This window comes from Spirosoma gilvum (genome assembly GCF_054776815.1).
The window spans coordinates 114,744-230,086 of sequence record NZ_BAAHBH010000002.1 but is presented as its reverse complement, the minus strand read 5'-3'; the positions used below and the strand labels follow the sequence as shown (position 1 = coordinate 230,086).

General features: G+C 47.4%; 108 protein-coding genes. 43 read left to right on the top strand and 65 right to left on the bottom strand.

The window, feature by feature from the left end; genetic code table 11:
* Window positions 1-151: 151 nt before the first annotated feature.
* The 3 genes from ACYVFD_RS05785 to ACYVFD_RS05775 are packed head-to-tail and all read left to right on the top strand — an operon-like array spanning window position 152 to window position 2,390.
* Entirely contained in the window at window positions 152-1,417 is a 1,266-nt protein-coding gene (locus ACYVFD_RS05785; protein WP_461088823.1) for an MFS transporter, read from the top strand.
* A gap of 12 nt (window positions 1,418-1,429) precedes the next feature.
* Window positions 1,430-1,894: an alpha/beta hydrolase gene (locus ACYVFD_RS05780; protein WP_461088822.1), complete on the top strand. Its 465-nt coding sequence runs from the start codon at window positions 1,430-1,432 to the stop codon at window positions 1,892-1,894.
* Between the two features lie 22 nt (window positions 1,895-1,916).
* On the top strand, window positions 1,917-2,390 hold the full coding sequence (locus ACYVFD_RS05775; protein WP_461088821.1) for a serine aminopeptidase domain-containing protein: 474 nt from the start codon (window positions 1,917-1,919) through the stop codon (window positions 2,388-2,390).
* A gap of 35 nt (window positions 2,391-2,425) precedes the next feature.
* On the opposite strand, the gene ACYVFD_RS05770 is transcribed toward ACYVFD_RS05775, so the two are convergent.
* A complete protein-coding gene (locus ACYVFD_RS05770; RefSeq protein WP_461088820.1) occupies window positions 2,426-4,858 on the bottom strand; it encodes a TonB-dependent receptor in 2,433 nt (810 codons plus the stop codon).
* Between the two features lie 491 nt (window positions 4,859-5,349).
* On the bottom strand, window positions 5,350-5,694 hold the full coding sequence (locus tag ACYVFD_RS05765; RefSeq protein ID WP_461088819.1) for a DUF6249 domain-containing protein: 345 nt from the start codon (window positions 5,692-5,694) through the stop codon (window positions 5,350-5,352).
* 191 nt (window positions 5,695-5,885) lie between these two features.
* On the opposite strand from ACYVFD_RS05765, the gene ACYVFD_RS05760 reads away from it, so the two are divergent.
* Together ACYVFD_RS05760 and ACYVFD_RS05755 are read left to right on the top strand one after the other, a co-directional pair.
* A complete protein-coding gene (locus tag ACYVFD_RS05760) occupies window positions 5,886-6,437 on the top strand; it encodes an RNA polymerase sigma factor (RefSeq protein WP_461088818.1) in 552 nt (183 codons plus the stop codon).
* Between the two features lie 19 nt (window positions 6,438-6,456).
* Complete coding sequence (locus tag ACYVFD_RS05755; RefSeq protein WP_461088817.1) at window positions 6,457-6,945, top strand: hypothetical protein; 489 nt, start codon at window positions 6,457-6,459, stop codon at window positions 6,943-6,945.
* A 133-nt stretch (window positions 6,946-7,078) separates the two neighbouring features.
* Here the strand turns inward: ACYVFD_RS05755 and ACYVFD_RS05750 are convergent, their stop codons facing one another.
* Window positions 7,079-8,668: an N-acyl-D-amino-acid deacylase family protein gene (locus ACYVFD_RS05750; RefSeq protein ID WP_461088816.1), complete on the bottom strand. Its 1,590-nt coding sequence runs from the start codon at window positions 8,666-8,668 to the stop codon at window positions 7,079-7,081.
* 193 nt (window positions 8,669-8,861) lie between these two features.
* Window positions 8,862-9,353, bottom strand: a complete 492-nt coding sequence (locus ACYVFD_RS05745; protein ID WP_461088815.1) for a DinB family protein — start codon at window positions 9,351-9,353, stop codon at window positions 8,862-8,864.
* Between the two features lie 164 nt (window positions 9,354-9,517).
* Here ACYVFD_RS05745 and ACYVFD_RS05740 point away from each other — a divergent pair, with 164 nt between their 5' ends.
* From ACYVFD_RS05740 to ACYVFD_RS05720, 5 genes are all read left to right on the top strand, one after another.
* Window positions 9,518-11,470, top strand: a complete 1,953-nt coding sequence (locus ACYVFD_RS05740; RefSeq protein WP_461088814.1) for a M1 family metallopeptidase — start codon at window positions 9,518-9,520, stop codon at window positions 11,468-11,470.
* Between the two features lie 48 nt (window positions 11,471-11,518).
* Entirely contained in the window at window positions 11,519-11,770 is a 252-nt protein-coding gene (locus tag ACYVFD_RS05735) for a hypothetical protein (protein ID WP_461088813.1), read from the top strand.
* Window positions 11,755-12,057 (top strand): type II toxin-antitoxin system RelE/ParE family toxin, encoded by a 303-nt coding sequence (locus ACYVFD_RS05730; protein ID WP_461088812.1) that lies wholly within the window; start codon window positions 11,755-11,757, stop codon window positions 12,055-12,057. The genes ACYVFD_RS05735 and ACYVFD_RS05730 overlap by 16 nt, the downstream gene beginning before the upstream one ends.
* Before the next feature lie 8 nt (window positions 12,058-12,065).
* Window positions 12,066-12,557, top strand: coding sequence for an NADH-quinone oxidoreductase subunit C (locus ACYVFD_RS05725; RefSeq protein WP_461088811.1), 492 nt, complete (start codon window positions 12,066-12,068; stop codon window positions 12,555-12,557).
* 76 nt (window positions 12,558-12,633) lie between these two features.
* A complete protein-coding gene (locus tag ACYVFD_RS05720) occupies window positions 12,634-14,298 on the top strand; it encodes a hypothetical protein (RefSeq protein ID WP_461088810.1) in 1,665 nt (554 codons plus the stop codon).
* Window positions 14,299-14,350: 52 nt separating this feature from the next.
* On the opposite strand, the gene ACYVFD_RS05715 is transcribed toward ACYVFD_RS05720, so the two are convergent.
* The gene (locus ACYVFD_RS05715) at window positions 14,351-15,715 is read right to left on the bottom strand and encodes a M20/M25/M40 family metallo-hydrolase (RefSeq protein ID WP_461088809.1); all 1,365 of its coding nucleotides are present in this window, start codon (window positions 15,713-15,715) and stop codon (window positions 14,351-14,353) included.
* 260 nt (window positions 15,716-15,975) lie between these two features.
* The gene (gene lpdA, locus ACYVFD_RS05710; protein ID WP_461088808.1) at window positions 15,976-17,376 is read right to left on the bottom strand and encodes a dihydrolipoyl dehydrogenase; all 1,401 of its coding nucleotides are present in this window, start codon (window positions 17,374-17,376) and stop codon (window positions 15,976-15,978) included.
* A gap of 225 nt (window positions 17,377-17,601) precedes the next feature.
* On the opposite strand from lpdA, the gene ACYVFD_RS05705 reads away from it, so the two are divergent.
* Complete coding sequence (locus tag ACYVFD_RS05705) at window positions 17,602-18,168, top strand: hypothetical protein (RefSeq protein WP_461088807.1); 567 nt, start codon at window positions 17,602-17,604, stop codon at window positions 18,166-18,168.
* 1 nt (window position 18,169) lies between these two features.
* Here the strand turns inward: ACYVFD_RS05705 and ACYVFD_RS05700 are convergent, their stop codons facing one another.
* On the bottom strand, window positions 18,170-20,329 hold the full coding sequence (locus ACYVFD_RS05700; RefSeq protein WP_461088806.1) for a tetratricopeptide repeat-containing sensor histidine kinase: 2,160 nt from the start codon (window positions 20,327-20,329) through the stop codon (window positions 18,170-18,172).
* A 614-nt stretch (window positions 20,330-20,943) separates the two neighbouring features.
* On the opposite strand from ACYVFD_RS05700, the gene ACYVFD_RS05695 reads away from it, so the two are divergent.
* The 3 genes from ACYVFD_RS05695 to nth all read left to right on the top strand — a co-directional run bounded on the left by ACYVFD_RS05695 (window position 20,944) and on the right by nth (window position 22,557).
* Complete coding sequence (locus tag ACYVFD_RS05695; RefSeq protein WP_461088805.1) at window positions 20,944-21,543, top strand: RNA polymerase sigma factor; 600 nt, start codon at window positions 20,944-20,946, stop codon at window positions 21,541-21,543.
* Window positions 21,518-21,769 carry a hypothetical protein gene (locus ACYVFD_RS05690; RefSeq protein WP_461088804.1) on the top strand — a complete coding sequence of 84 codons (252 nt, stop codon included), beginning with the start codon at window positions 21,518-21,520 and terminating at the stop codon, window positions 21,767-21,769. The genes ACYVFD_RS05695 and ACYVFD_RS05690 overlap by 26 nt, the downstream gene beginning before the upstream one ends.
* A 131-nt stretch (window positions 21,770-21,900) precedes the next feature.
* Window positions 21,901-22,557 carry an endonuclease III gene (gene nth, locus ACYVFD_RS05685; RefSeq protein ID WP_461088803.1) on the top strand — a complete coding sequence of 219 codons (657 nt, stop codon included), beginning with the start codon at window positions 21,901-21,903 and terminating at the stop codon, window positions 22,555-22,557.
* Window positions 22,558-22,629: 72 nt separating this feature from the next.
* Here the strand turns inward: nth and ACYVFD_RS05680 are convergent, their stop codons facing one another.
* Complete coding sequence (locus ACYVFD_RS05680) at window positions 22,630-23,049, bottom strand: nucleoside-diphosphate kinase (protein WP_461088802.1); 420 nt, start codon at window positions 23,047-23,049, stop codon at window positions 22,630-22,632.
* Window positions 23,050-23,299: 250 nt separating this feature from the next.
* Between ACYVFD_RS05680 and ACYVFD_RS05675 the strand changes: the two genes are divergently transcribed.
* The 3 genes from ACYVFD_RS05675 to rdgB all read left to right on the top strand — a co-directional run bounded on the left by ACYVFD_RS05675 (window position 23,300) and on the right by rdgB (window position 25,985).
* Window positions 23,300-24,316 carry a DHH family phosphoesterase gene (locus ACYVFD_RS05675; RefSeq protein WP_461088801.1) on the top strand — a complete coding sequence of 339 codons (1,017 nt, stop codon included), beginning with the start codon at window positions 23,300-23,302 and terminating at the stop codon, window positions 24,314-24,316.
* Between the two features lie 96 nt (window positions 24,317-24,412).
* Complete coding sequence (locus ACYVFD_RS05670) at window positions 24,413-25,336, top strand: FKBP-type peptidyl-prolyl cis-trans isomerase (protein WP_461088800.1); 924 nt, start codon at window positions 24,413-24,415, stop codon at window positions 25,334-25,336.
* A gap of 64 nt (window positions 25,337-25,400) precedes the next feature.
* On the top strand, window positions 25,401-25,985 hold the full coding sequence (rdgB, locus tag ACYVFD_RS05665) for an RdgB/HAM1 family non-canonical purine NTP pyrophosphatase (RefSeq protein ID WP_461088799.1): 585 nt from the start codon (window positions 25,401-25,403) through the stop codon (window positions 25,983-25,985).
* A 55-nt stretch (window positions 25,986-26,040) separates the two neighbouring features.
* Here rdgB and ACYVFD_RS05660 read toward each other — a convergent pair whose 3' ends face one another.
* The 8 genes from ACYVFD_RS05660 to ACYVFD_RS05625 form a co-directional block, all read right to left on the bottom strand.
* On the bottom strand, window positions 26,041-26,694 hold the full coding sequence (locus ACYVFD_RS05660) for an IS630 family transposase (protein WP_461088798.1): 654 nt from the start codon (window positions 26,692-26,694) through the stop codon (window positions 26,041-26,043).
* Between the two features lie 20 nt (window positions 26,695-26,714).
* A complete protein-coding gene (locus ACYVFD_RS05655) occupies window positions 26,715-27,194 on the bottom strand; it encodes a helix-turn-helix domain-containing protein (RefSeq protein WP_461088797.1) in 480 nt (159 codons plus the stop codon).
* Between the two features lie 149 nt (window positions 27,195-27,343).
* Entirely contained in the window at window positions 27,344-29,062 is a 1,719-nt protein-coding gene (locus ACYVFD_RS05650; RefSeq protein ID WP_461088796.1) for an amidohydrolase, read from the bottom strand.
* 155 nt (window positions 29,063-29,217) lie between these two features.
* A complete protein-coding gene (locus ACYVFD_RS05645; protein WP_461088795.1) occupies window positions 29,218-29,490 on the bottom strand; it encodes a DUF167 domain-containing protein in 273 nt (90 codons plus the stop codon).
* A 3-nt stretch (window positions 29,491-29,493) separates the two neighbouring features.
* The gene (locus ACYVFD_RS05640) at window positions 29,494-29,883 is read right to left on the bottom strand and encodes a tautomerase family protein (RefSeq protein WP_461088793.1); all 390 of its coding nucleotides are present in this window, start codon (window positions 29,881-29,883) and stop codon (window positions 29,494-29,496) included.
* A gap of 5 nt (window positions 29,884-29,888) precedes the next feature.
* On the bottom strand, window positions 29,889-30,791 hold the full coding sequence (locus tag ACYVFD_RS05635) for an SDR family oxidoreductase (protein WP_461088791.1): 903 nt from the start codon (window positions 30,789-30,791) through the stop codon (window positions 29,889-29,891).
* Between the two features lie 87 nt (window positions 30,792-30,878).
* Window positions 30,879-31,580, bottom strand: a complete 702-nt coding sequence (locus ACYVFD_RS05630) for a peptidylprolyl isomerase (RefSeq protein WP_461088790.1) — start codon at window positions 31,578-31,580, stop codon at window positions 30,879-30,881.
* Between the two features lie 27 nt (window positions 31,581-31,607).
* Window positions 31,608-32,234, bottom strand: coding sequence for an ABC transporter ATP-binding protein (locus ACYVFD_RS05625; protein ID WP_461088789.1), 627 nt, complete (start codon window positions 32,232-32,234; stop codon window positions 31,608-31,610).
* 124 nt (window positions 32,235-32,358) lie between these two features.
* Here ACYVFD_RS05625 and purN point away from each other — a divergent pair, with 124 nt between their 5' ends.
* The 3 genes from purN (at window position 32,359) to ACYVFD_RS05610 (ending at window position 35,795) form a co-directional block, all read left to right on the top strand.
* Window positions 32,359-32,946 (top strand): phosphoribosylglycinamide formyltransferase, encoded by a 588-nt coding sequence (purN, locus tag ACYVFD_RS05620; protein ID WP_461088788.1) that lies wholly within the window; start codon window positions 32,359-32,361, stop codon window positions 32,944-32,946.
* The gene (locus ACYVFD_RS05615; protein WP_461088787.1) at window positions 32,936-33,367 is read left to right on the top strand and encodes a hypothetical protein; all 432 of its coding nucleotides are present in this window, start codon (window positions 32,936-32,938) and stop codon (window positions 33,365-33,367) included. Before purN ends, ACYVFD_RS05615 begins: the two co-directional genes overlap by 11 nt.
* A 658-nt stretch (window positions 33,368-34,025) precedes the next feature.
* Window positions 34,026-35,795, top strand: coding sequence for an IS1182 family transposase (locus ACYVFD_RS05610; RefSeq protein ID WP_461088786.1), 1,770 nt, complete (start codon window positions 34,026-34,028; stop codon window positions 35,793-35,795).
* Here ACYVFD_RS05610 and ACYVFD_RS05605 read toward each other — a convergent pair.
* Both ACYVFD_RS05605 and ACYVFD_RS05600 read right to left on the bottom strand, forming a co-directional pair.
* Complete coding sequence (locus tag ACYVFD_RS05605; protein WP_461088785.1) at window positions 35,788-36,018, bottom strand: DUF4834 domain-containing protein; 231 nt, start codon at window positions 36,016-36,018, stop codon at window positions 35,788-35,790. The genes ACYVFD_RS05610 and ACYVFD_RS05605 overlap by 8 nt on opposite strands.
* Window positions 36,019-36,140: 122 nt before the next feature.
* Window positions 36,141-37,664 (bottom strand): M28 family peptidase, encoded by a 1,524-nt coding sequence (locus ACYVFD_RS05600; RefSeq protein WP_461088784.1) that lies wholly within the window; start codon window positions 37,662-37,664, stop codon window positions 36,141-36,143.
* Window positions 37,665-37,796: 132 nt separating this feature from the next.
* Between ACYVFD_RS05600 and ACYVFD_RS05595 the strand changes: the two genes are divergently transcribed.
* Window positions 37,797-39,590: a DUF6044 family protein gene (locus ACYVFD_RS05595; protein WP_461088783.1), complete on the top strand. Its 1,794-nt coding sequence runs from the start codon at window positions 37,797-37,799 to the stop codon at window positions 39,588-39,590.
* A 59-nt stretch (window positions 39,591-39,649) separates the two neighbouring features.
* Here the strand turns inward: ACYVFD_RS05595 and ACYVFD_RS05590 are convergent, their stop codons facing one another.
* The 6 genes from ACYVFD_RS05590 to ACYVFD_RS05565 form a co-directional block, all read right to left on the bottom strand.
* Window positions 39,650-40,546 (bottom strand): LysR substrate-binding domain-containing protein, encoded by an 897-nt coding sequence (locus ACYVFD_RS05590; RefSeq protein WP_461088782.1) that lies wholly within the window; start codon window positions 40,544-40,546, stop codon window positions 39,650-39,652.
* 47 nt (window positions 40,547-40,593) lie between these two features.
* Window positions 40,594-42,675, bottom strand: a complete 2,082-nt coding sequence (locus tag ACYVFD_RS05585; protein ID WP_461088781.1) for an alpha-galactosidase — start codon at window positions 42,673-42,675, stop codon at window positions 40,594-40,596.
* Between the two features lie 199 nt (window positions 42,676-42,874).
* Window positions 42,875-44,326 (bottom strand): RagB/SusD family nutrient uptake outer membrane protein, encoded by a 1,452-nt coding sequence (locus tag ACYVFD_RS05580; protein WP_461088780.1) that lies wholly within the window; start codon window positions 44,324-44,326, stop codon window positions 42,875-42,877.
* A gap of 52 nt (window positions 44,327-44,378) precedes the next feature.
* A complete protein-coding gene (locus ACYVFD_RS05575) occupies window positions 44,379-47,846 on the bottom strand; it encodes a TonB-dependent receptor (RefSeq protein ID WP_461088779.1) in 3,468 nt (1,155 codons plus the stop codon).
* 81 nt (window positions 47,847-47,927) lie between these two features.
* Window positions 47,928-49,031: a FecR family protein gene (locus ACYVFD_RS05570; protein WP_461088778.1), complete on the bottom strand. Its 1,104-nt coding sequence runs from the start codon at window positions 49,029-49,031 to the stop codon at window positions 47,928-47,930.
* Window positions 49,032-49,154: 123 nt separating this feature from the next.
* Complete coding sequence (locus ACYVFD_RS05565) at window positions 49,155-49,748, bottom strand: RNA polymerase sigma factor (RefSeq protein ID WP_461088777.1); 594 nt, start codon at window positions 49,746-49,748, stop codon at window positions 49,155-49,157.
* A 226-nt stretch (window positions 49,749-49,974) separates the two neighbouring features.
* Here ACYVFD_RS05565 and ACYVFD_RS05560 point away from each other — a divergent pair, with 226 nt between their 5' ends.
* Window positions 49,975-51,771: a thiamine pyrophosphate-dependent enzyme gene (locus ACYVFD_RS05560; RefSeq protein WP_461088776.1), complete on the top strand. Its 1,797-nt coding sequence runs from the start codon at window positions 49,975-49,977 to the stop codon at window positions 51,769-51,771.
* A 91-nt stretch (window positions 51,772-51,862) separates the two neighbouring features.
* Here the strand turns inward: ACYVFD_RS05560 and ACYVFD_RS05555 are convergent, their stop codons facing one another.
* The 6 genes from ACYVFD_RS05555 to ACYVFD_RS05530 all read right to left on the bottom strand — a co-directional run bounded on the left by ACYVFD_RS05555 (window position 51,863) and on the right by ACYVFD_RS05530 (window position 59,070).
* Window positions 51,863-52,321, bottom strand: coding sequence for a DsrE family protein (locus tag ACYVFD_RS05555; RefSeq protein ID WP_461088775.1), 459 nt, complete (start codon window positions 52,319-52,321; stop codon window positions 51,863-51,865).
* 28 nt (window positions 52,322-52,349) lie between these two features.
* Complete coding sequence (locus ACYVFD_RS05550; protein WP_461089454.1) at window positions 52,350-53,240, bottom strand: c-type cytochrome; 891 nt, start codon at window positions 53,238-53,240, stop codon at window positions 52,350-52,352.
* Between the two features lie 66 nt (window positions 53,241-53,306).
* Entirely contained in the window at window positions 53,307-56,969 is a 3,663-nt protein-coding gene (locus ACYVFD_RS05545) for an ABC transporter permease/M1 family aminopeptidase (RefSeq protein WP_461088774.1), read from the bottom strand.
* 73 nt (window positions 56,970-57,042) lie between these two features.
* The gene (locus tag ACYVFD_RS05540; RefSeq protein ID WP_461088773.1) at window positions 57,043-57,402 is read right to left on the bottom strand and encodes a four helix bundle protein; all 360 of its coding nucleotides are present in this window, start codon (window positions 57,400-57,402) and stop codon (window positions 57,043-57,045) included.
* 93 nt (window positions 57,403-57,495) lie between these two features.
* Window positions 57,496-58,395: an ABC transporter ATP-binding protein gene (locus ACYVFD_RS05535; RefSeq protein WP_461088772.1), complete on the bottom strand. Its 900-nt coding sequence runs from the start codon at window positions 58,393-58,395 to the stop codon at window positions 57,496-57,498.
* 162 nt (window positions 58,396-58,557) lie between these two features.
* A complete protein-coding gene (locus tag ACYVFD_RS05530; RefSeq protein WP_461088771.1) occupies window positions 58,558-59,070 on the bottom strand; it encodes a DUF2480 family protein in 513 nt (170 codons plus the stop codon).
* 193 nt (window positions 59,071-59,263) lie between these two features.
* Between ACYVFD_RS05530 and dnaN the strand changes: the two genes are divergently transcribed.
* Together dnaN and ACYVFD_RS05520 are read left to right on the top strand one after the other, a co-directional pair.
* The gene (gene dnaN, locus ACYVFD_RS05525) at window positions 59,264-60,385 is read left to right on the top strand and encodes a DNA polymerase III subunit beta (protein WP_461088770.1); all 1,122 of its coding nucleotides are present in this window, start codon (window positions 59,264-59,266) and stop codon (window positions 60,383-60,385) included.
* Window positions 60,386-60,502: 117 nt separating this feature from the next.
* The gene (locus ACYVFD_RS05520) at window positions 60,503-61,810 is read left to right on the top strand and encodes a TCR/Tet family MFS transporter (RefSeq protein ID WP_461088769.1); all 1,308 of its coding nucleotides are present in this window, start codon (window positions 60,503-60,505) and stop codon (window positions 61,808-61,810) included.
* Here the strand turns inward: ACYVFD_RS05520 and ACYVFD_RS05515 are convergent.
* The 13 genes from ACYVFD_RS05515 to ACYVFD_RS05455 all read right to left on the bottom strand — a co-directional run bounded on the left by ACYVFD_RS05515 (window position 61,721) and on the right by ACYVFD_RS05455 (window position 72,293).
* On the bottom strand, window positions 61,721-62,026 hold the full coding sequence (locus tag ACYVFD_RS05515) for a hypothetical protein (protein ID WP_461088768.1): 306 nt from the start codon (window positions 62,024-62,026) through the stop codon (window positions 61,721-61,723). The genes ACYVFD_RS05520 and ACYVFD_RS05515 overlap by 90 nt on opposite strands.
* Complete coding sequence (locus ACYVFD_RS05510) at window positions 62,026-62,685, bottom strand: hypothetical protein (protein WP_461088767.1); 660 nt, start codon at window positions 62,683-62,685, stop codon at window positions 62,026-62,028. Before ACYVFD_RS05510 ends, ACYVFD_RS05515 begins: the two co-directional genes overlap by 1 nt.
* A gap of 30 nt (window positions 62,686-62,715) precedes the next feature.
* Window positions 62,716-62,904 (bottom strand): hypothetical protein, encoded by a 189-nt coding sequence (locus ACYVFD_RS05505; RefSeq protein ID WP_461088766.1) that lies wholly within the window; start codon window positions 62,902-62,904, stop codon window positions 62,716-62,718.
* 65 nt (window positions 62,905-62,969) lie between these two features.
* Window positions 62,970-63,149 (bottom strand): hypothetical protein, encoded by a 180-nt coding sequence (locus tag ACYVFD_RS05500; RefSeq protein WP_461088765.1) that lies wholly within the window; start codon window positions 63,147-63,149, stop codon window positions 62,970-62,972.
* A gap of 34 nt (window positions 63,150-63,183) precedes the next feature.
* Window positions 63,184-64,272 (bottom strand): MFS transporter, encoded by a 1,089-nt coding sequence (locus ACYVFD_RS05495; protein WP_461088764.1) that lies wholly within the window; start codon window positions 64,270-64,272, stop codon window positions 63,184-63,186.
* A 243-nt stretch (window positions 64,273-64,515) separates the two neighbouring features.
* Window positions 64,516-66,012, bottom strand: coding sequence for a serine hydrolase (locus ACYVFD_RS05490; protein WP_461088763.1), 1,497 nt, complete (start codon window positions 66,010-66,012; stop codon window positions 64,516-64,518).
* A gap of 74 nt (window positions 66,013-66,086) precedes the next feature.
* Window positions 66,087-66,647, bottom strand: coding sequence for a YceI family protein (locus ACYVFD_RS05485; RefSeq protein WP_461088762.1), 561 nt, complete (start codon window positions 66,645-66,647; stop codon window positions 66,087-66,089).
* Between the two features lie 4 nt (window positions 66,648-66,651).
* Window positions 66,652-67,338, bottom strand: coding sequence for a hypothetical protein (locus ACYVFD_RS05480; protein ID WP_461088761.1), 687 nt, complete (start codon window positions 67,336-67,338; stop codon window positions 66,652-66,654).
* Between the two features lie 17 nt (window positions 67,339-67,355).
* Entirely contained in the window at window positions 67,356-67,883 is a 528-nt protein-coding gene (locus ACYVFD_RS05475) for a QcrA and Rieske domain-containing protein (protein WP_461088760.1), read from the bottom strand.
* Between the two features lie 49 nt (window positions 67,884-67,932).
* The gene (locus ACYVFD_RS05470) at window positions 67,933-69,519 is read right to left on the bottom strand and encodes a porin family protein (protein ID WP_461088759.1); all 1,587 of its coding nucleotides are present in this window, start codon (window positions 69,517-69,519) and stop codon (window positions 67,933-67,935) included.
* Window positions 69,500-70,075, bottom strand: a complete 576-nt coding sequence (locus ACYVFD_RS05465; protein ID WP_461088758.1) for an RNA polymerase sigma factor — start codon at window positions 70,073-70,075, stop codon at window positions 69,500-69,502. Before ACYVFD_RS05465 ends, ACYVFD_RS05470 begins: the two co-directional genes overlap by 20 nt.
* Before the next feature lie 125 nt (window positions 70,076-70,200).
* Window positions 70,201-71,043 carry a hypothetical protein gene (locus ACYVFD_RS05460; protein WP_461088757.1) on the bottom strand — a complete coding sequence of 281 codons (843 nt, stop codon included), beginning with the start codon at window positions 71,041-71,043 and terminating at the stop codon, window positions 70,201-70,203.
* A 104-nt stretch (window positions 71,044-71,147) separates the two neighbouring features.
* Window positions 71,148-72,293: an App1 family protein gene (locus ACYVFD_RS05455; RefSeq protein WP_461089453.1), complete on the bottom strand. Its 1,146-nt coding sequence runs from the start codon at window positions 72,291-72,293 to the stop codon at window positions 71,148-71,150.
* 240 nt (window positions 72,294-72,533) lie between these two features.
* Between ACYVFD_RS05455 and ACYVFD_RS05450 the strand changes: the two genes are divergently transcribed.
* The 11 genes from ACYVFD_RS05450 to ACYVFD_RS05400 all read left to right on the top strand — a co-directional run bounded on the left by ACYVFD_RS05450 (window position 72,534) and on the right by ACYVFD_RS05400 (window position 79,043).
* Entirely contained in the window at window positions 72,534-72,902 is a 369-nt protein-coding gene (locus ACYVFD_RS05450) for a Rid family detoxifying hydrolase (RefSeq protein WP_461088756.1), read from the top strand.
* Between the two features lie 79 nt (window positions 72,903-72,981).
* Complete coding sequence (gene gltX / locus ACYVFD_RS05445; protein WP_461088755.1) at window positions 72,982-74,523, top strand: glutamate--tRNA ligase; 1,542 nt, start codon at window positions 72,982-72,984, stop codon at window positions 74,521-74,523.
* 66 nt (window positions 74,524-74,589) lie between these two features.
* Window positions 74,590-74,868 (top strand): hypothetical protein, encoded by a 279-nt coding sequence (locus ACYVFD_RS05440; RefSeq protein WP_461088754.1) that lies wholly within the window; start codon window positions 74,590-74,592, stop codon window positions 74,866-74,868.
* Window positions 74,865-75,152 carry a DUF2442 domain-containing protein gene (locus ACYVFD_RS05435; protein ID WP_461088753.1) on the top strand — a complete coding sequence of 96 codons (288 nt, stop codon included), beginning with the start codon at window positions 74,865-74,867 and terminating at the stop codon, window positions 75,150-75,152. The genes ACYVFD_RS05440 and ACYVFD_RS05435 overlap by 4 nt, the downstream gene beginning before the upstream one ends.
* Window positions 75,139-75,399: a DUF4160 domain-containing protein gene (locus ACYVFD_RS05430; RefSeq protein ID WP_461088752.1), complete on the top strand. Its 261-nt coding sequence runs from the start codon at window positions 75,139-75,141 to the stop codon at window positions 75,397-75,399. Before ACYVFD_RS05435 ends, ACYVFD_RS05430 begins: the two co-directional genes overlap by 14 nt.
* Before the next feature lie 148 nt (window positions 75,400-75,547).
* A complete protein-coding gene (locus tag ACYVFD_RS05425; protein WP_461088751.1) occupies window positions 75,548-76,327 on the top strand; it encodes a TIGR00266 family protein in 780 nt (259 codons plus the stop codon).
* Window positions 76,328-76,374: 47 nt separating this feature from the next.
* On the top strand, window positions 76,375-76,650 hold the full coding sequence (locus ACYVFD_RS05420) for a DUF4160 domain-containing protein (RefSeq protein ID WP_461088750.1): 276 nt from the start codon (window positions 76,375-76,377) through the stop codon (window positions 76,648-76,650).
* Window positions 76,647-77,561, top strand: a complete 915-nt coding sequence (locus ACYVFD_RS05415; RefSeq protein ID WP_461088749.1) for a DUF2442 domain-containing protein — start codon at window positions 76,647-76,649, stop codon at window positions 77,559-77,561. The genes ACYVFD_RS05420 and ACYVFD_RS05415 overlap by 4 nt, the downstream gene beginning before the upstream one ends.
* A gap of 64 nt (window positions 77,562-77,625) precedes the next feature.
* Window positions 77,626-77,916, top strand: coding sequence for a hypothetical protein (locus tag ACYVFD_RS05410; RefSeq protein ID WP_461088748.1), 291 nt, complete (start codon window positions 77,626-77,628; stop codon window positions 77,914-77,916).
* A gap of 96 nt (window positions 77,917-78,012) precedes the next feature.
* Window positions 78,013-78,600, top strand: coding sequence for a gliding motility lipoprotein GldD (gene gldD / locus ACYVFD_RS05405; protein ID WP_461088747.1), 588 nt, complete (start codon window positions 78,013-78,015; stop codon window positions 78,598-78,600).
* Entirely contained in the window at window positions 78,588-79,043 is a 456-nt protein-coding gene (locus ACYVFD_RS05400) for a c-type cytochrome (RefSeq protein WP_461088746.1), read from the top strand. Before gldD ends, ACYVFD_RS05400 begins: the two co-directional genes overlap by 13 nt.
* An 85-nt stretch (window positions 79,044-79,128) precedes the next feature.
* Here ACYVFD_RS05400 and ACYVFD_RS05395 read toward each other — a convergent pair whose 3' ends face one another.
* Window positions 79,129-80,739, bottom strand: coding sequence for an acyl-CoA carboxylase subunit beta (locus ACYVFD_RS05395; RefSeq protein WP_461088745.1), 1,611 nt, complete (start codon window positions 80,737-80,739; stop codon window positions 79,129-79,131).
* A 147-nt stretch (window positions 80,740-80,886) separates the two neighbouring features.
* Here ACYVFD_RS05395 and ACYVFD_RS05390 point away from each other — a divergent pair, with 147 nt between their 5' ends.
* Window positions 80,887-81,219 (top strand): hypothetical protein, encoded by a 333-nt coding sequence (locus ACYVFD_RS05390; RefSeq protein WP_461088744.1) that lies wholly within the window; start codon window positions 80,887-80,889, stop codon window positions 81,217-81,219.
* 42 nt (window positions 81,220-81,261) lie between these two features.
* Here ACYVFD_RS05390 and ACYVFD_RS05385 read toward each other — a convergent pair whose 3' ends face one another.
* From ACYVFD_RS05385 to ACYVFD_RS05375, 3 genes are all read right to left on the bottom strand, one after another.
* Window positions 81,262-81,855, bottom strand: coding sequence for a Uma2 family endonuclease (locus ACYVFD_RS05385; RefSeq protein WP_461088743.1), 594 nt, complete (start codon window positions 81,853-81,855; stop codon window positions 81,262-81,264).
* Window positions 81,856-81,925: 70 nt separating this feature from the next.
* Window positions 81,926-82,924 carry an MlaD family protein gene (locus ACYVFD_RS05380; RefSeq protein WP_461088742.1) on the bottom strand — a complete coding sequence of 333 codons (999 nt, stop codon included), beginning with the start codon at window positions 82,922-82,924 and terminating at the stop codon, window positions 81,926-81,928.
* Window positions 82,925-83,091: 167 nt separating this feature from the next.
* Window positions 83,092-83,937 carry an N-acetylmuramoyl-L-alanine amidase family protein gene (locus ACYVFD_RS05375; protein WP_461089452.1) on the bottom strand — a complete coding sequence of 282 codons (846 nt, stop codon included), beginning with the start codon at window positions 83,935-83,937 and terminating at the stop codon, window positions 83,092-83,094.
* Window positions 83,938-84,139: 202 nt separating this feature from the next.
* On the opposite strand from ACYVFD_RS05375, the gene ACYVFD_RS05370 reads away from it, so the two are divergent.
* From ACYVFD_RS05370 to gldG, 3 genes are all read left to right on the top strand, one after another.
* On the top strand, window positions 84,140-87,121 hold the full coding sequence (locus ACYVFD_RS05370) for a putative LPS assembly protein LptD (protein WP_461088741.1): 2,982 nt from the start codon (window positions 84,140-84,142) through the stop codon (window positions 87,119-87,121).
* An 84-nt stretch (window positions 87,122-87,205) separates the two neighbouring features.
* Window positions 87,206-87,454, top strand: coding sequence for a hypothetical protein (locus ACYVFD_RS05365; protein WP_461088740.1), 249 nt, complete (start codon window positions 87,206-87,208; stop codon window positions 87,452-87,454).
* Between the two features lie 134 nt (window positions 87,455-87,588).
* Complete coding sequence (gene gldG, locus ACYVFD_RS05360) at window positions 87,589-89,256, top strand: gliding motility-associated ABC transporter substrate-binding protein GldG (protein WP_461088739.1); 1,668 nt, start codon at window positions 87,589-87,591, stop codon at window positions 89,254-89,256.
* A gap of 212 nt (window positions 89,257-89,468) precedes the next feature.
* Here the strand turns inward: gldG and ACYVFD_RS05355 are convergent, their stop codons facing one another.
* The 4 genes from ACYVFD_RS05355 to ACYVFD_RS05340 all read right to left on the bottom strand — a co-directional run bounded on the left by ACYVFD_RS05355 (window position 89,469) and on the right by ACYVFD_RS05340 (window position 94,701).
* A complete protein-coding gene (locus ACYVFD_RS05355) occupies window positions 89,469-90,575 on the bottom strand; it encodes an alkene reductase (RefSeq protein ID WP_461088738.1) in 1,107 nt (368 codons plus the stop codon).
* Between the two features lie 104 nt (window positions 90,576-90,679).
* Entirely contained in the window at window positions 90,680-90,949 is a 270-nt protein-coding gene (locus ACYVFD_RS05350) for an ArsR/SmtB family transcription factor (protein ID WP_461088737.1), read from the bottom strand.
* A gap of 146 nt (window positions 90,950-91,095) precedes the next feature.
* Window positions 91,096-92,760: a complex I subunit 4 family protein gene (locus tag ACYVFD_RS05345; RefSeq protein WP_461088736.1), complete on the bottom strand. Its 1,665-nt coding sequence runs from the start codon at window positions 92,758-92,760 to the stop codon at window positions 91,096-91,098.
* A 33-nt stretch (window positions 92,761-92,793) separates the two neighbouring features.
* On the bottom strand, window positions 92,794-94,701 hold the full coding sequence (locus ACYVFD_RS05340; RefSeq protein ID WP_461088735.1) for an NADH-quinone oxidoreductase subunit 5 family protein: 1,908 nt from the start codon (window positions 94,699-94,701) through the stop codon (window positions 92,794-92,796).
* A 124-nt stretch (window positions 94,702-94,825) separates the two neighbouring features.
* Here ACYVFD_RS05340 and ACYVFD_RS05335 point away from each other — a divergent pair, with 124 nt between their 5' ends.
* Complete coding sequence (locus ACYVFD_RS05335) at window positions 94,826-95,782, top strand: phytanoyl-CoA dioxygenase family protein (protein WP_461088734.1); 957 nt, start codon at window positions 94,826-94,828, stop codon at window positions 95,780-95,782.
* Window positions 95,783-95,794: 12 nt separating this feature from the next.
* Here the strand turns inward: ACYVFD_RS05335 and ACYVFD_RS05330 are convergent, their stop codons facing one another.
* The 5 genes from ACYVFD_RS05330 to ACYVFD_RS05310 all read right to left on the bottom strand — a co-directional run bounded on the left by ACYVFD_RS05330 (window position 95,795) and on the right by ACYVFD_RS05310 (window position 101,236).
* On the bottom strand, window positions 95,795-96,403 hold the full coding sequence (locus ACYVFD_RS05330) for a 2OG-Fe(II) oxygenase (RefSeq protein WP_461088733.1): 609 nt from the start codon (window positions 96,401-96,403) through the stop codon (window positions 95,795-95,797).
* A gap of 41 nt (window positions 96,404-96,444) precedes the next feature.
* Entirely contained in the window at window positions 96,445-96,756 is a 312-nt protein-coding gene (gene nuoK / locus ACYVFD_RS05325) for an NADH-quinone oxidoreductase subunit NuoK (RefSeq protein ID WP_020596990.1), read from the bottom strand.
* Window positions 96,743-97,300 carry an NADH-quinone oxidoreductase subunit J family protein gene (locus ACYVFD_RS05320; protein WP_461088732.1) on the bottom strand — a complete coding sequence of 186 codons (558 nt, stop codon included), beginning with the start codon at window positions 97,298-97,300 and terminating at the stop codon, window positions 96,743-96,745. Before ACYVFD_RS05320 ends, nuoK begins: the two co-directional genes overlap by 14 nt.
* A gap of 17 nt (window positions 97,301-97,317) precedes the next feature.
* Window positions 97,318-98,742, bottom strand: coding sequence for a 4Fe-4S dicluster domain-containing protein (locus ACYVFD_RS05315; RefSeq protein ID WP_461088731.1), 1,425 nt, complete (start codon window positions 98,740-98,742; stop codon window positions 97,318-97,320).
* A gap of 88 nt (window positions 98,743-98,830) precedes the next feature.
* Window positions 98,831-101,236, bottom strand: a complete 2,406-nt coding sequence (locus ACYVFD_RS05310; protein WP_461088730.1) for a thiamine pyrophosphate-dependent enzyme — start codon at window positions 101,234-101,236, stop codon at window positions 98,831-98,833.
* Window positions 101,237-101,477: 241 nt separating this feature from the next.
* Here ACYVFD_RS05310 and ACYVFD_RS05305 point away from each other — a divergent pair, with 241 nt between their 5' ends.
* On the top strand, window positions 101,478-101,912 hold the full coding sequence (locus tag ACYVFD_RS05305) for a DUF1573 domain-containing protein (RefSeq protein ID WP_293682728.1): 435 nt from the start codon (window positions 101,478-101,480) through the stop codon (window positions 101,910-101,912).
* A gap of 297 nt (window positions 101,913-102,209) precedes the next feature.
* Window positions 102,210-103,112 carry a prohibitin family protein gene (locus ACYVFD_RS05300; protein WP_461089451.1) on the top strand — a complete coding sequence of 301 codons (903 nt, stop codon included), beginning with the start codon at window positions 102,210-102,212 and terminating at the stop codon, window positions 103,110-103,112.
* 89 nt (window positions 103,113-103,201) lie between these two features.
* Here the strand turns inward: ACYVFD_RS05300 and ACYVFD_RS05295 are convergent, their stop codons facing one another.
* From ACYVFD_RS05295 to ACYVFD_RS05255, 9 genes are all read right to left on the bottom strand, one after another.
* Window positions 103,202-104,122, bottom strand: a complete 921-nt coding sequence (locus tag ACYVFD_RS05295) for an alpha/beta hydrolase (protein WP_461088729.1) — start codon at window positions 104,120-104,122, stop codon at window positions 103,202-103,204.
* Window positions 104,123-104,187: 65 nt separating this feature from the next.
* Window positions 104,188-105,327 carry a serine hydrolase domain-containing protein gene (locus tag ACYVFD_RS05290; protein ID WP_461088728.1) on the bottom strand — a complete coding sequence of 380 codons (1,140 nt, stop codon included), beginning with the start codon at window positions 105,325-105,327 and terminating at the stop codon, window positions 104,188-104,190.
* A gap of 244 nt (window positions 105,328-105,571) precedes the next feature.
* Window positions 105,572-107,098, bottom strand: coding sequence for a capsule assembly Wzi family protein (locus ACYVFD_RS05285; protein WP_461088727.1), 1,527 nt, complete (start codon window positions 107,096-107,098; stop codon window positions 105,572-105,574).
* Window positions 107,099-107,139: 41 nt separating this feature from the next.
* Window positions 107,140-108,519 carry a sugar transferase gene (locus ACYVFD_RS05280; RefSeq protein WP_461088726.1) on the bottom strand — a complete coding sequence of 460 codons (1,380 nt, stop codon included), beginning with the start codon at window positions 108,517-108,519 and terminating at the stop codon, window positions 107,140-107,142.
* Window positions 108,520-108,698: 179 nt separating this feature from the next.
* A complete protein-coding gene (locus ACYVFD_RS05275; RefSeq protein WP_461088725.1) occupies window positions 108,699-110,231 on the bottom strand; it encodes a capsule assembly Wzi family protein in 1,533 nt (510 codons plus the stop codon).
* Window positions 110,232-110,288: 57 nt separating this feature from the next.
* A complete protein-coding gene (locus ACYVFD_RS05270; protein ID WP_461088724.1) occupies window positions 110,289-111,434 on the bottom strand; it encodes a glycosyltransferase in 1,146 nt (381 codons plus the stop codon).
* A 103-nt stretch (window positions 111,435-111,537) separates the two neighbouring features.
* Window positions 111,538-112,071: a T9SS type A sorting domain-containing protein gene (locus tag ACYVFD_RS05265; RefSeq protein WP_461088723.1), complete on the bottom strand. Its 534-nt coding sequence runs from the start codon at window positions 112,069-112,071 to the stop codon at window positions 111,538-111,540.
* 7 nt (window positions 112,072-112,078) lie between these two features.
* Window positions 112,079-113,935 carry a beta strand repeat-containing protein gene (locus ACYVFD_RS05260; RefSeq protein ID WP_461088722.1) on the bottom strand — a complete coding sequence of 619 codons (1,857 nt, stop codon included), beginning with the start codon at window positions 113,933-113,935 and terminating at the stop codon, window positions 112,079-112,081.
* A 917-nt stretch (window positions 113,936-114,852) separates the two neighbouring features.
* Window positions 114,853-115,080 carry a hypothetical protein gene (locus tag ACYVFD_RS05255; RefSeq protein ID WP_461088721.1) on the bottom strand — a complete coding sequence of 76 codons (228 nt, stop codon included), beginning with the start codon at window positions 115,078-115,080 and terminating at the stop codon, window positions 114,853-114,855.
* Between ACYVFD_RS05255 and ACYVFD_RS05250 the strand changes: the two genes are divergently transcribed.
* Window positions 115,079-115,297: a hypothetical protein gene (locus tag ACYVFD_RS05250; protein WP_461088720.1), complete on the top strand. Its 219-nt coding sequence runs from the start codon at window positions 115,079-115,081 to the stop codon at window positions 115,295-115,297. The two genes, ACYVFD_RS05255 and ACYVFD_RS05250, sit on opposite strands and share 2 nt — an antisense overlap.
* Window positions 115,298-115,343: the final 46 nt, after the last annotated feature.

Below are 115,343 nucleotides of genomic sequence, written 5' to 3'. Positions count from 1 at the left end.
TTCAGAACAAGTAACCAAAAAGCCATTGCTTTGTCATAGCAGTCAGCCGATTATCGGGGCAAAAATGCAAAAAGCCCAACTAATACCGGTAAAAATAATACGAATAAACTCGTATGTTTATCGTTCAGAACACTTTAACCACCGTAATTCAATGAGCTACTGGCGCATAAAACTATCGCTTCTTCTCAACTATTTCGTCTTTGCTATTCTTCTCAACAGTGTCGGAACCGTCATTCTACAAGTTCAAAACAACTATGGTGTATCGGAGTCGGCAGCCAGCGTGCTTGAAGCGTTTAAAGATTTAACCATTGCCTTAGTGTCGTTTCTGGTGGCTTCGTACATCACACGTATCGGCTACAAACGGGCCATGCTGGTTGCGCTGGGCATGGTTACGCTGGCTTGTCTGCTGATGCCGCAGGTTCCAGCTTTCTGGACTACCAAACTCCTGTTTGCCGCAACCGGGGCAGGCTTTGCCCTTATTAAGGTTTCAATATTTGCTACCATTGGTCTGGTTACCAACGACTCAAATGAGCATGCTAGCTTCATGAATTTTCTGGAATCATTTTTTATGATCGGCGTTTTGTCGGGCTACTTTTTATTTACCCTCTTCGTCGACGATACTAACCCAAAATCTACGGCCTGGCTGACTACGTACTATTTGCTTGCCGGAATCGCTTTACTGGCATTTCTACTCCTCCTGAGCACGCCCATCGACGAATCAAGGGTTCGGCTGGAAGTTCCCAAAACGCTGGCTGAAGACCTGGGCGATATGCTTCGACTAGCGCTTAAACCGGTCGTTCTGGTTTTTATCATTACTGCCTTTACCTACGTACTGATGGAGCAGGGCATTATGAGTTGGTTGCCAACCTTTAACAGCAAAATTTTAAATCTTCCTACCTCACTTAGCATCCAGATGGCCAGTATTCTGGCGGCTTCAACAGCGGCCGGACGTTTTCTGGCGGGTGTATTACTGAGCCGCGTTTCGTGGTACTGGCTTCTGATGATTTGTTTGGTGGTGTCGGCAGGGCTGGTCCTGCTTGCCTTGCCCCTAGCCTCCGACGTGGCCAACCGAACCATAACGGGCTGGGGCGATGCGCCTGTAGCCGCCTTTGTTTTTCCACTGATCGGCTTATTTATAGCTCCAATTTATCCGGCTATCAACTCAGCTATTCTGAGCAGTTTACCACTCCGTCAGCATGGACCGATGGCCGGTCTGATCGTTATTTTCTCTGCTCTGGGCGGAACCACAGGCTCTATCATTACGGGCCATGTCTTTGAAGCCTACGGTGGACAAACAGCCTTCTATTTCTCGCTGGTTCCGATCAGCCTGTTGCTGTTGTTAATTACTGTATTCAGCCGGATGCAAAAGAAAACAGGTTATGAGGTGAAACAGACGGCAAGCATGGCGGGGCATTAATGAGGCCTATTTATGAAAACTATAGGCAGAAAAGTCCTTTTTGGTATTATTGGTCTAGTCGTATTGATCTCCCTTTTGGGGCTTATACTGGCGTTTTTTCCAACTAGCACGAAGACGAACTATGTGGAAATATCGCCGGAAGAAGCGGTCCGATTAAGGCAAAATTTCACTGAACCACACCACCAGTTTATAACCTCAGATGGAGTAACGCTTTTTCTGCGACGGTGGAATCCAGACACGGTTGATCCATCAAAAAAAGATATTGCCGTTTTGATTTTCCATGGTATAACAGCCCATAGTGGCGCTTACGAAATGGCGGGTAAACCCCTATCTGCAGGTGGCTATACGACTTTTGGTTTGGATTATAGAGGACATGGTCTATCAGATGGCAATCGGGGCGATAGCCCAGGTAGAGAACGATGGACGGAGGATTTAGCTGAGTCAGTACGCTATATCAAAAAGCCTTGGGTTTTCTAAAGTGGTCGTTCTGGGGCATAGTATGGGCGTAGCCGCTGCGATTGTAGCCGCCAACGCAGTTCCTGATGAGATTGCCGGATTAATCTTACTCTCAGGAGCATATGAAGGTCGAAAAGGGGTAGCCAATACACCTACGTTATTCGATAAAACAAAAATTCTGGCAAGCTCAATTTTTCGCCCATCGTATCAGGCTGTTGAATATTATAGACAGGGCATGACGGTTTCGAAAGACCCGTTGTTCAACTATCACTATACGCTGCGATTTGTAACCATGCTGAATGTTAAAGAGCTTCGCCTGTCTAAGACCTTAAATATTCCTGTGCTAGTTGGCGCTGGCGATAAAGATGAATTGTTTGAGGTACAGAAAGTTAGGGAGTTCTATAATCTTGTACCCAGAGATAAGAAGGAGTTTTTAGTCATGAAAAACACGACCCATGCGAAGATTCCTGTCGAAAGCTGGAATCAATTGGTGGTTTGGCTAAATAAAACCTTTTAACAAAATTGGCGGTATCGCTCGCCAATTCCCTCTTACTAATTCCCGTTCTGTACGTCATCATTACGAATGCCCCGTTTGTTCTTTTTGATCGATTCCTTGAGCTTTCCGAATTTATAGTTCAGGCTAATGGTAAATGACCGGAAATAATCCCAGCGAAAACTGGTTTGCTGGAAGTCAGGCCCAGATGTCGTGTTTAGATTTTCCCGGTACTTGCGAAACGGATTGTTGACTGAAGCCGCAACGGATAGCTTGTCTTTGATCACGTCTTTATTGACACTAAATGATGAGTTTGTAATTGGATTGGTGGCTCCCTGTAGGTTAATACTTGGGCCATTCGGCTGTATATTGGCCGTCAGTCGCCAGTCTTTGGGGAACCTGTAACTGGTTGATAGAGAAGCCTGGTACATGAACCCTTCATTTTTAAGCAATACACCATTAACCAGACCTTGTACTATTCCGTAAGCAATCCGGCTGTTTACACTTACGTTCCACTGTTTAGTAATTGGGTAATTGACGTTTACGAACAAACTAGGAAGTTTTGCCGTACCGGTGTTTCCATAAGATGTGCGGGTAATGCTCCTGGTTGAATCATACACCGAAACTGGAAAAACCAGGTCTCGAAAAAACGTAAATCCTAGGCCCGCATTCAGTTGAATTTTCCCCGTTCCGCTAAATGTTAGCTGAATATCATTGACAAGCGCAGGACGCAGATCAGGATTACCCGTTCGTTCGAAATTTGGGTTGGAACGATCCACAAACGGATTCAACTGATAAATGCCTGGTCGTTGAATTCGCTGTGTATAGCTCAGAATAAGCCCACTGTTATTCTTGAATTTACGGTTGACAGATACGGAAGGAATCAGGTTGAGATACGTTCTCTTCACTTTGGAATCGACCGAAATAAAATCAGCGTCGATAACGGTTTGCTCTATACGTATCCCGGCTTTTAACCCCCAGTTTTTCAGTGCGTATTGATAAGTCGTATAGGCACCAAACACATTCTGCGCATTCCTGAATCGATTACTGATGGCCGGTTGAATTACGTACTGTCGCGTTAACGAATCCACTACTGCGTACTGGAAATCGCTTTTATTATCCCGTAAAATCCCCTTCAAACCTGCTTCGATCTGGTGTTTTCGGATCGGATGAACGTAATCTACCTGAAAGGTTTGCTCGGCAAAATGCTGGTCGTTTCCCTGCCGATAGTTGGGCATGGTGTACTTTACCCGATTAGTGATATCCAAGTCGCTATTCTGCTGATTTTCATAAGTCAAATACCGATACGAAAAGGTCAGCAGGCGGTTTTTATCGGCTCGAAAACCCCGCTGATAATTCAATGAAGCATCTACTCCACTCCCGTTGCCAGCACTATTGTTTTCCAGAGTATACCCTTGCAATCGAACGTCCGAACTCATCAGGCTACTGCTTTGAATCGTATAACTATTCGAGTTGTTGCCATTCAGGTTAAATTGGGCGGAGAACAGGTTCAGCGTATCGATTTCATAGCTCATTTCGTAGCCTATATATGCCGTTCGATTCTTCGATTCGGTAGTACCTTCCTGCAAAAGATTGGTGGGTTGAGGTCCTGTACTAACGCGCTGAATACCACCCCGAATTGGCAGGTTATTGGCTAGATTAGCCCCGCCAAAAGCCGAGATACCAAACTTACCCAGCTTAGCCGATACCGACCCGCCCAGCCCAGGGCCACCGGTCGGAAAACGCTCGCTAATATTCACGGAGCCGTTATAGCCATTATCGAGCTTTTTCGTCGTGATAATGTTAATGATTCCTGCCAGTCCTTCCGCATCATATTTGGCCGGGGGCGATGTAATGACTTCAATTCGCTCAATGGACGAAGCGGGCATTGTTCGAAGAATATCCTTATAGTTTCGCTCCATCATGCTCGACGGTTTGCCATTAATCAGGATCTTGAAATCGCTGTTTCCTTTCAGCAGGATGTTGTTATCGGCATCGAGCGAAAGCAGTGGCACTTTCCGCATCATTTCCAGCACATTGACTACTTTACTTTCAGGATCAGCCTGAAGGTCGTATGTAATGCGGTCTATCTCCTGCTTTACAATCTGTTTCGTTCCCGTTACGACCACTTCCTTCAAACCCACCATGTCAGGGCTAAGCGTTACAGTACCCAAGTCTGCTACCTTTTGAAGCGAGTCGGTCAACTCAACCGAAATCCGTTTGGGCTTGTAACCGACACCGACAATAGCCAGCGAATAGTTTCCGGCTTCCAAACCCGAAAATGCGAATGAACCGTCCTCTTTTGAATAATCTACTTTTACGGTCGTGTTTGAGCCTTTTAGTAGATTAACCGTCATGAACGTCAATGCTTTATGATTTACTGAATCGGAGATGATTCCGCGAATCGAATAGGCTCCTGATTGATTTTGAGCAACGCCAATGTGGTAACACAGTAGAAGTAGCAGTATCAGAAATAAGTTTATGGTTTTCATAGATTTAAGGACTAATCGATTTTGAAAAGCAAAGCGGTTCCCATAAGAGATTCAGGCTCTTTTAGGTAAATCACGAGAAGAGAGAAAGGGAACTGTGTCGGTAGTAACCGGGAAGGATTAGACTAGGATTATCTTATTGGTTGTCATCCCGAAGAATGAGGGGTCTTGAGTGTCAGGCAATTCGAGATCCCTCATTCTTCGGGATGAACCTGAGGATGAACCTGTTTAAACTTTCTAAATCCCGTTAAAACTGGATAGCCTTTTTGTCATTTCGACCGGGACGCGTAGTCGCAGGAGAAATCTCAAGCTTGACTAATGAGAAACTTTGAGATTTCTCCTGCGACTACGCGTCCCGGTCGAAATGACAAAAAACAGGCTAGTTTTTTTTATAAAAGGGAAAGTTTAAACAGGTTCGATGATAAAACTCGAATACCAACAATTTAACTAGCTGATATTGAGTAGTTGACAATCAAGATACAACAAAAAGCCAGTTACTTTTTCTTAGCCAATCGCTGTTCAATCAGGAAGTTGAGAATTAAGCTAAGTCCGCCGAATAAAAAGACCATAGACAGGAAGGAAGTAATGCGCCCGACTCCATAATACTCGTACAGGACATTCCCTATAATCATGCCGATGGCAATTCCAACGAATAACATCCCGAATTTCAGCGTAGGTGAAATCGAGTTGTTGCCCGAGAATATGGATGCATCAACTCCCCGTTCAATCATGGCCATGCGTTCGCGGGAGCGGGTCATCAGGAATACATACACGATTCCGAAAACGCTGGCAAATCCACCAAGGGTTATAAGAATATGTTTTACATCATCGCCATCCATACTGCTATTTGTTTACGGTTGTTACAAACTGATTTTCGCAGCATATGACATTCGAAACAGAAGCTGGGTTACAGATTTTCACAAAAATTCATGCATAAAAATAAAATAGCGTTAAGCTGTAACCTCTTTTTGAAAACGAAGGTCTAATCGGGCAAGGGCGCGAACAGATTCTCAAACTAACCAACAGGCTCGTGAAGCAACCGGAAGATCAGGTCTATATCGACAAAGTCAAACATGGAGACTCGGCTTCCTATGCATTCCTCGTTGACCGCTATAAGCACATGGCGTACACAATTGCCCTGAGAGTGATGCGAAATGCCGAAGATGCTGAAGACGTAGCCCAGGAAGGTTTCGTAAAAGCGTATCAGCAACTTCACCGGTTTGAAGGAAAATCGAAGTTTTCGACCTGGCTCTATACCATTGTTTATCGGGTAGCCGTCACTAAATTAGAGCAGCAGCGGGTCGCCACCGTTCCGATTTACGAGGAGATGGCCGAAACCTATACGCATCAACATCAGACTACACAACTGGAGCATTTACAGGTATCGGACCAGCAGAAATACATCAAAGACGCTATTGGTCGGTTACCGGCAACAGAAGGATTATTAATCACGTTGTATTACCTGGATGAAAAGTCGATTCGGGAGATAGAGGAGATTACCGGCTTATCGGAGTCAAATATTAAGGTAAAATTATTCCGGGCCCGAAAAGTTTTGGAAGAGCAGTTACGTTTTTTATTGTGAATGAACAGCTCGTTACGCTATGGAGGACGAAAAAGAAGACAGTTTCAGAAAGCTGATCAAAAAAGCGGAACCCGACAAACTGGGTGCTGACTTTACCCATGCCATCATGAAACGGGTACAGGCTGAATCGGAGATGGACTCGGCCAAAGAAGCCACCTTGATTCATCTTTTAAAAGCGCATACGCTTATTGAGAAACCGTCGACCGATTTCAGTCGTCGGGTTATGAATCAAGTTATGGTTCAAAAATCAAAACCGTTAGAGCCGATCATCAGTACACGCGTGTGGTATATGATTGCGGCATCTCTACTAGTTATCGTGCTTTTCTGCGTTCTGCTACTCCCTTCCGGGCCACCCCAACCGACATCGTCCGGACTGGATCGTTTTCTTTCCAGCTTTGAGAGTACACTCGACACCCTGCCAATTAGCTATCCATTGACCATTTTTGCCATGAACGTACTGATGGTAACGGATTATCTTTTACGACAGAACCGGCGTATAAGCATTTAAGCAACTGAAAGGAGGCTTTTGTCCTTCCGACGAAGGAGGAATCTCAAGGTTTCCCACTCCCTAATAGAGATACGTGTAAGATTCCTCCTTCGTCGGAAGGACAAAAAAGTTTATCATTTAAACCACCATCATTCTATTTACCGTAACCCGGCCCCATCAATAATTGCCCTGGTCGTTGGCCATTATGTTTGCCATTGTCGATCACAGGCTCGCCATTGACCAGCACATACGGAATACCGGTTGTATAGGCATGCGGCTGGTCGTAAGTGGCTTTATCGGAGACGGTTTTCTCGTCGAAAACCACAATATCGGCAGCATAACCGGGACGAAGCAGTCCACGATCGGCGAGATGAAACCGTTGTGCAGGTAGTGAAGTCATGCGTCGGATGGCTTCTTCCAGTGGAATAATCTGTCGTTCACGCACATAGCGGCCTAATACACGGGCATTGGTCCCATAGGCCCGTGGGTGAGGCATACCCGACCCAAATTTGGCAACGCCCGCATCCGAGGCAATCATCGTATTGGGGTACCGCAGTATGTTTTCAACATCAGTTTCCGACATGGTGTGGTAGATCATCTGGATACGCTTCAGATCAGCTTTTTCCATCAGCTCCATCACTAAATCAGCTTCCGTTTCGGGATTATTTTTGCGCCCTAACTTTTGATTGATCGCGCTAATGCTCATGCCATTGAACGTGGTATCGGGCTTGTAGTTGGCCACAACGGCATACTCGTAGTTTTTGCGCAGGTTTTTCGCCAATGTTTCCAGCAGTTCGGTCCGAATTTTAGCGCGAGTAGCTGGATCACGAAACCGCACCAGCACCGCTGAATCCCCATCAGCCAACGCCCAGGTGGGTAAAATACTTTCCAGTGATGTGCTCGATGCGGTATAGGGATATTGGTCAACTGTTACGTCCAGCCCTTCCCGACGAGCGGCAGCTACCAACTCGACGGTTTCGGTGCTTTTTCCCCATAAGGGTTTGCTGGCTACTTTAAAGTGCGAAATTTCGACCGGAATCTGCGCTTCCCGGCTAATCTGAATGGCTTCTTCAACGGCCTGTTTCACGTTCTGCCCTTCATTACGAATGTGGGATGCGTACACACCTCCATACCGTGAAGCCACCTTGGCCAGGTTGACGACCTCGGGCGTATGGGCGTACGTACCGGGTGTATAAATCAACCCCGTCGACATGCCTACAGCACCGTCTTTCATGGCCTGTTCAATCAGCTTTTCCATGTCCGCCTGTTCTCTGGCAGTCGGGTCTCGAAAGGCCATTTTCATCACTTTCATACGCACCGAATTATGGCCGATCAACGAACCTACATTAATCGAGGTACCCTGCATCCGAAGGGTATCGAAATAGGTCCGCAGATTGGCACTTGAGCCACCACAATTGCCGGTAATGACCGTTGTAACCCCATCATAAATGAAATTAGGCGCGCCAGGCTGCGCTTCCAGGCTGCCTTCTACATGCGCATGAACATCAATAAAACCGGGGGCTACAATCAACCCTTTGGCATCGATGATTCGTTTGGCATCGGTCGCGGCCAGGGAGCCGATACGAACTATACGACCATTTTGAACGGCCACATCGGCATACGTCCACGGATTCCCTGTTCCATCCACAACCCGACCGTTTTTAATGATCAGATCAAAAGGTTGGGCATTGACAAAACAGGCTGAAAACAGGAAAAGTATGAGTGAAAGATAACGGTATTGCATCAGGTTGTAGAGGAAGTGAAAAACAGTTGAATCAGGTATCAATATGGCCGATTTCTCTATCAAAATCAAATCCTCTACAAATTAGCCGCAGCCATCAATAGAACCGCATCGGCGGACCGACAGATTGTTATGATGATTATGGTTCATTATGATCTGTGTAAATCATAACGATCATAAAAATCCGCGTTCTATGTTACTGTTCATCCGCACTTGGGCCGTAGCTACCCGGAATAGGAATGTCGAGTAGCCGTAGGTAAACGCCTAGTTGAGCGCGGTGATGGACGATCTGGCAGAAGGTGGTTCGTATCACTTCATGCTTCGGCTCTACGAAAAAGATCTGTTCACCATTCCGAAGTGTCCAGGCTTCATTCAGGATTGATTCATTCTCCGGCACTAACTGCGATCGACCATCCGCCAAACACGTTTCAGCATACGCCATAAGTTCGGCTGTGTTGTTAATTTCGTCTTCCTGATAAGGATTGACCGCGAAATCTAATCCATCCGTTGTTAAGGCCATGGTTACCCAGGTTGGCAAATTGGCAAGGTGAGTAGCTAATTGCCGAACAGTCATACTCTTTTCATGGGGTTTCCAGTCGTATTTGTCATCGGGAATACGCTGTAACATTTTACGGGTGGTTTGAGCTTCCTGCTGCATTTCCTTCAAAAACATCGGGATCAGTTCCATAGAAATTTGTTTGGTTTATTGTCCGATACAAAGGTCGGCGGACTAGGTGACAGCCCTATGTCAGTAGCGTTTTGCCCATCACCGATTGAGCCGATTATAATTTCACTTACCTTGCAAGAGCTATTCAGATCCCCAAACCGTTCGCCATTTTACCCACTGACCTGATGAAACTACGGCTGTTTCTCCTGCTTTTTGGCATTACCTATATCGGCTTCGCTCAATCAGCCAAACCTATTTTCCCAAAGCCGCTAAGCCCCCGACTAGCCAATTACCAGATCGATGTGAGCCTCAACACAGCTACGAAAAAGCTGACGGGCCGCGAAACGCTCACCTGGCGAAACCCCTCAAATGATGTAATTCGGGAGTTACTGTTTCACCTGTACCTCAATGCCTTTCGGAATGAACAATCCAGCTTTATGCGTGAGTCGGGAGGGCAGTTGCGTGGGGATCAGATTGATCGAAACACCAAAGAAGATCCGTATGGTTGGATTGACGTGGTGTCGATGAAAGCCCGACATTCACAGTCGAATACCACAGAAGCACTGGCCTACGAGTTCATCCAACCTGATGATATGAACCGCGACGATCATACCGTGATTCGGGTGCCACTCAGCAAACCCGTCGGGCCGGGCGAAACGATTGTTTTAGACATTACTTTTCAGGCGAAGCTCCCCAAAATCTTTGCCCGTACGGGTTTCAGCCGCGACTACTTTCTGGTGGGTCAGTGGTTTCCCAAAATTGGTGTTTACGAGCCTGCCGGAACTCGCTATGCCAAAGTTGGTCAGTGGAATTGCCACCAGTTTCACGCCCACTCCGAATTCTATGCGGATTATGGGGTTTATGATGTGAACATCACGACGCCCAAAGAATACTGGGTAAGTGCCACGGGTTTGTTTCAGTCCGAAAAAATGCATACGAATGGCACCAAAACGATACTCTACCATGCTGAAGATGTAGTCGATTTTGCCTGGACGGCTTCGCCCCATTTTCAGGTCGTGAATGATGCCTGGAAACGCCCATCGGGTGGTGAAGTGAGTATTGAGCTGATCATGCAACCCGAGCATCTGCATCAGGCAGGCCGACATCTGGAGGCAGCCAAAGCCGCTCTAACGTATTTCGACAAGCATCTTGGAAAGTATCCGTTTCCAAACCTGACGATTGTGGACCCGCCCCTCCACGCCAGCGGTTCGGCCGGGATGGAATACCCTACCCTGATTACAGCCGGAACAGCCTGGTTTGTACCACCCGGTGCCCGCTTTCCAGAAACCGTAACGGTTCATGAATTTGGGCACCAATATTTTATGCAATTGCTGGCCACCAATGAATTTGAAGAAGCCTGGCTTGACGAAGGGTTCAATCAATACTACGAAGGTCGAATCATGGACGAAACGTACGGTCCTCGTTCCTCACAGATCGATTTATTTGGGCTTCGGAATGGCGATCTGGAAGAGTCTCGTGGCAATTATGTTCATCAGGACAACCCGGCCCTTGGCACTTCGTTCGGTAATACATGGCAACTCGCTAACGGACAATATGGAGTATTAACCTACTCAAAAACAGCCACCTGGATGCGAACACTGGAAGGACTTGTCGGTAGGCCGGTGATGGACGAGATCATGCAGACGTATTTCAATCGCTGGCTATTTCGCCATCCCAACGGGCAGAACTTCATCGCCATCGTCAACGAGATCGTCCCGAAACGACTCGGTCGCAAGTACGGCCCCGACATGAACTGGTTTTTCGCTGAAGCGTTATATGGCGATAATGTAGTTGACTACCAGCTGTTGAGTATCAAAAATAAAGGGGCACAGTCGGTGATAACCGTTCAGCGAAACAACGATGGCAAAATGCCCGTCGATATTCTGGTTCATTTTGAGAATGGCAAAGAGTTAATGCTTTTCTGGGATGGGCAAGCCCGGCAGCGTCAGTTTACCGTTCCGGAAGGCTCGAACGTCGTATGGGCAACCGTCGATCCGAAGCAGAAGATCTACATGGACACAAACCTGAACAACAACAGCTTAACGCTACATCCATCGGCTTCGCCAGCCGCCAAATTTGCGACTAAATTTTTGTTCTGGGTCGAAAACTGGATGCAGTGGCTCGCCTGGCTGGCGTAAGCATTCCATACTTTTTTGTATCTTTCGATACGCAAAACGAATACGTCAATGAGCATTCAGGAAATGAAAAGTAAGCTCCATCAACTCATCGATAGAGCAGATGATGAACCGACCCTGGAGCGGCTGCTAGACTCTGCCAAACAAATACTGGCAGAACAGTCAGCTAAACTGGATACATTAGCCGACCTGACTGATAGTCAGCAGCAACAACTTAACAGGGCAATTCAGGACCATGCAGAAGGGAAAACCGTATCGCATGAAGAGATGAAGCAACGACATCGTGAATGGCTAAACAAATAATCTGGTCGGAGACGACGGTTAAGGAGTTTGACGCACTACGAGATTATATTGCTGAACACCGATCATTAGAAGCTGCCATCCGTTTTGTGAATGAATTTTATCGCCAGCTAGATATTATTGACAGTCAGCCTTATATAGGTATGGGGCATGTCGAGAACCCTCAACTTCGCAAACGACTTATTGATCGAACGCACTATTTATATTACCTGGTCGAAGAGAATGAAATTCGACTGCTCAACATCATCGACACCCGTTCAGGACCTGATAAGAATCCATTTGCATTCTAAAGTTCACAATGACTTTCTCCGAAATTACCGACCTCCTCAATAGTCAATTTGGTACTGATTTTCCAGCTACTACCCAGAATCTGCAACCCTACATCACCGTTCCGGCCAATCAACTGGTGGCTGTTTGTCAGTTTCTCCGTGACGACGACCGGCTATTTTTCGACCTGCTGTCTTGTGTAACGGGCATCGACAATGGGCTTGAAACCAATACAATGGAGGTTATTTATAACCTGACCTCAATTCCGTACGAGCACAATCTGATGCTGAAAGTGGTTGTGCCCCGCAATACAAATTCATCAAAACTCCCGTCGGTACCAAGCGTGTCGCCTATCTGGCGCACGGCCGACTGGCACGAACGCGAAACCTTCGACCTTGTTGGCATTCGGTTTGAAAATCATCCCGATCTGCGTCGTATTCTCCTGCCAACCGACTGGGAAGGGCATCCGCTACGCACTGACTATGAGGAACAGGCACAGTATCATGGCATCAAAACCAAGTAAATACCACCGCTTTTTTCGTTCTATATTGACTGTTTAGCCATTTCGTTGGTTATTGCTTTATCTGTACATCAGAGCAATGAGAAACCCTTACCTATATTTTTTAGGCATTCTATTAATCGCCTACTGCCTGTTACCCAATTTGAGCTTTGCCCAAACCGATTCGGTTATTGTAACGGGTCGAATCCGGCATCTATCGGCTCAGCTTTATCGCGAATCGCCAACGGTATTTATTAGCCGCAATAATATTCTGCAAGCTGGTCGCGAGTTGGTGCGCCCGGCTCCCCTTAGTCTGGATGGTACGTTTCGAGTCTCGTTGCCCCTAATTTATCCGCAGGAAGAAATGTATTTTAACTACGGGCGAATCTCAACGGCTTTTCTGGCATCAGCCGGAACGTTGAGTATCGATATGGATGCCGATTCGCTCTTTACGGTGGCCGTTCCTTTCCGATTTGGGGGCGTCAATGCGCAGGTAAATAGTCAGTTTGCCCGGTATAAAGCCTTTGAAGCTACCTATCCAACCAAGCCCGATGGTCGTAAACTGTCGACTCAGGTGGGTGGTTTGAGCGATGAAGCGGCTTATCGAATCGTTTCCAGTGCCTATCAGGCTCCGTTTCTGGCCTTTGCCGCCAAAGAACGGCCCTTTCCTCTACTAAAACGTTGGGTGGGCTATGCTGACCGCTACAATGCGGCTGCATTTGTGTATGATAAAGCTACCTACCAAAACGAAAACATCAGTAAAGCCCTAAACGATTCGCTGCGTCCACCCAACGACCAACTCTTAACGGCCGCACGGGCATCGGCCATGAATCGCTTTGCCACCTACACCTCCCAACGACTAACGGCCGAAACAGGTCGAACGAATGGGTTAACAGTACGGGCGTTGGCCTTACTACTAGAACGCTATGGAAAAAATATAACGGCTGGTGAACGGTTACGTCTCGACGATTACGTACAATCCAATTCAGCCCGCCAGGCCGATCTGCGTTTTTTCGATGGACTGGTAAAACGAAATCCCGATACACTCCAACGGTTGGTGAACTATGAAACGCTGATTCAACGGGCTATCCGGCAATACGACAGCACTACGGTCGATTATCTGTCGGCCTACTGGCTGGCGGCAACTTTACCAACGGTGACGCTCGATTTTGCCCGATTACTTTATGACTATGCCCGTCCTCAGGTCAAAGATCCTGCGCTCGAACAATCACTGGATGAACTATACCGGCTCGAAGTAAAAGACAGTACCCGTATCCGAACGGCGATGCAAACCTTACGCAAAGGGGGAAGAGCCAATAACGCACTGGAAATTTCACCGGGTATTTTCGTTACCCGAGATGATTTTGGCAATGGTTCCTCTTTATTCGATAAAGTAATTAATGCGAATCGGGGCAAGGTGATTTATTTGCTCGTAGTCTCTCCTACCGATGAAGCCGGCCGTCAGGCAGCCTTAGATGCTCAGCGACTCCGCAACGCCTACAGTGCCCGCGATCTGGCGTTGGTGTATCTACCCATGAGCGGTACCGACAAATCGTTATGGCCTGAGCTAGCCACCCGCTATAACCTTGCTGGCGACCATCTGCTGCTGACCGATTCGCAGCTTTTTGATGCTATCGAACGGCTACGTCCTGACAACGACATGTCGGCAACGGTTATCAATCGTACCGGCAAAATTGTAAAACGAAACGCACCTTTACCGGGCGATTTCGAGGAAGCGAGGAAGGCAATTGATAAAAATCTATAGGTTTGCCGGTTGTGGTGGCAGATGCTTACATCTGCCACCACAACCGGCAAACCTACAAGCCGTACTGATCCAGCAAATACACGAGTGCTGCCATTGAAGCTGCGCCCAGTTCGAGTTCACGCTGGCTGACAACCTCAAACGTATCAGCCGCCGTGTGATGATAATCAAAATAGCGTTGTGAATCAGGTTTAAAGCCAAATAATGCCGTTCCTGACTGCGCCAGCGGGCCAATGTCGGCTCCCCCGCCCCCAGGCCCAATTTCCAGCAAGCTGTAGGGCGCTAACAACGGTTTCCACCCCATCACTTTGGCGCGTTGTTCGGGAGTACCTACGATGCCAAATCCGCGTGGTGTAAACCCGCCTGCATCTGATTCCACAGCGGCCATATGTTTTTCGTTGTTCTTTTTTGCCAGATCAGCGTATTGAATCCCGCCCCGGAGGCCGTTTTCTTCATTCATAAACATCACGGCACGAATCGTACGCTTGGGTTTAATGCCTAATGCCTTAAAAAGTCGCAGCACTTCTATCGACTGCATGCAACCAGCGCCGTCGTCCTGAGCGCCTTCGGCCAGATCCCAGGAATCCAGATGCCCACCAACCACAATGATTTCATCGGGTTTCTCGCTGCCTTTGATTTCGCCAACTACATTGTAGGATTTAGCATCGGGTAGCGTTTCGCAGCTTTGCTTAAAATAAAATGTCAGGTTAGGATTCTCCTGAAGCAGCTTACTTAGCAAATCGGCAGCATTGGTGCTAATTGCGGCAGTCGGAATCAGTGGAACGCCAGTAGCATAGCGCATTCCGCCTACGTGTGGGTAATCATCATGTCGGGGATTCATTGAACGAACGATCGCTCCCACGGCGCCCAGTTTGGCCGCTTCCGTAGCGCCATTCGCTCGCTGATCAACGGCCCCGCCGTAGGCTTCAAACGTGTTGATCTTGGTTGGGTCCATCGGGCGGTTGTAAAAAACAATCTTGCCTTTCACTATATCTGGACTCATCGCGCGCAGTTCGGTAAAGCTTTTCACCTCAATCACACCGGCATTTACCCCTTTTGGCCCCGTGGCTACCGAACCACCCAGCGCGGCAATGGGCACCGTTATTTTCTGTTTGCCATTCTGGATATAGGCCTCTTCTTTGGCTCCGCGTACCCAGTGTGGCACCATCACATCCTGTAAAAAGACCCGGTCGAAGCCTTGCTGCTCCATGATTTGTTTTGTCCAGTCAACGGCCTTTTGGGCTCCAGTCGAACCACTTAGCCGGGGCCCAATCTGTTTGGTTAAATGACGGAGCCACTCGTAGGATTTGCCACGTGCCAGCGCTTCGTCGTAAATTTTTCGAATGGTAACAGAGTCGGTCGTCTGGGCATAGCTATAACTTACAAGCAGACATAGAAGAAGTGTAATTGTTTTTCGCATACGGTTGTATTGGTTAAAAAGGCAAGATACAGAAAAGACAAGTTCTTTTTTCGACAGGATAAACAGGATTTTCAGGATGAGTTGAACTGGATATACGCCAAACTAATCCTGGAAATCCTGAACCTGTTTACCCTGTCGAAATAGTAAGCCGATGTGTCGCTGCTGAGTAAGCTACGTAATCAACGGAAGCACTAAAAGAAGCGTCCGGCCACCTTACAGCAACCGGACGCTTCACTATTCCTTTATTTCTTCTTTCGTCCTTATATATTAATAGCCCGGTTATCCGTAGCGGCCAGACAGGCTTCCTTGAATGCTTCGGTATAGGTCGGGTGAGCGTGCGACATACGGGACACATCCTCAGCCGATGCCCGGAACTCCATCGCCGTGACGGCTTCGGCAATCATGTCGGCCGCGCGAGCACCGATCATATGGACACCCAGGATTTCGTCGGTGTCTTTATGCGCCAGCACTTTCACCAGCCCATCCACATCCATACTGGCCCGTGCACGACCCAGAGCTTTGAATGGGAACGAACCCACTTTATACGGTATGCCTTCTTTCTTAACTTCCTCTTCGGTGTAGCCTACCGAAGCCACTTCAGGCCAGGTATACACCACACCCGGAATCAGTCGATAATGGATATGCGGCTTTTGCCCTACAATGGTTTCGGCAATGAACGTTCCTTCTTCTTCGGCTTTGTGTGCCAGCATAGCTCCGCGAATCACATCGCCCAGCGCATAAATATGTGGAACGCTCGTTCGTAGGTGCTCGTCAACCTCAATCCGGCCACGCTCGTCGGTTTTCAGGCCAGCGGCTTCCAGATTGAGCCCTTCGGTATACGGACGACGGCCAACTGATACCAGGCAGTAGTCGCCAGTGAGCGTTGTTTGTTCGCCTTTGGGCGTATCCATACTCACGACAACCTCATCACCCGTATTTTCAACTTTCGTAACTTTGTGGCTGAAGTAGAAATCGGCACCCAGTTTTTTAACGACTTTCTGAAGTTCCTTACCCATCGTTTTATCCATGGTCGGAATCATCGAGTCGAAGAATTCAACGAACGAAACTTTCGCGCCAATACGAGCATATACCGAACCTAATTCAGCACCGATCACACCCGCGCCAATCACGATCAGATGTTTTGGAATTTCGGTAAGCGTTAAGGCTTCTGTCGAGGTGATTACCCTTTTTTTGTCTATGGGCATCGACGGGAACGATGACGGTTTCGACCCCGTTGCGATAATGATGTTCTTTCCGGTAATGGTTTGCTCAGAACCATCCGCTTTGGCGATTTTAATGGTATGCGGATCAACAAACGAACCGACGCCATGGTATTCGTCGATTTTGTTTTTCTTCATCAGATAAGTAATACCCTTAGTCGTCTGATCGACTACGCTGGCTTTACGGGCAATCATCTGTGCCAGATCGACCTGCAGATGATCCAGTTTAATACCATGCTCAGCAAAGGTATGAGCAGCATTATAATAATGTTCCGTCGAGTCGAGTAGTGCCTTCGAGGGAATGCAGCCGACATTGAGACAGGTACCGCCCAGTGCGGGGTATTTTTCGATAATGGCAGTTTTCAGGCCCAGTTGTGCACAACGAATGGCTCCGGTGTAGCCACCAGGCCCCGAACCGATCATAATAACATCGTATTCCATGAAACAGTTGTTCTTAAGTTTCAGGCCTCAGGTTCCAATTTTCAGAGCCCAGATTCGCTTCTAAAGTAAACCTGAATCCTGAAACCTGAAACTCAAAACCTATCTAATACATAGCATTGCGAATGCAAATTTGGTTCAGAATTTGATTACCCAAACCGATTTGTAAAAATTCGTGTTGGTGATTTTATAAGACCCTATTCAGTTGGGGTCACCGTATCCTGTTTTATGCGCTTCGTTTTACCTGTTTTCATGCTTGTTTCGCTGGTAATCAGCAGTTGTACCGACTCCACTCAACAGAATCAGCCAGCCGTTTATTACGATGTGTCAGGATTTGTGAAACGTCAGATTACCGACCTTTCTGATCAGAAACCGGTTGTGACGAAGTCCGTCGTCATCAACGACAAACGAAATCAGCAGTCGACACATGATATTAACTGGAAACGCGAACTGGAGTTATTTACACAGGCCGACATCAATAAACCGGCACTTCGCACCAGTTATCAGATTACCCGACCCGATTCGCTTACCTATCAGTATACACTAAAGAATCCAGAAGACCGTCTGGCTGTTCGGTCGCTTAGCATACAGCTTGACTCGTTAACCCATCAGCCCCGCCGAATTGTAGCTGTTCTACAAACCACCAACCCACTTTATTCATCCGAGCGTAACCTTTTGTTAGAAAGTGGACCGAAAGGTGGGCAATGGCGTGTACAACACTACAAATTGTCGGGCTATCAAAAACTTCCTTATTTCGACAAAAACAACTTTCTGGTCGAAGGGCGCGTCCAATGAGCTAAGCGGCTGTGAGGTTTGTCGATACGGGCAGGATGAATATAAAGGTAGTTCCTTCGTTTGGGCCAGAGTGGATTTCGTAACGGCCTTTGATCAAATCCATACGAGCCTGAATATTGTGTAGCCCCATCCCGGTGGCATCGGCGGGATTCATTCCACAGCCATTATCTTTCACGATCATATTCAACTCGCTATTGAACCGTCGGAACAGAATATCGGCTTCAGTCGCTTCCGAATGCCGAAGTATATTGCTACAGAGTTCAATACAAATGGAATAGAGATTAAACTCAGCCGTTTTATCCAGGCGAGGCAGTTCGGTAGCGTCTAAGCGGAATGTAGTTTTTTGCGTCAGGTTGAGTTTGGTCACCAATCGGGTTAGGGCCTGCGAAAGCCCCTGCTTTTCCAATTCGTCGGGTTGGAGGTTATGCGACAAATAACGAATTTCCGCAAAAGCCTCCTTACTCATATTCAGCAGGTTGTGGTAGATCTGCTGCTCACGATCCGACATTTTCGCAGGATTAAGCGCCGACAAACTGCTTTTAATAGCCGCCAGTAAACCTCCTAAGCTATCATGCAGGTCAGCAGCCATTCGCTTGCGTTCCAGCGTTTGTCCACGCAGCAGCGCTTCTTCAATCTCCCGATTTTTGGCCCGTAGCTGGTCGTTAGCCAGTTTGAGCTCCATTGTCCGGGCCATTACTTTATCCTCCAGGTCATGGTTCAACGCTTCGATCTCTTGTTTCTGACGGTGAATCAGACGATTTTTCCGGTAGTATAGTATGACAAAGCCCAGCAACATCGTCAGTCCACCAACCAGAATGATCCGCATTAAGTTGGCCTGTTCAATATCGTGGCTGAGTTTGTCAATATGTGCCCGTTGTTCCAGTCGGCTCTTTTGCGATTCGGCCCGTAGCCGTTCCGTCTCGATCCACTGCTTCAGGTGATTCATCCGGGTTTCGCTTTCCATCTGTTCCCGCTCCGACTCAGCCCGCACCCGGTCCAGTTCGGCCTGTCGCCGTACATTCAGCAACTGCTGCTGCTGGATGAACCGTTCTTTCTCGGCCGCAATTCGTACCTGATTAACGTCGTATTTTTTCTGGACTGCCGATAGCTCCTCTACTCGTTTGAGGTTTGTCAGACTATCGCGCAACAGGCTGAATTCTTCGTACATGCCCAACGCTTTTGCGGGCTGATTTGCCTGCCGGTAAGCCCGATATAGCGATTGAGTAGCCATTTGTCGAATACGTGTATAGCCTGCATCCCGCGCTACGGCTACTGCTTTTTCGCCAAAATCGATGGCCAATTTAGGTTGCTTGATTAAGGTATAGCATTCTGAGAGCCGTGCCCATACCGCAGCCTGTCCCGGAACGTCTTTTAGCTGAGTCCACACACCCAGGGCTTCTTCAAACACATGAATGGCTCGTTCGGGTTGTTGCCGACTAATATAGAAGTCACCAAGTCGTTCATCCGCATAGGCCACATTGATTTGTGAATGAGTATCCAGTGCAATCTGCCGACTCAGCTCATACTGCTGCCTTGCCTGCTCATATTGGCCTCGAATTTCATAAATCTCACCGATCTGCGTGATGGCCTGACTGGTAAGTAGTTTCCGGTTTTTAAGCGGCACCGATGTATTATACCCCAGCAAGGTTTGCGAAAGCTGATAACTACTTAACGCTTTATCGTACTCTCTAAGCAACATATAAATATCGCCCATATTCATCAACACCTGCCAGCGCGGGGAGCTTTCGCGAGGCAACTTTATGCATAATTCCGATGCACGCTGATTAATCTGAAGAGCCAGTGGAAAATCACCTTTAACAATTCGCAGATAATACTCCTGCAGCATCATTGCCCGAACGGCGTACAGATTATTATGAAACTGGAGCGCCTGTTCCTCCAACTGTTTAGCATATATATAGCTGCTGTCGCGCTGAGACCCACGCATTTGCTTAAAGACCAGCGCCATATATCGTAGGCCCTCCAGACGTAGTGTGTCGTTGACATGACCTCGCGATAAACGAGCGGTCATTTGCCGATGAATTCGGCCAAGGGTCAGCAAACTATCCATGTAGGCAGCATCGCTCCGCCGGTCAAAGTTTAGTTCCGGTAGTTTGGGAAACGTCTGAGCATAGCAGGTGATACACCAGCTAAGTATTGCCATACCAATCCAAACTGATCTCATAGATGGTTACCTACCTCAACGTTACGCTGATACAGGTACGAAAGTAACGATTTAGTACAGTAAATCAAGCAATTGGCTATAGATAAGCTCAATTTCAGATAACGTATAGACATAAAGTGATCTCAAGTCACCTAAACGAAACAGTAAAATACAAAATCCTACCTGGTCGCATCTGGCGAAGACGTAACCAAACACGTATTTCTGACTGTTGTCAGCATATTACCTAACAATTTTACTTACACTTTATCGCGAGCTTAAAAGTTTTTGTTAATGTTGCATTAAAAAATTTTAAGCCCGTTTTAAACGGATGATATTAAAATTGAATCTATACTTGTGCTATCAAACGTAAGTACAATTATTTCTCCGAATAAGCTAGATTTGGCAGAAATTGGAACTTTCAAATTTTTTCTTGCGGGAAATAGAAGTTTTCGAGGAAAAGGCTCCTCTCTGGCAGATTTTTTGTAGGATTTATTTGGATTTAATCAAAAAAACTTAGTATCTTCAAGGCTGGATCACGGAAATATTTTAAAAAACATAACCCCCTCATACACTATCGGAACACAACTCTACGTTACCTAATTGTCTTACTGAAAATGGAAAAAGCCCAGGTAAACGACAGTGAGTTGATTTCCCTGTATATCCGTGGTAATGAAAAAGCCTTTGCCAAATTAGTGCAACGGCACAAATCGAAGATTTACACGACTATTTATCTGATTGTTAAAGATCAGTACATAGCAGAAGACCTGATGCAGGACACGTTCATTAAGGCCGTGGACACGCTCAAGTCTGGTAGATACAACGAGGAGGGCAAATTTCTACCCTGGATTATCCGAATTGCTCACAACTTGGCCATTGACTATTTCCGAAAAGATAAACGCTACCCCAGTGTGGTGTTTGAAGACGGAAGCAGTGTGTTCAACACGCTTGAGTTTGCGGAAGATTCGGTCGAATCGCAGCAAATTCGCCAGGAAACACACGAGCATTTGCGCGAGTTGATTCAGCGACTGCCAGAACAACAACGCCAGGTGCTCATCATGCGGCACTACGAGGAAATGAGTTTCCAGGAGATTGCCGATGCAACCGGCGTCAGTATTAACACGGCATTGGGACGTATGCGTTATGCGCTGATCAATCTGCGCAAACAGCTGAGCAAACGTTCGCCGAGTTATGATAAAAACCTTTACTCAAGATGATGTGATCCGGTATGTCTATGAGGAGACCTCAGCCGAGGAAAATCTTCTCATTGAAGACGCTCTGATGTCGGAGCCGGAATTGATGACGTTCTTCCTCGAAGCTCTCGAACTGAGAGCTTTGATGAATAAAATAGAACGCCAGCCGAGACCTGATACGATTCAGTCTATTCTGGATTATTCCCAAAACCATCCATTAAATCCATCTGTTCGATTACATCATTCGTAATCGACAGATTGTGGACGCAGTTGGAAGCTGCGTAGCCGAAAGCTAGCTTGTTGCGTAACTATATGCAGCAAAATAGCTTCCGGCTATGTCTGTTTGTACGTACCTGCCTACTGGATGAATGATTACCTGTTATGCTAAAAAAAGAACGGTTCCAGCGTTTCCTCGATTATTTTACCCTGCATTACCCCGAACCCAAAACGGAACTCAACTTTTCGAACCCTTACGAATTACTGGTTGCTGTAATCTTGTCGGCCCAATGCACCGACAAACGAATCAATCAAATTACCCCTGCTTTGTTTGCGCGTTTTCCCGAAGCGGAATCCCTGGCAGCGGCATCGGTCGATGAGGTGTTTTCCTATATTCGAAGTGTTTCCTACCCAAACAACAAGGCAAAGCACCTTGTCGGAATGGCTAAGGCGCTGATGGAACGGTTTGGAGGAGAAATACCGGCTACGCTGGAAGAACTGCAAACCCTGCCGGGAGTAGGCCGTAAAACTGCCCATGTAATTTTATCGCTGGTGTATAATCAACCAACGATGGCGGTAGATACCCACGTTTTTCGGGTGTCGCACCGACTAGGCTTAGCCCCACTAACGGCTACAACACCCCTGGCCGTTGAAAAAGCGTTGATGGCGCACATTCCAAAGCAGCACGTACCGAAAGCGCATCACTGGCTTATTCTGCACGGACGCTACATCTGCTTGGCTCGTACACCGAAGTGCGAAGTCTGTGAGCTGAAGGACTTTTGTAAGTATTATGAAAAAGTATTAGGAGCGAGGAGCGAGTAGTAGGAGTTGCTGGCGCATACTTATCTTGCGCCAGCAACTCCTACTACTCGCTCCTCGCTCCTAATACTACTGTTAGTACTGCTCGGTTCCGGCGAAAAAGAAATTACTTTCGATTTCGGCGTTTTCGTCAGAATCTGAGCCATGAATAGCGTTCGCTTCCATCGATTTAGCATACAGCTTACGAATGGTTCCCTCTTCGGCATTGGCTGGATTGGTGGCCCCAATAAGCTTACGGAAGTCAGCGACGGCGTTCTCTTTTTCCAGAATCATCGGAATGATTGCCCCCGACGACATGTACGTCCGTAGATCGTTATAAAAAGGACGCTCCCGGTGAACCGCGTAGAACTGACCAGCGCGTTCGCTGGTTAGCAGAGTTTTTTTAATTGCGACGATACGGAAACCCGCTTCCTCAATCAGTTTGATAATTGCTCCAGAATGCCCGGCCTCTACGGCATCAGGCTTAATCATGGTGAAAGTGCGATTCGTTGCCATTATGGGATATTAATCTCCAAATTTTATTTGGCTGCAAAGGTAGAGACTTCCGTCCGAAATGCCACGCTGTTCTTAAAAACACTACAGTTCATTACAAATATTTAACGGTTAATAAAGTCGAGTATACGCTTAATTACCAAAATAAATAACTGGTAATAAGACTCTTGCGTGCAGCACTCAACAAACGATCAACCGTAAATCGTATTATTTCTTATTTTTGGGTTTTGATTACGGCCAGGGCCGTTTATGTATGCAAGACATTGAAGCAATTGGCGCGCTGCTCGAACATCCGCAAACCGTGCTGATTACAACTCACCAGAATCCTGATGCCGATGCTATGGGGTCGTCGCTGGGTTTGGCGGGCTATCTTCGGAAAAAAGGTCATCGGGTTACGGTTGTGACGCCAACAGACTATCCACAGAGTCTCCATTGGATGCCTGGTAATGATTCGGTTATTGCATTTGATGAGAAAGTACGCATCCCGGTCAGTCAGCTATTTGACGAAAGTACCGTTATTTTCTGTCTCGATTTTTCGAGCATTGACCGTATCCGCGAGCTAGCCCCGCTGGTCCGACAGGCGCGTGCCCGCAAGGTACTGATCGACCATCATCTTGAGCCCGAGTCATTTGCAGACTTAGCCCTTTGGGACCCTACAGCAGCTGCCACTGCTGAACTGATCTTCCGGCTAATTGTACAGCTAGGCGACAAATCATTGGTTGACGTGCCTATAGCCCAATGTCTGTATTCAGGTCTGATGACGGATACGGGTTCCTTTCGCCATTCCAATACAACCGGCAACGTTCACCGGATGGCTGCCGAACTGGTCGACCTGGGTATTGATGTGAGCAGTATTCACCGACGCATTTTCGACAATGTATCGCTCGACAAGTTTCGGTTGCTGGGATATGTTCTGAACGAAAAACTGAAGGTTCTGCCTGAGTACAAGTTTGCCTATATCATCCTGACCGATTCGGAATTAAAACGGTATCGGTCAAAAACCGGCGATACGGAAGGCATGGTCAACTACGCCCTGGCTGTTGAAGGTGTTGTAATGGCCGCCATTTTGATTGATCGGATCGATGAAATTCGCTTATCGTTCAGGTCAATCGGCAATTTTTCGGTCAGGGATCTGGCCAGTACACATTTTGATGGAGGAGGGCACCGGAATGCCGCTGGTGGTCGTTCTAAATTATCAATGGCCGAAACGGAGAAAAAGCTTTTATCTGTAATACCCTTGTATCAGCAATTATTGCTGGAAACCGTTTAATCTTTTCCAGGTTTCAAGTTTTAGCTATTCTCTGAACGTCAGAATCCTGAAACTTTAAACCTGAAGCAATCTTAAATAAACAACTAACAATCTCTCATGTCTCTCAAAAATTTCGGGAAAGCCGCCCTGATCGTCGCTGTGGTAGCGGCCTGCGGTAAAAACCGCGTTCAGGTAACGGACAACGGCCTGAAGTATCAAATTCACGAACAATCAGAAGGCACTCGTAAGGGTAAAGTTGGCGATATTCTGACGCTGCACCTCACCCTGATGAACAACAAAGATTCGGTTCTACGCGATACGCATAAAGAAGGTGCTCCTTTTCAGATGTTGCTTCAAGTCCCGCCTTTCAAAGGATCTTACGAAGAAGGTCTGGCGATGTTGGGCAAGGGCGATAGCGCTACGTTCTACGTAAGCGCCGACTCGCTGTTTACACGAGCTATGCAACCACTGCCGCCAGGTGTTCAGAAAGGTACGGATATTGGCATTGCCGTAAAAGTTGTGAATGTTCAGACCGAAGAAGAATACAAAAAACAACAGGCGGCTGATTTTGATAAGCAAAAAGGTATTGATGCTAAAGTTATCGATAGCTATGTTGCCAAAAATGGGTTAGCCGGAAAAGGTCAGAAAACCCAGTCGGGAGTTTATTATATCGTAACACAGCCCTCAAACGGCCCGACCCCCAACGCAGGCGAAATCGTTAAAGTGCGCTACACCGGTAAATTACTGAATGGAACGGTATTCGATAGCTCCGAGAAAAGCCTTAATCCACAAGCCAGCGGTGAGCCTATTCAATTCCCAATTGGCGTAGGACAGGTCATTCCGGGTTGGGAAGAAGGTGTTATGAAAATGCACAAAGGCGAGAAAGCTACCCTGGTTATTCCCTCGACACTGGCATACGGCTCACGCGCTAACCCAAAGATTCCGGCCAACTCAGTGCTCCTGTTCGACATTGAACTACTGGATATTCAGAAAGGTCAGCCAGCTCAGATGCAACCTGGCATGCCACAGCCCAGTCGGTAAGATATTCTCACTCGTTCTGAAAGCCGTTTGCAGTTGTAGCTGTAAACGGCTTTTTTTGTTGCTAATGGAACTATGCTTTGCTACCAACAATCAACATAAACTCGACGAAGTAGCTGGTCAACTCGGCAACTCGTTTACCCTAAAAACACTACGCGACACGGGCTGTACGGACGAACTACCCGAAACAACGGGCACAATAGCCGGAAACTCACGCCAGAAAGCTGAGTACGTCTGGACTCACTATGGCGTATCCTGTTTTGCCGATGATTCTGGCTTAGAAGTCGAAGCGCTCAATGGCGAACCGGGTGTCGATTCAGCCTATTATTCGGGCAGCCGCGATGCCGGGAAGAACATAGAAAAGCTGCTTTCGAACCTGGCGGGAAACCGCAACCGGAAAGCCCGATTTATCACCGTATTCACCTTAATCTTACAAGGTGTAGAGTATCAGTTTGAAGGCATCATCGAAGGCCATATCCTGACCGAGCCACGTGGCGATGGGGGATTTGGGTATGATCCGGTTTTTCTGCCTGATGGACATGATCGTACGTTTGCCGAAATGAGTATCGAAGAGAAGAACGGCATGAGCCATCGATCAAGAGCCCTCGCCAAAATGATCGCCTATCTGGAAAAGCAGAAAGGGAAGGGATAAAAAAGAACTTCCCGAAAAGCTCATTACTTATCTCTTCAACTAGTACTCTTCCAATTTAATGGTTAGAGGCAGGTGAGATGTTTGACGGATTTACTTGGTAATACCACCGTTTGAGTTTGTCTTCTGCGGCAACTACAGTAAAACTCCAGTGCACCTTGACTGCCTGCTTGTTACGCTCACCAGTCCATAACTCAACTTGACGACTCAGTTCTTCCAGACTACCAATGCGCCGATTCAGACATTGCCGGGCTAAAGCCGAAAACTCGATCTCTGCTATATTTAGCCATGAACCGTGCTTGGGGGTATAATGAAAGACCAGTTTACGAGTTAAAGTGCGAGCCTGGCCCAAAGGCAAATGCTCATAAAAAGAACCATACTTATGCGTGTTTAAATTGTCCTGTACCAAATCAATCTGCTCCACATCCCCATAGTAAGTGGTAATAATTTGGTGCATAAATTGGGCATAATCCGCTTTGGTGCGCTGCTGACGGGTCTGGGTGTAACGAATACCTTTGTCCAGATCGTAAGCCAGCAACACCACGCCCGTGCCTTGCCGGATGTATTCGTTGTCTTCTTTAGCCGCTTTGCCGGGCTTGATCAGCAAGGGAGCCACTACATCATCAAGCAGCTGACAAGGCCGTTCATCAAAACAGATTCGGGCTCGGTTGGGTGGGCGTGTTTGGTTGTAAATGGCCAAAACATTCTCCATTTTGGCCAGATATTCGCCATCTACCTGTCCGATGCACCGCCCGGCGGCCCGGCACTGCTTTTTAAGCCACGGCTTGAGTTTACTTTTTTTAGAGTCAACCGCACCGATTCATCATCAATGTGGATGTCTAGTTTGACTAACCGGTCGTTAATCAGGGCGGCTGTCCAGCGAGTACGACCATCCGGAGCTTCACTACAGGCTAATTGAGTAATCTGAGCTTCCACTTGTTGGGTTACCTTGCGGGGCTGGCCGGGCCGGGCTTTTTCATTGATTGCTCGCTGTAATCCCGCTTCGCGGTAACGCTTTCGCAGATTATAAACGGTAGCAACGCTGATACCAAGTAAACTGCTGATCTGCTCTGGCGGTTGCCCTTTATGGGAAAACTGCAAGGCTCTGACCCGGTTCAGTTTGCGCACCGATTCTTTGCCTTTATTAACGAGATTGTTAAGTGTAATTAAGTCCGCTTCGGACAAGACGAATGGAGTAGCTATTTGGCCCATGCCACAAAACTAACCATTTTATTCTAACCTCTATTTTGGAGAAGCACTAGCTTACACTTCAGTAATATAAATTTCGCAACCATTTTTTGTCACTCCTCCTTCGACTACGCGTCCTGGTCGGAGTGACAAAAAATGGTTGCATAAGCTCTTTATTCTGAACGAGAAGATGAAACTTTAGCGGCTGGAGTCGACTTTTCAGCTTTATCTTTCTCCAATTGCTTCTTCACCGCTTCACGCTGATCGTCGCGAACGGTTGGGTATTTGATGCCGAGTTGGTCCAGATAAGATTTATATTTCGCAGGGTCGTAATAAAACGTCTCCAGCTTCGGCTTAAACTCATCCATAATCTTCTTATTCAGATAGATGGCCGGTTTTTCTTTCGACGAAATCAGCGGTTCGTATTTGATGTCTTTGGTTTGCTCATCGCGGTAATAGGCCCAGGCATCTTTAATCAGCTCGGGTTTCATTAACAGGTCCAGCAAGGTCATCGCTTCGGCTTTAGCCCCGTACACAACCCCTTTGTGTGCAATAGGCGTCGCCATCGAAATGGCATTGGCCCAGTGGTGGCCCGGTAATCCTGGAATGTTGCTGGGGTAGCGTAGGACAATCGTCGGTAGCGACCACGAAATATCAGCAATATCGTCGGAACCACCCCCCATTGAGGTCATAGCCTGACCGCCCATCATCACCACCGGTGCCGAAGACGTGGGCAAACTCATCGAATCAAGTTTGGTAGCCAGTCCACTCATTTTAGGAGCCTGAAGCTCTAACTGAGACGCACGCGCCAGAAGCTGATCTTCCTCCGTCCAGGTCGGCAAACCCACTTTTTTGATATTGTCATAAGCCGCAATGGCCATGGCTTTGTTGGTATGCACGGGCCATGCCGATCCTAAAATTTCGTAGGTGAATTTCGTATCAGTCATCAAAGCGGCTCCCTCGGCAATTTTTACGCCCGTTTCGAACAGCTTTTTAATCTTCGGATAGGTCCGTTCGCGGAAGTAGTACCAGACTGCGGCTTTTGAAGGCACTACGTTAGGCTGATCGCCCCCGTCAGAAATCACATAGTGCGAGCGTTGGGTAAGTTCAAGGTGTTCACGACGATAGTTCCAGCCTACGTTCATCAGTTCAACCGCATCCAGTGCGCTTCGTCCACGCCAAGGTGCTCCAGCAGCGTGAGCGGCCTGCCCTTCGAATGAGAACTTCACAGAAACCAGCCCGTTGTTGCCGTTGTCCCCCCAGGATACGCCGAGATTATTGCCAACGTGGGTGAAAATACAAGCGTCAACATCTTTGAAATAGCCATCGCGAACGTAGAACGCCTTAGTACCAACAAGCTCTTCGGCTACACCCGGCCAGAGCATCAGCGTGCCCGGAATTTTCTCGCGCTCCATTAGCTTCTTTACAGCCAGCACAGCTACGATGTTCAGCGCCTGCCCTGAATTGTGGCCTTCACCGTGTCCGGGAGCCCCTTCCACAATCGGATCTTTATACGCCACCCCCGGTTTCTGACTCGCCTTTGGAATACAGTCGATATCCGAACCAATCGCGATGAGCGGTTTACCTGATCCCCAGGTAGCCACCCAGGCCGTTGGAATACCCGATATTCCGGTTTTTACGGTGAAGCCTTCCTTTTCGAGTAGCCCCGTCAGGTATTTAAACGACTCTTCTTCCTGGAAACCCAGTTCCGCAAAGCTGAAGAGTTTATCGTTGATTTGTTGTGCGAGCACCGAATTGGCTTCTACAGCCGCTACGGCCTCCTGTTTCAATTTGTCAAGTTTGTCGACGGATTTGGCTCCCTTCTTTGCCTGTGCTATAAGTAACGTAGGCATCAAAAAGAGCAACATTAAAAGATTTGTACAGTTTCTCATTGATATTACCAAATTTTATAATGATGATTGGGCAGTTGACTTGCTAAAGATACGGTTAATTACCAAAGCAATAAATACTCAGTAATAAAAAAAGACAACCCTTCGTGAGTTGTCTTTGTATGTATAAGCACTAACTTGACCTATCCCAATCTTTCCTATCCCTGCTTTATTTTAGTCAGGAAATGTTCGTACGTCTCTTTGTCAATCGCTAGTTCAATCCGTTTGTGTGGGTTGGTAAAACCGGCCACAATCGTCACACTCGACTTGGCAATGCCTATTTGTTTGGCTAGAAACTCAACCAGATACGCATTGGCCTTACCATCCTGCGCCGGAGCTTTGATCTTGACGTTAAGCATCCCGGCAGCATCGTAGAATAGTTGATCGAGCTTACTTCCTGGCTTCGCTTTAAGGTTTACCGTAACAGCCATAGCTCAGACGTTGACGGTATAGTTCAGCGTAATCTCATCGCCCGTCATCCCCCGAAATCCCCAATTGTGCGCCGGACTTTCCAGAATGCAGATTTCCAGATCCGTAACGGGTAAACGAAGCTGTGAACAAACTCGCTCGTAAAGTAAATGAATCAGCTTTTTCTTCGTATCTACGGTCCGGCCTTCCATCATCATAAACTCCAGAATGATGTACCGTTCCGACGCCGTGGCAGGCCGAAAGAAATCCTCATTGTCGAGGTAGAAAAAACGGTGTGCCCGTTTGTTTTCCGGGAAGTGCAGTGCTTCAACCACACACGAATGAATGGCATCAGAAAGTTCTTTCCGAATCGGTAATAGATGCTCACGCACACCGTAAATTTTCACCTGACTCATCCTTCTTATGACTTAAGCTGACTAGCCAGTACAGCAATGCCTTCTTCAAAACTATGCGGGTCGTAACCTAATACCGTCCGGGATTTGTCCAGGATAAAGCCTGTGCGCGGTGGTCGACGCGCTACCTGCGTAAAGGTCGATGCATCGGCCTGAGCGATCAGTGATTTATCCAGGCCAAAATAGTCAGCGGTTCTGATAGCCATCTCATACGGTGTCAGTACCTCTTTACCCGATATATTGAATATACCTTCGGCTTCTTTATCAGCAATCAGGTAGCATCCCATGGCCAGATCTTCGGCCAGCGTTGGGCTCCGCCATTGATCCGTTACGACTTTAATATTTTTTCCGTCCTCCAATGATTTTTTAACCCACAAAATGATGTTACTCCGGCTCATATCGTGGGCGATACCGTATACGAGCACAGTACGGGCAATAGCCCAGCGTATATCGGAATGTTTGACCACCGATTCACCGGCCTGCTTGCTCCAGCCATAGAAACTGATTGGGTTAGCCTCGGCGGTTTCGTCGTAGGGGCCAGCCGTACCATCGAAAATGAAGTCTGTAGATACGTGGACCAGAAAGGCGTTGGTAGCCCGGCAGGCTTCTACGATGTACTCAACAGCATGGACATTCTGCGCCCAGCAGGCATCCTTCTGGGTTTCGCACTTATCCACATCGGTCATAGCGGCTCCGTGGATAACTACATCAGGGTTTACCTCGCCAATGGTATCCAGCACTTCCTGCCGATCAGTAATATCCATTGATCGGTACGTATAGCCATCCGAATATGGCAGTCGGTTATCGCCACGAGCCGTTGCAATCAATTCAACATCAGGTTGCTTCGTCAACAAGTCAACCAATTTCTGCCCCAACAGGCCATTGGCCCCAGTGATAAGAATACGTTTCATAAGAGTAACTCAGTATTAGGAGTGAGGAGCGAGTAATAAGAGATAAACCAATATGCGTCAGCAACTCCTACTACTCGCTCCTCACTCCTAATACTGATAATGATATTGTTTCGTGATTTTCTTTTTCTTGATCCACTCGCCCTTCATCGTCATGCGAACGTCTTTAACAGGTCGGTCCATTTCGTCGCGAGGTTGTTTGGCAACGCTATCGACAATGGCCAGGCCATCAATAACCTCACCAAAAACGGTGTAGTTGCCATCCAGATGTGGAGCGCCCCCAAGGGTCTTATACACCTGTTTCTGTTCATCGGTCGGCACATGGCCTTTCATGTTTTGAATCCGTTCGACCTGCTTTTGCAACGCAGCCTCATCCCAAATTCGGCCCTGTACAATATAAAACTGGCAGGCGCTTGATGCTTTTTCCGGGTTGTTATCGCGAGCAGCTGCTAATGCCCCTTTTTTATGAAAGAGCGTTGGCACAAACTCGGCCGGTATGCGTTCGCCAATACTACCACTGCCGAGCGGGTCGCCGGATTTTGCCTTACGGGAATTCGGATCACCTCCCTGGATCATAAACAGGGGAATAATGCGATGGAACAGCAGGCTGTCGTAAAACTTTTGATCGACGAGCTTGATGAAGTTGTCTTTGTGCTTGGGCGTCTGTTCGTACAATACCAACCGCATAGGGCCGTAGGTGGTCGTCAGCGTTACCAGATAATCTTTTTTCTTCCGGTTTTGCGCCAGCAGTGTGGTTGAGATCAATAAGAAGAAAACGAGGTAGATGCGCATAGGTTGGTGGTCAGGGTCTGAAAATCATTACAAAGCTACCCGATTCTGAAACACATCTTTCAACCGCTGGTCGTGAGTAACCACAATCAGGCTGGCCCCAATCTGTTCCGACTGCTCGCGCAGGAGTTGTACCACTCGCTCTGTATTTTCGTCATCGAGGCTAGACGTTGGCTCATCGGCCAGAATCACGCCCGGCTGATTCATAACGGCACGGGCTATACTCACCCTTTGCTGTTCACCCTGACTGAGTTGATGCGTTTTTTTGTCCAGGTGATCGCCAAAACCCAATTGCCCGGCCAGTTCCTTCGCCCGTGCCTTATCCTGCGGCTTATCAGCTAGATAATTAGCCATGAGCAGGTTATCTAGCACTGACAACGAACTAACAAAGTGGGGCTTCTGAAAGACAATACCGACGTGTTTGGCCCGAAAAGCGGCTGTTTCGGCCACGCTCAATTTCGTCAGGTCTGTATCGTCGATGGTAACCGAGCCACTGTTAGGTTTCAGCAATAGCGCCAACAAGTGCAGGAAGGTCGTTTTGCCCGTTCCTGATCGCCCCAGAATCAGCAGTGCTTCCCGGTTGGCACAGTACACATCGGGAAATGTAAACTGCTTTGTAGGGTTATACGCAAAGGTAAGTTGGTTGGTTGCCAGCATAGAAACAGAAGCTAATACCCACAAAAATAGGCAGGCGGTGAGAATAATGTAGAATGTAAAATGAACAATGAATAATTTTACTCCACGGTTATCCATTTTTCATTATCCATTATTCATTTCTAATTTGAAACGAATCGCCCTGTTTGCTTCTGGTTCCGGCTCTAATGCCGAAAATATTGCTGCGTATTTTGCCGATAATGCCAGCGTTGAAATTTCATTGATTGTATCGAACAACCCCAAAGCGGGCGTTATCGACCGGGCCCGCCGTGGATTCGGAAGACGACTACACATTCCGGTTCTGCTCTTTGACCGACAAACGTTTTACGACACCGATCGAATCACGCAATTATTGCTGAATCAGAATGTTGATTTAATCGTACTAGCTGGTTTTATGTGGCTGATGCCCAGCAAATTGGTCCAGGCATTTCCAAATAAAATTATTAACATTCACCCGGCTTTATTACCTAAATTTGGTGGTAAAGGCATGTACGGCCATTTTGTTCACGAAGCGGTTGTGGCAGCTCATGAAACGGAATCGGGAATTACGATTCATTACGTAAACGAACATTACGACGAGGGGCAGGTTATTTTTCAGGCCAGTTGCCCGGTTTCGCCAACCGACACACCCGACGACGTAGCCCAAAAGGTTCAGGTGCTGGAACACCTGCATTATCCAAGAGTAGTAGAAGACGTGTTGATGAATGATGAATGATTTTACAAAAAATAAAGCGAGTTGGGCAGTAGGGGCGCTGTTTATGTCGGCACTCCTGACCAGTTGTTTCCGGCCTGTTCTTTACCTTCAGAACAAGACGCATTATCCTGTTGACGTGTTCTACGATAACCAACGACCAGCACGGCCATTTGATCCATTACAGGATTTAGAGGTAAAAGGCGAAGTGCAGTTAACGACCCGCCAGTTAGACGAAAAGAATAAACGGATGCTGAGCCGGGGGAACGATATGCAGCAAAAAGAACTGTTTTTGGCCCGCCTGACCATGCAGGCCAAAAAGATTGGTGCCGATGCACTGGTGGCCGTGAAATACACCTACTATACATCCATGACCGACAACGGCTACATTATGACAGGCCTGGCCGTAAAGTATAAGAAAGAAGAGGAAACTACAGCCAAATAACGCGGGGCGTAATTAATCTATTTTGTCATCTTCTGCCACTCATTGTCAATAAGATAGTTATCCAATAATTTATAAAAACTTCTCCTTCTCCATTTTTATACAATAGCGTAAGTGTCGTAGCCCGAAGGAGGGTTTGAAGAAACGCCAATCATAAGTAATTGGCCTAAGTTTTCGTACTTTGGCTAACATATAAGAGGTGGCTGTTGCAAAACTATTCTTTTACGCGGGGGATAATCATGGCTTGTATTTGACGATCCAATCTGGATAAATGGACATCACTTTACCGTCACCGGTACCAATTTGTAGTTGAATAACAGGTGATTTAGATTCATAAGCCACTGGCAAATTGTAGTTATAGTAAACGATTCCTGTCCTGGCTTCTACATAACGTGTGTCAGGAGTACCAAAAATTTTTCGGACCTCTAACGAATCCATCCCCATGTGTAATTGAGACGCCTTTTCTAAGTTTTGTTCCCGGTGTAGGTCATCTTGAGTTTGGCAGTTGAATAAAACAATCAGGGTAAAAATTAGAATGATTGCCCTACAAATTAAACTCCGCATATAGTTATAAAATGACAATATATGAGCGGCTAAACTAGTGTAAAGCTACCTCTATAGCAATCAACAACACACTGAAGGTCTAAGTAGTTGTTAGCCTATGTTAGGCTATCATTCATCGAGCACATCGCTGATCAAACTGGTACCGGCTCGCCATTTCTACCAGCAACTGCTAAAAGAAGTTGACTTCAGCTTCATTAGGCCACTTTTTGAGCCCTTTTACTCGTCTACGGGCCGACCATCCATTGACCCAGTGGTGTTTGTCAAACTGCTGCTGGTAGGACACTTAGAAAATATCACCTCTGACCGTAAGCTACTGGAATTGGCTAATTTGCATATAGGCATCCGCGCATTTTTGGGCTATGCACTAGAACAATCATTACCTTGGCATAGCACCTTATCCCGAACGCGCCAACGCATCCCAGTTTCGGTCTTTGAAACCTGCTTTAGTCACGTTGTGGGCTTGTGCATCCACAAGGGACTAGTCAGCGGACACACCCAAGTTATTGACTCAGCCTACATTAAAGCTAACGCATCCATGAGTCAACTGAAGCCTAAGCCTACTATCTGGCTGGCTGAGCCCACCTCTACATTAGGCAAATCTAGTCCCCCTCGACTAAGCACTTCGGTAGATCGCCTACAACACATTCACCGCGTTCATGGCAATATCCTTAAAGCGGCCCCCAACAAATCCGGTCAACTTCTTAGCAATCTGACTCATTACAGTCCGACTGACCCTGATGCCCGAATTGCCTTCAAAACGGGTAAAGCCCGTCAATTAGCCTATATGGCAAGCGTGAGTGTTGACGCAACTCAGCATGTGATTACCCATATTCAGGCGGGTTCCGCTGATCGACGCGATAGCCGTAATCTACTGCCTATTGTTGACGTGACGCAGGAACGCTTGACGCGTTTTGGCGTAGCTATGAGTAACGTAGTAGCCGACGCGGGCTACAGTTCGGGTGAAAACTATGAATTACTAGAAACTAGGGGGCTGACCGGGTTCATTCCCCCTCATGGCAAGTACAAAGACGAGCGATTAGGCTTTCGTTACGATGCCAAGAGTGACAGTTATACCTGTAGTCAGGGGAAACGATTAGCCTTTGATAGATTGGTTGTTGATAAGCAAGGCAATCCCAAGAAGCGTTATCTAGCCAAGGCATCCGATTGTAAGGCATGCTCCATTAGTGAACAATGCAAGCCAAAGAAGGCCGACGAAAAGCGATTACACCACACCTATTATAAAGCGTATTATGAGCGCATGACGAATCGGTTATCAAGTCGGTTCGGCAAGCGTATGATGCGTATCCGTTCAGCGACGGTCGAACCAGTGTTAGGTAGTCTGATCAATTACTTTGGGCTACGCCAAATCAATACCAAGAGTCGAGAAGCAGCAGCTAAAGTGATGTATATGGCAGCTATAGCCTACAATCTGAAGAAGTATCTGCGCTTTACGCCCGTTGAACAAAGTGGAATGGTAATCGCTCTACCAGTACCTGATCAGTTTTATTATATACTGATCTACTTTTGCAACAGCCACTACATATATGTTAGCCAAAGTACGAAACTTCATACTAAATTCTGGTTCAGGAAATGTCCGTTCAGCGAGTCAATAATCCTCTTCTCTTCGCCATCAGACTGGACCGGCTGTCTCAAATACTCACCTCACCTATCTGTGTATCAGTTATTTACATTGACTGAGTATGTGAGATATAACTTTGACCCGAAGACGACGACTTGCACAGATCGCCATTGTAACTTTAGAAGCTGTGTTCAGCAAAACTACCTTAAGCATGCTACAATAAAAAGGTCTGCCAAGCAGATACTTAGCAGACCTTTTAGTTTTATTGCAGGCTATTCATTTATTTAACCTCTTCATAATCAACGTAATCCCCGCCTTTAAAGCGCGAGTCGTTTTCAGTCGGTCGATTATCGACGCGGATATCGCCTTCCCGACGGGCTCCACGAACATCGCCCTGCCTTTTCTGCTCCTTAACCAATTGGCGACCAACCAATAGGTAAAACACGAACCGGCGTACTGGAGGAACAAACAGAATGATCAGCGTGATAATGAAGAGATATTTAAGTAACATATCAGGGTGTCGTTAATAGTTTATAAACGTAGCAGCCAGGCATTTAGTTTTCTATTCCGCCAAACGGTCTCAATCGGGGTTATACGGTCCACAACATTGATAAAAGCGTGGGCAACAAAACTCTACTGTTGCCCGTACAATGCTTTTCCAGCAGCCTCATATTTATCGCCAGCCGACCATTGTGGGCGCGTAGCCCGATCGGCAATCAATCGAGCGGCATGCGCATACGCCTGGCAAAAACGAAGTACATAACTAAAATTCAGTGTTTCTGGATTGTCAGCCGCCTGGTGATAATATTTAGCAATCTCGGCATCAAAAGATTTAAAACCAGGTGCAAAGTCGGGGGCGGGGACGCCTTTAGTAGCAAAATTTACATTGTCCGATCGATCGAATAATCCCTGTTCAGGGGCAGGTTCAGCCAATACGGACAAACCAAATGCTTTGGCGCCTGCTTCGATCTCGGCTTTAGCGCCCGTTCGCTCCAGGCCAATCACCGACACAATCGTTGTATCGCTGTAGCCAGCGCCGTCGGTATTGAAATCGAAAATGGTTTGCTTTAGCGGCACTAGCGGATGCTCAGAATAATAGCGGCTTCCGAGCAATCCTACTTCTTCACCTGTTAACGCCAGTACCAGCACCGACCGTTTTGGCCGTTGTTGCGAGAGTACTTTAGCCGCTTCCAGAATCGCTACCGTGCCAATCGCATTATCGCGTGCTCCGTTGAAGATGCTATCCGAAGGCTGATACGGAGCGCCCCCCTGCTTTCCAACCCCAACGTGATCGAAGTGGGCCGATAGCACTACATATTCATCTTTCAGCTTTGGATCAGAACCCTCAATAATTCCGGCGACATTAGCGGAGGGCGCCATTGTTTTCGGTCGTCCTGTCGTACTCAGCGTTACGGTCTGACCAGGTTCTTTCAGTTGCTTATATTGATTGTTCGCATTGTTGATCCATAGATGGGCAATTGGCGCTCCCCCTCCCGACGGCAGCGCGACCTGTTCACGACTAAAATATTGATTCACAAAATTCCACGGAATCGATTCGCTATAGAGTTCGATCAGAGCCGCAGCCCCTTTCTCACTGGCCAGCTTCCGTTTGGCAGTCGACGCGCCAAAGATGGCCCCTGGTCCTTTTGCTTCTGGCGATCCGCCCTGTGCAACCACAATCCGTCCTTTCACATCACGCCCTTTATAGCCATCTTCACCATCGGTCAGGCCATAGCCTACGTAGACAACCTCCCCCGTGATGTTCGTCGCTGAACCAGCCATAACCGCTAGTTCTTTGCCTAGCTTCAGTGTGTCTTTACCCATCACCAGTGTGGCCGCCGTTGCCGCTTTCACTTTTTCGAAATCAATTCGCTGAAAATAGTCCTGGCGATTATCGGTTGTCACGGCGGGTTTAAGGCCCAAAAGTCTGAATTGCTCGGCAATGTACCGGGCGGCAGTCCAGTTACCAGGTTCACCGGTTCGGCGTCCCTGCAACTCATCAGAGGCAATAAATCGGATATGGGCTTCAACTTCAGCGCGTGGAATTGAAAACTCAGGTAGCCTAGTCGTTGATTTGGCAGGCCGAGTTTGTGCGTGGGCCGAAAAAGAAGCCAGCGTTAAGCCAACCCACAAGGTAATAACAGCAGACGTTTGCATGATGATTGAATTTGTCGTAAAAGTACAAAAAAGCCCAATGCCCATTGGTAAACAGCCCATCTCAGCAAATTTCAGTATTTTCGCTTTCGTAAAATTCAGCAGGTTTCTAAAACCTGTCAGGTTTGGTTGCTTATGCCTTCGCTTTCTAAAACCAGTCATTCTACTTCCGAAAAAAAGTATCTGTTCATTGCCATCGGCCTGTTGGGTCTTTATGTTCTGCCGTACATCTGGCTCGGCGAAGGCGCTCACCTGACGATTCATGACAATCTGGACAGCGATTTTTTTTATCTGTATCTGCTCAAATTCACTCGTACAGCCTTCGATTTCGACCTGAACACCATGATTCCGAACATGATGAGCGGTGGGCCATTTCGGGGAATACCGCGCTCGGCCTTTCGGACTGGGGTAAATTTCGAAGTGCTGTCGTTCTGGCTGCTTCCTCCTTATGCGGCTCAGGTTGTCAATTTTGCGGCTGTGCACGGCATTGGTTTCTGGGGGATGTATCTACTACTAAAGCGATACATTTTGCCTGAGCCAGCCTGGGCATTCACTCGAGTAGCCGTTGCCTTTTTGTTTGCGTTAGTACCCTGTTATATAGTGCATGGCGCATCGGTTACCGGTCAGCCGCTACTGCTGTTTGCGTTTCTCAACCTATTGACAAATCGAGGCCGCTGGACCGACTGGGTTATCATCGGCCTGTTTCCATTCTATTCGTTCTTCGTCTGGTCGGGTCTTTTCGTTTGTATTGCTTTAGGTATACTAGGAGTAATACGTATGGTCAATCGACAGCAACTTAACTGGCCGTACCTGATTGGGTTGCTCGTGTTGTCGGCGCTGTATTTGGCTAGTGAATGGGAGTTGATATACGGCTTCGTCCATCAAACCTATATTTCTCAGCGCGTCGAGTTCGATTATAGCCAGCTCCGTTCCATGCGTTTATTCGATAGCCTACGCCGAAGCGCCGATTTGTTTGTCTGGCCTATGTTCAATACAGGGGCTTTTCTAACATTAGGCATTCTGGTACTAGCCGGATTGAGTGGCTGGAAAGCCTATCGACAGAACGACTACCGATCGTTGCGGTGGCTAGTTGGGCTTCCCGTACTGGCTGGTGTGATTTGCCTTATTCACGGCTTTTATCATTACCTCGTTGTCTGGCTGGGCGATACTTCGCTGGGCATGAAGTTCCGCGTTTTTCAGTTCGACCGGTTTTATTTTTTACTTCCTACACTCTGGTTTATCCTCCTGGCGATGGCGCTTCGGGAGCAGGGAGCAGGGAGCAAGGGGCAGGGAGCGAGGAGCAGGGAGCGAGGAGCAGGGAATCCGTCATTGAATATCGTTTCGCTGTTTCTGGCTTTGCAGCTCGTGCTAATGATTTTTGCGAATAAAGAATGGCGCATCAATGTCGGCAAGATGGTTGGGCTGATTACCGAAGCGCAGTACCCATCGTTTCGGGCGTTTTTTGCCGAAAAGCAATTTGCTCAGATTCGGGACTATATTGGAAAGCCCCAGGCCAGTTACCGCGTCATCTGTCTGGGTATGCACCCGTCTGTTGCCCAGTTTAATGGCTTTTACACACTCGATAGTTATCAGAACAATTACCCTCTCCCCTACAAGCACGCATTCCGGAAAATCATTGCAACCGAACTCGCTAAAGGCACTCAACAAATGCGAGCTTATTACGACGCGTATGCCTGCCGGGTATATCTGTACACGGCCGAGCTGGGCATGAATTATCTGTTCGGAAAAACGCAGACTCAATCCGTCAGCAATCTACAGATCGACACCAACGCCCTTACCGCACTGAATGGACAGTACGTGATTTCTGCCGTGCCTATAGGCAATGCCGCCGATAACCGACTGCATCTGGAAAAAGTCTTCGACGAGCCCGAAAGCTATTGGCGGATCTGGCTGTACAAGGTGGAGTAGGGCAAAGGGGTAAGGGCATAGGAGTAGCCCCATGCCCTTACCCCTTTGCCCTATGCAAGTTACCCACGCTTATAATGCTGGCGGGCGAAGCGCATGAAGGTATCGGCGAGTCCTTCGCTAACACCCTGCAACTGAATAGAATACAGATCCCGTTCAATGGTCAGGCTCTGCACATCAAGTACTTTCAGCGTTCCAGCCTGCAATTCGTGTTGCACCGCAAAAACGGAAATAAACGCCATACAGCGCGAATTGCTGAGATACGACTTAATGCTTTCCGTACTGCCTAAATGCATTTCAACCGTCAGGTCAGACAGGCGAATATTAACACCCCTCAACGCATGTTCAATCACTTCGAGTGATCCTGATCCACGTTCGCGGAGAACGATGGGAATGGCTCGCAATTCGGCAAGGGTAATCTCATCACGGTCGGCGAGGGGATGATCGGCGCGGCAAATAAGGACAAGCTCATCTTTGACAAATGGCGTGTAGCGAATGTCGCTATGATGTGTTCGACCTTCTACCAGTCCCAGGTCAATTTCGTCGTTAAGCAATTGCTGCTCAATCTGTTCGGTATTCCCGCTCAGCAGCGAAATGGCCACATCGGCCGATTGCTCATGAAAACGTGCCAGCACAGGCGGAATCACATACTGTGCGACCGTTGTACTGGCCCCTACCCGAAGGGCTCCCCGCGACTCTCCTTTGAGGGCATTCATATCGAATTCCAACTGGCGGTAAGTTGCCATAATGGTTTCGGCATGGCGAAGGAGAATATTTCCGGCAGCTGTCAGGCTGATCTGATTCCCCCGACGGTCGAACAGGGCTGTTCCAAAGTGATGTTCCAGTTCCTGAATGTGCTTGGTAACGGCAGGCTGCGTCACATATAACTCAGCGGCTGCTTTGGTAAAACTTAGTCGCTTGGCAACAGTGTAGAAAACATTCAGGCGGAAGGATAGCATATTGGTACTGAGCTACGTATTAGTCAGGACAAAGGTAATACGGTAAGTCAGTTAACCCGCTCATATCGATAGAAGCCATACGTCATTTGTTGCGGTAACTTAAATACCACATTCCCATCTGCACCTACTCCTAGCTGAAAGCTTTTCCCCTGACCCATCAATTGTGTAAACTGATAAGTACCCGACGCTAGGCCCATCAGCTTCATAGTGGCTGTATCTGCTTTGTTCTGCTCCCGGAATACCAATACATAACCGGCCGACTCTTTTCCTGAAATGGATTGAAAGCCTGTCCAGCTAGTACCGGATGGCTCATCTCCGATTGGGAATATCTGACCGCTGTGCCACGCCCACCAGTGTTTTTTATACGTACTAATCAGGCTGGTAATGGCAAATGCTTCTGGTGGCAAATTGCGGGCTTCCATCCAGGCTAGTGGCTGGGCAGGCATGGTAATGGCAAACAGATAGTCGAATGGGTAGTTTGTCGGGCTAAACGAATCGCCTTTGGGGTAGCGGTCCTGATTACGCCATTTGTTCAAAAACTCGATCTGCAGGCGCTGGGGCGGCACGTAGCGGGCCAGCATCCACAAATTGCGTAAGGTGAAATGGGGGTAATAATTGCCCCAGTCGGTATAGCGGTTTTCCAGAAAGAGGTTACCGTATTCATAAAAATAATGGTAGCCAAACCGTCGGCCAGCCGTTACGTCCAGGTTAAATACGGCTTCGCCTTTCGTACTGGCCATAACCGTATCGAGCATTTTTCGGAAGTTGATTTCGGCTTGTTTATCGGCAATGCGTACCCCATCGATTTTCCACATCCGAATGCCATATCGCCGGTATTGGTCAATCATCACCTGCGCATCCCGGTCCCAGTATTTGAAGCTACTGTCGACACTTGGATTGAACCAGGTCGAGATTGTAATACCACGTTTTTTACCCGCTTCCATAATTCGGTTGAAGCCGGTCGGAAATTTCTTCGGATCGGGTAGCCAGTAATCCGGTTTGCGCCAGATGTCTTTGAAGCTTCCACCCTGAAATGCCGAGTTGGCACTTTTGCCCTGTTGCCAACCATCGTCGAGCTGGAAATGAGTAATGCCCAACTTTTCTCCTAGTTCCAGTTCGCGCAGCACAAATGCTTCGTTGATGTTCTTATCCTGCCCTCGGTCGCCCCATGTGTTGAGCAGAATCATCTCATCCCGATTGGGCTGTCGTATACGTAAATTCTGCTGATACGACCGAAGCGCCGTTAGCTGTCCCGTTTCGCCACCCGACCAAACGCCCAACACCAGACTATACCCACGAACCCATTCATCATCGCGTAGGTCAGTTGGTCCTAAACCGATACCTGCGGCCCGCATTTCATTGAACTTCAGCGAAAAATCGAAACCGGGGTAGGCGAGTTGAACGCCTGAAACGGGCGCTTCTTTGAGCCAGAAAAGCCCCGTATCGGTTCCTACTTCATCCAGAAACAACAGGTTGCCTCGTAAGCGAACTTCCTGACGATACGCCAGTCGGGTATATTCCTGCACGAGTGTGTTGTTCTGATCGGTAGCGTCGAAAAACTCAACCGATTTACCGCGCCAGTGAAGTCCGGGCAGGGCAAGTCGATCCAATACGACGGCATTGGCTTCGCCTTCTTTCTGGGCTGCCAGGGATTCAAGGTTACGTACATCATAAGCCTGTTGAGACTGTTGCTGCCAATCAGGAGCGCGTCCTTTCAGGTAATAATCGCAGGCAATGGCTGGACAGTTTGGATAAATACGAAAGACTCGCTTTACCCATAAATCCCCCAAAGAAGCGATCACTTCAGCTTCCAAATGCGCAGGCGTCCGGCTAGTTCCGGCAATAGACTGAACCGTAAAACTTCCATTGGATGGCTCGCCCAGTTTGGCAGGTAAGGCAAAATCGGCGTTTTTATTCGCCAACACCCATTTCTTCCCGGTTCGCCTGTCCTGAAGAGTCAATGAACTGAAATTTCCATTCTGAAACAGGTAGGTTCGTTGAATCAGCGAATTACCCAGAATGAGTGTATCCCCCTTTCGAATGGCCTGACACGACGATAGGTCCGTTTGCCCAAGGCTTGTTCTGGAAATGCTGAACAGTAGAATACTCGTGATCAGTAAAGTTCTCATAGATGCGCTTCTAGATCAAATTCCTATACGAATCAACTACATAAAAAAGGGAACAGGCAATAGCTGCTCCCTTTCCAAGCCACTTTTGTCATCCCGACGCAGGAGGGATCTTAAAGCACCCTTACCAGCGGTAAACTTGAGATCTCTCCTGCGTCGAGATGACAAAAAATAAATTCAATTACTCTAACCAAATTTGGCTTTAATAGCCCGGATTCTGCTGGATTTTCGACTTGTTAATATCTATCTGGCTTTGTGGAATCGGATCGACCAGGTTGTTTTCGGTCAGCACATTCACGAGTCGAATCTGATCTTTTTTGCCATTTAAGACAGTGATCGCCCGATCCGTACGAACGAGGTCATACCAGCGCTGGCCTTCAAAAGCAAATTCGACCCGGCGCTCCTGCTCCATCGCTAGCCGGAATGCCTGCTGGCTTGGAATATCGGTAGCCGTTTTGCTGGCCAGCCCCGCCCGGTTGCGAATCTTGTTCAGGTACGTAAAGGCATCGCCATTGGCCTGATAGCCCACTTCGTTCAGACTTTCGGCATACATCAGCAACACATCGGCATACCGAATGACAGGAATATTATTGCCATTGTCGCCGTTGGTGGCCGGTGTGTCGTAATACTTCTTCACAAAGTTGTACGGGATAGTTTGCCCGCTGGCATTCACATACGAGGTAGCCAGGGAAGCATCTTTCCGTTTATCGCCCGGTTCATACGAATTGATCAGATCGGCTGTCGGCTGGTTATTGCCACCACCCCCAAACGCAATTACGGCATTGCCTGAATTTTCGGGTGCGAACGAATTCGGCCAGGAATTGCCTTCGCCAGCGCCACCCGATTTGTACTGTACATCGAACACGGATTCCTTGTTGTTCTTATTGCTTACCTTAAAGACATCGGCATAATTCGGCAGAATATCGTACACGCCCAGGTCAATCACTTCTTTAAGCTTGGCAGCCGCCTGCGCGTATTTCTTTTCGGTCAGGTAAACTTTGCCCAGTAACGCCTTGGCGGCTCCTTTCGTGGCCCGGCCAGTTTCAGCTGTTGGGTAGGAAACCGCCAGCACACCTTCGGCATCGGTCAGGTCTTTTTCAATCTGTGCATAGACATCGGCTTTGGGCGAACGGCCGTACTCGTAGCCTTCGTCGGGATTAGCAATGGACTTCAGCACCAGGGGTACATCACCAAACGTACGCACCAGATTGAAATACACCAGTGCCCGCAGAAATTTGGTTTCGGCTATATAGCGGTTCTTCAAGGCCTCATCGATCGACACCCCGCCAATTTTCTCCAGAATGGTATTAAAGCGGGCAATAGCGGAATAGCTATCGTTCCAGCGACCGGAGATAAACGGATTGGTGGTTCGGATGTAGAACCGATCGAACTCATCCTGGTCCGTTACCGAACCGGAAGCGGGTGGTACCGTATTGTCGGAAGCCACATCACCAAAGACGTAGCTGTTTCCGAAAATACCACCCGACTGTAAGGAAGCATAGGCTCCGTTGACCGCATTTTTGAAATCGTCGGCAGTCTTGTAAAAGTTATCCGATGTAGCCGACGAGATGGGTTTTAAGTCCAGAAATTCCTTGCTGCATGAGCTGAGCGTCAGGCTGAACAGCAGCGATATATAGAGTTTAGATACTTTCATTGTTTTTGTCAGTAGGATTTACCGATGAGACATTTACCGTCAACGCGTTCTGTTAAAAACCTAAGTTCAGACCTACCGTAAAGGTCTTCGCCAGCGGATAGTAGCCGTAATCGACACCACCCGTCAGCGGACCTTCGTAGTTGCTGACTTCCGGGTTGTAGTTCAGGTATTTAGTCCAGGTATGCAGATTCTGAGCCGACAGATAGACGCGTGCCTGCTGAATTTTTGCTTTGTTCAGTAGCGCCTTCGGCAGTTGATACCCCAGGCTCAGGTTCTGAATTCGCAGGTAAGAGCCATCCTCTACCCAGCGCGACGACACAGCATTGTTGTTACCGGTAGTTCGGGCATTGGCACGGGGTGTTACGCCATCACCAGGATTGCTCTCCGACCGCCAGCGGTTCAGTACCGTCGTGATCTGGTTGGCGTTACCTTCCAGATTCTCGAAGAAGCGACGACTCAGGTTCAGAATCTGGCCACCCTGCGTACCCTGGATGGCAATGCTCAGGTCAAATCCTTTGTAGCTAAACGAGTTGGTCATTCCGTAAATGAACTTCGGCTGGTTATTACCGATGATGGTCCGGTCGTCGGCAGTGATTTTTCCATCGCCATTCACGTCTTCATACTTCACATCACCCGGTTTGGCGGTGGCATCATGCGGGTAGCTGTCCAGGTCGGCCTGGTTCTTGAAAATACCAATCTGCTTGTAGCCATAGAAACTACCGATGGGTGAGCCAATCTGGGTAATGTTCGTCTGATCGACACCGCTGTTGCTCCGAATGGGGTCGCCCGTGGGTCCAAGCGCCAGCACTTTGTTGCGGTTCAACGACAGGTTGGCACTGGTATTCCAGACAAATGCCCCGGTCATGTTGCGCGTCGTGACCGAAAACTCCCAGCCTTTGTTCTCCATTTTACCAATGTTCTTCACAGCCGATGTAAACCCAGTTAGTGAAGGCACATTGACCGATAGCAGCAGGTCTTTGGTAATCCGGTTGTAATAATCGACAATCAGGTAAACGCGGTTATTGAACAGACCCAGATCAATACCGGCATCAAATTGCTGGTTTTTCTCCCAACCCAAATTGGCATTACCCAACGTGCCGGGGGCTAAACCATTGGCCAGGTTATTATTAAAGCTGTAATTGTCCGACCGCAACGTGGCGGCATAGGGGTAATACTCGGGACTACCACCCGATTGGAACGCATTGTTGCCAGAGAGGCCATAACTCACCCGAAGCTTGGCTTCCGATAGACTAGGAACTCCTTTCATAAAATTCTCCTCGCTAAATCGCCAGCCCAACGAAGCCGCCGGGAACGTACCCCAGCGATTCTCTGGCCCAAAGATTGACGACCCATCCCGACGAACCGATACATTCAGCAGGTACTTGCTTTTGTAATTGTAATTGATCCGGGCGAAGTAGGAGGTCGAGGCATTGTCCCGGCGATTGGAGGTAATGGTCGATGTAGTACCATTGGCACTGGCGTTCAGTGTTTCAACCACATCGTTGGCATATGAACTACCCGTGCCGGAACTGTACTGATACTGAAAACGAGTCGCTTCCATCCCCACCAGCACATCCAGATTATGCACCTCATTCAGGGTTTTAGTGTAGGTCAGCGTCTGGTTGAACAACCAGCTAAGCCCCTGCTCAGAAGTGGCAGTACCTTTGGCCGCATTCGGAGGTAGCAACTGGTTGAGTGGCAGCCGGGATGTCTGGTAAGCATTGCGTCGATAGCCGGTGAAGTTTAGGTTGCCTGTGGCCCGGTATTTGAACGCCTTCAGGAAGTTATATTCCAGATACGAGTTACCCAGCAAATTGATCTGCTGATAATTGCTATGGTATTCCGTAATGTTGGCAATGGGATTCGTAATACCGGGATAGTTATACGGTGCTGCCAGTTCGGTCTGCGACGAGTAGGTTACCCCATCGGCTGCGTAAATAGGCGCCATAGGCATGGCCGACAAGGCCGCATTGATAATCCCGTTATTGGCCCAGTGCCCATCCGAAAGTACTTCCTGCTGGTTCTTAAACGATGGATTGAGGTTCAGACCAACCCGTAGCTGGGGGGTAATGTTTACATCGACATTGGCCCGTACGGTGTACCGATCGAGGCTGGAACCTTTAATAATGCCATCCTGCTTGAGGTAGCCTCCACTGACCAGATACCGGGCCTTATCGGTACCACCCGACACCGACAGCTGGTAGTTACTAATGGCAGCCTTGCGGAAGATCATATCCTGATAGTCATTATAAGGCAGGTTGGCTACCTTGGCTGGGTCGTCGAAATTGAACCAGTCGTATAGTTCACCCCGTGGATAGCGATACCGCAGGTAAGAACTTGGCCGTACACTGTTGGGGTCATTAATGCTGGCACCAGGAACGTTATCCAAATACGCCGTATTGGAAGCTTCTTTACCAAACTCGGCAAACTGCTGCGAATTGAGAAGGTCTAGCTTTTTGGTTACCTGCTGAAACCCAGTGTACACATCCAAGTTGACATTGGTCTTTCCACTTTTACCGCGTTTGGTCGTTACCAGAATCACCCCGTTCGAGCCCTTTGACCCATAAATAGCCGCTGACGAAGCATCCTTGAGCACATCGATGCTTTCAATGTCGTTTGTGTTCAGCAAACCGAAAATGCTGGCATCGACAATGTTCCCATCAACTACAATCAGGGGTGAATTACCGGCACTGATCGAACCAAATCCCCGGACCTTAATGGCGGGTGTACTACCTGGCGTACCGTTGTTCTGCTGAACGATAACCCCGGCAATTTTGCCCTGTAACGCCGTAGCGGCATTCGATACGGGCATGTCTTTCACTTCCGACATCGGCACCGACGCAATAGCCGCCGTAACAGCTTCGCGCTTTTGGGTGCCATAGCCTACCACAACTACTTCACTGAGGGTTTTATCGTCCGTCAGCAATTGAACCGACAATTGGCTGTTGTTGCCTAACGGAACTTCTTTGGTCTGGTAACCCACAAAACTAAATACCAGTATGGGCGATCCGCCATCGGGTACGTTCAGCCGGTAGGCTCCCTGCACATCGGTCGTAGTACCACGCTGGGTGCCTTTTACGATGACACTAACCCCAGGAATACCAGCGCCCGTTTCGTCGGTGACCGTACCCGTAATGGCACGATCCGTAACGACACTGACCGGCGTTTGAATGATACGGGTGGGTAAGAGCAATTCAGGGGCGGAGGCATTCAGCAGAATCCGTTTTCCGGTTAGCTGGTAGCTGATTTGGAGCGGTCGAAGTACCTTGTCAAGTACTGCAGCCAGCCGTTCATTAGTCACATTGAGCGAGACTTTCCGGCGCGACTGAATAATCTTGTCGCTGTACATAAATTCCACATCGGCTTCGCGTTCAATCGTTTTTAGCAGATTCTTTACGGTCACATCCGTCAGTTGCAGGCTAATCTGCCGATCCAGTGGCGACTGTGCATCGACGGTCGTCGCGTAGGTCATACCGGTAAACAGTATGAGCAAACAGCCTTGCACAAGCGAAGTTTTCATGATAAACAAGGCAAGAGTTCGTAGACATCTATTCTTTTTCATACAGATAATTGAGTAAAGAGGGCAATAGAAAATGAAGGATCAATAGCACCCCTGAGCGCTAATGACGATTTGGGCATCAACGATTTGGTACGAAGCTTTTATGGTCTGGCAGATCAGATTCAATTTTTCCAGCAGCGGCTCATCCTGAAATTTGGCAGTCAGCGTACACTGTTTCAGCAGTTGTTCGTCGAAGACGATATCGACCCCGTACGCTTCTTCGAGTTGGGCAAAGGCCTGAGCAACTGGTGTGTCGTCATACACGAAGACATTGCGGGTAAAACGCGTATCGATAATGGCGGGATTCGGAATAATAGTCCGGCGAAAATGGCTTTCCTGCCGATTGAAGACCACTTGCTGGTTCGGCGTTAGCACCACGCCGGGAATATCGCTGTTGGCTTTTTCCTCCGCGCGTTGCCAGTCTTTCCGGGCAAAAACGGATACGCGCCCTGTTCGCACAACCACCTGCACATTGGCCTGATTCTCGTAGGATTTGACCGTAAAGCTGGTTCCCAGTACTTTCGTTACGACCTCATTGGCATACACATAGAAAGGCTTAGCCGGGTTTTTCTGAACCTGAAAAAACGCTTCCCCGGTCAGATAAACTTCGCGTTTGGCACCCTGAAACTGTTCGCTGAAGCTAATGCGACTGGCGGGTTGTAGAGTAACCTGGCTCCCATCGCTCAACGCAACCCTTAGGGGCGCATTCGTGGTGTTGATTTTCTCAATTAGCTTTATCGACGACGCATTGACCAGTTCGGCATAGATAGACTGATTGGCCGGTTGCCGAACCGACCAGACCGTCCAGCCGATACCCAGTACCAGCAACAGCATAGCCGCAACTCTGGCCCACCAACCCAATGAGCGGTTCGCAACTACCCACACGGAAGGCTGTCTATGCGTTCGGAACTGTATCTGTTGAAGTTGCTGCTGTACGTCCGGCTCCGAAATATCCCGATATGGCTTAACAGTCAGGCCACCAACGATCAGTCGGGCTTGCTCAGCAATGTCACGTTTTTCAGGATGCTGACCCAGCCATTGCTGCCAGAATTGCTGTTCGTCGGGCGAACTTTGGTTACTGGCCCATCGATTAAACGACTCGTCCAGCAGAAAATCCTCAATCTGGTAATCCTGGTAGTTTTTCATGAAGGAGTAAGCTAAAGACTAGCCTTATACCTCCAACATGCAGTCGCCCTACCGATCCTACTGGAAAAAACTGGATTTTTTTACAAAAAAATTTACTGGAAGAATAGCGGCCGTAGAACGGGCTTAGCGAACCAGAAGCGACAATAAAGTCACGGAGAAAGCCATATCGCCCTGCCAGGCATTGCGCAGTTTTTGTAGTGCTTCGTGAAGAATATTGTAGACCGACTGTCGATTCAGGATCATCACCTCCGCAATTTGCTCATGCGTAAGGCCCTGGTAAAATTTAAGGAAGATGACTTCTTTCTGCCGTTTGGAGAGTTGATTGAGCAACGCTTCTAACTGCCGAACCTGATCATGAGCAATCTCCTGCGTAATGAGCTGGTTCTCGATGGAAAACTCGACTTCAAAAAAGTAATTCTCCTGAATCGACTCCCAATTGGTGCCCCATTTGGCTTTTCCCCGAAAAATGCGTCGTCGTAGTGATTTCAGCAGATAAAATTTAACGAACTCTGTTTCGCGAACTGTTTGCCGACGCTGCCACAGCTCCACGAAAACATCCTGAATACAATCTTTAATGTACTCTTCATCGGGGTCGAAACGAGTGCCGTACCGAAATAAAATCGCATAATAGGCCCCAACAAGCTGATCGAACGCCACCGAATCGCCCGACCGGAAGCGTTGCCACAGGAGTCCATCATCGATTTGTTCAGCCTTCATACATAGAGTAATCCTCTTTAATAGAAGAAAAGTATTGGCGAATCTACCCTACTTACTATACTTGATTAGTCGGTAGTTAGGCTAGTTAGGATCAAATTTCGTTAATACCCACTGGTTCTGTAAGTCAGTGGTTGCTGATATTAAAAATACAAACAAAACACCTACCCACTCACTTTATCTGTGCGGAGCGCCACGTGCTGGTGCAACTTGTTACATAGAAAACAGCATGGCTAAAACAGGAGGAGATTTATTAGTCGAACGATTGATTGAGTGGGGTGTCGATACCGTCTTTAGCCTGCCGGGCGATGGTATCAACGGAATTTATGAATCACTACGGACGCATCAGGACAAGATCCGGCTCATTCAGGTTCGACACGAAGAAGCTGCTGCGTTTATGGCTGGTGGCTATGCTAAATTTACCGGCAAACTGGGCGTTTGCATAGCCACGTCGGGTTGTGGTGGTATCCATATGCTCAACGGTCTGTACGATGCCAAGTATGACGGTCAGCCTGTTTTAGCCATCACCGGTCATACCTTCCATGACCTCAGTAGTTCGTATTATCAACAGGATGCTAATCTGACGAAGGTGTATACGGATGTAGCTGCTTACAACGAATTGATCATGGGGCCCGACCACGTCATCAATGCCGTCGATCAGGCCATCCGGACAGCTTACGGACTCCGAACGGTAGCGCATATTTCGTTTCCCAAAGATTTTCAGGAATGGACGGTACGGGATGATAAACGTTCGATGGCCAATGTTGCCAATCATACCAGCGACCCTCAGGTCGATATGAAGCTTGCTCCTGCATTGGAAACGCTGCAACGAGCCGCCGACGTGATTAACGCGGGCGAGAAAGTGGCTATTCTGGTAGGCCGTGGGGCTTTGAAGGCCCGTACAGAGGTCGAGCAATTAGCCGAAACCGTTGGTGGGCCAGTCATTAAAGCGCTGCTGGGAAAAGCGGTTTTACCTGATGAAAGCCCTTATACAACCGGCGGACTCGGCCTACTGGGAACAGCTCCTTCACAGGATGCGATGGAAGAATGCGATACCTTGATCATGATTGGCACCTACTTTCCTTACCTGGAGTTTTATCCTAAACCTGGTCAGGCCCGTACGGTACAGATCGATCTGGATGCTACACGCATCGGCCTTCGCACTCCCGTCGAAGTAGGACTTGTGGGCGATAGTAAAACTGTGCTTCAGGCTCTTCTGCCGTTATTAAAACCTAAGGCGGATAGTAGTTTCCTCAAAAAAGCGCAGGAGCGGATGGACAATTGGCGAGACCTGATGACTGAACGCGGTACACAGACCGACATCCCGATGAAACCCCAGGTGATCCCACACCTGGTCAGTCCGCTGCTCAACGACGACGCCATTATCACCTGCGACTGTGGCAATAATACAACCTGGGCGGCTCGCCATATTCAGATGCGGGGCACCATGCAATTTTCCACTTCCGGCCTGATGGCTACAATGGGATCGGGTTTACCGTATGCCATTGCGGCATCCGTCGCGTATCCGGGTCGTCAGGTAGTCGCTCTGGTGGGCGATGGCGGTTTTACGATGCTCATGGGCGAAATGGCAACGGCTGTTAAATACAAGCTTCCGATCAAGGTATTTATCTTCCACAACAACTCGTACGGGCAGATCAAATGGGAGCAGATTGTGCTGGAAGGCAACCCTGAATTTGGCGTTGAATTACAATCCATCGATTTTGCGGCTTATGCACGCGCTTGTGGAGCCACTGCTTTTACAATTGAAGACCCTAAAGATGCTCCCACTATTATCCAGCAGGCCCTTACCCACGACGGACCAGTTTTAGTCGATTGCATTGTCGATCAAAACGAACCGCCCATGCCTGGTAAAATAACCACTACACAAGCCATTGAATTTGCGAAATCATTGGTCCGAGGTGAACGCGACCGCAGCGAAATCATCAAAACCGTCGTAAAAAATCAGGTTCGCGAAGCCATCGAAACCAAGGGCCGCAGTTTACTCAATGTGATACCGGGTTTATGAGAGTTCAAATAGAGTTTGGTATCATTCTAATAGAACAGCCCGCTACCAGTTCGTTGGCTAGCGGGCTGTTTCGTTACAAAGCTTACTTCAATTAGGGCCGAATGATGGTCCAGCCTTCCTGTTCGCGGATGATGAGTTCGCCGTTGGCGCTGGGCACGTAACTGACGATGGGAAACAGTTCATCCTTGCTGATTTTTCGCAGTTTCATGGTGTTCTCACACATAGCCATAATTACCCCCTGCTTGTGTAGCTTTTCAATATCCTGCTCAAAATAAGGCTTGTCTTTCCGGTACACGATGTTGGCCCCACCGTACACGACCAGTTCCACATCTAGTTTTCCCTTCAATCGGGGGTCGTTTAGGGCATTCTGGATGTTGGCCAGCGCATGTCGGATGGTTGCCGTATCGGCAGTATTTAGCTGATAAATAGCTTTATAACGGGACTTGGTCGGCTGGGCTCCGTGAAATGTGCCTGTTTCGGCTGTTTGCGCCATAGCTCCTCCAGCAATACTCAGGAAAGCCAGCAAAAGCAGATAGGTGAACTTCGTCATGATGGTTAGTTTTTGATTTTTAGTAAAGCTACTTCGGTTTGCGCGCATCTGCAATGGGTTGATAAGGGCCAAATTTGTGTTGTTGCTCACTAAAACTATCAGCATACGGGCCAATAGGAAAGTCAATCGGTTTGGTAGCGACGTTGGGCCAGTCTCTGCTCTGGTCTTTATGCGGACGTGGCATCGAATTAATAAAGGCGGCCACATCCCAAGCTTCTTCGTCGGTTAGCTGCGGACTGGCATAAGTAGCCCCAAACGGCATGTTATTTTTCACGTAACCTGCAAAGCTTGAGAGTCGGTACAAACCAGCGCCATCATTATAGCTTTTCGGCCCCCACAACGGCGGATACACATACTCAGAAGCGCTAGCCGCTCGAATGCCTTCGCCTTTCGCTCCATGACATACCTGACATTTGGCCACGTACACGGCATGCCCTTTTGTAGAGTCGGCAGCACGATTCAGATAAGCCAGTTTGGCTAAACCAACGCCTTCTGGGCGCTGGCCTTTGGGTACATCTGTTCCGAGCCATTGCATATAGGCCACAATCGCTTTCATTTCCTTACTACTGCTATCGGGCGCTTTACCAGCCAAACTCCGTTCAAAACAGTCGGACACTCGTTTCACAATCGACTCTACCGCCCCCGAACGATCCCGAAACTTTGGATAGGTTGAAAATACTGCTGAATAGTTGTTTCCCAGCACTTTCGTCCCCGCTTCGAGGTGGCAGTTCTGGCAGTTCATACCATTCGAGAGATGCTTTATGCTGCCTTTCGGCCCCAGGTATTTGGCAGTATGGGCAATCAACTCCCGGCCATACCGAATTTGCTGACCTATAGCTCCGGCCGGTAGTCGACTATCAGCAGGCGGTTGCCAGTAGGTCGGCGGGATTAGGGCCGTTAAACCCATTGCAAGGGCCATTAAGCTCAAGCCCCAATAGGTTTGTCGCCGTGCGATTAATCGATAGTTGAATGGCTTTTTCATAATTTACGGCATATCTACGCTCACCAGATTATCGTCTGAAACGCGGTCGATCAGTTTATTGTACGGGTCGATTCCGGCTTTAACGGGCTTGCCTTTTACGGTCACCTCAATTACGTGTTCACCCGGTGTCAGGCTTCGTTTCTGCATGTATAGCGGCACTTTGGTTGTCAGCCCGTCTTTGTTTTTGCTATCATTCGTCAGGACCGCAATATCGACAATGACCGGGCCTTTTCCCTTGCCAATTTCTTTACCTGATTTGTCGTAATATTCGGTTGCCGAACGAACATACAATTTAACACGATATTGATCTTTTCCGATGGATTTTGCTTCGGCTTTGGTGATCCGATTGTCGTAGAGCGTCAGTTTTTCGAAATTATCGGTCAGCCAGGGCTTTAGTGAATCGGGGGTGGCGGCTTTCAGGAAACTGTACCATTCGAGCGAGGTAGTAAACGGAGCCTTCTGACGGAACCGGGCGGCTTTCATATAATCGTTCATGGCCTGATTCACGCGGGCTTCGCCAATGTAATCCTGCAAGGCATACATCAGCATCGACCCTTTCTGATACCAGACGTACGAACGGGTGTCGTTATCGAGCATGTTGGCTTCAAATTTATCCTCAAACGCCCGGCCGCCCAGATACCTGTCCAGACTATATTTCAGAAACTTCGGCATGGCATCGACACCATAGCGCTCTTTCAGGACCATGAGCGCCGAATATTCAGCCATCGTTTCCGAAATCTGGTTTGAGCCACGTGTTCGACTGGGCATGATCTGATGCCCCCACCACTGGTGCGCTACTTCATGGGCCGTTACGTAATACGCGTAATCGGTTTTGTCGGGATCGCGAAAATCCCCCACCCAGCCAAACTCTTCGGAATACGGCACCGTGGTCGGGAAGGACTGGGCAAAAGCGGCATAACGTGGGAATTCTAAAACGCGCAACACCGGATACGGATAAGGTGCGTAGTTTTTGGTGTAGTAACTCAGCGATGCCTTCATACTCGCCATAAACCGGTCGAGGTTCCGGTCATGACCGGGGTGGTGGTAAATTTCGAGCGCTACTTTTTTGCCATCGGGGCCAGTCCACGAATCACGTTTTACACCATACTTCGCCGAACACATGCTGAAGAAATAATCGGAGAAACTGGGGAGTTTGTACTGAAAATACTTGCGGGGTTTACCATCCGGCCCATTGGCGGTCCAGGTTTTGAGTAGTTCGCCGGGCATGATAGCCGTTTGATCGGGTGTGGTCGAGATGGTTCCTTCGAAGGTTACCCAGTCCGCATCGTCGGTGAATAGGAAATCGCGTAGGCCACGCGGATCGTTTTGAGCCGGAACCGCCCATTCCTTTACCGGCAAACCGTACTTCTTCCGATACTTATCGCTACTCAGTTCGCCATCTACGCTATAGCCAAAACCGGGAAAGATGCCCACGTTGAAAAATGTACCATTGGCCACTACTTCCCGACTATCACCACTGTTGGGAAAGCCGGTGTACTGTCCTGTCACGTCCATCTCCATTCGGGCCGTATCGCCGGGACTCAACTTTTTCGGAAGCTTGTAGATGTAATACCCAAAATTGCTATCGTTCAGGATCAGCTTCGGTGCCTGTCCGTCAATGGTAAATTTGGTCATCTTCCGATGGAAATTGTCGGGCGGAATGGTCAGATGTAATGAATCGATGGGTTGGTCGCCTTTGTTTACAATCGAGAACAGTCCGGTTGCAACGGCTTTAAACTCTTCCGGGAATACATCAACAGCCAGTTTGGCACTGGTAATTTTCGGTTGGAGTACATTCGCATATTTGTGGTATTTCTTCTCGTAGTTGGCCTGTTGCTCGCGCTGTTCATCGGCCGAATAGTAATGGTTCTTTACACTTACATTGGTATAGATCCAGGCCCCCATACTCACAAAGGCAAGCAGCAGCAACGCCACCAGCGCCATCGACAGTCTGCCCATCCGCTGCCGGGCCAGTTGCCAGCGTGACTTGAACCCCGTATCAGCTCCCCGGTTCCAGAACCACAAGGCCAATACCAGCAGAATACCGCCAAAGGCATACCAGTACAACCGAAACGATGCCAGCGAAGCCAGATAATGTCCAAATCCGTTCATGTCGGAAAGTTGAACCCCACCGCCCGAAAAGGGTAGCGCCAGTTTGTAATTGAACTCGGCAAACTGCGGCACTGCCCAGATGACGATGTAGGTAGCCAGCGTAACGATATGCCCCACAAACTTCTGGTTGACCATCGTATGCACAAAAAATGCCAGCATCACCAACTGAAAATACTGGGTGAAGGCAATGCCATAGGCATCGCGGAGATAAAGCCCAAATTCGTAATTGAAGTACCCTTTTACGGTCTGATCCAATACGCCCGATACGATAATCAGTGTGCAGAGTAACAGACAGATGTACGTCATGGCAAGCAGCTTAGCCCCGTAATTCATCCAGTCGGGCACGGGCAGTGCATCGGCAATGGTGTCATAATGCACTACTTTGTCTCGGTGAACAACCTCGCCTGTATAGAAAATAATGACGATTAGCACGAAGAAAAAGAACGTACCATTACGGGCTTCAAGCATGGCGTAGGTAGTCGGCAATGAAGGCGTCCCGAACGTTTGCACACCAAACCAGCCATCCAGAAACAGGAACAGTACTGCTCCAAGCAGAATGGCAATGAAATACGGGTCACGAATGATGTTGCTAAACTCAATCCGGGCCTGTTTAACCATCTGCCCAATGTAGGTACTGGCCCGAAAAACAGGCGTAGGCGTGGGCAAGCTGGCCAGCGAAGGCGCTTTTTCGGAGATAACTTCTCCTTTGGCTTTCTTTCGTGACGACGAACCGCCCAGTTTAACGGCTAGAAACCGGGCAAAGCTGAATCGAAACACCGTCAGCCCGAACGCCAGCAACGCGATTCCCAACCAAATTAATCGATTGGTCAGCAGATCACCTTCAAGCGGTGGCACCAGGGAATTCTGCTCTACTGGTGACCAGTATTTGGTGGCATTGTCGTAGGCGAAGGAACCGAACGGATCGAGCAGGTTGACAAGGTGTTTATTTTCCAGGTCCTGGGAGAGCGTAGTACCGAGCAGATAAGCAATGAACAGAAGAATACTGCCTGCATAGGTCGTAAACACCTGCCGCGAGAAGGCCACCAATCCAAAGAAAATACTGCCGACCAGGAACATATTCGGTAGTACAAACAGCAGGAACGGATAGGCATAGTCGCGAAATCGAATCGGCCCAAAACGCTCGGTATTATCAGCCAGGTTAAAAATTGGCCCTAGCAGCGAACCAATAACTATTCCAAGCATGCCCACCGCCATAATACCTAATAGCACGACGAACGAACCCAAATACCGCCCCAGAATATACCCTCGCTCGGTGATCGGAAAGCTGAAAAAGTAATTTTTAGTATTGTGCTCAATATCGCGATAGACCGGCACTCCCATCACTGCCGACGCTACCAACATCCCGAAAATAGTTAACACCACCACAAACTGGCTAATGGCGTAGGGCGAATTGACATTTGTTTTCTCCGATGCCGGTCCATTCCCGTAAATGACAAACAGGAAAGTAAACAGGAATAAAATCAGGGCGTAGAGGTAAGTGGCAGGCCGTTTAAGCCGATACGCCAATTCGAAACGGAAAATTTCAGAGAACATGGGGTTTCAAGGAGTTAGGAGTTAGGAGCGAGAAGTGAGGAGGTAGGCTATGTAGGCTCACACATCCATGCTGCTAACGTTGGTTATTAACTGCGGTATAATAGGCGTTAAGCAAACGCGCTATTTCTTCTAAATCTGCTTGCAAATCGGTTGTATCAGCGTATTCTAAATCATGAGCCAAAATCAAATAATAATGTGACTCATCTAATGAGCCCTGTGCCGTGTTAAGAAACTTGGCTTTATCGGGTGTCGTCCGTTTTCGATAACCTTCTGCGATATTTCCAGGAACTGAAACTGCACTGCGTCTTAACTGGGAAGTCAGCCCGAACAATTCTTCCTTGGGAAAATGGTTGGTCAGCTTATATATTTTCAACACAAATTGGTGAGCTTTTTGCCAGACAATGAGTTCCTTAAAATGCCGTGTTTTCTCCATTTGAAATACATTAATAAGGTGGGTATTTGATTTATATACATCAGACTACGCGGCCCGGCCTCCTCGCTTCTAACTCCTCGCTCCTAACTCCTTTTACACACTCATCGCCCCCATTTTCTCAGTAATTTTCGTAAAGTACACATCCTCAAGGTCAGGAGTCACAGGCTCGAAATTAGTAAGTGGGACTTCGCTATAGGCATGCAGCCGCGTTTTACCACCTTTGAGTTGCGTGGAAATAATCTGATGCGTTTGCCGATAGGTCTCAATCTCCGATTTCTCGACGGATTTCTGCCAGATTTTGCCTGTCAATTCGGTCACCAGATCGTTCGGATTGCCCGTAGCTACCACTTCGCCCAGACAGATGATCGCCATGTCGGAGCAGAGGTTCGTGACATCTTCTACAATGTGTGTCGATAAAATGACAATGGTATTTTCACCAATTTCTGAGAGTAGGTTATGAAACCGGTTTCGTTCGGCAGGGTCCAGTCCGGCAGTTGGTTCATCAACAATAATCAGGCGTGGATTACCGATCAGGGCCTGGGCAATGCCAAAGCGCTGTTTCATCCCACCCGAATACGTTCCCAGGTTTTTCTTCCGCACTTCATACAGATTCACTTTCTGTAATAATCCCTGCACAATCTCTTTTCGCTCTTTGCTATTGGCAATGCCTTTCAGGGTAGCAATATGATCAAGCATCGCTTCAGCCGTTACGCGTGGATAGACTCCAAACTCCTGGGGCAAATAGCCCAATAACCGCCGAACAGCATCTTTTTGCGTGAGCACATCCAGATTACCCTCTGGTAAACCCGTTAGTTGGGCGCTGCCGCTATCGGCTTCCTGCAAGGTCGCGATTGTCCGCATGAGCGATGACTTACCGGCACCATTAGGTCCCAGTAAACCAAACATACCCTGTGAGATGGTCAGCGAAACGCCTTTCAGCGCACGAACGCCGTTAGAATAGGTTTTGGATAGGTCTTTAATTTCGAGTTGCATATAGGAAGCAGAAGACTATTTGGTTGAAGGGAATAGGAACAAATATGTTGAAAGTCTGCGAATATCAAATTCAATCTTTTGCCGACGGCACTAATTTGATTTGAAAGGCATAAAAAAAAGCGCTTCAACCACTTGAAGCGCTATACGTTTAGATGACTATGACTACCCTTTCGGGCGCTTATAGAGGGGTACGGTACTGCATGGTTCGCCAAACAACAGGCTTTGAACGACTGGGCGCAAAACGCGGGTGAGCTCAACGTAAGCGGCTGTGGGCACCGGTACTTTCGAGCACCCTTTCACCACTACCCGCGCATCCCGATACTCTTCCGGATTAATGCGGGCAATGGCATCGAAGTACAATTTTTCTTCCAGATCGGCCAGAGAACCGAAAACGATGGCATTGGCGTAGGGCTGTAGCTGCAGCGTCAGGAGCATATAAGCCCAGGTCGGTACAATCGCATCTTCAGTACAAGTGATGGCCACATTTTTCCCTGCGTACTGGCTCCAGTCGTGCTCTTTCAAAAAAGCCCGAAAATCTTTCTCCTTCAGGATAAGTCCCATGAATAGATTATCTTTCAGATCATAGACAATCCGTTCGCCAGGATGGTAATACTCTTCCAGATCGAGCGTAATTAGCCCGCTATTGGCCACACGATTAACGATTTCAGCTTCCATCAATTTCAATGAAAAGTGGATAATGCGCAATAGATAATGTAAGCCTGTAAGCATTGTACATTATTCATTCTGCATTATCCATTACAACCACGATTTAGCCCCGAAAGGTTCTGCAAAAACATACACGGGCTGTCGGCTTTTTTCGTACTTTTGTTCTTATATATCAACATAAACCGACTTAGACACTTGGCCTATGAAATTTATAGTTTCCTCGTCTGTCCTGCTAAAAAACCTTCAGCATATCAACGGCGTCGTGGCCACCAACCCGATTGTTCCTATCCTCGAAAACTTCCTGTTTCGCATTGAAGATGGAACACTTACGGTAACCGCTTCGGATTTGCAAACGACCATGACAACCCAGATTCCGGTTGAGTCGAGCGACAACGGGTCGATTGCCATTCCAGCCAAATTATTGCTTGACACCCTCCGTAGCCTGCCCGAACAGCCGGTTACGATCAACATAGATATCGACACCTTTGGTACCGAAATTCTGACTGATAACGGCCGTTATAAACTGTCGGGCGAAAACCCAATTGACTTCCCAAAACTGCCGACGGTCAACAAAAATATGTCGGTCGATATGCCTTCGGATGTCTTGCTGGGTGCGATCAACAATACCGTTTTTGCCACGAGCACCGACGATCTTCGTCCGGCCATGACAGGGGTTCTGCTGCAACTCACCAGCGACAATGCTACGTTCGTGGCTACCGATGGGCACCGACTCATTCGTTACCGGCGTACCGACCTTAGTGCGTCGGGCAGCACATCGATCATTATTCCTCGGAAAGCGCTGCAACTGCTGAAAGCATCGTTGCCCGAAAATACACCCGTTACGGCTGAATTCAGCCAATCGAATGCCGCTTTTACGTTTGGGCCTACCAAGCTGATCTGCCGCCTGATCGATGAGCGCTTCCCGGATTACGAAAACGCCATTCCGACCAACAACCCGAACGTGATGACCATCGGTCGGACCGATCTGCTGAATTCACTCAAGCGGATTATGATCTACGCCAACCGGACTACACACCAAATTCGGCTGGCGCTTAAAACGAACTCACTGACTATTTCGGCCGAAGACCTAGACTACTCAAACGAAGCCAACGAGAAGTTACTCTGCGAGTACGATGGCGATGCGATGGAAATTGGGTTCAATGCCAAGCTGTTGTCGGAAGTATTGAGCAACCTCAGTGCTAAAATGATTTCGCTGGAAATGTCGGCCCCAAACCGCGCCGGTCTGCTTATCCCAGCCGACAAAGAAGAAAACGAAGACATCCTGATGCTGGTGATGCCCGTGATGTTGAATACGTACGCTTAATTTTTAAAGGAGTTAGGAGTGAGGAGCGAGGACCGGGCCGCCGGAGCGGTGAGAATGGCGGACGCAAAAAAATGCTGCCGGATGGATCCTCGCTCCTCACTCCTAACTCCTACTTTTATGAAAAAGCGCACCGCACCTGCCCTGATTTTTATTTTTATCACACTGCTGATTGATGTGACGGGTCTGGGGATCATTATTCCCGTGTTTCCGAAACTGATTGAGCAGCTCATTCATGGTAATATCAGTCAGGCGGCAAGCTGGGGGGGCTGGCTGACGTTTTCGTACGCAGGCATGCAGTTCATGTTCTCCCCTATTCTGGGCGGCCTGAGCGACCGGTATGGCCGTCGGCCTGTTCTGCTGTTTTCTCTCTTCGGATTTGGGCTAGACTATATTCTTCAGGGATTTGCCCCCAGCATTGGCTGGCTGTTTATCGGGCGGATTCTGGCGGGTATCACGGGCGCCAGCTTTACAACGGCTACTGCTTACATTGCCGATGTGAGTCCTCCAGAAAAACGAGCGCAAAACTTCGGGTTGGTGGGAGCCGCTTTTGGTGTAGGGTTCATTCTTGGCCCTGCGGTTGGTGGCTTTTTAGGGCAATATGGCCCACGAGTGCCTTTTTTCGTGGCGGCCGGGCTAACCATGGTCAACTTCTTGTATGGCTTGCTTATTCTGCCTGAATCGCTTGACGAAGCACACCGACGTCCGTTCAACTGGAAACGAGCTAATCCGGTTGGTTCACTGATGCGGCTTGGCAAATACCCGGTCATTCTTGGCTTGGTGGCATCGCTGGTGCTGATCTACATAGCTGGTTTTGCGGTCCAGGGTACGTGGACGTTCTACACAATGGAGAAATTCAAGTGGGACGAAAAAACAGTCGGTCTATCATTAGCGGCTATTGGTCTCTCATTTGCCATTGTTCAGGGAGGCCTTACTCGAATCATTATCCCCAAACTCGGTCAAGAGCGATCGGTATACGTCGGGTTACTGTTCAGCGCACTTGGTTTCGTTTTGTTCGGCTTAGCTAGTCAAAGCTGGATGATGTTCGCCTTTATGGCCGTTTATGCCATGGGCGGTATAGCGGGGCCATCGGTTCAGGGTATTATTTCTACGCAGGTTCCGGCCAATGAGCAAGGTGAATTACAGGGGGCATTAACCAGCCTGACCAGTACAACGTCTATTTTCGGACCACTGATTATGACCAATCTGTTTTCATATTTCACCTCGCCAAAAGCCCCTGTTTATTTGCCCGGAGCGCCTTATTTTTTAGGTTCACTACTGGTTATTATTAGTGCTTTCCTGGCCCGGCGAGGCTTCAAACGTAATATGGCTCCCCAGTCAAACCCACCCCAGCCAGCCCAGTCCGAAACTGACGATATTGCACGTAAAGCCGACCAGCAGACTATAAGCCCAGGAGGTCTTCCATAACGATCGTACCCAAACACTCTCAACCAACGATACCACGCCTTCGAGCAGGAAGATATTCCCACCGAAGTTGTACCAGTAATAGACCAGAAATGGCCAGGTAGATGCGCTGATCAGCAACCCCAACCCGAGTATGTTCAAGGGCGTATCCAGTTTTCGGATAAACAGAAACAGCAGCGGAATTTCGATAAGCCAGGTTTTGACCAGGTAAATCCACATCAGCGTTTTCGATTTCGAACGTACAGCACAGCTACTATACTAAGTATGGCTATTCCTCCAGCAACCATCCAGATTTGAGCCAGTTCTGGTGCGTTTTGTTTAAGACTGTATTCTTCCTTCTGTTCGACATCTTCCCACGCCCGTTTATCTTTCCGTCCATCGGCATAGGTAAATATCGCACTGTCATAGTTCAGCATTAATGTATCAGAGGTAAGCGATTGAATCATCAGAATATCTTCTACATAAATGGCTGAATCTGATTCAGGAATGAAGTCGTGCGGATAAATCTCGGTTCCAGTCCTGATCAGATTGGGATTCGATGTAAAATAATGCCCATACTTTTGATCGTATTCATCGGTCGAATCAGAATCAATTGCTTTAATAGCTCCTTCGTCAAATCGGGCTTTAGCAATGGCATAGATAGTTGTATGACTTTGTTTTCTCATATCGACACAAACATCCTTCCCCAATACTGTATACCGATCGCCAAATCGCTCCTGCGAATAGGCTAGAAACACATAAGTGGGGTATTTATCTACATTAGCCAGTCGAAAACAGGACTCAACCCGCCGATTTCCTCTAGGAATCATATCGGCCAGAAGGTTTTGAGAAATGCTCATTAAGAACAAGCCCATAAGTGATAAGCGTAGGTTTTTCATGCGTATATCGTTAGCTAATTGACAGATACGCTACATCTCTCCGCGCTTACGGATACGCCATACAATGAATAGAACGACTACGGTCAATACGCCAATTAGTAGTGTACTATCTGATACTATGCTGCTGTTTGGGCTACCATGCCTGCCGCTTCCAGGAATATCTGCGAATACTGGCGAATAGATACTTAGGAGTGCCAGAATAAGGATTATTTTTTTCATCGTAGTAAGTGATAAGGTTTATTTGCAGAACCGTTCAGTACAGATTGATAATCAGACTACGTTTGTCATTTACCTCTACGTTTTCGAACCCGACGAACAATCAGAAGTAGTACTACAGCAAACACGCCAATCACCAATGTATTTGGCAATACGGATGGCTCGGCCGATTTTGGGTCAGGAATTTCATCGGCAAAAGCGCACAAATACATACTTATAAAGAGCAGAGTAAGCGTGTACTTTTTCATGATGATGGTGTTAAGGTTCAGTAGATTCCAGGTATCAAAGCCGCTTCGGCAAGGTTGAGCGTTGGTTATGAACCGACCAGAATGAATAGTATAGACACCAGGTCAGGACACCCAATAAAAGCAACTGCGTGAATAGCGAAAAATAAGAAGCCAACGGGACATACGACACCAATCCACCCAACGCAATGGCCAATCCAAATGTGGCACCACTCACCATAGCGGGCGTGTTTGGAAACAATCGCTGAAGAGCCACTATACTCACGGGCGTTAGGGATTGTAGCAATCCGGTTCCAAGCATTAGCCAGAATAACCGACGATACCCCCAGCCTAAGGCCGGGATGGCGATAGCCAGTGCTGTAAGCGCATATAGTTTCCAGGGAATCCGGTCAGTTAACCAGCCACCAATCAACTTACCCACCATGGCTGCCAGAGCCACATATAGCAGCCAATCATAGTGTTGGGCATAAAGTAATTGCACTATATTCCAGACAGCCGATCGCATCGCAATAGCCATCAGTAGCAGAATCATCAGGTAGTCGTGATGATCCAATTGCGGCTTTTCCTCAACGGTCATTCGAACTTGAACAAGTGGAAAGCTGGTCTTTAGCAGAACTAATCCGATTATTGCTAGTCCACTCATTAACAGATAACCTACGACATCCCACCCCATAGCACCAGCCCAACCACCTAACGCCAGGCCCATAACGCCAAAGGCGGAGAATAGCCCTACAAAACGCGATTTCTCCGGGAAGCTAGTCAGGGTGACAGCCCCTCCAGCCACATGATAGATGGCCGAACATAACCCTGCCAACACAACAGCCGGCCACAACAGTTCACCCATCAATAACCCTACTGCTGCCACCATGCCCACTAGCGACAGTATCGCCGGTAGGCGGTAATAACCTATTCGGTCAAGCCAGATACCGGCAGGAAGTTGACCACCAAACGCCAACAGATTATACACCATGATCGCACCGCCCATGTCTACGAAAGAGGAATCACTCGATAAATTCCCAATCAGGTAACCGGCAGCCGCGTCCGAAAAGCCATGACCAATACCCAGTGCGAATACGGTATAGTGATACCTGGAATTTCTGGCCAATAGACTATTTAGCGCATTCATCTGTCTGTAATTCAATAGATTGAATGCAACAAAGGTCGACTAAAAGAAATTTATATTCAATCTGGGAAAACCTATATTTTCAGGCGGAAAAACCTGTACTTGACTAAAAATAAGTATGGCCCCGACGAGGTCAGATGTCTATAGATGACTACTCTAGCTATAAACATTTGACTCCGACGGGGCCATACCTTGTCAGGACATTATAAGTTACTTCTCTGATCTAGCTTTATATCAAAACTAGATTCACCTTTCTTTACTAAACTCAAGTCCATCAAACAGCAGCTTATCAACCTTACCGGTTTTACCAAAGAGGAATTTGGCTTGAGCATTACCATACCAGGCTTTCTGATAAGGGCCGTAAAATGTGTCGTAATGCCAATGCGCCAGATTAGCTTTCAGGCTGTTATCATTGATAGTAACAGCTAAGCCATCGCGCTGCACAAGTATTTCGGCCACGCCATACAACGAGCTGGTATATTTCCCGGCATAGGCTGCTAATGGCAACGCGGGCGAGGTATCCTTTATGCGATCTTCGTAGAACTCATTGATGGCGTTTTTTCGCATCTTCTTAAGCCCGTCATATAAGGTTTTAAACTCGGTACTCCAATCCCGATTACCGCCCAGGGCAAACCAGTCGAAGGTTTTGTACATCAGCGCATGGCGTACCTCGGCATGGTCTAAGTTGCCGAATATATAAACACCCAATTTTTCATCGGGCAACTGACCCGTAATAGCAGTTAGTCCCGCCAGACTCCCAGTATGAAAATTGACTTTATATCCTTTGTAATCGTGTTGATACCAACCCAGACCGTAAGTTCGCCAGTTAGGCTTCAGGACGGACATCGTCGGGTATTCATCTTCCGGGAAAAACGTTTGTGGGGTAAACATCTCGGCCCAGGTTTCAGGCTTCAGCAGACGCCCTCCACTGTATTTGCTGCTGTCCAGCATACAGATGATCCATTTGCTAATATCATCAGCGGATGACCAGACGGCACCTGCCGAACCAATTTCGCTATCCGCACCGTATTCGATCACGCGGATGGTATCATTGATGCTAAAATGCGGCTTGGTCTGGTTGCCGTCTTTGATATAGCTGCGCTTGGGTGCCGTTCGGGTCATACCCAACGGATTGAACACGCGCTCTTTCAGAAATTCGGCCCAGGTTTTTCCGACAATCCGCTCTATAATACGACCAGCAGCGGAATAAAATGTATTCTGATACGCAAACCCTGCCCGAAAGGAGTAGCTGGGCTGTACAAGCCTCATTCGCTGAAACATCTCATTGGCCGGGATGGTCATGGCCCCTGTCATGAAATCGGTACTACCGATGCCAGTGTCGTGAATCAGCAGATCACGAATTCGCAACTCACGGGTCACGTAAGGATCGTACAGTTGAAGTTCGGGCAGGTATTTACTGACGGGATCGTTCCACCCGAGTTTGCCTTCATCGACCAGCATCCCTAGCAGCGTAACAGTCATCGCTTTCGTCGTAGACGCACAGGCAAACAGCGTCTGCGTGTCAACGAGATCAGATTTCCCCAGTTCCCGAACACCGTACCCTTTCTTAAAGATTACTTTGTTGTCTTTAACGACCGTAATGGCCATACCCGGAACGCCCCACTGCTGGCGGGCAGCTTCTACGTAGGCATCAAAATCCTGAAGTTGGCGGGAAGGGTTTGGCTGTTGAGCCCACAGCGAAATAGTGCTCAGAACGAGCAGAATGGTGGTAGATAGTTTCATGTAGCTTATGAACAGGTTGCAAATGGCACGACATACAAATCAATAACCTGTATATCACGCCATTTGCAATATATTCATAAACTGAATACGACATTAAACCGCAGCACCATGGCATCCTCCGTTTTTAAGCCCATAAGCGAAGGTCGTTCAATATTGTAATCGGTCATATTGACTGGAAACTCGCCCGTCAACGTCATTTTGTTTCCGTTGTCTTTGCGGGTAGCATTGAGCGTAACGGGTTTGGCAATCCCATGAAACGTCAGCGTCCCTTTAGCCGTTATCGCTCCATTATCACCCGCCTTAATATCCGAACTGGTAAATGTAACATTCGGGTATTTGATACCTTCCATAGCTTCTACCGCGTGCGAATCACGGTTGTTATTATCGCTGTCGAACGAGGCTACTTTTATGGAAACGGCAACCGTTTCGGGCTGTTTAGCTTCATCGTTATAGATAATGGCGCAATTAACATCATGGCTGACCCCTTCCCAGCTATGCAATGGGTGTTTGGCCGCATACGATACGGTTGAAGCGGCCTTGTCAGCCATAATTTTTCGTTTCGCCAAGGGTGCCTTAAAGGCACAAAGAATCATGATGGCTACAAGGCAGCCATTTGCAATCTGATAGTTTTTCATGATCTTAGAATTTTAGGGCCAGAATTGAGGCTGCGTAAGCTCCAAATGTGGTGTAGGCAGCGGCCCGGTGATACGGTTTTAGCGACGAATTATCTTCAATCATATGGGCCAGAATATTGGTAGTTATCATGCCGGCCAGGTGAACAATGGCTAAGTATCGATGCAATTTAATGGTTGTAAAACCACGCTTGGGTCCTACAATGGGGGGTGGAGCCGTAAGAGACAATGCCAGCGTGGTTCCGTACGAGATATTGATAAACGTCGCTGTACGCTCATGCCACTTCTTAGTATCGGTATAATCCTGACCTTTGGCATTATACAGTTTTGCACCCAGTATACCCTGCGTCACAAAGCCAGCCAGTGTCAGAAAGCCTCCGATCTGGTGGGCGACCAGCATCGTCCGCCGAACTTTCAGCTCATGAATCCGCCCTTCCGATGTGAGTGGAGCAATATTCATGGTACGCAACAAACCCTTCGGCCCCCAGAAGATGCGCTGGGTGAAGATCATTTTATGGGGTAGCAGTTCCTGCTTTTCGGTCGAGTCGGCCAGGCCAGCCAACAGGTCAGACGCCGAATTATCTGGCGTCTGACCTGGCGTAACCGTTGTATCCCGACGTATGGCGGTTGTATCCTGAGCCTGTAAGGAACCCAGCTCAACCCATACCAGTAAGGCAAAACAAACAAATTTCATCGGGCTGAATTTAGTGGTTAGGCAGTTACTGTCAGCGTATTTCCATCCGCGCTTAGCGACGTGTTGTACTTTGTTAATGCTTTAGTAGCTGGTCCAACGTCTACGGCGCCTGTCAGGCTGTATTCCGAACCGTGGTTATCGCAATAAACATCATCCTGGGCAGACCGATACTTCACCTCCGACCCTTCGTGCGTACAGGTTTTCGATAGGGCTATGTATGACCCACTTTTCGATTTGGCCACGATCAGGCTGCCAATAATCGCGTATTGACCCGCTGTTTTTAGTTTGCTGTAGTTAGAATTCGTCATATCTACGGTAAAGCTGATCGCCCCTTTCGACGTATCGGCATTACCTGTAACACCCGCTGCGGGGGGTGTTACGGGAGCGGGGTCACTACTATCGCTCTTTGAGCAGGCCGTCAATCCTGTACCCATGCAGTAGAAAGCCATTAGGGCTCCAGTGCTTAACCCAAGGCTACGCAAAAACTCTCCACGCTTCATTGTTTCGGTTGCTGAATTACTCTTCATCTGATTGTTCGGTTTCATGTAGTTACATTAATTAATAGCCTCCTTTAGACTATCTGTAGAGATTGCGTCATAATTTCAAACGAAGCGAGAAAAAGGCACCTGTACTTAATAAGTCAATCTTGAAAAGCCCGACTCCTCGCAGTGGCATCTTGATAAACGGTTCAATTTGCCAGGAAAGCCGTCGGCTCAACGCCCGTTCGTAGCCCACCGAAAAGTTAAGATTACTAAAGCCATAGCCACCGGTACTAGCCGTAGAATCGGTCCGCTGGTTATAGGTGTGCGCTGGATAATTGTAGTGATAGTCTTCCTGCTTGATGATGTAACTAGTTACACCTGTGCTTACAAACCAGCGATTCACTAACCGATTATCTGCTTTTTTAGGCTTCACCGAAAAATCATACCGCACGTTAAGCGGAATATCAAACATGTTACAGCGCCCATCTATGTTATTGGGCTTTGTGTAACCTCCCCACGCACCGGCTGGTGGATCGTATTCGTCAGGATAAGCCTGATAAATTTTCGTACTTTGAATCAACCCTGTCTGAACGCTCCAGCGCGATGCGAACCGATATTCCAGAAATGCGCCAATATTTGTACCAGGCCGGGAGAAATTATCTAATCCAACCGAACTCAAGTCGGGTGATACGCCGAAGCGAACGCTCAGCCCTCGCTGAAAAGGTATACTAGGCTTTGATACAACGGTACGGGCAGTCGTATCAGGATGCACAACGACAGGTGGAGTCGCAAAGGTTACCGTTGGCCATTTTGGTGGCCGAACCGCTAGCTTATACACGGTAAAGGACTCCGGCGAAATTGATTCGATCTCTTCGCCCGGCGTTATGGCTCCTCCAACAGCATAGCCTTCTGGTTGAACAATCTCCCGCTCACCAGATTTCTGTCGTTTGGTAGCCCAGGACGGCGACGTGAGTTTTGTTGAATAATCAGCCCCAACCAACGCAACCGGCTCAGAACTTATAACACGATTGCGGCTCTTACGCATACGTGCATTAGTACCTTTCTTCACTGTTCGCTCGTAACGAGCCGTTTTTGCTTCGTTGTTTGTGGCCAATAAAGGGGCCTCTGCTGATAGCTGATTATTCCGATTAGGGCGCGATAATCGACCATCAGATACTGGCTTATACGTATTTGTTGCCCGGTTCGTTGCAGGGCTTCGCGTCGGTGCTGTCGACGCTGTGGTTGCGGGACCTGGCCGCTTCGTCAATTTGTCAAGTCGGATTTCTGAATTCGTAGTCCTCTCTATCGATTCGATCTGATCAGCCGACTTCTGAACCTGATTGCCCTTCTTGTCGGAAGAGCTGGTAATAGTCAAGTCTGACTTGTGTGCTGGTGAAGGCTCCGCCGATTTAGCAGGCTGAGCTTCGGCTAATCGGGCCGGATCGACGGCAGTAGTTCCTTTAGCTGTTGTTTTTTGATAGACAAGCCATCCCCCCCCTGTTAGCAGCAATAGCAGCAGTACAGGTAATCCCCACCGAAGCAGGTTTTTCCAGAACAATGCCCCTGCAGGCATTGTGTGTTCGTTGCTGTCAAGGCGGGCCTTCATGTCCTGCCAGGCCGCCGGATCGAACGGGGGATCGAACTCTTCAGCCGACTTTCTGAAGAGCCCATCCAATTGGTCATCGGTTAGCTCTGGCATACTCGTCGTAGTTTAATTGTTTCAATAACTGGCGCAGGTTCTCGCGCGCCCGGGCGAGGTTCGATTTAGACGCACCGACCGAAATACCAAGTTGATTGGCAATTTCTTCGTGCGTAAATCCATCCATAACGTACAAGTTGAAAACCAGCCGGTAGGCAGGCGACAGGCGCTGAATCAGAGCCAGTAGATCTTCATGCGCTAATTGACTAAAGGCGTCGGCCGATTCCGCTATTGCGGTTTGCTCAATTCGTTCAACACCCTCATGCTGATGGCGAGCTTCCCGACGATACTGATCGACAGCCGCATTGATCATAATTCGTCGGAGCCAGCCTTTAAACGGCTGTGCAGGATCATACTGATCCAATCGTGTAAATACTTTCAAAAAACCATCGTTCAATACTTCCAATGCTTCCTCCCGCGTAGGTGCATATCGCATGCATACACTCATGGCATACCCATAAAATTGCCGGTACAGCAATTCCTGACTTTGCCGATGGTTGCGTAAGCAGCCTGCCAGCAGGTCGGTCAGAGCGGGTATGTTCGAAGCGTTGGACAAAATAAGCTTTAGTTAATAGAAGGAAATGAATGATGAATAATGTAAAATGAATAACGACTAACAATTACCATACTGATTAACAGAAGATTAATTATCCATTATTCATTTTACATTATTCATTATAATCATTGAGCCGGAGCTTCAACCGACGTGGTATTGACCACGGGCCAAATGCCTGGTTTCGGAACACTAACTCCTTTACTACTTCCTCGTTGCCCGGCATCGGCTCCAAAATAATACAATGGCCAGCCTTTGTAGGTCAATTGCGTTTTACCGACTGCAGTAATAGTTGCAAAATCAGCTTTATTGAGCGCCGATGGAATTTCTCCCAGCTTAGATGATGTCTGGAAGATAGGCCAGGTCGCATCATTACTCAAATCAGTCTTGGTGTACTTGTTTACATTCTTCTTATCGAATGCATAAGCATACAACGTACGTCCTAAACTATCGGTCAGAAATAACGAATTTCCGGCCCCCTCTTTGGTATCAAATGTATAGTTTTTCCCGTCAAGTCCAACCAATTGCCGCGACCCTAGCAGCACCGTGTAATTTGACTTAGCTACCATCCACAAATTACCTACATTCTCCCCCGTTACATCGCCTGCTTTTGCATCGTTTTTGTAATAGTACAGCGGCCAGCCTTTGAACGTCGTTTGTTTGGCCCCATCGGCCCTTGTTATTGTGCCAAAATCGGAAGACTTTAAGCCACTAGCCAGCGTAGGCGTCTCTTTGTAGAAAATAGGCCAGTTATCCAGGCAGGTACCTGAGCAATTGGCATCACCAGCCACATCCCTTGCAAAGAAGTACAACGTTTTGCCGTCTTGTCCGGTCAGTACCTGACCCAGCGCGGTGGTTCCCAGACCCACATCCGACGAAACAGTCGGATTATCCTCTTTACATCCCAACAATGTTGCTACACACAAAGCTGCCAGTAAAACTGACCGATTTACGTAAACGGAAGGTTTCATTTCTATCAACTGCGTTTTTTAGGTTGAATAAAAGAACAGTTGAACCGGTTCACTTGGCAATACGGATGGCTATAACCCTGGGTTGCGTAGGCGATTAAAAAAAGTTATTCTTTATCGGCGCGTCGGTCGGCCCGAATCTCCGGAATAGTATCTGAATCGATCAATCCAATCGAGGCAGCATGTTCGGCAGCAGCCACTGTATCGGACACGAGCATCATCGGGACATGGTAGGCTTCGGTCGTTCGAATCAGTTCGCGAACGGCTTCATCTCGCTGATCTTCCGACACATCGCGGATGTAAATGGCCAGTATCCGACCGGGGTTCTCACGCACGACTCGTGCATAAATTTCGGGGTCCTGCTGCCCGCTATCGCCAATCAGCACAAACGGCAATTGCGGGTTCACATCCAGCACCTTCTGAATCATGGCCAGTTTATGCGTATGATGCCCTTCGGAGGAAAGAAAGTCGGACGATAGGCTGAAATCGCGCAGTAAGATCGGCCCTTTGGGAATACCCTGTATGCGAAAGAAATCGACCAGCAGATCGTACAGATTCCAGGGACTGCTCGACACAAAATAGATCGGATTAAATAAGGTTGTAACGGGTCCACTTTGCAGTGCCCGGTAGAAAGCCCCGATACCCGCAAAAGGCAGCCGCGTATAGGCATTTCCCAAAAACGTCAGTCGGGCGGTTTGCAGCAGGTTGGTGGCATCGGTCACCAGAACGGTATCGTCAATATCGGAAATCACGCCAAACTGGCTGTATGTGGGTGAAATCATCAGATACCCATCTTTACTAACTGGCTGATTAACCGCCGTTTCCAACGTATCGGGCTGCAAAACTCCTTCCAGTGCATAACGAACCGGAAACCATGCCCGACCTGCTGGTAAATCATTTGGTGGGTTGATGGTCTGTTCGAAATAGCCTTCTTTATTCGTTACGGTTCGATAAACATGTCCAAATGCTTCAATCCGGACAGTTACGTCCGCAACAGCGTCGCTATCGAATCGCTGATAGGTAGCCAATAGATTCTGCCAGAATGTATCATGGTCGCTGGGGGTACTCAGGTCATTCTGCCGTAATACCCGACCTTTTAACCAGACCGCCGTCGGACTTCCAAATCCTCGATAATACATGATTCGGTAAGGTTTGTCGCTATCAAGTCGCCCCGACAGTCGGGCTTTGAGCCTATCAAACTGGGCATCCACATCGGCAACGGTATTTATCAGAAACTCTTTCCAACTGGTCATAAAGAGTAGATTTAACATGTAATGGTTGATGTTCAACGTTGGCTGACGCGAAAGTACCTGTCGTAGTAATCAACTTTAAACGTCAAACACCAAACTTTGACCTAAACATAAACCCATCCGGGGTTTAGTGATAACTTTGCTGGCGTTAACCTCACGGCAGCGACCGACCGTCCCCGGCCCCTCTCCTAAAATCAGGAGATAAGAATAGGGTGAGGTTACTCATTATTGACTACTAAAACCATGAGCAAACAAATTGTTTATAGCGAACAGGCTCCAGCTCCGATTGGCCCTTACAGTCAGGCTGTAAAAGCCGCTGGCATGCTGTTCGTTTCAGGTCAAATTGCCCTCGACGTTGCCGGTCAGGGCGACATTCAGGCCGAAACCCAGAAGGTAATGGAAAACATCGGGGCCATTCTGAAAGCCGCCGGACTTGATTACGCCAACATCGTGAAGAGCAGCATTTTTGTCAAAGACATGAACAACTTTGCAGCGATCAACGAAGTCTACGGCCGATATTTCCCTTCAGAACCACCCGCCCGCGAAACCGTCGAAGTGGCCCGATTGCCTAAAGATGTTAATGTTGAAATTTCAGTAATAGCTATCCAATGAGCGAAAGAGTGAAAGAGTGAAAGAGCGAAAACTCTCCCGCAGCTCTTTCACTCTTTCGCTCTTTCACTCTTTCAAAATTATGTCTAGTCCTGTTCGCGTTCGTTTTGCACCTAGTCCTACGGGACCGCTTCATATTGGCGGGGTGCGTACTGCGCTTTATAATTATCTGTTTGCCCGAAAAACGGGCGGCAAAATGCTCCTGCGGATCGAAGATACCGACCAGAATCGGTTTGTCCCCGGAGCCGAAGAATACATTCTTGAATCACTGCGCTGGATTGGCATCGAGATCGATGAAGGTCAGGGGGTAGGCGGTCCCGATGCGCCGTATCGCCAGTCGGAACGAAAAGAAATTTATCAGAAAGAAGCCCAGCGACTAATCGACGAAGGCAAAGCGTATTATGCGTTCGATACGGCCGAAGAGCTGGATGCCATGCGCAAACGGCTGGAACAGGCCAACGCCCCAGCCGCACAATACAACGCCATTACACGGATGCAGATGCGTAACTCGCTCACGATGAAGCCCGACGACGTGAAGGCTCGCATCGCAGCAGGCGATCCGTTTGTGGTTCGGCTGAAAACTCCTCGCAAAGAAGAAGTTCGATTAAACGATCTGATTCGGGGTTGGGTGACTGTTCACTCATCGGCTATTGATGATAAAGTGCTCTTGAAATCGGATGGGCTGCCCACCTATCACCTCGCCAACATCGTTGATGACCACCTGATGGGCATTACCCATGTGATTCGGGGTGAAGAGTGGTTACCCTCGGCACCGTTGCATGTGCTGCTGTATCGGTATCTAGGTTGGGAATCGACCATGCCGCAGTTTGCTCACCTGCCTTTGCTGCTCAAACCGGAAGGGAACGGCAAGCTTAGCAAGCGTGACGCTGATTTGGGTGGTTTCCCGATCTTCCCCTTGCAGTGGACCGACCCTACAACGGGTCAGGTGGCTCGTGGTTTCCGGGAAGATGGTTACCTCCCCGAAGCGGTTGTCAATTTTCTGGCTTTGCTTGGCTGGAACCCCGGTACCGAACAGGAGTTGTTTTCGATGGAGGAACTGATCGCAACGTTCGATATTGCTCAGGTACACAAAGCCGGAGCGCGGTTCGACATTCAGAAAGCGCAGTGGTTCAACCATCAGTATATCCGCCAACGCCCGGATTCGGAACTGGCTCCCACCGTTCAGCAACAGGCCGAAGCGGCCGGGTTTGATTGTTCGCTGGAGAAAGCTGAAAAGATCGTTTCGCTGCTGAAAGGCCGTGTCAATTTCGCGCATGAAATTTTCACGGAAGCCAGTACGATTTTCAACGCACCCACAACCTACGACGAAGCCATTGTAGCCGCCAAATGGAACGACGATGCCAAACGCGCTGTAACCGTTTTCCGTGATGCCCTGCAAGCATTCGATGGTGATTTTGTGGCCGATTCGATCAAGCACACGTTAGGCGATGCGATGCAACAGGCTGGTATCAAGCAGGGAAAAATCATGCAGGCGATGCGTCTGGCCCTGACCGGCCTTGGCGCTGGTCCCGACCTGATGCTAACGTTGGAAATTATCGGCAAAGAACAGACTATCCAGCGACTCGAAAAAGCACTGGCTACTCTAAAATCGCCAGTCAGCTAACTTTTTCAAACCTATAAGGCCTTTGAAGCCTTATAGGTTTACTTTTGATTTTCAAACACTAAACTCATGGCTAAGAAGAAAACCAATCCCGACGAAAACGATAAACCACGAGTCCATAAAGAACTCGAAGGCTTCGATATCAAGATCAACTCGTTCGGTGAAATCACCACGAGTTTCGATATTGACCGCATTAACCAGTTTCTGAACAAAACGGTCGATGATAAAAAACTTCGCCATCGTACCGACCTGAACCTGAAAGGTGAGTCCGAACCCGATGAACTTGATGAACAGGATGATGACGATTTGAATTTAGATGATTTAAATCTTGACGAAGATTCAAAATGAATATCCCTTCCTTAACTTCGGTTGAAGCCCTGCCCATGTATACGCTTCGCTTGCAGTTTGAGGACGGTACTACTGGTTTGGTCGATCTCTCGAACCTGGCAGGAAGGGGCGTTTTTAGCGCCTGGGATAATGACAACTTATTTTCCAGGCCTTATATCAATGAAATGGGTACGGTAGCCTGGAACGATTTACTCGACATAGATTTATTAAATGCTTACTTAACAATAAAAAACACTACGTTTGAGGCCTGGAAACAACAGACAACTTCTCATGCCTCAGATTAGTCGTTTCTTCGGTATTATCATAGCTATGTACTATGATGATCATAACCCTCCCCACTTCCATGCTAAATATGGCAATGATCAAGCATTGATTAGTATCAATGACCTAACAGTTATTGAAGGCAAACTTCCTTCCCGTGCACTAGGTATGGTCATCGAATGGGCTGTTATTCATCAGGGCGAATTATTAGCAAATTGGGAATTAGCCAAATCCTTACAACCTTTGACTACAATCGAACCTTTACACTAATAAAGCTAATTCTAAAGCTCGCAAAAAAGCCTGACCTGCCAAATCGCCCGGTCGGGCTTTTTTTTGCCCGTTTATCAGAAAAATTAGCGGCTAAATGCCAGGGTTTCCGTAGTTTTCGGTTACGAAACTAACCATAACGACACTTAGCATGTACTCGCACGAAATCGACTACAAAATCATTGGTGAAGACATTCAGATTGTAGAAATCGAACTCGATCCGAACGAAACCGTCATTGCAGAAGCTGGCTCTATGCTGTTTATGGAAGATGGCATCACCTTCGAAACCAAAATGGGCGATGGCTCTCAGCCCGACCAGGGTTTTCTAGGTAAACTGCTTCAGGCTGGTTCACGGATGATTATGGGCGAGTCGTTGTTCATGACGCATTTCACCAACCGAGGTGTTGGCAAGCGGAAAGTGGCCTTTGCAGCACCTTATCCAGGTACAGTGATGCCCATCAATCTGGCGAATGTGTATGGCAACACACTCATTGTTCAGAAAGATGCGTTCCTGTGTGCCGCCCTGGGCACCAAACTAAGTATTCAGTTCAATCAACGGCTGGGCGCAGGTTTTTTTGGCGGTGAAGGCTTCATTCTTGAAAAAGTGCAGGGCGATGGCATGGCGTTTGTCCATGCAGGTGGTGTTGTAGTTGAACGTACGCTGAACAACGAAACTCTGCGCGTCGATACGGGCTGTGTGGTGGGTTTTGAACCAAGCATTAGTTTCGATATTCAACGGGCCGGTGGTCTGCGCAGTATGGTTTTTGGGGGCGAGGGGCTGTTCCTGGCAACGCTGCGTGGTACCGGTAAAGTCTGGATTCAGTCGATGCCAATCTCGAAACTGGTTCAGCGGTTGTCGCCTAATAGCGCCCAATCGCATAAAGAAGGTGGTTCTGTACTTGGCCAACTAGGCAACCTGTTTGAAGATTAATATATACCTAGCAGCTTCTAATTAAAGAATCTCTTGAATTTTGCTCTATGCCGAAACTAGCGGTCTATGGAAATCTAGTATATTACATTTTCGCTTATGATCTTCTTGAACGGATGCACGTACATGTGTCGAACACTAAAAGTCGCTCTGGTCGATCAGCTAAGATTTGGTTAGATACGCTAGATGTATTTGAACGTGGAAGTTTAACCGAGAAAGAAATTTCTATCGCCTTAAAAGTGTTAGTGAAGCATAAAGACGATCTTGAGAGATCGATTCGCACCTTCGCAACCGATGGAGAAGTAAAAACATTACATCTACGATGAGAAATGTAGGCTTTAATTCTACTATTCCGGAAATTGTGCGAGTTTCCTTCCGAAAAGAAGGAGCTATTACTTTGTATCTGGAAGATGGCCGAACACTTTTTGCTCCTTTAAATCGCTTTCCAGGGATTTCAAAATTAACAGTGGAGCAACGAAAACTCTATCATATTTCTGACGGAGCTTTCTTAATGTTTCAAGGTGACGATGAAATCTATCATATTCAAGACTTCTTAGGTACCTTTGAAACAAACTCCTATCACTCATTAAATAAGCAAATCCAGATTGATTTTCTAGCAGCTTTTCGGCAACTTCTGATTAGTTTAGGTACTGCTGAAAACCTACCTGTTAACGAACAATTATTTATACGCCTGACGGATTATTGGGAACATACTCATAATATTCCTCCAACTGTTCTGTTTAAAGGAATACCTATAGAGACTATAGTTACTCGATTACAGAAATCAGACAGGCGTTTGCGTTTTCCAAATGAGTTTATTGCAGGTGAAATTAGAAGCGAACAAGGTTTAACAGGCTTTTCAGCAAAATTTCGTGAGCAGGGTTGGATTATTTTACCTGCTGAGTTATCCACGACTTACAAAAATCTATTTTTGAATATTTTGGTAGCTTCTATAGGCTTAGAGTACCTTTATCCATCAAGGAGAGAATTGTTAACCGAAGCTGAACATGTAGCATTAGAAGCTATGGTGCCCGAAGTTGAAATAAGAAAATTTTTTGGTGTAAATCTGACTCGATATCCTGATAGTTTCCGAAACGAAGTTGCCAACTATTTCAACATCCCTTTTGATTATTTACTAAAACGGGCAAATTATTTGGGATTAGTTCGAGAGGCTGATAATTCTATTGCCCAAAAACTATCAGTCCCTCGGAAATTGGCCGGCAAACGAGCAGCATAATAATGCTATTAGGTGAACCTGCTAACTAGTGTTACTGTTTTATTTGGAACAATAAGGCAACAAAATGGAAGTTATCTGCACAAACGACAATTTTCCGGCTCCTGTGCTGGCATTTTATGCAGAGTTTGGTGTACAAACGCCCAAACGTGATAAAATGTATACCATCCGTCAGGTGAAGCGTCACACAACCGGCGAAACGGGTGTGCTGCTGAACGAAATCAAAAATCCCGATGTACCCGTAAAGCATCCGGTTATGGGCGAAGTCTGGTTTGAGCCTACGTTCAACATCAATCGCTTTGCTACACTGATGGGACAGCCTGTTCGGCAGGAAGAGCTGGAAAACGTAAATGCCTGATTAGGTCATACATAGTCTATTGCAAAAGCCCAGCACCAAACTGCCGGGCTTTTGCGTTGTTAGGTAGCCTGAGAGGCTAAGTTCCCTTTTAATTTCATGATAAAGCACTGTTTTGTTCTTCTTTCCGGACTTATACTAGCTGCCTGTGGTAGTAGCTCGTCAGACAATTATGTACCCAAACCCAAGGGATTTCCCCGATTAGACCTGCCCCCTCAGGAATATAAATTGATCGATCCTATTCACCCGTATCAGTTTGAGTACAATAAAGCTGCCCGGCTACTGCCCGATACATTTGCCCGGTCCGAACCGCACTGGATTTTTATCAACTATCCGATGTTCCATGCCAGCGTTCAGTTGACGTACAAGCCTATTCACAACGATGTGAATCGACTGCGTGCCATGCTCGAAGACTCCTATAAACTGGCAGCGCGGCACAACATTAAAGCTTATTCCATCGAGCAGAAAAAGATGCGTTTGAAATCGGGATTGGAAGCCAGTGTCATTGATCTTACCGGCGATGTGCCGAGCCAGGTACAGTTTGTTACGACTGATTCTACAACGAACTTCCTTCGGGGCGCTTTATATTTCAATACAGCCACCGAAAATGACTCATTACAACCTGTTATTCAATACATTCGCAAAGACATTCTGCATCTACTCAATACCCTGAAATGGAGAAAGTAAACAGGTTCATAATTTGGGGAGCCGTTATCGCTCTTTCACTCATTCATTCTTTCGCTCTTGCCCAAAGCCCCACGAAAAAGCCTGCACCGAAGCCTTCTGGCAAGTCTTCGACAGTAGTGACTAAATCGCCCGGCCAGGTAGTTTACGAACAAAACTGTCTGACCTGCCACCAGGCGAATGGCTCGGGCGTACCCAACCTGAACCCGCCCCTGCGTGGTACCGATTGGGTATTAGGTGATAAAAAGCGGCTCATCAATGTCGTTCTGAAAGGCTTACAAGGCCAGGATGTAGAAGGTGATGCGTACGATAATGCTATGCCTGCACACGATTTCCTGACAGACACCCAAATCGCTGACGTACTCACTTACATACGCAGTAGTTTTGGCAACAAAGCCGACGCCATCACTGCCGACGACGTAAAAGCCACTCGAGCCGCTAAATAAGGATTAAACACAGAGACGCAGAGAACACAGAGAATTTTGAAGTGAAAACTCTATGTTCTCTGCGTCTCTGTGTTTAATCCAATCCCTATGTTTGAATTACACCTACCGAAAAAGGTTTGGTGATCGGCGCATGATTGGCGGCTGCAATTCCTTCAGAGATAATTTGGCGAGTTTGTAATGGGTCAATAACGGCATCGACCCAAAGACGAGCTGCGGCATAGTAGGGCGACAGTTGAGTGTTATACTGATCCGTAATTTTGGTCAACTGAGCCTGTTCTTCCTCAGGCGTCATCGGCTGGCCTTTAGCTTTTTGCGCGGCTACCTGAATCTGGAGCAATGTTTTAGCAGCCGATGCGCCACTCATAACAGCCATTTGCGCCGTAGGCCAGGCCAGCATCAGCCGGGGATCGTAAGCTTTTCCGCACATGGCATAATTGCCCGCTCCATAACTATTCCCGACCACGACCGTAAACTTCGGCACCACGGAGTTGGCCATCGCACTCACCATTTTGGCACCATCTTTAATAATTCCGCCCTGCTCGGCTCGACTGCCCACCATAAAGCCCGATACATCCTGCAAAAACACGAGTGGAATTCGTTTCTGATTGCAGTTCATGATGAACCGAGCGGCTTTATCGGCGGCATCCCCATAGATAACCCCGCCCATCTGCATTTCAACCGGCTGACCCGTTCGGCCTTTAGCTTTCACAACTTTGCGTTGATTCGCCACAATACCGACTGCCCAACCATCAATCCTGGCATAGCCACACAGAAGCGATTGGCCGTAGCCGGGTTTGTACGCGTCGAAAGCCGAGTTATCCACAAGTCTATCCACAATTTCCTGCATGTCGTAGGGTTTGACCCGATCGAGTGGCAGAAGCTGATATATTTCGTCTGGATTTTTGGCAGGTGCAGCCGGTTCGACACGATCAAAACCGGCAGATTCGGCATGGCCCAGTTTATCGAACATGCGTTTAATCGCATCCAGACAGCTTTTATCGTCAGGATACTTATTATCGACCACGCCCGAAATGTCGGTCTGTGTAGTAGCCCCGCCCAGCGTTTCGGCATCGACATCTTCACCGATAGACGCTTTAACCAGGTAAGGTCCCGCCAGAAAAATCGATCCCGTTCCTTCCACAATCAGGGATTCGTCGGACATAATAGGTAGATAGGCTCCACCGGCTACACAGCTTCCCATGATAGCTGCTACCTGAAAAATACCCATTGCAGACAGATGGGCATTGTTGCGGAACGTACGGCCGAAATGCTCTTTATCCGCAAACACCTCATTCTGCAATGGCAGATACACGCCCGCACTATCAACCAGGTAAATGATCGGCAGGCGGTTCTCCATCGCGATTTCCTGGGCTCGCAGGTTTTTCTTGGCCGTGATCGGAAACCAGGCCCCTGCTTTAACCGTGGCATCATTAGCCACAATGACGCACTGCCGATCCGACACATAACCTATTCCAACCACTACCCCACCCGACGGGCAGCCACCATGTTCGGCATACATCCCCTCGCCGGTAAACAGTCCAATTTCAACAAACGGTTTGCCGGGGTCGGTCAGGTAAGCGATTCGCTCGCGAGCCGTTAGTTTTCCTTTCTGATGCTGATCTTCTATTTTCTTCAGGCCACCTCCCAGTTGGGTTTTAGTGGTACGTTGTGCGAGTTCGTCAAGAAGTGCTTGCATAAACGTTTAACGTGGTTGTTGCAGGGCAAACATCGGGATTCTACTGATAATAACGTATCTTTTGATGAATATGCGTTTGACCGGGGTAGCTTTCATCCCTAAGACCTGATCAAACACCGATTTACATCTAACTAAACCCGCAAAACTATGTGGCAAACCGAATCGATGTGGTTCGAAATAGCTGTTGTCAGCGCGGTCTACGCTGTCGGCAATATACTGTTTGGGCAGTTTGAAGAACGAACGCCCAAATGGCGAAGATTGGGAAAGTATATACTCACGCTATTGATTGTCATTCTTCTTTCGACATACTTCGGAAGAACGGTGGCGATGAGTGTGCTCGGAGCCTTTATAGTCCCTTTTTTATACGTTCACGGCTATTATCTGCCCCAGAAAAAAGGCATTAACGGATGGACCGGGGAGCCTAAAGGCAAGTACTATGAGTTCCGAAAATGGGACAAGAATATCTTTGAGAAAAATTGAAACTTCGATAATATCTGGTCAATTTCTCTCAAACGAGATTGTCTAAGCTTCTTTAGTAGCTACCAATCCTATAGTTCGGACATATAATTTCATCAGCGGAATAGTGAGGTTGATTACCTGTATGTTGAATTGGTCGGACAAGTCGGCAGGCTGTTCAGTAAGCGTCCATTGACCAAGACCGTTTTTGCGCCAAACCTCTGCGGCTACCTGCTGCGAGTCGATAAGAATGTATTCCTGAAATGAAGGAATACTCCGATAGCGTAGAAACTTCCGCCCACGGTCGTAATCTTCTGCTCCTTCCGACATAACCTCAATCAACACAACCGGATTCAACAGGTTGTCAAAGCCATCTGGCAACAGTTCAGGCTCACCAAATACAATAACTATGTCAGGATACGCATACAGCCCCGTTGCAGGCAGGTGAACACGCATATCTGACGAAAATGACTGACAGAAAGCCTCTTCGAGAAAAGCTCCTATTAAACCTGATAAGTTTCCCCGAACTCGACTATGATTGACCGTGGCTCCAACCATAGGAATAACTTCACCATTAAAAAACTCGCTTTTATCAAGCGCCTGCCACTCGATGGCCAAATACTCCTCAGGGGTAATTAGTCGTTTTTCGGCTGCTACCATAGTCTGACGAGTTTTATCTTCCGAAGACACATGGCTGGCGATATAAAATCCACTCGTACACCTGGCGCTCTTACTTCTTCGTTGTATCGGGGGGAATCACGGTTGTGATGGTGGTACTGACTGCTGGCGTGGGAGCGGTATAAGGTTGTTCCTTCTTGCCGAAAAGTGAAAACTGTACGTACCGTTTGGGATGCTCGCGCAGATCGGTCAGGAGTTTTTCCAGGCTGGCAGCCGTAGCATTTACGTTCTGATACAGTTTCTCATCCGATGTCAGTTTACCCAATGAACCACGACCGTTGTTCACATCAGCCAGAATCTTTTGTAGATTATCGACCGTTTTGTTGACCGTCAGCAACGTTTGTTTCAATTGCAATCCCTGAAGCGAATCGGCGAAGGTATCCGCCTTGGCCAGAATGGGCTTGAGTTGTTTTTCCGTCTCGACAAGCGATGACGACAAATGGCTTACATTGTCCAGTGTGGCTTTCAAACCAGCTCGATTTTCGGCAATGGTAAGGTCGAGGGTTTTGACGCCGGAGTTGGCACTCTGAAGGGTTTGTTTGAGCATTAACCCCGTCTGGTCGAACTGGGCTACGACCCGGTTCAACTGAAAAGTCAACGAATCGACATTGTTCAGAACGGGTAAGGTCTTCTCCCGAATCAATGCCGATAAACCCGATTCCTTCGTGGCCACCAGCATGCCCCCTTCTTCCAGGGTAGGGGCTTTCGGATCGATACTCAACTTAATCAGTTTTCCACCCAGCAAACCATCGTCGTCCAGAATAGCTTTGGCACCTTGCGTGACCCGAATATTTTTATTCAGCTCGACGGTCACCAGCAGTTTGTTACCCTGATTCTGTAAAATCTCGATGCTTTTTACCCGCCCTACCGATAATCCATTGATCCGAACGGGGTTCGATGGTACCAGCCCATCAATATTGTCATAAACTACCTGATACTTATTCGTCGAAGAAAAGAAATCAGAGCCTTTCAAAAATCGAAATCCATAGTAGAACATCAGCAGCGCGACAATAGCCAATAATCCTACTTTTACTTCCTGTGAAATTTTCATGTGTTGTGTGAAGGTGAACAACCCAATCATGGGTGGTCCTAACCAGACTGGTTGGAGGTATAACCAACTTTGGGGAGCGTTTGTCCCACAGTCGGGCGAATTTAGTAAAGCAGCGGACTAAGTTGTTAGGAGAATTGATTGAACGTAAATACACTGCTCAGTTAACCTCACTCGCCCGCTTCGGTTTCTTCTTTGTACCGGGCAAAGGCTTTGTAAATGGCATCCGCCATTTCTTCCTGTCCTTCGTCTGAGCGCAGATAATCTTCTTCCTCTCGATTGGTCAGATAACCACTCTCGATCAGCACACTGGGCATGGTTGTTTTCCAGAGCACAATAAATCCAGCCTGTTTGACCCCATTGCTTCTGCGGTTAGCATTGAAGTGAAAACTTTTTTCCAGTTTTTCGGCAAAATTTATACTACTGGCGATAAAGGCATGCTGGTAGTTGGCCAACATAATGGTAGCCAGCGGAGAATTGGGGTCAAAGCCTTTGTAGGTTTGCTGGTAGTTCTTTTCCTGCAGGATAACCGCGTTTTCACGACGAGCCACATCGAGGTTGCTCTGCGTGCGGTGCAGACCTAGCGTATAGGTTTCAGTACCATAGACCCGATTGCTCGACGGGCTGGCGTTGCAGTGAATTGAGATGAATAAATCGGCCCGATTGCGATTGGCAATAGCTCCCCGTTCCAATAATTCGACGAAATGGTCCGAAGTTCGCGTATAAATGACCCGAACGTTTGGGTGCTTCTCCTTAATTTTGCGGCCCAGCAACAGAACTAATTCCAGGTTAATGGTTTTCTCCTTGGCATAGCGGCCGTGCGTACCAGGATCTTTCCCGCCATGACCTGCATCGAGAACAACCGTGCGGAGCTGGTTGGGGGCATCATTCTCCTGAACAGTTTCCTTATCCTGCGAACCGGCTTGCCGAATAGTGTCCTGTGAGAGGGTAAAGGGGAACGAATCTGGATGGGTCATGGCCAGCAATGGTACAATGGCAATGACCAACGTTGTCATTATTCCGGGAGCGGGACGGCTCATGGGTTTAATAATTTTTAACAGCCCAAAACGTTTCAAAGCGATAGTAGGATAACTGTTCGTGGATACCTTTGTAGACTGTAGATTTAACGGTCTACAGGCAAATATAATTTTTTTAATAAACCTGAAAAACAGAGACTTTATTTTGCGGCCCCTGTGTAAACGACCGATATGGATACAGATGACTGTCAGTCTGTTCTGGCTACTCTGGGCGTTTTCGGCGCTGGGGCAACAAAAAACGCTGCCTCAACTACCCTCGAAAGGAGGAATTCCCCCTGCAACCGTACCGGCCCAGCGTGTACCCGACAAGACAACTCCGGGCATTGTTTCGCCCAATACCGTACGGCCACAATCTACAACGGCTATACGTACTGATTCATTGCGAGTTACGGCGAATGATACGATAAAAATCGACTCAACAAAAGGAACCGACGACTTTAAAACTACGGTCAAATACCAGGCCAAAGATTCAACGATCTATGCCGCTGATGGGCAAACGGTCGAATTATTTGGGGATGCCAGCGTCATCTACGGCGATATTTCGCTGAAAGCTGAATATATCCGTCTGAACTATCTGACCAATGAGGTATACGCACGGGGCCGATACGATTCAACAACGAAAAAAACGATTGGACGGCCCATCTTTCAGGATGGCGAGGGCAAATACGACACTAAAGAGATACGCTATAACTTCAAGTCTCAGAAAGGTCGTATTCAGGGGGTAGTAACCCAACAGGGTGAAGGCAATATTCGGGGAACGACCGTTAAAAAAGACGCTGAGGATAACCTGTACATTGGTAAGGCGATCTACACAACCTGTAATCTGGCCACACCCCACTTTCATATCAACGCCAGTAAACTGAAAGTCATTCATAATAAGCAGGTGGTAGCAGGGCCGTTCAATCTGGTCATCAATCAGATTCCATTGCCCATTGGGTTACCGTTTGGCTTTTTCCCGTTTCCGAAGCGAAAAGAGATTGGGGTTTCGGGGCTTATTGTCCCCCAATATGGCGAAGAACCCAACGGGCGCGGGTTCTACCTGCGCGATGGTGGCTACTACTGGGCCGTCAACGAAAACCTGGGGCTCCAGTTCAAGGGGCAGATCTATTCACGGGGAAGCTGGGGGCTGGGTGTGTCGTCGGCTTACAACAAACGGTATCGATTCAGTGGTAGTGTGAACCTGCAATTCAACCGCAACCGCTCCGGCGACCGGGTCGATACAACCCAGAGTCCACGGAATGACTTCTCTTTTACCTGGTCGCACTCGCCGGTGCCACGCGGGCGGGGAAGTTTTTCGGCCAACGTTAACGTCAGCAGCAATAGCTATAACCAGTTTAACTCGTATAATACCCAATCGTACATTTCCAACGTAGCGGGCTCGTCGGTTCAGTACAGCCGCAGCTTTGGGCAATACGTACGGGCGGGAGCCAACATCCGCGTAAACCAGCAGTTCGGACAGGTAAATCAGCAAACAGGTATTCGCGAGAATGGAAAGACTGATGTGTCGTCCAGCTTCAACTTTGGAGTCAACCAGATCGCCCCCTTTGCGTTAAAAGGGGGGTCAGGTCGTTGGTACGAAAGCTTCCGGGTCGGCTTAGATTTGAGCGGGTCAATTGGCGTCAGCAACACCATTCGTAGTCAGATTGACACCACGGGTCTGGGCTTTCCCGTAGTTACGAATCTGGCTACGATCAGCACGGTTCAGCGCATTCAGGATAGTATTACCCGAGCCAATAATCTTCGTTTGGGTATTGTTGCGGCCGATCCGAATCTGATTGCCTTCAGCTTAGCCAATTCTGACCGGATCTGGCGAAATCGAACGCTACAGGCACAATATAGTATCCCCATTTCACTGCCTAACGTAAAGCTATTGCGGTACATCAACCTGACACCGGGTTTCTCGCTGCAAGGAAATATCTACAGTAAGAAGCTACAACCTAACCTGGAGTATAATGCTACGCATAACGACGTAAAAATTGACACGGCACGCGGCTTTTTCCCGTCGTACAATTTTTCCATCAATGCCAGCATGAACACGCGCTTCTACGGAACCTACTTCATCCGAGGCAAACGCGTTGAGGCCATTCGGCATACCGTAGCACCGTCGATTTCGTTTAGCTACGTGCCTGACTTTACCAACCCAAGGTATGGTCAATTTTTCGTTCTGGAGGCTCGTGGAGCGCTGGCCAATCTGCCGCTCTATCGTCGAACTATTTCCAATTTCCGGGGTATTGATGGCGGCAGTGCCAGTGCCTCCAGTACAGAATCGGCCTTTATTAACTTTGGTATTGTAAACCAGTTGGAAATGAAAGTCCGTACCCGCAGTGACTCGTCGGGTCAGGATTTTAAAAAGATTCCGATTTTCGACAACCTGAGTATCAATGGCAGTTATAACCTGCTGGCTCCCGATTACAAGCTGTCGCCTATTGCCGTTAGTGCCAATACGCAGATTTTCAAAAACATCAGTTTCAACTTTTCGTCGACTTTCGATCCATATGCCTACCGGGCCTATGGTGGCACGGCTGCCTACTACTTCGCTACTACGACCAGTACCTTAACCCCACTCTCCTACTCGCCTTCGCTTCAGTCGTTGCAGGAGCCTTATGTCGACCAACAGTACACCCGCGTTCCAAATCTGTATGCTTTCCAGGCTGGGCAGGGTTTGCTTCGGCTCACGAATTTACAGGCCTACGTGAGCGCCCGATTTGCCCCCAAACAGGCTGATAAAAAGAAAACCAGTCCGAATGCATCAGAAGCGACACTGAAGGCCATCAATAACAACCCTGAGTTATACGTCGACTTCAATATTCCCTGGTCGATGAACGTTAGCTATACCTTCGGACTGACCAAACTAACCCCACAACTCTCACAGGTAATACAGGCCCTTACCCTGACCGGCGACCTGAGCCTGACGCCCAAATGGAAAATTACCATCCAGACAGGGTATGATTTCCAGTTTCACAGCCCTACCCTAACGACTATTGGTATCAACCGGGATCTGCACTGCTGGGAAATGGCGTTTAACTGGACCCCGTACTCGGGTAGCAACATCCGCTCCGGCAACTATTCGTTCGACCTTCGGGCGCGGTCTTCGATTTTACAGGAGCTTAAGCTGAGTCGTCGCCGGAGTTTCTACGATAATGGTGGATTCTATGGCCGTTAAGCCCTTGCATCACCTCCATGCACTGTATGAACTAGATTGCAAAAAATGTTATCTTGCACCAATAACATTTCCTAACTTGCTACTATGACCGACCGTGACAAACAACGCCTGAACGAACTGGAAGAAAAAACTGCTTATCTGCTGGCTCGGCAGGATGAGCAGGAGACGCGCATGAGTCAGCTTATTGCCCGATTAACTTATATTGAAGCGCGTCAGTATCGGATTATGAAAGAACTAGGTATGGACCCTGATAAAATAGACTCTCCCCAGGCCGCTCTGGACGACTCAAAAGCTATTAACCTCACCCGCATCCCTGAACAGCGATTGAATTGACGGTGGTTGGTTTACAGCTTTCAGTTTACTTTGACCCTCATCCTATAAATTAGCCTTTTCTATACACTAGAACCAAATATCGAATACCGTAAACTATGTATACAAGGCACGGCGTTCTTTCGTTATAGTCCCGTATGAACTCTGCCCTCTTACGTACGCTTCTCATAATTGTTGTCCTACTCGCCGTTAATATTCTCTCGGCGTTTGTGTTTTTTCGAATCGATCTGACGCAGGAAAAACGCTTTACCCTTTCTGAAGCCACTCAAAATCTGCTGGCGAATCTGCCCGATGATGTCCATGTCGATGTCTATCTGACGGGGGATTTACCGCCGGGTTTTAAACGGCTTGAAAATGCCGTTCGGGAAACACTCGACGGTTTTCAGGCAGAGGCCGGTAAAACCATTACGTATCGGTTCATCAATCCCGACGACGTTACGAATCCCGACGCGAAAAACAAACTGATTGATAAGCTCCAGCAAAAGGGCTTTTTTCCAACGAACCTGTTTGATAATGAGGGTGGTAAACGTACTGAAAAATTGATCTTTCCCGGTGCTCTCGTCTCGTACAAAGGCCAGGAAACGGCTGTTCAACTGCTAAAAGGGAATAAAACCGCATCGCCCCAGGAACAACTGAACCAATCGTACGAAGGCGTCGAATTTCAGTTGGCCTCAGCCATTCGGAAGCTCGCGCTGACCAAAGAAAACCGGAAACGGGTGGGGCTGGTATTTGGCCATACACAGGTCCCTCCGTCTCGTTTTTCAGACCTGCTGGCTTCAGTGCAGGAAAATTACGACCTGTTTTTTGTGGATATGAACAAGCCCGGGCCCGTTGAGAACGTGGACCTGCTGCTGGTCACTAAACCCGACAAGCCCTTTTCGGATGATGAAATCTTCAAACTCGACCAGTTCGTTGTGAAAGGTGGACGAGCTTTATTTTTTGTCGATGGGCAACGCGTCGATAGTGTTAGTAATGAAGGCACCTATGCCCAGCCAATTAGCCTGAATCTTGACGATTTATTTTTTCGGTGGGGTATCCGTATGAATCGCGATGTCGTCAAAGATATATACTGCGCTCCCATTCCGTTTAACGTGGGAAACATGGGCGACAAGCCCAACATTCAGCTAGTACCCTGGCGGTTTTATCCATTGCTCAACAACTTCGGCACGTCAAACAATCCAATTGTACGCAACCTGGATGCTGTACTGGGTCGTTTCGTCAGTACGCTGGATACGGTTCATTCGGCAGGAATTCTCAGGACGCCTTTATTACTGACGTCAACCTATACTAAACTGCTCAAAACGCCCGCTTTAATCTCGTACAACGAAGCGCGTCAACAGCCTGATCCTACTACCTACACCGATGGTCCCCGGATCATTGGTTGCCTGCTCGAAGGAAAATTCCAATCGCTGTACGCCAATCGGGTTTTGCCGGGCGATCCTCGTGCTGCTGGTTTCAAAGCTGAAGGAGTAGCCTCGCGGGTATTAATCTGCTCCGACGGTGATCTAATCGTAAATGATGTCGATTATAAACGTCAGACTCCCTATCCGCTGGGCTTCGACCGATATACGCGCAACACATTTGCCAATAAAGATTTCGCTCTGAATGCCATCGACTATCTGATCGATCCGCATGGGGTCATTGCTGCCCGAAACCGAGTTGTTGCACTCCGACCGCTGGACAAAATTCGAGTCGACGCCAATCGAATCGGTTGGCAAGCACTCAACCTGCTGGGGCCATTAGTCCTATTAGGCCTTGTAGGGGTCGTTTGGCAGTTTGTCAGGCGTCGAAATTATGGCCGATAAAAAAGCGCACTGTTAGCCCAGTGCGCTTTTTTTATCTTGAGGCTGTTTAAACTTTTACAAATTGATCCCAAACAGGGGCATTTTTGTCATTCCGACGCAGGAGGAATCTTCGGATGAAGAGATGTTTAGTAATTACCGAAGATTCCTCCTGCGTCGGAATGACAAAAATGCCATCAAAATAAAAGCCTAAACAGGCTCCTTGTATATGTGTATTATACCTGTGCCTCTACCAGTGCTGGATAATCGATGTAACCTTGTGCAAAACCGTTAGGGCCTGGCGCAAAAAACGTTGCGGCATCGAAATGAGCCAATTCAGCACCCGTTTGCAGACGTTCTACCAGATCAGGATTCGCAATGAATGGGCGTCCAAAAGCAATCAGATCGGCTTTACCATTTTCCAGATCAGCTTCAGCCCGAGCCGCATCGTAGTTGCCACACAAAATCAAGGTTCCTTTGAAAGCTGCCCGAATAGCCGCTACCGTTTCTTGTGGTACTGTTGGCGCACCCTGGGCAGAGTGATCAACCAGATGGATGTATACTACGCCCAGTTCCTGTAATTTCTGAGCCAGGTAAACATATAAATCGTGCGTATCGTCGGCATGAGGTAATAGATCTCCGGCAGCGCCAAAAGGCGACAATCGTATGCCTACTTTATTGGCCCCAATAGCCGCAACCGAAGCAGCAGCCACATCAAGAACAAACCGAGCCCGGTTCTCAACCGATCCCCCATATTCGTCGGTCCGCTGATTGCTACGAGCACTCAGAAACTGCTCGATCAGGTAGCCATTCGCGCCGTGTAGCTCTATCCCATCAAAACCGGCCTCAACCGCATTTTTAGCCGCCTGGGCATATTCCTCAATGGCAGACTGAACATCTTCAACTGTCATTTCGAAAGGATTCCCATTGGGAACCAGTCCTTCCGTATCTGTCCAGATATTACCGGCTGCAACAAGAGCTGAAGGAGCAACCACCCTAGCGCCTGAAGGCATGTTAGCCAGGTGCGAAATACGGCCTGTATGCATCAGTTGGACAAAAATCCTGCTCCCTTTATCATGAACAGCCGTGGTGACTTTCTTCCAGCCTTCAACCTGCTCAGCGCTGTAAATACCAGGAATCCGGGCATATCCCAGACCATTAGGCGAAGGAGCTGTACCTTCAGTGATGATTAATCCTGCCGTAGCACGCTGCGAATAATACTCGGCAATCATTTCATTAGGAATATTGCCCAACGCACGACTGCGCGTCATAGGCGCCATCACAACGTGATTCTGAAGGGTCAATGTACCAAGTTTGGCTTCTGAGAACAGTTTCTGTGCCATTATAAGACAATGTTTTAATGATGAAATAAGAGTGGGTTTTATCAGTACCTCTTTGCGCTAACACATCCATATATTCAAAAGTTTGGATGTATTGATTAAAATTTTTATCCCAACCCATCCAGAAAAGTGGTCAGTTGCTGTATAGCCTCCTTATTCAGTCGCAGATGTATATTACGACCATCCTTCGAGGAGTTCACTAAGCCACTGTCAGTCAATTGCTTAATATGATGAGAAACACAAGGTTGAGACAACCCAACAAGGTCCATCACCTCTGCATTGGTCAGCGTTTCTTTTTTGGCCAGTTCGATCAGGATGGACAGCCGCGATTTGTCGGCCATGGCTCCCGTCGCCTTTTCAATAAATTTACAATCCATGGCCACCTTTAAGAATAATGAATGTGTACTACCAATAATTCTCTACAGAAAATTAACAAAATTAACAACGGTATCGTGCCATTTACAAATGGCGGGCCAACACCTTATTGATCGGTCGTTCATCCTGACTACTTGTGAGTTAGGCTCTACTCCACGGAAAACTTTAACAGCCACTGTCCTACAGAAGCATTGGTCAGGTTAAAGATCAGGTTGGGAAACAAACCCAGTATGAGGGCAACGAAAGCCAGAGGAATTAACAGCAATTTTTCGCGGGTTGTCAGATCATCAAGCACTACAGTAGCTTCATGCCGGGACCAGTATGGCCCGAAAAACATGCGCTGCAATGTCCAGAGAAAATAAGCAGCTGCCAGTAACACACCCGTAGTGGCCACTACAGTAAGCCATCCTGCCAACCACCGGGACTGAAAACTTCCCATGAGCGTGAATAATTCACCTACAAAGCCCGAAAAGCCGGGTAGCCCCAGCGACGCAAAAAAAGCAATGGCAGTCAGCGTAGTATAACGTGGCATAGGTTTCATTAATCCTCGATACGAATCGATCCGGCGATCGTGCGTACGATCGTAAATAACCCCGGCGATCAGGAACAACATGGCCGATAAGACACCATGACTCACCATTTGATAAATGGCTCCGTTGATTCCTTCAGCCGTCAGCGATGACACACCCAACAACACAAACCCCATGTGCGATACCGACGAGTACGCAATCATTTTCTTAAGATCGGACTGGGCCAGCGCGTTGAGTCCACCATATACGATCGACAATACACCCAGGCCGCCTAATACCTGCGCATAGGTAGCAGCTCCATCAGGAAAGAAATCCCAGGCAATTCTCAGAAATCCATACCCACCAATTTTAAGCAGCACCCCTGCCAGCACAACCGACACGGGTGTAGGTGCTTCAACGTGTGCATCGGGGAGCCAGGTGTGTACAGGCACAATGGGCAGCTTGATGGCAAACCCAATAAAGACGGCCCAAAAGGCAAGTTGCCTGGCCGAAAGTCCCCAGATACTTAATTGAGTAGCCGGATTGAGCAACGCATTTGGCAAATAGTTGTCGCCATCGGTCAGGTAGCGCATATCGAACGTATGGACAATCTGCGCGGAGTTCAACTGACCACTTTGCAATGCGCTTTGAATGTTTCGAATCAGTTCATCCGTAATCGCCGACGCATCGGGAATAAGCCCTGCCGTTATAGCCGTACTTACGGGGTCCATCACCGACATGTAGAGGCCAATCATAACCAGCAAAATCAGCAGAGAACCCAGCAGGGTGTATAGGAAAAACTTGATCGATGCATACTCCCGTCTCGGCCCTCCCCAAAGACCAATAAGGAAGTACATCGGTAGAAGCATAAACTCGAAAAACAGGAAAAACAGGAAGAAATCCAGGGCGATAAAACAGCCCATAATGGTGCCCGTCAGGAGCAGGTATAACGAGTAGTAGGCCCTTAGCCGGTGTGTTATTGCCCAGGACGATACTACGCCTATCAGCATCACCAGGGCAGACAGCATCACCAACGGCAAGCTGATCCCATCGACTCCAAGCAGGTAATCAATCGATACAATTCCCAGATTACCAAGCGGTAAGGTAATCCAGTCAGCCTGCTCCAGGAGTTGATACCCGGCCACTGTTGGGTCGAACGCCCGGTAGGCCACAACGGACAACATTAGCTCGGCAAGCGTGATCAAAAAAGCAATCCAACGAAACTGAATCACCTGGCTTTCAGGTAACAACGCGATGACCAGAGCGCCGAATAATGGAAGAAAAATAAGTAGCGAAAGAATCATAAGCTGTCAGGGACACATTTGCTATAGCCCCTACTAATAAAGCAACCACCAAAGAACCAACACTAAACCAACTACTGTCGCCGTAATGTAGGACTGCACACGGCCATTCTGAACGGAACGTGTAATTTGTCCGAATAAACCGGCAATCCAGGCGATACCATTCACAATACCATCGATTACCAGGCGATCCGTAGCACGAACTAAGTAAGCCAGCCCAACCGTCGCAATACCCAGGTTATTCACAGTCCCATCGACCAGACGCTTATCAGTCCGACTTAGAAGATTGGCCAGTTTATGCGTTGGATTAATCACTAAGTATTGAAACAGGACATCTAAAAAACCATACTCCAGCGAGAGCCGAACAGCCATTGAATCGGTATGAGGGCTTTTCAGGCGGAAACCAACCCAACCTCCCAGAGCGACTAGAGAAATCGAAGCGGGGGCCAACCACCAAAAATGGCCTTCTGCAGTTGCCGGTAGAATCCTGAAAAACCAGCTTCCGTGTACCGAAAGCGGATTGATCGAAAACCACACACCAATCGACAGAATCGCCAGCAACACGATCGGTCCACGCATCAGCCAGTTGGGCTCGTGTGTTTGCTCCAGAGATATGTGTGTATTTCGGTAGGTACCGAAGAAGATGAGTCGCCACTGTCTAGCCATGTAAAGCGCGGTCAAGCCCGACGATAAGAGCAGTAATACGGGTATCAGCAAGGCAAGGCCACTCCCCTGCTGATTCGCCCACTCGAAAGATCCACCTAAAATGGCCTCTTTCGACAGAAAACCGGATAGCAGTGGTACACCCGCCAGAGCTGCTGCACAAAGCGTATAACTCCAGAACGTTATGGGCAGTGTTTGGCGAAGCCCTCCCATATGCCGCATATCCTGTGTATGAACGGCATGGATAACGGCACCCGCGCTCAAAAAGAGTCCAGCCTTGAAAAAGGCATGGGTTAGCAGATGAAACATGGCCCCACTTACATTATCGGTCCCCATAGCCGCCACCATCAGGCCCAATTGCGAAACGGTCGAAAAAGCCAGCACTTTCTTAATATCCGTCTGAAAAAGCGCTGAATAGCCACCCCATAGTGTTGTAATGGTACCCACTATAGCAATCACAGCCAACGCATCGGGCGATAGCAACGGGTGAATACGGGCGAGCAGAAAAATACCAGCCGCTACCATTGTTGCCGCATGTAGCAAGGCCGATACAGGGGTTGGGCCTTCCATGGCATCAGGAAGCCAGGTCAATAACGGAAACTGGGCCGATTTACCCATACACCCCATAAACAGGCAAAGTCCCAGGGCAGTTGGCAAAACGGCTTCGGCAGCCGAAGCCAATGTCGAAAAGTCGAGCGAGTTGAACTGATAATAGGTTAGAAAAATACCAATCAGGAATCCGGCATCGCCAACGCGATTCATCAGAAATGCTTTTTTGGCCGCCTTTGACGCCGAGATCCGTTCGGCATAAAATCCGATCAGCAGATAAGAAGCCAAGCCCACCAGTTCCCAGAACGCATACATCACCAGCAGATTCCCGGCCAGCACAATTCCCAGCATTGCCCCAACAAATAGCTGTAGATAGGCAAAATAACGCCGGAGCCGTGGTTCGTCATGCAGATAGGCAACGGAGTAAACCTGTACTAGCAGAGCCACAAAATGCACTAGAACGAGCATCATAGCCGCCAGTGAATCGACCCTGAAATTGACAGGAAACAATAGGCCCGATAGGTTCGCCCAATCGGCCTGTACGGTGATTGGCTGACCGGGTAAATTCAGCGTCAGAAGGATTGACAAACCCAATCCAAGGCTGGTTATCCCTATGGCTAAAATAGCCGATACCCGCCGACTTGCCACAGCCAATACCAAAAACCCAACAAAAGGAAGGCTTAGCAAAACGGTAGTTAGCAGCGATAATGGCAAAGGCGTATGGACGGGCATCCGTATCGGTCAGAATTGGCCGCAAATATCCCTATTATCCCGTGGGGATGCAAATTGAGTTTATAGCTGTAGATATTATTAAGTTTTCAGTAGCTTTGAGCCTTACTATCTAATCCATAACTTAATGACTACCAGCCAATCTATCAACCTTCCGTGGGTCGAATCCCCCTTCTTTGCTCAGGAGTTACTGAAAGCTAACCTTACGGCCGTACTGGCCAAACAGGTTCAGAGTTTTGCAACCGATGGCTATTTGATTTTCGACCCTGAAATTGATGAGTCTATACTTGATGCGGCCCGCGAAGGTGTTCAACCGTTGTATGGGAACGATTTGCGTACACAAGACGCCTGGCAGACAGTTCCGGCTGTTCGACAGGTTGCTACAGCTCCCAAAATTATGGACATGCTCCGGCTCCTGTATCAGCGGGAACCCATTCCCTTTCAAACCCTTAATTTTCCAGTAGGAACTCAGCAACGTACCCACTCCGATTCGATTCACTTTAATTCAATTCCCCAACGATTTATGTGTGGTGTCTGGGTGGCTCTGGAAGATGTACGTAACGATAACGGCCCGCTTCATTACTACCCGGGCAGCCATAAACTTCCTTTCTATGACTTAATCGACATGGGCCTAAAGGGCTCAGACGCCAAAACGGTTGAGCAGATTTATGGAGGTACCTATAAGCAATATGAAGAACGGCTCAGCGAAATAATTGAAGCACACGGCCTGAAAAAAGAAATCCTGAATATGCCTAAAGGCAAGGCTATCATCTGGTCGTCTAACTTACTGCACGGGGGCGAAAAAATTCTGACGCCGGGCTCCTCGCGTCATAGTCAGGTGACCCATTATTTCTTTGAAAATTGTGTGTATTATACGCCTTTACGCTCAGATGTTACCATCGATAAGCTTTATATCCGGACTATCACCAACATTGCCACCGGGCAACCTGTACCGAATAAATACTTCAATACAAAATTGAAGCATGAAATGGAAGGCTATGCAAAACGGTACACGGTTCCGGCTTCTGTTCGGAAGTCGGTTCGGTCCGTACTAAGTTTCTTCATTGGGATGCTGAAACGGTGAGCGGGCCTGTTACTATCCGGTTTTCAGCCAGCCTGTTAGGCTTAATCGTTCTCGGGTAGCCGGGAGCACTTCATGTTCTAATCGACCGCTTTCAAAGCAGACCAATCGTCCACCTAAGGGGCTAATGGTAATTTGGCGTTCGGATTGACCATCTGCTTCCGGCAAATAGATGGCCAGTTGGCCTCCATTGATTTCCTGCCAATCGGTATTGAGGTAGCAAATCACCGATAATTTCCGACGAGAATCGCTACGAAACTGATCCAGATGCCGTTTGTAAAAAGTACCCGTTGGATACAAGGCGTAATGAAACTCGTACTCGCGCAGGCCTAAGTAGCAGGTCTGGTTTACGTACTGAACAAACTCGTCAATGCGTTCCAGAAAGGTAGCTTCCTCGGGAGTAGCTGACGCTTCATTCAGCCACAAGATTTCGTCACCCCTGATCGTATTTTCAACTAGTTTCTGCTGATTGCCAATACCGGCCGCCCGAAACTGTCCCTCTTCCCGACGCGCATGCAATCGATTGGCCAGGGCTGTAACCTCCTCAGGAGCCAGGAAATGATCGGAAACCCCATACCCGTCGGATAAGATACCGTCGATAATCGATTCAAAAACTAAGTTCATATACACAAGACTCGCCAGGCTTTCAAAACCGGATAAGTCTGTTACTGTTTCAGTTCATTTAACTCATCTAATTGTGCCGTTCGGAAATGCCGATATACCTGCAACACAATAGCCAGGGCAACAGCCGACTCAGCAGCGGCCACGACCATGACAAACAGGGCTAACATCTGACCCTGCAATCGATCGGGGTCGTATTGACTAAAGGCTACCAGATTGATATTGACGGCGTTCAGCATCAACTCAATACCCATCAAGACAACAATTGCATGGCGCTTAAGCAGCACGACCGCAAGCCCTATGCTGAACAGGGCGGCCCCAACAATTAAAAACAGGTGGCTATCAACGGGTTGCATTTCGAAACGATTTAGCTAATGGTGATGCTAAGTAAGTCGCTCCTACCAGAGCCGCCAACAGCAATATGCCAACGATTTCAAACGGGACAATATACTCCGTCATGAGTTGTCGACCAATGGTATTTACGGTACTTTGCCAACCTACCGGCTGATTCAGCAACGCAAAATTTGCCCTGGCCAGTAAGGTAAACAAAGCCACGAATAAACTTCCAGCCACCAACGTACCGATTATCCAGCCCGTAACCCCACCCGAACGATTCAACGAGGCAATTCGATTAGGTTGCTGGCTACTGGCATCGACAGTAGGATCAGGTTTGTTCGTGAGCATTACCCCAAAAATCACCAATACCAATACGCCCCCAACGTAAATCATTAGTTGAGCTATTGCCAGAAAGTCGGCGCTGGCCAGCACAAATAAGCCTGCTACGCCCAAAAGCGTTAGCAGCAAAAAAAACGCTGCATAGATTACATTGCGTGTAAACAGCACGGCTAACCCTCCCAGAAGGCTAAGTGCGGCAAACGCATAAAAAGCAACTTGAATCACTTAATTAGCTGGTTTAATTAGTCAGACTGGCCTTCGTCTGGTTTAGGTTTAGGCTTCATCGTTGGCCGGAAGGTGGGTTTAGGTTTTGGAGCTTCCTGAACCGGACTTTCCGGTTCTGACGATTTAGACTCGTCCTTCTCCGCTTTTATCTCCGCTGGCTCGACCGGCTCCTCTAGTTTCACCGGAGAGGCTTTCGGTTTCATAGTTGGTCGAAACCCAGCAGGCTTAGGCTTGGGCACTTCTTCCGGCTCGGGTGTAGGCTCAACGTCCGAAACAGCCTTAACCGGATTGGCAGGCTTCATAGTCGGCCGGAAACCGGCAGGTTTCGGTTTAGCCGGTTCAATGGCGACTGGCTCATCTGATTCAGCCGTAGTTTTTTCCGGTTCGGTAGCTTTCGCAACCGTCGGCTTCATCGTCGGTCGGAAACCAGGCGGTTTGGCAATCGGCTTCGGCGGCACCTCTTCAGCCTTTATAGGCTCACTCGCATCAGGTACAACCGGCTTGGCTGGTTCGGCTTTACCCGGTTTCATCGTTGGCCGGAACGCTGGCTTGGCTACAGCTGGCTTCTCAGCAAGCGGCTTTTCCTCGACCTGCTTATCCTCAACTGGCTCTTCAACGACGGGCTTAACCGGCTTTTGTGTGGGTCTGAACACCGGCCGTTTAGTCGTTTCCAATCCACCCTGAGCAATCTGCTGCATTTCATCCGGCGTGGCATCAGTCAATGGATGTTCGATCAATGAACCTTCCGAATTAGCCGGTTTATCGGCAGGAGGAGTTGGTTTAGCCGTTGGCCGAAAGACAGGGCGCTTTGGAGCGGTCGTAGCAGGTACGGCGGTTGGCTCTGCAGAAGTGACAGCCGGTGCTTTGGTCACTTTCTGAGCAGCCTTGGCCGCTTCTTTTTCCAGTAAAAACTGCTCGTATAACGTTCGCTTTTCGTCGGCCTGCTCAGGGGTTAAGTTCGAAAAATTATAGGTAAGCTTGCCCAGTTCGAATTCACTGTAATCGAATTTTTTGTCCATCGTCAGGCATTCGGTTGGGCAAACCACCGTACAAAGGCCGCAGTAGCAGCACTTGGCCATATCGATGTCGAATTTTGCAGCATACAACCGGATAGGCGATCCATCCGATGCTCGTCCTACTTCCTCAGTCGCTTTGATAGCATCGATCGTAATGCAGTCTACCGGGCAAACTTTCGCACATTTGTCACAAACAATACAATCCTCAATCTTATTGCGAAGCCGGTAACGCCCGTTATCGGGAATTGGTAGTTGTTCGTGCGGATATTGGAGCGTAACGAGCCCATTCTGAAGGTCGAAATAAGTAGAGCTGGCAATTCCTTCAGGTGTCCGGCGTTTGGTCGCGCGTCGAAGGTGCTTCAGCGTAAGACTCAAGCCTTTCAACGTCGTCCGAATACCGGTTTGTATATCGCGGAAGTAAGACATGTATCAATGATGAATGAGTGAATGATAGAATGAGTGAATAGCTGACGGCTGAATTATTCAATCATTCTATCATTCACTCATTCGCAATTTATATTGGCGGAAATCGGTCGGGCTCGCACTCGCTCATCAGCTCGTACGCCATCTCGATGACATCATCAACATTTGGTTTTGAGAAATAATCCCCGTCGGAACCATACGGAGGGCGATGCGCTTTAGCCGATAACGTACGGGGGGGAGAGTCCAGATATTGATAGGCATTCTGCCCGTCGACAACCTGCTGCATCATAAAAGCCGACGCTCCACCTGGTACATCTTCATCTGCAAAAATCACCCGGTTCGTCTTCTTGATCGATTCCAGAATGAGGTGATGCACATCGAAGGGCAACAGCGTCTGCACATCGATGATTTCGGCATGAATGCCCATTTGTGCCAACTGGTTAGCCGCTTCCCATACAATCCGGCACATGGAACCGTAGGTCACAATGGTCAGGTCGGTACCCGTTCTGATAATATCAGGCACACCTAGCGGTACACAAAACTCGCTCAGATTGTCGGGCAGTACTTCTTTTAATCGGTATCCATTCAACGACTCAATGATCAGTGCCGGATCGTCGCCTTTTATAAGCGTATTGTAGAAGCCAGCAGCCTGAGTCATGTTACGCGGCACCAGTACATGCAAGCCACGCAGGCTGCCAAGCATAGCTCCCATCGGTGAACCTGAATGCCAGATCCCTTCCAGTCGATGTCCCCTTGTACGGATAATCAGCGGGGCCTTCTGACCGCCTTTGGTTCGATACAACAAGGTCGCTAAATCGTCGGTCAGCGTGGCTAACGTATAGTACACATAATCGAAGTACTGAATCTCGACAATCGGACGTAACCCACGCATGGCCATACCAATTCCCTGCCCGATTATCGTCGTTTCGCGAATGCCGGTATCCGTGATACGAATTTCGCCAAACTTCTCCTGTAAGCCCGCAAATGCCTGGTTTACATCGCCAATTTTGCCGACATCTTCCCCTAATGCCACTACGCGCGGATCACGGGCGAATAGATTTTCGAAATAATGTTGAAGAAGCTGGTAACCATCCAACGTCGGACTTTCGTCGGTGTATTCGGGTAGTACGCCTTTAACCAGCATCGGCGAATCGGGCGATTGGCTGTACAGATGTGAGTGAAACCGCTCAGCATTTTCAGCATTCGTACGTGCCAGCCAGTCTTTCAGCCGTTGTCTACCTGCGCCTGAATCAGTTCGCAACAGGCGCAACACTTTCCGAACGGCACTGACCGCATCCCGTCGAATCGGCATATCGGTTTTGCGAAGCTCTTCCCGGATTGCCATCAATTCGGCCGACTTTGGATTGTGTCGGGCCGCCTGCTGAATCAATTCAACGGCTTCATCGTAATCGCCATTCAGAGATGCCTGATACGCATTCCAGGCATCTATACGAGCTTTTTTAGCGACTTTCTTGGCTTCGTCTTCAATCTGCTCAAGTTCCTCATTGGTCGCATAGCCATTTTCCAGAACCCATTGCCGGAACGACTGATTGCAATCATGTTCGACTTCCCAGGTTAATCGATCTTTCGACTTGTACCGCTCATGCGAACCGGAGGTTGAATGTCCTTGTGGCTGTGTCAGTTCCTGAACATGCACCAACACCGGCACGTGTTCTGTTCGACAAATGTGTGCAGCCTGTTGGTAGGTTTCGAGCAGTCCGATATAATCCCAACCTTTTACGGTAAAGATTTCAATTCCTTTATCGTGCGCATCTCGCTGTAAACCGGCCAATGCTTTTGAAATACTGGCTTTGGTTGTTTGATACTCAACCGGTACCGAAATACCATAGCCGTCATCCCAGACCGACATCAGCAGTGGCACCTGCAACACACCAGCAGCATTCATGGTCTCCCAAAACATACCCTGTGATGTGGATGCATCGCCTATGGTGGCAAACACGATTTCATTCCCGTTATGAGAGAATTTCGTTAAATCGCTTAGATCGGGATTGTTGCGGAATAATTTTGAGGCATACGCCAATCCAAGCGAACGAGGAATTTGTCCGGCCGTTGGAGCAATGTCACAAACAGAGTTATACATCTCCGTCTGGTTACGCCAAAGCCCCTGGTCATCAAGCCAGCGAGTCGCAAAATGGCCATTCATCGAACGACCGGCAGTATTAGGATCTGCTTCTAAGTCTGTGTGCGCGTATAGCTGTGCGAAAAATTCTTGCCAGCGTAGTTCGCCCAAAGCCGCCACAAACGTTTGGTCTCGGTAATAGCCTGACCGAAAATCGCCCCGTTCGAATGCCCGAGCGGCCGCGAGTTGTGCCAATTCCTTACCGTCGCCGAAAATACCAAATTTAGCCCGACCTCCCATTACATCGCGCCGACCCAGTAAACTCACCTGTCGACTTTCACAGGCAAGACGGTAGTCTGATAGGATTTTTTCGCGACTTAAAATATCAGTCGAGCGGAGTTGTTCGTTTGCTATCACAACAGAGCTACGGATTAAAATCGTCTAACTTTCAATTTATCGATGAAGTGTCAGGCCTGAATTACCCTATTTACTAAACAAAAGTAAAAGTAAGTCAAAACAAGACAGCTTTCAAAAAAACGATTTTTTGAGTTTCTTTGTTAACCGAACAACAACCTGCAAGGATTGGCAGAATGTTTGCTATGATTGAGGTTGTGAGGGTAAGTATCTTAACAACCAAATCATAATTCCGTTTAGTCCAATGAAAAAGATTTTTTCACTTTTCGTAGCTTTATTTGTGTTTGTTGCAGTTAGCTACGCCCAAAAAGGAGTACTGAAATTTGCGAAAGAAACGCATGATTTCGGCAAAGTTGAGCAAGGCAAACCGGTAACCTACGTATTTGAATTTAAAAATACGGGTGCTGATCCAGTTGTAATCAGCGATGCACAGGCATCTTGCGGCTGCACAAAGCCAAGCTGGACTCGTGAACCAGTCATGCCGGGCAAAACGGGAACAGTATCAGCAACATTTAACGCGGCTGCCATGGGACCGTTCAATAAATCGGTAACGGTAACCAGCAATGCCGAAGCTGGTCAAACAGTTTTGTATCTGAAGGGCGAGGTTGTGACACAGAAAGAGGCTGAAACCGCGGCTACGCCAGCGGCTACAGCGCCCAAGAAGAAAACTTCACGCTAATCTACTGAAGGGTTAATAGTGTGGTTAAGAAAGGCATCTGGTAGTTTACCGGATGCCTTTTTTTGTGCCTGTTTATTTCATCATCCTGCTCCACAACCAATCGGCCTGTTGGCCGCCCATTCTTCCGATAGTTGTACGCAATCAGGGCATTACCAGGTATATTTGGTTCGTCTACTGACCTATAGCCACTCATGACACCGCCCCATCGCTGATTGTTCGGCACTTTATCAACTCTGCCCTACCGTTCTTAACCATTCAACTATGCCGTTCATCTGGGCGGCTCATTTAACATTCATCATGTTTTTCATCATGCTCGGCTTTCTGGTGCTAATCGCCGGATTTGCCATCAATACCCCTGCGCTGACTATTTCGCGCTTTTCAAGGCCCGCCAAAGTGGTTGGGCTTATTTTACTTGTACTGGGAGCTTTGATGTCCAGTATTCGACAAATTGATGCCGGCCAAGTCGGTGTTATTTCTCTATTTGGCAATGTTAGCGACCGAGTCCTCAACGCTGGCCTTAATTTTGTGAATCCGCTGGCCACGGTTTCCGAATTTGACATCAAAACCCAGAATTACACAATGTCGGCCGCCCACGATGAAGGCCAGAAGCAAGGTGACGATGCCATACGCGTCCTTACGGCCGACGGCTTGGAAGTAGTCATTGACCTTACGGTTCTATACCGGGTTGTTTCGGATGATGCGCCTAAAATTTATCGCCAAATTGGGGAAGATTATACGGACAAGGTTGTTCGCCCAATAACCCGCACACGTATACGCGACAATGCCGTTTATTACGATGCGGTTGCGCTGTATTCTACCCGTCGCGATGAGTTTCAGGGCCGCATTTACAAAACCATCGAAGCCGATTTCCGGAAGCGGGGATTAATGCTTGAACAATTGCTGATCCGCAACATCGACCTACCAGCTTCGGTTAAGAAAACGATTGAATCGAAAATCAATGCCGAACAGGATGCGCAAAAAATGCAGTTTGTCTTGCAAAAAGAAAGGCAGGAAGCTGAACGAAAACGCGTTGAGGCTCAGGGGATAGCGGACTACCAGAAAATTCTTTCCACGGGACTGACCGACAAACAACTTCAATATGAGCAGATCAAAGCGCAACGGGAGTTAGCAGCCTCACCCAATGCAAAAATTATCATAATGGGCAGTCGAGGAAATGTGCCATTAATTTTGAACGACTAAAAACGGTTTGGCGTCTGATGCGCGATAGGGATAGCCAATGGCTGCACCATCACACGTCAGACGCCAAACTGATTAGTTTTTCCAGCTACTTATTTAACTACTCCTAAACTGGTTAGCCAAGCCTTGCAGGCATCAGGCCATTTATTAAGCGACCCAAATTTGGCGGTACGTAGTCCATAACCATGTCCTCCGGCTGGATAGAGATGCATTTCGGCCGATAAACCGTTTTTCAGACAGGCCAGATAATAGTTGATGCTATTCTCTACCGGAACCGTTTTGTCATCTTCAGAATGTACCAGAAATGTCGGCGGGGTCTGGTTACTTACCTGCAATTCATTGGAATAGTAGGCCACCATCTCAGGCGATGTATTCAGTTTACCTAACAGTTTATCCCGTGAGCCGGTGTGTGCTTTCTCACCGAAAGTTACTACTGGATACATTAAAATAGCAAAGTTCGGCTTGGCCAACTCGCTGGCTTTAGGACCTCGATGATAATGGGTCGAAAGCGTCGACGCTAGATGCCCACCTGCCGAAAACCCCATAACACCAATCTTAGTGGGGACTATACCATAACGACTCGCATTTTGTCGGATCAGCGTCATTCCCTGCATAGCATCTAGCAAAGGCACCTCCTGTTGATTCGTCATAATGTCTGGGTTTGGCAGTCGATATTTCAGCACGAAAGCCGCAACGCCCATTTCATTAAACCAGCGAGCAATATCCGACCCTTCATGGCTGGCGGCCAGAATAGAATAACCTCCTCCCGGACAGATCATCACGGCCGCGCCTGTCATTTTCTCTTTAGCAGGTAGATAAACGGTTAACGTAGGCACCGATACATTGCTGATGCGCAGGATACCATTGGCATCCGTTACCGAAGCTTCTGTAATTTTTGCTCCAGCAATCGCATTCGGAATTGCATCGTCGGGCCAAAGTTTGATCACTTCCTGAGCAGGGGCAAGTTGGGGCAGACTGGCAATAAAAAACATACTAATGAGGAGTGAGCGCATACAAACGTAAGATGATAAAAAATAAGCGTATACCGTAAAAAAGCCGACTTCTCAGTCGGCTCTACTCATATCTCTACCTCACTATCGGCCTCTGATGTACTATCCGTTGAACCGCCATGGAGTACATCAATGAGCTCTTTAACCCGATATACAGTTGTATTATAGCGATTACCAAGGATAATAATCACATACTCGTCTTTTGGACTGAACCAAAACATAGTATTATAGCCCTTCCACCAGCCCGAGTGATAAATATATTCCGGTTGATTCATATCGTTGAGCATCATCCGAAAGCCATAGCCATAATTTTTAGCCCCTTTCCGTTCAAAGCTACGCGGTATAAAGGCCTCAGCCAGCAATTTCTTTGGCAGCAGACAGTCCGCATTTAGTGCCCTGTACCATCGAAATAAATCACCCGTTGTTGAATAAATCCCTTTATCGCCTACCACATCATCATAGTAGTCCTTAGGTATTCGACGATTCCACTGATAACCTGCCGTTCGATGATGATTAATTGAATCGTTTTTGGTAGTTGCCACAAACGTCTGATGCATACCTAGTGGCTCAAAAATATTCTTGTGAATAAACGACTCATAGCTCTGTCCGGTCGCCTTTTCGATAATCGACGCCAGCACCATATAATTGGTATTGCTATAGCTAAAACTACGTCCTGGAATATTATAGGCTCTGGGGGTAGGCTTTACAGTAGCAAACCAGTACATGATGGTCGCATTACTCGGATAAGGTTTTTCTTTCTTATAGAAATTGACCTTCATGCTATCGTCAAAAGCATACTGGTAATTGGGCAAGCCACTCCGATGGCAGAGTAGGTCACGAATCGTAATGCCATGGTAGGGAAAATCCGGGTAATATTTCTGGATGGTATCCTCGAACTTCAATTTACCAGCCTGGATGAGCTTCAGTGTGCCCACGGCGGTAAATGTTTTCGAAAGGGAGGCCAATTGAAATTTGGAGTCTTCGACTAAGGTATCTCGCAGGCTCTTTTCAAAATGCCCCAAGCCAAACGAATGTTTATAGAGAACAATACCTTTTTGGGCAATCAGTACATTACCGTTCAGGCCACCCCGAACTTTCTGCCGAATGATCTCATCAATCTGCTGGCTTTTCCGGTCCGCATCAATTTGTTGGCGAATAGCGGCCTCTTGATTAGAACTTAGCAACTGTCCATCAGCACAGTTACGCATTTCTCTCGCAGATCGGTTCAAATTTTTCTGAGAATCCTGACTACATGCAAAACCAATCGCAATGAGAATCAAACTACTGCACCAGCTCCAGATTTTATTCGTCCACACCATCCCCACCCACTTTAAATCAATATACTTTTAGTACTAATCATTATAAACAAAAATAGCATTTATACCAACCCCTACGTCATCTGCTCAGTTAAAATAGTATGAAAGTTCGTTATTGGCCCTTTCTGGATTTCCATCAAAATCCCCATCGGGGTGAAAGGATAGTTTTTGGTTTCTTCTTTTGTTGAAAAACACCTGTTTTACGCAGGCTAATCTGCCCTCCAAAACTATTTGGCAGTAATTCACCTGAGTCAAGTGCAAGTGCTCCGTTTAAAACGGTTCCCCCAAACAAGTTAACAGGCAACGACGCTGTTAATAAACCTGAAAATTGGTTTGGAATAGTTATATAAGGATTTGGATAGGTGCCGGCATTTTGGCTAAATGATAAACGGGTCGTTATATCTACCTTACCAGCTACTAAAGCGCTTAAACCTAAGTGAAATACACTAACTCGGTTGTTGGCAATGCCATATCGCGGAGGTAACGACGAATTAACTTCTTGTTGTGGCGTCAAAAATGGAGTACCAATTGTACGACCAAAGTATGTCCAGCCATCTAAATATTGGCTATGGTTAAAGTAATCATCCCGTCCTCGTCGCTGCGGATCATCAAGGATAAATACATCTCCACCCTGGCTCCCTGTAAACAGATATTCTACAGTAAACTGCCGCAGAAAAAATGCTGAATTTTGAGGCTCATTCCGATTTCGCAACCGTAAGCCATTCAGACCATCGTCCAGATTAGTACCATAAAAGAGCGACCCATCATCATAAATAAATTGGCGATAGACAAACAGATTCCAATGGCCTACATTCACATCTGCCGCCAAATCAACTGAGCCTAGATGATTTCCAATTCGATTTTCCTCAAAATGTGTAATTGTCTGAATATTCTTATCTTCCGAAAATGGATCTCGCGTACCCAATACAACTGCCGGGAAGTATTTGATATTTGACGGCAATCGTCCGTCCGTTCCAATATTTGGGCTTACATAGTCAGTATGCCCTCCCCACATCACCTGATGATTAAATCCTCCATATAGTCGAAATCGCCAAGTTGGCTTCCCCAACCGGCCATAAACCGAAGATTGGTGTAGGTAGCTTCCTTTTATCAATCGATCAGCATTTTCAAACCATCCATGAGAAAACGTTCCCATTAAGGAGACGACACCTTTTGTAAAGGCAATAGGTGTAAACTGAGGAATAGCAAGTTGAATTTTAGGAACTGGTAACGCATTTCCCGACCAGATGTATGATCCTGTCGTTAGCAAGGTATCCATTAAGCCAATCACCTCTTTTCGACGCCCAACATAAAGCTCTAAAGCGCCCCAGCGCCCTTTCAAGTAAGCTTCAGGAAGTAATACTTGATTGGTTTGGCCTACATTAGCAACAGCATTTATTCCATATCCCCAATCTATTCGTGGTTTATAGCCTGTACTGTCTGTTGATTGGTAGTCAGCTCGTAATCCAACAGAAACCCTGCCTGTAGGACTTTTTAATGGAACTGTGCCATACTGATTTGCACGCAGCCAAAAAGGTGTGTTGTCTGAAGGAGCAAAACCACCTAGTTCAAATTGATACTGGTTTGCACGTTGTCCATACGTAATTCCAAACCCACAGGTAATATAAATTACCAACCAAACCAACAAACGAGCAAACTTCATAGAGAATACTGGCCTAATTGACAGATGGGCCATATATATGATCATTTACCACGCCCCTGAGCCATAACCCGGAGCGTTTGGGCGATGATCCACATATCGAATAAAAACGATCGACGTTCTGGGTAAATCAAGTCATAACGAAGCCGCTGGACCATTTCGTCAACGTTTGCAGCATAGCCATAACGAATCTGCCCAATAGATGTAATGCCCGGCTTTACATTTAGTAAAGAGCGATACTCAGGAGCGATTTCGACGATCTGGTCAATAAAATACTGTCGTTCCGGCCTTGGCCCCACAACTGACATATCCCCGATCAATACATTATAAAATTGAGGTATTTCATCAAGTCTGGTTTTACGCATAAACCGTCCCCAAGGTGTAATACGATCATCTAGTAAACCTGCCGATAGAACTGGCCCCGTTTTTTCAGCATCTACATACATACTGCGGAACTTGTATATCTTAAAAGGTTTCCCAGCACGACCAATACGTTCCTGTGCATAAAAGACAGGTCCTTGAGATGTGACTTTTGTGACTAAAGCTATAAGAAGGAAGAATGGAGCCCCTAAACCTAGAGCTAATAAAGAAAAAAGTATATCGAAAGAGCGTTTAAAGATGTTTACTCGAAAATCGGCTAGCACCTCCGATGATAAATTCAAAACAGGGAGGAAATCATGGTATTCAATGGAAGTGCTTCGAGCCAAAAATCCTCTAAAATCAACTAGTAATTTCACCTGATAATCAAGCAATTCAGCGTTGTCAGCAATAGGCCTTAAATTATCGTTATTAATATAAGGCATACAGCAGTAGACACAATCGATTCGCTCTTCTTTAATATATGTTGGAAGATCGTTGTAATTTCCAGCAAGCAAACCCTGGTTTTCCAGAGAAGGCTCATCAAAATAACCACAGAAACGAAAGCCCATTTCGGGGTGCGCATCATAGAAACTTTTAATAGATGCAGCTAGCTTACCATATCCGACAACCACATACCGTCGATTATTATATCCCCTGGCGCGAAACTCTCTCAAAAAGATTAACCCCCCTATTCGTATAAATGCAGCTAATCCAGTAAATAGTAAATAAGTTATAAGAAGATGTTCTCTCGAATAGTAATAAGCTCTAATAGCTACCCAATAGATTGAAATTACAGATACGTGGATGACCATTAAAATGAGCAATTTCTTTATTAAATGGTCAGCCTTAAAGAGCTGTCGAGGAAAAATATAAGGTTTTAGAACTAAGATTTCCAGTAACCATACTAGATTGAACAATCCTAATAGTGATGCATAAGGTGGTTCTAATAACGGATCAATAGGCCCAAATTTTATCCAATAGGCCCCTACAAAAGCCGCATTAAGGCTCAGAAAGTCAACAATTACATGAAGTGGAAAAAATAATATGGAATAACGATGTCTCATCCTTTCCAGGTCTACTCACCGGGTTTATCAACTAATTGTCATGGCTCAATAGTACTAAAGTAAGGTATTGACCTGAAGACTACATAGGAATATTATCCTACGGTTTAATCAATATTTCCGCAAATTAGTAATTAACTCTCACAAAAAAAAGCGTCATGTAAACAAAATAAAAAAAACAACTACTTATTTAAACTTCTATTCCAACTTTTGCGAATACTTACAAAAGTACCTAAGCCATTTTGATAAAGCTCCCCTTGATCAATAGCTACACTGGCATTAACCATCAATCCCCCCACAAAAGACATACCTAAACTAGCATAACCTGAGAACTGATTTCGAATTGTATAGTAAGGATTATTGTAGGTGCCCAAATTTCGACTAAACGATAATTTGATTTGATAAGACATCGGTCTCGCAAATAGACTCCAGAACATAGGTAAACTACCAGCCAACCCTGTGTGAAAAACGTAAACTCGGTTATTGGCAGTAAAAGTACCTGATGGATATTGGTCTTGGGGACCTAAAGCGGGAGGAATGAATGGAGTCCCAATCGTATGCTGACGATAGGCCCAACCGTCTCTGAATTGTTGATGATTAAAATAATCATCTTTTCCACGTCTTTGTGGGTCATCAATAATAAATTCAGGACCACCCTGACTAGTTGTATTCAAAAACTCAAAAAGAATATCTCGTATAACAGCATTCGGGTTGTTACGACGTAATCGTATCCCATTCAAACCATCTGCAATGTTTGTTAAGTAGAATAGGGAACCATCGTCATAAACGTTTTGTCGATAAACGAACAATGTATGCCTTACAAGGTCTATTTCAAATGCTACATCGATTGATCCAAGGTGATTACCTATACGATTTGTTAAGTCAAAATAGTTATACTGGCTTGTGTCACTTTGAGGAGGGAAAAGCCCTGTTACAACATAAAAATAATTAATCAATCCAGAAGGCAGTTTTCCTCCGGCCTGTACATTTGGGTTACTAGTAGGGTCAGTTAGATGCCCTCCCCAAACAACTTGGTGGTTCCCCCCGCCATATATACGTATAAGATCCTGTGGACGACCAAAGCGTAAATAAAGAGACTTCTGATGCAGCATTTTATTTTGGACATATCCATTCGCGTCTAGAAAGCCATGGGCAAACGTTCCCTGAATAGCAACCCATCCTTTAGTAAAGCCAATAGGTGTAAACGTTGGAATTGAAATCTGAATTTTAGGTACTGGCATTGCATTACCAGACCAAGCATAAGCTCCTGTCGACAGGGTAGAATCAACTAAACCAAACATTTCTCGTCTCCGCCCAGCATATATTTCAAAAACACCTCTACGTGCTTTTATGTAAGCCTCAGGTAGTAGTACTTTTTTCTCATAAGGTAGTTGATTGGATGACGCATTTACAACTACATTCAGGCCGTATCCGAAATCATATTTTGAATCACGCCAACGACCATTACCGTGGCGGCTAGAATCATATTGGCCATAAACACCCGCCCTAAATGTAACTACATTATGTCTATTAGGAACTATACCGAACTGATTTGCCCTCAGCCAGAAGGGAGTTTCACCTGAGGAAGATAAATAAGTTCCTATCTCAGCAGTAAACAGATTAGGCTTTCTAAGAGGTTGTGCAGACAATTGCAAAAAAAAAGTGCTCCATAAAACCACTATTAGTACTCTACATAAGGCTGCTATCAAACGCATACGCTGCCGGCCGTTAAACAAGGAATAAAAGAATTTACAATAATAATGCCGACGCTATCAATTTATTGCTGTTAGCGATTGTTGATGCTGCATATATTTATCGTTAACAAACTCCCTAATTTTATGTATAAATATAGGCTCGTCAAACGCTTCAGCATGCCTTCGAATGAATATTGGGTCAAAAAGGTGCTCTACTAATTCGAATTGCTTTACTGCCTCAATCAAATCTTCGATTGTTTGGTTCTTAAAAAAGAGAGCTGTTGCCTGCGAAGAGTTACTTTTCAACGGTATTTGAGTTGTGAGGACCCCACCAGTTCCATAGGCTATAACAGGCCGACCAGCAGCATTAGCTTCTAAAGGAGTTATGCCATAATCCTCATGCTGTGGAAATATAAAAGCTCGACATCCAGCATATAGTACCGCTAATTCTTCAGCTGACAAACCACTCAAAAATGTAACATTTGGCTTTGCTAAAGCCTTTATTTCTTCAGCTTGGACACCTTTCCCAACAACAATTAACTTATATCCTAGTCGGCTGAATGCCTCAACTACTAAATCTACTTTTTTATAATATTCCAGTCGTGAAACTATCAGAAAATAGTCTTTGGGGCCATTATTTACAAAAAATTTATTAACATTAACAGGTGGATTGATAATATCGAGATTTCCAGCAATATGATAGGCGTTACGTAATCGTTCAGATGTTTCATCAGTCATTGCCACAAAATAATTAGGGCGTTGACCAAACTTGAAATCTACCTTTCGCAGGTATTTCAGTACTATATCAAAAAGTATTTTTTTTACAGGGCCTGCTTCTTTGTATTGAGCATATGAAGTGGGATCCCAAGCCAGTCTAAAAGGTGTAAAACTATAACTGATAACTAATGCGTCAGGACGAACTTTAACGTATTTTGCACAGTGTGTACCTGACATTAATACTACATCATATTCTGTTAAATCATGTGATTGCATTGCCCAAACTCCTAATGGAAAGAATAGACTCTTCATCCTATCATCTGTTTTAGCAATGTACTGTAGCCAGGTGGTTCGAATATCGCACTCTTTAAATTCAGGAAAAGTAAGTTCGGGCTGATAACATTGTGTATAAATGGGTGCCTCAGGAAATGCCTTATGAAAACATAAGGCGACTTGTTCACCACCTGCACGGCACATTAACCCATCCTGTACAAGAGCTATTTTCATAATAAGAGTACTTACGTACGAATAACTTACCAACAAAAATAGGTAATCATATCTGTTTTGCTTATAATTAACAAAATGGCCCGCTCTCAAGCGGGCCATTTTGTTAATTTTTTATTAATCGACTACTTACTTGCTGTCGATCCGTTTTAAGGATAGGTATATATATACCTGATGAGAGCGCTTGAGGCTTCCATTCGAATGTGTGCTGTCCTGCAGATTGTGAACTATTCTCTAGCAGCCGTTCTATAATCTGGCCCTTTTCGTCAACAACTACCAGATTAATCTTCCCTGCCTCCGGCAATGTAAAGTTAATTACTGTTGACTGTTCAAAGGGATTAGGATAAGCTTTTAATTCTAGAGTGAATTCACTTCTATTCTCGATTGGCTTAATCTCAGCGGTGAATGTACTTCCATTATACGCAAGAAAACCAGGTGATAAGGTTATCGAACTGCCAGCCTGATAATCCACTACAGATGTAGGTTTAATATGATTGAAAGCAACTATGGTTTCTACAGCCTGTTCCAGATACTTACCACTCTTTTCGTAGCTAATCTGTATCCGTAAGGATTTAGGCGTAACCTGTGCTACGCATAACGAAGCTACGCAACAACTTACTATAGTTAGTATGAATCGCATGGTCGCTTTAGTTATGATGTTGTAGTCGATTAATTTGCTGCTGCATCCGCTTGCTCTGCTTTTTGAGCAGTTCATTTTCTTTCTTGAGCTCAATCATGTATAGAGTTAGCTCTTCTACTTTTTCCAGCAACTTCGAATCCATTTTGCCAACATCAATACCTTCATTTACAACTTGCTCGGCCGACGGAATACCCGGTAAATGCTGATTTGCTTTAATATATTGTTCAACTTCTGACAATTTTCTCAGGTGATAGGTGCGGCTAAACACCTTATCCGACCATTCATCAGCATTTTTAATAGCAACCTTCACTTTCTCAGTCAAAATACCTTCCGAAACAAATAGTCGATACCCTACAGGAGTTTGTTGAATGCCGGGACCGATTACCACTCCTCCTTCATTAATGTTTTTCAAGTTATTACCATCATTTATCCATGTCTCAGCTCCATCTGCCGCCAGACGAGCTCCATTGTTTGACGTACTCGCCAATATCACATCCCCTTGTTCATTGACAGTCAAAAATTTAGTTTGATTTAATAAAGTAGTAGAGGTAGCGCTCGTAAGGTTAGTAAAACGAAGGCCACTATTTCCGGCAGTACCCTGTGTAATTTCCAGCTTATTATTTGGGGCGGAATTACCGATACCAACGTTTGTATTATTACCCAGAATAATCGCATTGCTAACATTGACCTGAGCATTGGCACCTATAGCAACAGAATTGACTAGATTATTGCCAAGTGTACCTGCTCCATGGCCAATTGCGATATTATCAGAACCACTTACATTATTGACCCCAGATGCTGAACCAATTGCTATATTATTATTGGCATTTGTATTATAACCTGCATTATGGCCAATAAAAATATTCTCTCCTCCTACCTGGTTATTTAGACCGCTTCCTCCTCCTAAACTCACATTAAACTGGCCACTCGTATTCGCAGACCCTGCACTATAGCCTAAAAATAGATTAAAACTGCCTGATGTATTAGCGCCCCCTGCCGTACGTCCTACAAAAACATTATTGGTACCATTTAGATTGGCATAGCCAGCGTTGTGCCCAATAAAGGTATTATATTCACCCGTTGTGTTGGAATATCCAGTAGCATTACCAAAAAATGTATTATAACTGCCACTTACATTGGCTTGACCTGAAGCATTTCCAAGAAACAAATTGTAAAAGCCATCTACATTGGCTTTACCAACTCCACTTCCAATAAATGTATTTCCTAAGCCTGTGGTATTCGCCTGACCAGCCTGATAACCTAAAAATGTATTTCCATTGCCAGTACTATTGCTGGTTCCAGCCAAAGATCCTACAAAGACGTTATTTACTCCATGCGTATTAGTTCCACCAGCATCTGCGCCAACGAATGTATTATTATTACCATCCGTATTATTGTATCCAGCACCAGCTCCTAAGAATGAGTTATAATTTCCTGAGCTATTCGCTCGGCCAGCATTTACGCCACCAAATAAGTTACTAAACCCAGTTGCGTTTGAATAGCCAGCATAGGCCCCAAAAAATGAGTTGTTACTAGCAGACATATTACTAAAACCAGCAGAATATCCCAGAAAAGTATTCATTTGTCCACTAGCATTTTGGCTACCTGCTTGAGCTCCTACGAAAGCATTCTGTGTACCTGCCATATTTGCAGCTCCTGCTCCTCGGCCTAGCATGAGATTACTGGCCCCACTCATATTGGCATTTCCCGCTCCTACCCCTACCAAAGTATTATCACTACCAGGCGTTGCTGAGCTTGGAGTAGTGGCTACTAAATTAGTTTGCCCAAAAACCACTTGGGCGCTCAGACCTAGCAAGATTAATGCCAGATAACGATTAATTACTATAGTAAATACTTTATCCATAAAAACACTTATTTAATAGTCAAACAAAGGCAATTGTATGAAGCTAGGAAACTTAAGAATCTTTTACCCATAAAATTTATTTAACGCAACTGAGTACTTTAATCCACAAATCTTCAGACTAATCTATCTCTATGAACAAAAACAAAGTCAAAGCTATACAAAATCTATGTCATATTCTTAGCTTTCATAAGCAAAATTTAAGCCAATTCAGGCAAACTCAGAATAAACTTACTATCCAATCTCAGTAAATAAGTTTAACTTCATAGAGCATTGGGGCGATCTCATGTGAATAACCAAGTATCTATTTTGAAAAGGCCAAGTTTACGAAGATTGCTTTGAGGTTTGTTTACCCGGCACACGAATATCTGTAACCCAATAATACAATAAACTATATTTATGGACTACTATTATAGCTTTTAGAGGTCTAAATAGTTACTGAGATACACTACGCTTAACCCCTCTCGCCCCGATAGCTTTATTAGCACAACTCAATCAGTCACTAGCAGAATGAACAATTACCAGCTTTTAAGCCAACAGCCAGTAAAGTAGATCCGCCAACGAAATACAACCCAGTCCGACAGATTCTATAAAGTCCAATTTCTTGATGATTCGGACATCAAATAACGAGCCTGTTAAAGTCCAACAAAATACCCCCATGAGTTAGTACGAACTTTGCTTTGCCAAACAAATTCATACTAACTCATGGGGTACTTAGCAAAGATACCATCGAAACCTGGATCGTTTCACATTTGCCCGTTAAGAAATGAGGGCCACAGTCCTCGGTTCCCGCTATCAACTCGTTGCCTCAATGTTGTATCAACTCAAAACAGATTGTCAATGGCGAGAACTGCCCATCCTTGAACACTTTGGGCGAGAAGATGCTATTAGCTGGAACATGGTCTTCTATATTTCTTTAACTAGTCGTTGGCTGGTTGCTGGCAGGCTGTTTGGCTCCATCTACTGAAGAGATCTTCCACAATTGTCTGGGTCTGTCGAGTGCCGAATTTGAAGGTATTTATACACAGCAAAATGGTGATATGGCTGGTCTTCAAGGCCGTGAGGCTACTAATAGAACTAATACTTTGCTCATTACTGACCGTCAGGGCATTGTGTTGACCAGGTCTACCTCGCAGTCGGGTGAGCATGACACGGGTTGTCCTTACCCCGTTTGATCTTTTTGAGATTCAGACCTTATTTGAGGAGATGTGCATCCTAGCAGGTATCTGCCTAAAAGGGTTGTTGCTCAATGCGGACACAGGCTTTGATACCGATGGGTTCCGATTAGCCGAAGCCCAAGGAATCGTCTTGAACGTGCGTCCCAACCCACGTAACAGCTCTTCAGTGGCCTATGAGCCGGGATAACACATGTTTGATTAAGCTCTATAAACTAAGAGGGCGATCGTAGAAT

Coding starts and splice junctions, on each gene's coding strand:
- ACYVFD_RS05305 (WP_293682728.1), top strand. CDS start 101,478: ATGAAAAAGATTTTTTCACTTTTCGTAGCTTTATTTGTGTTTGTTGCA.
- ACYVFD_RS05600 (WP_461088784.1), bottom strand. CDS start 37,664: ATGCAAACGTCTGCTGTTATTACCTTGTGGGTTGGCTTAACGCTGGCT.
- nth (WP_461088803.1), top strand. CDS start 21,901: ATGCTAAAAAAAGAACGGTTCCAGCGTTTCCTCGATTATTTTACCCTG.
- ACYVFD_RS05645 (WP_461088795.1), bottom strand. CDS start 29,490: ATGGCTGTTACGGTAAACCTTAAAGCGAAGCCAGGAAGTAAGCTCGAT.
- ACYVFD_RS05555 (WP_461088775.1), bottom strand. CDS start 52,321: ATGACGAAGTTCACCTATCTGCTTTTGCTGGCTTTCCTGAGTATTGCT.
- ACYVFD_RS05285 (WP_461088727.1), bottom strand. CDS start 107,098: ATGAAGTTTGCTCGTTTGTTGGTTTGGTTGGTAATTTATATTACCTGT.
- ACYVFD_RS05330 (WP_461088733.1), bottom strand. CDS start 96,403: ATGAACTTAGTTTTTGAATCGATTATCGACGGTATCTTATCCGACGGG.
- ACYVFD_RS05475 (WP_461088760.1), bottom strand. CDS start 67,883: ATGAAACCGAACAATCAGATGAAGAGTAATTCAGCAACCGAAACAATG.
- ACYVFD_RS05545 (WP_461088774.1), bottom strand. CDS start 56,969: ATGTTCTCTGAAATTTTCCGTTTCGAATTGGCGTATCGGCTTAAACGG.
- ACYVFD_RS05780 (WP_461088822.1), top strand. CDS start 1,430: ATGAAAACTATAGGCAGAAAAGTCCTTTTTGGTATTATTGGTCTAGTC.
- dnaN (WP_461088770.1), top strand. CDS start 59,264: ATGAAATTTATAGTTTCCTCGTCTGTCCTGCTAAAAAACCTTCAGCAT.
- ACYVFD_RS05520 (WP_461088769.1), top strand. CDS start 60,503: ATGAAAAAGCGCACCGCACCTGCCCTGATTTTTATTTTTATCACACTG.
- ACYVFD_RS05455 (WP_461089453.1), bottom strand. CDS start 72,293: ATGACCAGTTGGAAAGAGTTTCTGATAAATACCGTTGCCGATGTGGAT.
- ACYVFD_RS05775 (WP_461088821.1), top strand. CDS start 1,917: ATGGGCGTAGCCGCTGCGATTGTAGCCGCCAACGCAGTTCCTGATGAG.
- ACYVFD_RS05290 (WP_461088728.1), bottom strand. CDS start 105,327: ATGCGTAACTGTGCTGATGGACAGTTGCTAAGTTCTAATCAAGAGGCC.
- ACYVFD_RS05690 (WP_461088804.1), top strand. CDS start 21,518: ATGATAAAAACCTTTACTCAAGATGATGTGATCCGGTATGTCTATGAG.
- ACYVFD_RS05370 (WP_461088741.1), top strand. CDS start 84,140: ATGACTGTCAGTCTGTTCTGGCTACTCTGGGCGTTTTCGGCGCTGGGG.
- lpdA (WP_461088808.1), bottom strand. CDS start 17,376: ATGGAATACGATGTTATTATGATCGGTTCGGGGCCTGGTGGCTACACC.
- ACYVFD_RS05575 (WP_461088779.1), bottom strand. CDS start 47,846: ATGAAAACTTCGCTTGTGCAAGGCTGTTTGCTCATACTGTTTACCGGT.
- ACYVFD_RS05750 (WP_461088816.1), bottom strand. CDS start 8,668: ATGCAATACCGTTATCTTTCACTCATACTTTTCCTGTTTTCAGCCTGT.
- ACYVFD_RS05570 (WP_461088778.1), bottom strand. CDS start 49,031: ATGAAAAACTACCAGGATTACCAGATTGAGGATTTTCTGCTGGACGAG.
- ACYVFD_RS05720 (WP_461088810.1), top strand. CDS start 12,634: ATGAGAAACCCTTACCTATATTTTTTAGGCATTCTATTAATCGCCTAC.
- gldD (WP_461088747.1), top strand. CDS start 78,013: ATGATAAAGCACTGTTTTGTTCTTCTTTCCGGACTTATACTAGCTGCC.
- ACYVFD_RS05380 (WP_461088742.1), bottom strand. CDS start 82,924: ATGAAAATTTCACAGGAAGTAAAAGTAGGATTATTGGCTATTGTCGCG.
- ACYVFD_RS05275 (WP_461088725.1), bottom strand. CDS start 110,231: ATGCGTTTGATAGCAGCCTTATGTAGAGTACTAATAGTGGTTTTATGG.
- ACYVFD_RS05630 (WP_461088790.1), bottom strand. CDS start 31,580: ATGCGCATCTACCTCGTTTTCTTCTTATTGATCTCAACCACACTGCTG.
- ACYVFD_RS05695 (WP_461088805.1), top strand. CDS start 20,944: ATGGAAAAAGCCCAGGTAAACGACAGTGAGTTGATTTCCCTGTATATC.
- ACYVFD_RS05260 (WP_461088722.1), bottom strand. CDS start 113,935: ATGGATAAAGTATTTACTATAGTAATTAATCGTTATCTGGCATTAATC.
- ACYVFD_RS05560 (WP_461088776.1), top strand. CDS start 49,975: ATGGCTAAAACAGGAGGAGATTTATTAGTCGAACGATTGATTGAGTGG.
- ACYVFD_RS05355 (WP_461088738.1), bottom strand. CDS start 90,575: ATGGCACAGAAACTGTTCTCAGAAGCCAAACTTGGTACATTGACCCTT.
- ACYVFD_RS05255 (WP_461088721.1), bottom strand. CDS start 115,080: ATGCTCACCCGACTGCGAGGTAGACCTGGTCAACACAATGCCCTGACG.
- ACYVFD_RS05470 (WP_461088759.1), bottom strand. CDS start 69,519: ATGCCAGAGCTAACCGATGACCAATTGGATGGGCTCTTCAGAAAGTCG.
- ACYVFD_RS05345 (WP_461088736.1), bottom strand. CDS start 92,760: ATGATTCTTTCGCTACTTATTTTTCTTCCATTATTCGGCGCTCTGGTC.
- ACYVFD_RS05390 (WP_461088744.1), top strand. CDS start 80,887: ATGTGGCAAACCGAATCGATGTGGTTCGAAATAGCTGTTGTCAGCGCG.
- ACYVFD_RS05385 (WP_461088743.1), bottom strand. CDS start 81,855: ATGGTAGCAGCCGAAAAACGACTAATTACCCCTGAGGAGTATTTGGCC.
- nuoK (WP_020596990.1), bottom strand. CDS start 96,756: ATGCAACCCGTTGATAGCCACCTGTTTTTAATTGTTGGGGCCGCCCTG.
- ACYVFD_RS05500 (WP_461088765.1), bottom strand. CDS start 63,149: ATGAAAAAGTACACGCTTACTCTGCTCTTTATAAGTATGTATTTGTGC.
- ACYVFD_RS05625 (WP_461088789.1), bottom strand. CDS start 32,234: ATGCTGGCAACCAACCAACTTACCTTTGCGTATAACCCTACAAAGCAG.
- ACYVFD_RS05700 (WP_461088806.1), bottom strand. CDS start 20,329: ATGGCAATACTTAGCTGGTGTATCACCTGCTATGCTCAGACGTTTCCC.
- ACYVFD_RS05415 (WP_461088749.1), top strand. CDS start 76,647: ATGAGAAATGTAGGCTTTAATTCTACTATTCCGGAAATTGTGCGAGTT.
- ACYVFD_RS05650 (WP_461088796.1), bottom strand. CDS start 29,062: ATGAGAAACTGTACAAATCTTTTAATGTTGCTCTTTTTGATGCCTACG.
- ACYVFD_RS05480 (WP_461088761.1), bottom strand. CDS start 67,338: ATGAAATTTGTTTGTTTTGCCTTACTGGTATGGGTTGAGCTGGGTTCC.
- ACYVFD_RS05375 (WP_461089452.1), bottom strand. CDS start 83,937: ATGACAACGTTGGTCATTGCCATTGTACCATTGCTGGCCATGACCCAT.
- ACYVFD_RS05655 (WP_461088797.1), bottom strand. CDS start 27,194: ATGGGCCAAATAGCTACTCCATTCGTCTTGTCCGAAGCGGACTTAATT.
- ACYVFD_RS05640 (WP_461088793.1), bottom strand. CDS start 29,883: ATGAGTCAGGTGAAAATTTACGGTGTGCGTGAGCATCTATTACCGATT.
- ACYVFD_RS05435 (WP_461088753.1), top strand. CDS start 74,865: ATGAATATCCCTTCCTTAACTTCGGTTGAAGCCCTGCCCATGTATACG.
- gltX (WP_461088755.1), top strand. CDS start 72,982: ATGTCTAGTCCTGTTCGCGTTCGTTTTGCACCTAGTCCTACGGGACCG.
- ACYVFD_RS05265 (WP_461088723.1), bottom strand. CDS start 112,071: ATGCGATTCATACTAACTATAGTAAGTTGTTGCGTAGCTTCGTTATGC.
- ACYVFD_RS05565 (WP_461088777.1), bottom strand. CDS start 49,748: ATGAAGGCTGAACAAATCGATGATGGACTCCTGTGGCAACGCTTCCGG.
- gldG (WP_461088739.1), top strand. CDS start 87,589: ATGAACTCTGCCCTCTTACGTACGCTTCTCATAATTGTTGTCCTACTC.
- ACYVFD_RS05595 (WP_461088783.1), top strand. CDS start 37,797: ATGCCTTCGCTTTCTAAAACCAGTCATTCTACTTCCGAAAAAAAGTAT.
- ACYVFD_RS05680 (WP_461088802.1), bottom strand. CDS start 23,049: ATGGCAACGAATCGCACTTTCACCATGATTAAGCCTGATGCCGTAGAG.
- ACYVFD_RS05735 (WP_461088813.1), top strand. CDS start 11,519: ATGAGCATTCAGGAAATGAAAAGTAAGCTCCATCAACTCATCGATAGA.
- ACYVFD_RS05705 (WP_461088807.1), top strand. CDS start 17,602: ATGCGCTTCGTTTTACCTGTTTTCATGCTTGTTTCGCTGGTAATCAGC.
- ACYVFD_RS05395 (WP_461088745.1), bottom strand. CDS start 80,739: ATGCAAGCACTTCTTGACGAACTCGCACAACGTACCACTAAAACCCAA.
- ACYVFD_RS05670 (WP_461088800.1), top strand. CDS start 24,413: ATGTCTCTCAAAAATTTCGGGAAAGCCGCCCTGATCGTCGCTGTGGTA.
- ACYVFD_RS05295 (WP_461088729.1), bottom strand. CDS start 104,122: ATGCGCTCACTCCTCATTAGTATGTTTTTTATTGCCAGTCTGCCCCAA.
- ACYVFD_RS05300 (WP_461089451.1), top strand. CDS start 102,210: ATGTTTTTCATCATGCTCGGCTTTCTGGTGCTAATCGCCGGATTTGCC.
- ACYVFD_RS05660 (WP_461088798.1), bottom strand. CDS start 26,694: ATGGAGAATGTTTTGGCCATTTACAACCAAACACGCCCACCCAACCGA.
- ACYVFD_RS05485 (WP_461088762.1), bottom strand. CDS start 66,647: ATGAAAAACTATCAGATTGCAAATGGCTGCCTTGTAGCCATCATGATT.
- ACYVFD_RS05585 (WP_461088781.1), bottom strand. CDS start 42,675: ATGAGAACTTTACTGATCACGAGTATTCTACTGTTCAGCATTTCCAGA.
- ACYVFD_RS05550 (WP_461089454.1), bottom strand. CDS start 53,240: ATGGCCCTTGCAATGGGTTTAACGGCCCTAATCCCGCCGACCTACTGG.
- ACYVFD_RS05615 (WP_461088787.1), top strand. CDS start 32,936: ATGATGAATGATTTTACAAAAAATAAAGCGAGTTGGGCAGTAGGGGCG.
- ACYVFD_RS05610 (WP_461088786.1), top strand. CDS start 34,026: ATGTTAGGCTATCATTCATCGAGCACATCGCTGATCAAACTGGTACCG.
- ACYVFD_RS05250 (WP_461088720.1), top strand. CDS start 115,079: ATGACACGGGTTGTCCTTACCCCGTTTGATCTTTTTGAGATTCAGACC.
- ACYVFD_RS05740 (WP_461088814.1), top strand. CDS start 9,518: ATGAAACTACGGCTGTTTCTCCTGCTTTTTGGCATTACCTATATCGGC.
- ACYVFD_RS05730 (WP_461088812.1), top strand. CDS start 11,755: ATGGCTAAACAAATAATCTGGTCGGAGACGACGGTTAAGGAGTTTGAC.
- ACYVFD_RS05450 (WP_461088756.1), top strand. CDS start 72,534: ATGAGCAAACAAATTGTTTATAGCGAACAGGCTCCAGCTCCGATTGGC.
- ACYVFD_RS05505 (WP_461088766.1), bottom strand. CDS start 62,904: ATGAAAAAAATAATCCTTATTCTGGCACTCCTAAGTATCTATTCGCCA.
- ACYVFD_RS05540 (WP_461088773.1), bottom strand. CDS start 57,402: ATGGAGAAAACACGGCATTTTAAGGAACTCATTGTCTGGCAAAAAGCT.
- ACYVFD_RS05350 (WP_461088737.1), bottom strand. CDS start 90,949: ATGGATTGTAAATTTATTGAAAAGGCGACGGGAGCCATGGCCGACAAA.
- ACYVFD_RS05755 (WP_461088817.1), top strand. CDS start 6,457: ATGGAGGACGAAAAAGAAGACAGTTTCAGAAAGCTGATCAAAAAAGCG.
- ACYVFD_RS05410 (WP_461088748.1), top strand. CDS start 77,626: ATGGAAGTTATCTGCACAAACGACAATTTTCCGGCTCCTGTGCTGGCA.
- ACYVFD_RS05340 (WP_461088735.1), bottom strand. CDS start 94,701: ATGCCCGTCCATACGCCTTTGCCATTATCGCTGCTAACTACCGTTTTG.
- ACYVFD_RS05605 (WP_461088785.1), bottom strand. CDS start 36,018: ATGTTACTTAAATATCTCTTCATTATCACGCTGATCATTCTGTTTGTT.
- ACYVFD_RS05490 (WP_461088763.1), bottom strand. CDS start 66,012: ATGAAACTATCTACCACCATTCTGCTCGTTCTGAGCACTATTTCGCTG.
- ACYVFD_RS05460 (WP_461088757.1), bottom strand. CDS start 71,043: ATGAAACCTTCCGTTTACGTAAATCGGTCAGTTTTACTGGCAGCTTTG.
- ACYVFD_RS05510 (WP_461088767.1), bottom strand. CDS start 62,685: ATGAAAAACCTACGCTTATCACTTATGGGCTTGTTCTTAATGAGCATT.
- ACYVFD_RS05635 (WP_461088791.1), bottom strand. CDS start 30,791: ATGAAACGTATTCTTATCACTGGGGCCAATGGCCTGTTGGGGCAGAAA.
- ACYVFD_RS05530 (WP_461088771.1), bottom strand. CDS start 59,070: ATGGAAGCTGAAATCGTTAATCGTGTGGCCAATAGCGGGCTAATTACG.
- ACYVFD_RS05535 (WP_461088772.1), bottom strand. CDS start 58,395: ATGCAACTCGAAATTAAAGACCTATCCAAAACCTATTCTAACGGCGTT.
- ACYVFD_RS05715 (WP_461088809.1), bottom strand. CDS start 15,715: ATGCGAAAAACAATTACACTTCTTCTATGTCTGCTTGTAAGTTATAGC.
- ACYVFD_RS05785 (WP_461088823.1), top strand. CDS start 152: ATGAGCTACTGGCGCATAAAACTATCGCTTCTTCTCAACTATTTCGTC.
- ACYVFD_RS05270 (WP_461088724.1), bottom strand. CDS start 111,434: ATGAAAATAGCTCTTGTACAGGATGGGTTAATGTGCCGTGCAGGTGGT.
- ACYVFD_RS05580 (WP_461088780.1), bottom strand. CDS start 44,326: ATGAAAGTATCTAAACTCTATATATCGCTGCTGTTCAGCCTGACGCTC.
- ACYVFD_RS05420 (WP_461088750.1), top strand. CDS start 76,375: ATGCCGAAACTAGCGGTCTATGGAAATCTAGTATATTACATTTTCGCT.
- ACYVFD_RS05675 (WP_461088801.1), top strand. CDS start 23,300: ATGCAAGACATTGAAGCAATTGGCGCGCTGCTCGAACATCCGCAAACC.
- ACYVFD_RS05725 (WP_461088811.1), top strand. CDS start 12,066: ATGACTTTCTCCGAAATTACCGACCTCCTCAATAGTCAATTTGGTACT.
- ACYVFD_RS05765 (WP_461088819.1), bottom strand. CDS start 5,694: ATGGATGGCGATGATGTAAAACATATTCTTATAACCCTTGGTGGATTT.
- ACYVFD_RS05770 (WP_461088820.1), bottom strand. CDS start 4,858: ATGAAAACCATAAACTTATTTCTGATACTGCTACTTCTACTGTGTTAC.
- ACYVFD_RS05440 (WP_461088754.1), top strand. CDS start 74,590: ATGGCTAAGAAGAAAACCAATCCCGACGAAAACGATAAACCACGAGTC.
- ACYVFD_RS05430 (WP_461088752.1), top strand. CDS start 75,139: ATGCCTCAGATTAGTCGTTTCTTCGGTATTATCATAGCTATGTACTAT.
- ACYVFD_RS05335 (WP_461088734.1), top strand. CDS start 94,826: ATGACTACCAGCCAATCTATCAACCTTCCGTGGGTCGAATCCCCCTTC.
- ACYVFD_RS05515 (WP_461088768.1), bottom strand. CDS start 62,026: ATGTGGATTTACCTGGTCAAAACCTGGCTTATCGAAATTCCGCTGCTG.
- rdgB (WP_461088799.1), top strand. CDS start 25,401: ATGGAACTATGCTTTGCTACCAACAATCAACATAAACTCGACGAAGTA.
- ACYVFD_RS05745 (WP_461088815.1), bottom strand. CDS start 9,353: ATGGAACTGATCCCGATGTTTTTGAAGGAAATGCAGCAGGAAGCTCAA.
- ACYVFD_RS05590 (WP_461088782.1), bottom strand. CDS start 40,546: ATGCTATCCTTCCGCCTGAATGTTTTCTACACTGTTGCCAAGCGACTA.
- ACYVFD_RS05495 (WP_461088764.1), bottom strand. CDS start 64,272: ATGAATGCGCTAAATAGTCTATTGGCCAGAAATTCCAGGTATCACTAT.
- ACYVFD_RS05365 (WP_461088740.1), top strand. CDS start 87,206: ATGACCGACCGTGACAAACAACGCCTGAACGAACTGGAAGAAAAAACT.
- ACYVFD_RS05280 (WP_461088726.1), bottom strand. CDS start 108,519: ATGAGACATCGTTATTCCATATTATTTTTTCCACTTCATGTAATTGTT.
- ACYVFD_RS05425 (WP_461088751.1), top strand. CDS start 75,548: ATGTACTCGCACGAAATCGACTACAAAATCATTGGTGAAGACATTCAG.
- ACYVFD_RS05315 (WP_461088731.1), bottom strand. CDS start 98,742: ATGTCTTACTTCCGCGATATACAAACCGGTATTCGGACGACGTTGAAA.
- ACYVFD_RS05400 (WP_461088746.1), top strand. CDS start 78,588: ATGGAGAAAGTAAACAGGTTCATAATTTGGGGAGCCGTTATCGCTCTT.